Origin of the sequence: Franzmannia pantelleriensis, assembly GCF_900102875.1 — a bacterium.
In the GTDB taxonomy this organism is placed as follows: Bacteria; Pseudomonadota; Gammaproteobacteria; order Pseudomonadales; family Halomonadaceae; genus Franzmannia; species Franzmannia pantelleriensis.
Genome location: NZ_FNGH01000004.1, coordinates 171,326 through 286,021, shown reverse-complemented (window position 1 = coordinate 286,021; position 114,696 = coordinate 171,326). Strand labels below are relative to the sequence as shown.

General features: G+C 65.2%; 101 protein-coding genes, 7 tRNA genes and 1 other RNA gene (2 of these 109 only partly in view). 38 read left to right on the top strand and 71 right to left on the bottom strand.

Features of this window, described 5'->3' with window-relative positions; genetic code table 11:
- On the top strand, positions 1-218 hold the 3' portion of the coding sequence (locus tag BLT16_RS07055) for a DODA-type extradiol aromatic ring-opening family dioxygenase (protein WP_089657820.1). The gene continues 583 nt to the left of window position 1, outside the view; 218 of the gene's 801 nt are visible here — the last part of the coding sequence; its start codon lies beyond the left edge, outside the window; its stop codon occupies positions 216-218.
- Between the two features lie 84 nt (positions 219-302).
- On the opposite strand, the gene BLT16_RS07050 is transcribed toward BLT16_RS07055, so the two are convergent.
- The 3 genes from BLT16_RS07050 to BLT16_RS07040 all read right to left on the bottom strand — a co-directional run bounded on the left by BLT16_RS07050 (position 303) and on the right by BLT16_RS07040 (position 3,659).
- Positions 303-836, bottom strand: a complete 534-nt coding sequence (locus tag BLT16_RS07050) for an Hsp20/alpha crystallin family protein (RefSeq protein WP_089657819.1) — start codon at positions 834-836, stop codon at positions 303-305.
- Between the two features lie 294 nt (positions 837-1,130).
- Positions 1,131-2,936, bottom strand: coding sequence for an acyl-CoA dehydrogenase C-terminal domain-containing protein (locus tag BLT16_RS07045; RefSeq protein WP_089657818.1), 1,806 nt, complete (start codon positions 2,934-2,936; stop codon positions 1,131-1,133).
- Positions 2,937-3,080: 144 nt separating this feature from the next.
- On the bottom strand, positions 3,081-3,659 hold the full coding sequence (locus tag BLT16_RS07040) for a TetR/AcrR family transcriptional regulator (RefSeq protein ID WP_089657817.1): 579 nt from the start codon (positions 3,657-3,659) through the stop codon (positions 3,081-3,083).
- A 90-nt stretch (positions 3,660-3,749) separates the two neighbouring features.
- On the opposite strand from BLT16_RS07040, the gene BLT16_RS07035 reads away from it, so the two are divergent.
- The 3 genes from BLT16_RS07035 (at position 3,750) to BLT16_RS07025 (ending at position 7,198) form a co-directional block, all read left to right on the top strand.
- Entirely contained in the window at positions 3,750-4,937 is a 1,188-nt protein-coding gene (locus BLT16_RS07035) for an acetyl-CoA C-acyltransferase (RefSeq protein ID WP_089657816.1), read from the top strand.
- A gap of 153 nt (positions 4,938-5,090) precedes the next feature.
- On the top strand, positions 5,091-6,170 hold the full coding sequence (gene arsB, locus BLT16_RS07030) for an ACR3 family arsenite efflux transporter (RefSeq protein WP_089657815.1): 1,080 nt from the start codon (positions 5,091-5,093) through the stop codon (positions 6,168-6,170).
- Between the two features lie 62 nt (positions 6,171-6,232).
- Positions 6,233-7,198, top strand: a complete 966-nt coding sequence (locus BLT16_RS07025) for an arsenic resistance protein (protein WP_089657814.1) — start codon at positions 6,233-6,235, stop codon at positions 7,196-7,198.
- Positions 7,199-7,200: 2 nt separating this feature from the next.
- On the opposite strand, the gene BLT16_RS07020 is transcribed toward BLT16_RS07025, so the two are convergent.
- The 9 genes from BLT16_RS07020 to BLT16_RS06980 all read right to left on the bottom strand — a co-directional run bounded on the left by BLT16_RS07020 (position 7,201) and on the right by BLT16_RS06980 (position 18,219).
- On the bottom strand, positions 7,201-7,545 hold the full coding sequence (locus tag BLT16_RS07020; RefSeq protein ID WP_089657813.1) for a metalloregulator ArsR/SmtB family transcription factor: 345 nt from the start codon (positions 7,543-7,545) through the stop codon (positions 7,201-7,203).
- Positions 7,546-7,763: 218 nt separating this feature from the next.
- On the bottom strand, positions 7,764-8,996 hold the full coding sequence (gene arsJ, locus BLT16_RS07015; RefSeq protein WP_089657852.1) for an organoarsenical effux MFS transporter ArsJ: 1,233 nt from the start codon (positions 8,994-8,996) through the stop codon (positions 7,764-7,766).
- A 4-nt stretch (positions 8,997-9,000) separates the two neighbouring features.
- Positions 9,001-10,032, bottom strand: a complete 1,032-nt coding sequence (locus BLT16_RS07010) for an ArsJ-associated glyceraldehyde-3-phosphate dehydrogenase (RefSeq protein WP_089657812.1) — start codon at positions 10,030-10,032, stop codon at positions 9,001-9,003.
- Between the two features lie 143 nt (positions 10,033-10,175).
- Entirely contained in the window at positions 10,176-10,970 is a 795-nt protein-coding gene (pstB, locus tag BLT16_RS07005) for a phosphate ABC transporter ATP-binding protein PstB (RefSeq protein WP_422717921.1), read from the bottom strand.
- Between the two features lie 81 nt (positions 10,971-11,051).
- Positions 11,052-12,728 (bottom strand): phosphate ABC transporter permease PstA, encoded by a 1,677-nt coding sequence (gene pstA / locus BLT16_RS07000; RefSeq protein WP_089657810.1) that lies wholly within the window; start codon positions 12,726-12,728, stop codon positions 11,052-11,054.
- A gap of 15 nt (positions 12,729-12,743) precedes the next feature.
- Positions 12,744-15,047 carry an ABC transporter permease subunit gene (locus tag BLT16_RS06995; protein ID WP_089657809.1) on the bottom strand — a complete coding sequence of 768 codons (2,304 nt, stop codon included), beginning with the start codon at positions 15,045-15,047 and terminating at the stop codon, positions 12,744-12,746.
- Positions 15,048-15,190: 143 nt separating this feature from the next.
- Positions 15,191-16,144, bottom strand: a complete 954-nt coding sequence (locus tag BLT16_RS06990; protein ID WP_089657808.1) for a PstS family phosphate ABC transporter substrate-binding protein — start codon at positions 16,142-16,144, stop codon at positions 15,191-15,193.
- 160 nt (positions 16,145-16,304) lie between these two features.
- Positions 16,305-17,039: a sulfite exporter TauE/SafE family protein gene (locus tag BLT16_RS06985; protein WP_089657807.1), complete on the bottom strand. Its 735-nt coding sequence runs from the start codon at positions 17,037-17,039 to the stop codon at positions 16,305-16,307.
- Positions 17,032-18,219: a multidrug effflux MFS transporter gene (locus tag BLT16_RS06980; protein ID WP_089657806.1), complete on the bottom strand. Its 1,188-nt coding sequence runs from the start codon at positions 18,217-18,219 to the stop codon at positions 17,032-17,034. The genes BLT16_RS06985 and BLT16_RS06980 overlap by 8 nt, the downstream gene beginning before the upstream one ends.
- A gap of 150 nt (positions 18,220-18,369) precedes the next feature.
- On the opposite strand from BLT16_RS06980, the gene tal reads away from it, so the two are divergent.
- A complete protein-coding gene (gene tal, locus BLT16_RS06975; RefSeq protein ID WP_089657805.1) occupies positions 18,370-19,305 on the top strand; it encodes a transaldolase in 936 nt (311 codons plus the stop codon).
- A 20-nt stretch (positions 19,306-19,325) separates the two neighbouring features.
- Here tal and BLT16_RS06970 read toward each other — a convergent pair whose 3' ends face one another.
- From BLT16_RS06970 to BLT16_RS06930, 9 genes are all read right to left on the bottom strand, one after another.
- The gene (locus tag BLT16_RS06970; RefSeq protein ID WP_089657804.1) at positions 19,326-19,850 is read right to left on the bottom strand and encodes an STAS domain-containing protein; all 525 of its coding nucleotides are present in this window, start codon (positions 19,848-19,850) and stop codon (positions 19,326-19,328) included.
- Positions 19,837-21,033: a PP2C family protein-serine/threonine phosphatase gene (locus BLT16_RS06965; protein ID WP_089657803.1), complete on the bottom strand. Its 1,197-nt coding sequence runs from the start codon at positions 21,031-21,033 to the stop codon at positions 19,837-19,839. Before BLT16_RS06965 ends, BLT16_RS06970 begins: the two co-directional genes overlap by 14 nt.
- A gap of 9 nt (positions 21,034-21,042) precedes the next feature.
- On the bottom strand, positions 21,043-21,825 hold the full coding sequence (locus tag BLT16_RS06960) for an MlaA family lipoprotein (RefSeq protein ID WP_422717919.1): 783 nt from the start codon (positions 21,823-21,825) through the stop codon (positions 21,043-21,045).
- A 40-nt stretch (positions 21,826-21,865) separates the two neighbouring features.
- Positions 21,866-22,987, bottom strand: a complete 1,122-nt coding sequence (locus BLT16_RS06955) for a beta-ketoacyl-ACP synthase III (RefSeq protein WP_089657801.1) — start codon at positions 22,985-22,987, stop codon at positions 21,866-21,868.
- Between the two features lie 55 nt (positions 22,988-23,042).
- On the bottom strand, positions 23,043-27,002 hold the full coding sequence (gene hrpA / locus BLT16_RS06950; RefSeq protein ID WP_422717920.1) for an ATP-dependent RNA helicase HrpA: 3,960 nt from the start codon (positions 27,000-27,002) through the stop codon (positions 23,043-23,045).
- Between the two features lie 288 nt (positions 27,003-27,290).
- A complete protein-coding gene (locus BLT16_RS06945) occupies positions 27,291-28,964 on the bottom strand; it encodes an AMP-binding protein (protein ID WP_089657799.1) in 1,674 nt (557 codons plus the stop codon).
- A gap of 148 nt (positions 28,965-29,112) precedes the next feature.
- Positions 29,113-29,910, bottom strand: coding sequence for a class II glutamine amidotransferase (locus BLT16_RS06940; RefSeq protein WP_089657798.1), 798 nt, complete (start codon positions 29,908-29,910; stop codon positions 29,113-29,115).
- The gene (locus BLT16_RS06935; protein WP_089657797.1) at positions 29,903-31,789 is read right to left on the bottom strand and encodes a vWA domain-containing protein; all 1,887 of its coding nucleotides are present in this window, start codon (positions 31,787-31,789) and stop codon (positions 29,903-29,905) included. Before BLT16_RS06935 ends, BLT16_RS06940 begins: the two co-directional genes overlap by 8 nt.
- A gap of 9 nt (positions 31,790-31,798) precedes the next feature.
- Positions 31,799-32,227: a hypothetical protein gene (locus BLT16_RS06930; protein ID WP_089657796.1), complete on the bottom strand. Its 429-nt coding sequence runs from the start codon at positions 32,225-32,227 to the stop codon at positions 31,799-31,801.
- Positions 32,228-32,301: 74 nt separating this feature from the next.
- On the opposite strand from BLT16_RS06930, the gene BLT16_RS06925 reads away from it, so the two are divergent.
- A complete protein-coding gene (locus BLT16_RS06925; protein ID WP_089657795.1) occupies positions 32,302-34,380 on the top strand; it encodes a S9 family peptidase in 2,079 nt (692 codons plus the stop codon).
- A gap of 39 nt (positions 34,381-34,419) precedes the next feature.
- On the opposite strand, the gene BLT16_RS20810 is transcribed toward BLT16_RS06925, so the two are convergent.
- The 8 genes from BLT16_RS20810 to ffs form a co-directional block, all read right to left on the bottom strand.
- Positions 34,420-35,124, bottom strand: a complete 705-nt coding sequence (locus BLT16_RS20810; RefSeq protein ID WP_176817181.1) for a hypothetical protein — start codon at positions 35,122-35,124, stop codon at positions 34,420-34,422.
- A 192-nt stretch (positions 35,125-35,316) separates the two neighbouring features.
- The gene (locus BLT16_RS06915) at positions 35,317-35,766 is read right to left on the bottom strand and encodes a YcgN family cysteine cluster protein (protein WP_089657794.1); all 450 of its coding nucleotides are present in this window, start codon (positions 35,764-35,766) and stop codon (positions 35,317-35,319) included.
- 27 nt (positions 35,767-35,793) lie between these two features.
- Positions 35,794-36,090, bottom strand: coding sequence for a YcgL domain-containing protein (locus tag BLT16_RS06910; protein WP_089657793.1), 297 nt, complete (start codon positions 36,088-36,090; stop codon positions 35,794-35,796).
- Entirely contained in the window at positions 36,087-37,223 is a 1,137-nt protein-coding gene (gene rnd / locus BLT16_RS06905; RefSeq protein ID WP_089657792.1) for a ribonuclease D, read from the bottom strand. The genes BLT16_RS06910 and rnd overlap by 4 nt, the downstream gene beginning before the upstream one ends.
- A 30-nt stretch (positions 37,224-37,253) precedes the next feature.
- Positions 37,254-37,859, bottom strand: coding sequence for a recombination mediator RecR (recR, locus tag BLT16_RS06900; RefSeq protein ID WP_089657791.1), 606 nt, complete (start codon positions 37,857-37,859; stop codon positions 37,254-37,256).
- Positions 37,859-38,185: a YbaB/EbfC family nucleoid-associated protein gene (locus BLT16_RS06895; protein ID WP_089657790.1), complete on the bottom strand. Its 327-nt coding sequence runs from the start codon at positions 38,183-38,185 to the stop codon at positions 37,859-37,861. The genes recR and BLT16_RS06895 overlap by 1 nt, the downstream gene beginning before the upstream one ends.
- Before the next feature lie 25 nt (positions 38,186-38,210).
- A complete protein-coding gene (dnaX, locus tag BLT16_RS06890) occupies positions 38,211-40,232 on the bottom strand; it encodes a DNA polymerase III subunit gamma/tau (protein ID WP_089657789.1) in 2,022 nt (673 codons plus the stop codon).
- Between the two features lie 159 nt (positions 40,233-40,391).
- An RNA gene (ffs, locus tag BLT16_RS06885) (signal recognition particle sRNA small type) lies at positions 40,392-40,488 on the bottom strand.
- 252 nt (positions 40,489-40,740) lie between these two features.
- On the opposite strand from ffs, the gene BLT16_RS06880 reads away from it, so the two are divergent.
- Positions 40,741-41,964 (top strand): ATP-grasp domain-containing protein, encoded by a 1,224-nt coding sequence (locus BLT16_RS06880; RefSeq protein ID WP_089657788.1) that lies wholly within the window; start codon positions 40,741-40,743, stop codon positions 41,962-41,964.
- Between the two features lie 31 nt (positions 41,965-41,995).
- Positions 41,996-44,041, top strand: a complete 2,046-nt coding sequence (locus BLT16_RS06875; RefSeq protein WP_089657787.1) for a hypothetical protein — start codon at positions 41,996-41,998, stop codon at positions 44,039-44,041.
- On the opposite strand, the gene BLT16_RS06870 is transcribed toward BLT16_RS06875, so the two are convergent.
- On the bottom strand, positions 44,042-45,121 hold the full coding sequence (locus BLT16_RS06870) for an AbrB family transcriptional regulator (RefSeq protein WP_089657786.1): 1,080 nt from the start codon (positions 45,119-45,121) through the stop codon (positions 44,042-44,044).
- A 109-nt stretch (positions 45,122-45,230) separates the two neighbouring features.
- Here BLT16_RS06870 and BLT16_RS06865 point away from each other — a divergent pair, with 109 nt between their 5' ends.
- A complete protein-coding gene (locus BLT16_RS06865; RefSeq protein WP_089657785.1) occupies positions 45,231-46,007 on the top strand; it encodes a TlyA family RNA methyltransferase in 777 nt (258 codons plus the stop codon).
- 10 nt (positions 46,008-46,017) lie between these two features.
- Here BLT16_RS06865 and BLT16_RS06860 read toward each other — a convergent pair whose 3' ends face one another.
- Entirely contained in the window at positions 46,018-46,959 is a 942-nt protein-coding gene (locus BLT16_RS06860; protein ID WP_089657784.1) for a LysR substrate-binding domain-containing protein, read from the bottom strand.
- Positions 46,960-47,079: 120 nt separating this feature from the next.
- Here BLT16_RS06860 and BLT16_RS06855 point away from each other — a divergent pair, with 120 nt between their 5' ends.
- The 4 genes from BLT16_RS06855 (at position 47,080) to BLT16_RS06840 (ending at position 50,318) form a co-directional block, all read left to right on the top strand.
- Positions 47,080-47,952, top strand: coding sequence for a pirin family protein (locus BLT16_RS06855; protein ID WP_089657783.1), 873 nt, complete (start codon positions 47,080-47,082; stop codon positions 47,950-47,952).
- A gap of 75 nt (positions 47,953-48,027) precedes the next feature.
- Positions 48,028-48,654, top strand: a complete 627-nt coding sequence (gene ycaC / locus BLT16_RS06850) for an isochorismate family cysteine hydrolase YcaC (protein ID WP_089657782.1) — start codon at positions 48,028-48,030, stop codon at positions 48,652-48,654.
- 109 nt (positions 48,655-48,763) lie between these two features.
- Positions 48,764-49,705 (top strand): pirin family protein, encoded by a 942-nt coding sequence (locus BLT16_RS06845; protein ID WP_089657781.1) that lies wholly within the window; start codon positions 48,764-48,766, stop codon positions 49,703-49,705.
- A gap of 31 nt (positions 49,706-49,736) precedes the next feature.
- On the top strand, positions 49,737-50,318 hold the full coding sequence (locus BLT16_RS06840; RefSeq protein ID WP_089657780.1) for an antibiotic biosynthesis monooxygenase: 582 nt from the start codon (positions 49,737-49,739) through the stop codon (positions 50,316-50,318).
- Positions 50,319-50,338: 20 nt separating this feature from the next.
- On the opposite strand, the gene mscK is transcribed toward BLT16_RS06840, so the two are convergent.
- Positions 50,339-53,674 carry a mechanosensitive channel MscK gene (gene mscK, locus BLT16_RS06835; protein ID WP_281243295.1) on the bottom strand — a complete coding sequence of 1,112 codons (3,336 nt, stop codon included), beginning with the start codon at positions 53,672-53,674 and terminating at the stop codon, positions 50,339-50,341.
- 203 nt (positions 53,675-53,877) lie between these two features.
- Between mscK and BLT16_RS06830 the strand changes: the two genes are divergently transcribed.
- The 4 genes from BLT16_RS06830 (at position 53,878) to BLT16_RS06815 (ending at position 56,015) form a co-directional block, all read left to right on the top strand.
- Positions 53,878-54,909 carry a phospholipase A gene (locus BLT16_RS06830; protein ID WP_089657849.1) on the top strand — a complete coding sequence of 344 codons (1,032 nt, stop codon included), beginning with the start codon at positions 53,878-53,880 and terminating at the stop codon, positions 54,907-54,909.
- Between the two features lie 83 nt (positions 54,910-54,992).
- Complete coding sequence (locus tag BLT16_RS06825; RefSeq protein ID WP_089657779.1) at positions 54,993-55,325, top strand: ElaB/YgaM/YqjD family protein; 333 nt, start codon at positions 54,993-54,995, stop codon at positions 55,323-55,325.
- Positions 55,325-55,717, top strand: coding sequence for a phage holin family protein (locus BLT16_RS06820; protein WP_089657778.1), 393 nt, complete (start codon positions 55,325-55,327; stop codon positions 55,715-55,717). The genes BLT16_RS06825 and BLT16_RS06820 overlap by 1 nt, the downstream gene beginning before the upstream one ends.
- A complete protein-coding gene (locus tag BLT16_RS06815; RefSeq protein WP_143025048.1) occupies positions 55,707-56,015 on the top strand; it encodes a YqjK family protein in 309 nt (102 codons plus the stop codon). Before BLT16_RS06820 ends, BLT16_RS06815 begins: the two co-directional genes overlap by 11 nt.
- A gap of 14 nt (positions 56,016-56,029) precedes the next feature.
- Here BLT16_RS06815 and BLT16_RS06810 read toward each other — a convergent pair whose 3' ends face one another.
- The gene (locus tag BLT16_RS06810) at positions 56,030-57,220 is read right to left on the bottom strand and encodes a BaiN/RdsA family NAD(P)/FAD-dependent oxidoreductase (protein ID WP_089657776.1); all 1,191 of its coding nucleotides are present in this window, start codon (positions 57,218-57,220) and stop codon (positions 56,030-56,032) included.
- Between the two features lie 265 nt (positions 57,221-57,485).
- Here BLT16_RS06810 and BLT16_RS06805 point away from each other — a divergent pair, with 265 nt between their 5' ends.
- The 3 genes from BLT16_RS06805 to BLT16_RS06795 all read left to right on the top strand — a co-directional run bounded on the left by BLT16_RS06805 (position 57,486) and on the right by BLT16_RS06795 (position 62,195).
- Positions 57,486-58,580, top strand: coding sequence for an efflux RND transporter periplasmic adaptor subunit (locus BLT16_RS06805; RefSeq protein ID WP_245701517.1), 1,095 nt, complete (start codon positions 57,486-57,488; stop codon positions 58,578-58,580).
- A complete protein-coding gene (locus BLT16_RS06800) occupies positions 58,580-61,708 on the top strand; it encodes an efflux RND transporter permease subunit (RefSeq protein ID WP_089657774.1) in 3,129 nt (1,042 codons plus the stop codon). Before BLT16_RS06805 ends, BLT16_RS06800 begins: the two co-directional genes overlap by 1 nt.
- Before the next feature lie 73 nt (positions 61,709-61,781).
- A complete protein-coding gene (locus BLT16_RS06795) occupies positions 61,782-62,195 on the top strand; it encodes a SpoIIAA family protein (protein ID WP_089657773.1) in 414 nt (137 codons plus the stop codon).
- A 30-nt stretch (positions 62,196-62,225) separates the two neighbouring features.
- On the opposite strand, the gene BLT16_RS06790 is transcribed toward BLT16_RS06795, so the two are convergent.
- A complete protein-coding gene (locus BLT16_RS06790) occupies positions 62,226-62,651 on the bottom strand; it encodes a DUF3617 domain-containing protein (RefSeq protein ID WP_089657772.1) in 426 nt (141 codons plus the stop codon).
- Between the two features lie 426 nt (positions 62,652-63,077).
- On the opposite strand from BLT16_RS06790, the gene BLT16_RS06785 reads away from it, so the two are divergent.
- The gene (locus BLT16_RS06785; protein WP_089657771.1) at positions 63,078-63,680 is read left to right on the top strand and encodes a sigma-70 family RNA polymerase sigma factor; all 603 of its coding nucleotides are present in this window, start codon (positions 63,078-63,080) and stop codon (positions 63,678-63,680) included.
- Complete coding sequence (locus BLT16_RS06780) at positions 63,677-63,874, top strand: zf-HC2 domain-containing protein (RefSeq protein WP_089657770.1); 198 nt, start codon at positions 63,677-63,679, stop codon at positions 63,872-63,874. The genes BLT16_RS06785 and BLT16_RS06780 overlap by 4 nt, the downstream gene beginning before the upstream one ends.
- Before the next feature lie 8 nt (positions 63,875-63,882).
- Here BLT16_RS06780 and BLT16_RS06775 read toward each other — a convergent pair whose 3' ends face one another.
- The 4 genes from BLT16_RS06775 to BLT16_RS20570 form a co-directional block, all read right to left on the bottom strand.
- The gene (locus tag BLT16_RS06775) at positions 63,883-64,428 is read right to left on the bottom strand and encodes a DinB family protein (protein ID WP_089657769.1); all 546 of its coding nucleotides are present in this window, start codon (positions 64,426-64,428) and stop codon (positions 63,883-63,885) included.
- Between the two features lie 76 nt (positions 64,429-64,504).
- A complete protein-coding gene (locus tag BLT16_RS20805) occupies positions 64,505-64,804 on the bottom strand; it encodes a hypothetical protein (RefSeq protein WP_176817179.1) in 300 nt (99 codons plus the stop codon).
- Between the two features lie 65 nt (positions 64,805-64,869).
- Complete coding sequence (locus BLT16_RS06765; RefSeq protein WP_089657767.1) at positions 64,870-67,242, bottom strand: PqqD family peptide modification chaperone; 2,373 nt, start codon at positions 67,240-67,242, stop codon at positions 64,870-64,872.
- Between the two features lie 163 nt (positions 67,243-67,405).
- Positions 67,406-68,158: a hypothetical protein gene (locus BLT16_RS20570; protein ID WP_143025047.1), complete on the bottom strand. Its 753-nt coding sequence runs from the start codon at positions 68,156-68,158 to the stop codon at positions 67,406-67,408.
- Positions 68,159-68,371: 213 nt separating this feature from the next.
- Between BLT16_RS20570 and BLT16_RS06750 the strand changes: the two genes are divergently transcribed.
- From BLT16_RS06750 to BLT16_RS06740, 3 genes are all read left to right on the top strand, one after another.
- Positions 68,372-68,959 (top strand): TetR/AcrR family transcriptional regulator, encoded by a 588-nt coding sequence (locus tag BLT16_RS06750; protein ID WP_089657766.1) that lies wholly within the window; start codon positions 68,372-68,374, stop codon positions 68,957-68,959.
- 114 nt (positions 68,960-69,073) lie between these two features.
- Positions 69,074-69,643: a carboxymuconolactone decarboxylase family protein gene (locus BLT16_RS06745; RefSeq protein WP_089657765.1), complete on the top strand. Its 570-nt coding sequence runs from the start codon at positions 69,074-69,076 to the stop codon at positions 69,641-69,643.
- Between the two features lie 70 nt (positions 69,644-69,713).
- Positions 69,714-70,664: a sulfurtransferase gene (locus BLT16_RS06740; RefSeq protein WP_089657764.1), complete on the top strand. Its 951-nt coding sequence runs from the start codon at positions 69,714-69,716 to the stop codon at positions 70,662-70,664.
- A 91-nt stretch (positions 70,665-70,755) separates the two neighbouring features.
- Here BLT16_RS06740 and BLT16_RS06735 read toward each other — a convergent pair whose 3' ends face one another.
- From BLT16_RS06735 to BLT16_RS06720, 5 genes are all read right to left on the bottom strand, one after another.
- On the bottom strand, positions 70,756-71,808 hold the full coding sequence (locus tag BLT16_RS06735) for a L,D-transpeptidase family protein (RefSeq protein WP_089657763.1): 1,053 nt from the start codon (positions 71,806-71,808) through the stop codon (positions 70,756-70,758).
- Positions 71,808-72,638 (bottom strand): prolipoprotein diacylglyceryl transferase, encoded by an 831-nt coding sequence (gene lgt / locus BLT16_RS06730; protein WP_089657762.1) that lies wholly within the window; start codon positions 72,636-72,638, stop codon positions 71,808-71,810. The genes BLT16_RS06735 and lgt overlap by 1 nt, the downstream gene beginning before the upstream one ends.
- A gap of 154 nt (positions 72,639-72,792) precedes the next feature.
- A complete protein-coding gene (locus BLT16_RS06725) occupies positions 72,793-73,131 on the bottom strand; it encodes a hypothetical protein (protein ID WP_089657761.1) in 339 nt (112 codons plus the stop codon).
- 134 nt (positions 73,132-73,265) lie between these two features.
- Positions 73,266-73,406: a hypothetical protein gene (locus tag BLT16_RS20565; protein ID WP_176817178.1), complete on the bottom strand. Its 141-nt coding sequence runs from the start codon at positions 73,404-73,406 to the stop codon at positions 73,266-73,268.
- Between the two features lie 110 nt (positions 73,407-73,516).
- Entirely contained in the window at positions 73,517-74,380 is an 864-nt protein-coding gene (locus BLT16_RS06720) for a WD40/YVTN/BNR-like repeat-containing protein (RefSeq protein ID WP_089657760.1), read from the bottom strand.
- Positions 74,381-74,972: 592 nt separating this feature from the next.
- Here BLT16_RS06720 and BLT16_RS06715 point away from each other — a divergent pair.
- From BLT16_RS06715 to chrA, 4 genes are all read left to right on the top strand, one after another.
- A complete protein-coding gene (locus BLT16_RS06715; RefSeq protein WP_089657759.1) occupies positions 74,973-75,548 on the top strand; it encodes a Spy/CpxP family protein refolding chaperone in 576 nt (191 codons plus the stop codon).
- An 80-nt stretch (positions 75,549-75,628) separates the two neighbouring features.
- Positions 75,629-78,133 (top strand): heavy metal translocating P-type ATPase, encoded by a 2,505-nt coding sequence (locus tag BLT16_RS06710; protein ID WP_089657758.1) that lies wholly within the window; start codon positions 75,629-75,631, stop codon positions 78,131-78,133.
- Positions 78,130-78,321, top strand: coding sequence for a hypothetical protein (locus BLT16_RS06705; protein ID WP_089657757.1), 192 nt, complete (start codon positions 78,130-78,132; stop codon positions 78,319-78,321). Before BLT16_RS06710 ends, BLT16_RS06705 begins: the two co-directional genes overlap by 4 nt.
- Positions 78,322-78,401: 80 nt before the next feature.
- Positions 78,402-79,775: a chromate efflux transporter gene (chrA, locus tag BLT16_RS06700; protein WP_089657756.1), complete on the top strand. Its 1,374-nt coding sequence runs from the start codon at positions 78,402-78,404 to the stop codon at positions 79,773-79,775.
- Here chrA and BLT16_RS06695 read toward each other — a convergent pair.
- The 12 genes from BLT16_RS06695 to BLT16_RS06640 all read right to left on the bottom strand — a co-directional run bounded on the left by BLT16_RS06695 (position 79,772) and on the right by BLT16_RS06640 (position 84,699).
- The gene (locus tag BLT16_RS06695; protein WP_089657755.1) at positions 79,772-80,296 is read right to left on the bottom strand and encodes a carboxymuconolactone decarboxylase family protein; all 525 of its coding nucleotides are present in this window, start codon (positions 80,294-80,296) and stop codon (positions 79,772-79,774) included. The two genes, chrA and BLT16_RS06695, sit on opposite strands and share 4 nt — an antisense overlap.
- Before the next feature lie 242 nt (positions 80,297-80,538).
- A tRNA-Ser gene (locus BLT16_RS06690) sits at positions 80,539-80,626 on the bottom strand.
- A gap of 174 nt (positions 80,627-80,800) precedes the next feature.
- Entirely contained in the window at positions 80,801-81,361 is a 561-nt protein-coding gene (locus BLT16_RS06685) for a nitroreductase family protein (RefSeq protein WP_089657754.1), read from the bottom strand.
- Between the two features lie 52 nt (positions 81,362-81,413).
- Positions 81,414-82,244: an NADPH-dependent 7-cyano-7-deazaguanine reductase QueF gene (queF, locus tag BLT16_RS06680; protein WP_089657753.1), complete on the bottom strand. Its 831-nt coding sequence runs from the start codon at positions 82,242-82,244 to the stop codon at positions 81,414-81,416.
- 2 nt (positions 82,245-82,246) lie between these two features.
- On the bottom strand, positions 82,247-83,020 hold the full coding sequence (locus BLT16_RS06675) for an ABC transporter permease (protein ID WP_089657752.1): 774 nt from the start codon (positions 83,018-83,020) through the stop codon (positions 82,247-82,249).
- On the bottom strand, positions 83,017-83,982 hold the full coding sequence (locus BLT16_RS06670) for an ABC transporter ATP-binding protein (protein WP_089657751.1): 966 nt from the start codon (positions 83,980-83,982) through the stop codon (positions 83,017-83,019). The genes BLT16_RS06675 and BLT16_RS06670 overlap by 4 nt, the downstream gene beginning before the upstream one ends.
- Positions 83,983-84,080: 98 nt before the next feature.
- Positions 84,081-84,155: transfer RNA gene (locus BLT16_RS06665), tRNA-Gly, on the bottom strand.
- 21 nt (positions 84,156-84,176) lie between these two features.
- Positions 84,177-84,252, bottom strand: a tRNA-Glu gene (locus tag BLT16_RS06660).
- A gap of 37 nt (positions 84,253-84,289) precedes the next feature.
- Positions 84,290-84,364: transfer RNA gene (locus BLT16_RS06655), tRNA-Gly, on the bottom strand.
- A gap of 27 nt (positions 84,365-84,391) precedes the next feature.
- Positions 84,392-84,467: transfer RNA gene (locus tag BLT16_RS06650), tRNA-Glu, on the bottom strand.
- A 37-nt stretch (positions 84,468-84,504) separates the two neighbouring features.
- A tRNA-Gly gene (locus tag BLT16_RS06645) sits at positions 84,505-84,579 on the bottom strand.
- A 44-nt stretch (positions 84,580-84,623) separates the two neighbouring features.
- A tRNA-Glu gene (locus BLT16_RS06640) sits at positions 84,624-84,699 on the bottom strand.
- A 183-nt stretch (positions 84,700-84,882) separates the two neighbouring features.
- On the opposite strand from BLT16_RS06640, the gene msrB reads away from it, so the two are divergent.
- The 4 genes from msrB (at position 84,883) to htpX (ending at position 88,593) form a co-directional block, all read left to right on the top strand.
- Entirely contained in the window at positions 84,883-85,284 is a 402-nt protein-coding gene (msrB, locus tag BLT16_RS06635; RefSeq protein WP_089657750.1) for a peptide-methionine (R)-S-oxide reductase MsrB, read from the top strand.
- 87 nt (positions 85,285-85,371) lie between these two features.
- Positions 85,372-86,325, top strand: coding sequence for a ribosome biogenesis GTPase YlqF (gene ylqF, locus BLT16_RS06630; protein ID WP_089657749.1), 954 nt, complete (start codon positions 85,372-85,374; stop codon positions 86,323-86,325).
- Between the two features lie 46 nt (positions 86,326-86,371).
- Entirely contained in the window at positions 86,372-87,598 is a 1,227-nt protein-coding gene (locus tag BLT16_RS06625; protein ID WP_089657748.1) for a pyridoxal phosphate-dependent aminotransferase, read from the top strand.
- 92 nt (positions 87,599-87,690) lie between these two features.
- Entirely contained in the window at positions 87,691-88,593 is a 903-nt protein-coding gene (gene htpX / locus BLT16_RS06620; protein WP_089657747.1) for a protease HtpX, read from the top strand.
- A gap of 81 nt (positions 88,594-88,674) precedes the next feature.
- Here htpX and pdxB read toward each other — a convergent pair whose 3' ends face one another.
- A complete protein-coding gene (gene pdxB / locus BLT16_RS06615) occupies positions 88,675-89,829 on the bottom strand; it encodes a 4-phosphoerythronate dehydrogenase PdxB (RefSeq protein ID WP_089657746.1) in 1,155 nt (384 codons plus the stop codon).
- A gap of 129 nt (positions 89,830-89,958) precedes the next feature.
- Between pdxB and BLT16_RS06610 the strand changes: the two genes are divergently transcribed.
- A complete protein-coding gene (locus BLT16_RS06610; RefSeq protein ID WP_089657745.1) occupies positions 89,959-90,240 on the top strand; it encodes a hypothetical protein in 282 nt (93 codons plus the stop codon).
- Between the two features lie 23 nt (positions 90,241-90,263).
- Here BLT16_RS06610 and BLT16_RS06605 read toward each other — a convergent pair whose 3' ends face one another.
- Both BLT16_RS06605 and rlmKL read right to left on the bottom strand, forming a co-directional pair.
- Positions 90,264-90,611: a glutaredoxin family protein gene (locus BLT16_RS06605; protein WP_089657744.1), complete on the bottom strand. Its 348-nt coding sequence runs from the start codon at positions 90,609-90,611 to the stop codon at positions 90,264-90,266.
- On the bottom strand, positions 90,608-92,836 hold the full coding sequence (rlmKL, locus tag BLT16_RS06600) for a bifunctional 23S rRNA (guanine(2069)-N(7))-methyltransferase RlmK/23S rRNA (guanine(2445)-N(2))-methyltransferase RlmL (RefSeq protein ID WP_089657743.1): 2,229 nt from the start codon (positions 92,834-92,836) through the stop codon (positions 90,608-90,610). Before rlmKL ends, BLT16_RS06605 begins: the two co-directional genes overlap by 4 nt.
- A 245-nt stretch (positions 92,837-93,081) precedes the next feature.
- On the opposite strand from rlmKL, the gene rmf reads away from it, so the two are divergent.
- A complete protein-coding gene (gene rmf, locus BLT16_RS06595; RefSeq protein WP_089657848.1) occupies positions 93,082-93,288 on the top strand; it encodes a ribosome modulation factor in 207 nt (68 codons plus the stop codon).
- Between the two features lie 92 nt (positions 93,289-93,380).
- Here rmf and BLT16_RS06590 read toward each other — a convergent pair whose 3' ends face one another.
- From BLT16_RS06590 to BLT16_RS06570, 5 genes are all read right to left on the bottom strand, one after another.
- Positions 93,381-94,409 (bottom strand): quinone-dependent dihydroorotate dehydrogenase, encoded by a 1,029-nt coding sequence (locus BLT16_RS06590; protein WP_089657742.1) that lies wholly within the window; start codon positions 94,407-94,409, stop codon positions 93,381-93,383.
- A gap of 109 nt (positions 94,410-94,518) precedes the next feature.
- Positions 94,519-99,357: an NAD-glutamate dehydrogenase gene (locus BLT16_RS06585; RefSeq protein ID WP_089657741.1), complete on the bottom strand. Its 4,839-nt coding sequence runs from the start codon at positions 99,355-99,357 to the stop codon at positions 94,519-94,521.
- A 165-nt stretch (positions 99,358-99,522) separates the two neighbouring features.
- Entirely contained in the window at positions 99,523-100,626 is a 1,104-nt protein-coding gene (trmA, locus tag BLT16_RS06580) for a tRNA (uridine(54)-C5)-methyltransferase TrmA (RefSeq protein WP_089657740.1), read from the bottom strand.
- 40 nt (positions 100,627-100,666) lie between these two features.
- The gene (gene murI, locus BLT16_RS06575) at positions 100,667-101,482 is read right to left on the bottom strand and encodes a glutamate racemase (protein ID WP_089657739.1); all 816 of its coding nucleotides are present in this window, start codon (positions 101,480-101,482) and stop codon (positions 100,667-100,669) included.
- Positions 101,479-102,405 (bottom strand): LysR family transcriptional regulator, encoded by a 927-nt coding sequence (locus BLT16_RS06570; RefSeq protein ID WP_245701515.1) that lies wholly within the window; start codon positions 102,403-102,405, stop codon positions 101,479-101,481. The genes murI and BLT16_RS06570 overlap by 4 nt, the downstream gene beginning before the upstream one ends.
- A 101-nt stretch (positions 102,406-102,506) precedes the next feature.
- Here BLT16_RS06570 and BLT16_RS06565 point away from each other — a divergent pair, with 101 nt between their 5' ends.
- Together BLT16_RS06565 and BLT16_RS06560 are read left to right on the top strand one after the other, a co-directional pair.
- The gene (locus tag BLT16_RS06565; protein WP_089657738.1) at positions 102,507-102,950 is read left to right on the top strand and encodes a LexA family protein; all 444 of its coding nucleotides are present in this window, start codon (positions 102,507-102,509) and stop codon (positions 102,948-102,950) included.
- A gap of 14 nt (positions 102,951-102,964) precedes the next feature.
- The gene (locus BLT16_RS06560) at positions 102,965-104,227 is read left to right on the top strand and encodes a Y-family DNA polymerase (RefSeq protein WP_176817177.1); all 1,263 of its coding nucleotides are present in this window, start codon (positions 102,965-102,967) and stop codon (positions 104,225-104,227) included.
- A 22-nt stretch (positions 104,228-104,249) separates the two neighbouring features.
- Here BLT16_RS06560 and BLT16_RS06555 read toward each other — a convergent pair whose 3' ends face one another.
- A complete protein-coding gene (locus tag BLT16_RS06555) occupies positions 104,250-104,795 on the bottom strand; it encodes a hemerythrin domain-containing protein (protein ID WP_089657846.1) in 546 nt (181 codons plus the stop codon).
- A gap of 199 nt (positions 104,796-104,994) precedes the next feature.
- Here BLT16_RS06555 and BLT16_RS06550 point away from each other — a divergent pair, with 199 nt between their 5' ends.
- On the top strand, positions 104,995-106,323 hold the full coding sequence (locus BLT16_RS06550; protein ID WP_089657736.1) for a replication-associated recombination protein A: 1,329 nt from the start codon (positions 104,995-104,997) through the stop codon (positions 106,321-106,323).
- Between the two features lie 90 nt (positions 106,324-106,413).
- Here the strand turns inward: BLT16_RS06550 and BLT16_RS06545 are convergent, their stop codons facing one another.
- The 7 genes from BLT16_RS06545 to BLT16_RS06515 all read right to left on the bottom strand — a co-directional run.
- On the bottom strand, positions 106,414-108,045 hold the full coding sequence (locus BLT16_RS06545; protein ID WP_340148249.1) for a phospholipase effector Tle1 domain-containing protein: 1,632 nt from the start codon (positions 108,043-108,045) through the stop codon (positions 106,414-106,416).
- A gap of 245 nt (positions 108,046-108,290) precedes the next feature.
- Positions 108,291-108,797: a DUF3304 domain-containing protein gene (locus BLT16_RS06540; RefSeq protein ID WP_089657734.1), complete on the bottom strand. Its 507-nt coding sequence runs from the start codon at positions 108,795-108,797 to the stop codon at positions 108,291-108,293.
- The gene (locus tag BLT16_RS06535; protein ID WP_089657733.1) at positions 108,798-109,307 is read right to left on the bottom strand and encodes a DUF3304 domain-containing protein; all 510 of its coding nucleotides are present in this window, start codon (positions 109,305-109,307) and stop codon (positions 108,798-108,800) included.
- On the bottom strand, positions 109,308-110,075 hold the full coding sequence (locus BLT16_RS06530; RefSeq protein ID WP_089657732.1) for a DUF4123 domain-containing protein: 768 nt from the start codon (positions 110,073-110,075) through the stop codon (positions 109,308-109,310).
- A gap of 3 nt (positions 110,076-110,078) precedes the next feature.
- Entirely contained in the window at positions 110,079-112,181 is a 2,103-nt protein-coding gene (locus BLT16_RS06525; protein WP_089657731.1) for a type VI secretion system Vgr family protein, read from the bottom strand.
- Positions 112,182-112,424: 243 nt separating this feature from the next.
- Positions 112,425-113,054 carry an outer membrane lipoprotein periplasmic chaperone LolA gene (gene lolA, locus BLT16_RS06520; RefSeq protein ID WP_089657730.1) on the bottom strand — a complete coding sequence of 210 codons (630 nt, stop codon included), beginning with the start codon at positions 113,052-113,054 and terminating at the stop codon, positions 112,425-112,427.
- 120 nt (positions 113,055-113,174) lie between these two features.
- Positions 113,175-114,696, bottom strand: partial view of a DNA translocase FtsK gene (locus BLT16_RS06515; RefSeq protein ID WP_089657729.1) — the 3' end only. It continues 1,577 nt past the right edge of the window; the window shows 1,522 of its 3,099 coding nt (coding positions 1,578-3,099); its start codon lies off the right edge, out of view; the stop codon is at positions 113,175-113,177.

The following is a 114,696-nucleotide window of genomic DNA, read 5'->3' as shown; positions in this document are numbered from 1 at the left end:
GCGGCGACCTAGCGGTCCTCGCCGACTGGCAGCGCCAGGCGCCCCATGCCCGCCACGCCCACCCCACCCCGGAGCACTTCCTGCCGCTGCTGATGGTGGTCGGGGCCATGCAGGGCGAGCCGCTGCACGCCCTGCACCAGAGTTTCAGCTTCGGCAATCTCAGCATGCTGACCCTGGCCAGCCAGGCACTGGCGGCACAGTGGCAGGCGGCTGCCTGAACGAACCAGATCGATTGACGCCACGTCCGGCGCCGCTAAAAAAAGCTCGCCGGGTGGCGAGCTGCATGATGGCAAGGGGCGTTATCAATGGATGGGAATTTCGCGGCGAGCCGACTTGGCATGCTCGCTGCGTGGCACCTGCACCGTCAGCACGCCATTGCTGAAAGAGGCCTTGATGTCCTCGTGCTTGGCATCCGCCGGTAGGTCCAGCACGCGGCGAAACCGACCATAGGAGCGTTCGATGCGATGCAGCTGGTTGTCTTCGCTACGACTCTCCTGGCGCTTCTCACCTTCAATGACCAAGCGCTGCTCGTCCAGGGACAGGGAGATATCCTTCTCCTCTACTCCCGGTACCTCGACGCTGATGACATACTCGCTGTCGCGCTCGGCGATATCGAGCCGCGGCTGCAGCAGGCCCGGCATATCGCCAACACGCCCCTGTAGGGAAGGCATGCCAAACTGCCGCATCACGTTATCCATCCAGCGGTCCAGCTCCTGATGCATACCCAGCAAGGGAGTGATGTCACTCCGCCGCGGCTCCACTGCGGAGGGAGCAGCCGGCGCATCGGCCCCCTCGCTCTTGAACCAGTTCCAGGGAGAGAGTTTTTGCAGATTCATACGCCACCTCCTGTTCGTTTCTCGCAACATGTGACGCAATAGGGGAGGATTAATGCCATCGGGTCACCCCTAGGCACTTTAAAAGTTGATGGCGAACGAGGAGTTTTCAAGTCCCCCTTACCCACTACTTGATCTGCGTCAGGCTGCGCGGAAACTGGGTCGTCGAGCCGAGCGTCGGAAACGCTGGCACCTCACGAACAGGGACTCGTCATGGAGAAAAAAAGGCGGCCCAAGCGGGCCGCCTCAAGCGGTTCAGTCAGAGCACCTGACCGAGAGAGACAATCGCGTAACGGGTTAGATCTCGAAGCCCAGGCCGAAGTCCTCGGCGGAAATCGCCATCAGTGAGCCACCGCCGGCCTGCACCATGGCGGCGTGGGCGCGGGTGCGCGGCAGCAGGCGCTGATAGTAGAAGCGTGCCGTGTCGAGCTTGGCCTGATAGAAGGCGCGCTCATCGCCCTCCAATGCCTCAGTGGCCTGCTTGGCGGCGCGTGCCCACAGGTAGGCCAGGGTCACGTAGCCTGAGTACATCAGGTAGTCGACGCTGGCCGCGCCGACTTCCTCACGGTCCTGCATCGCCTTCATGCCCACGCCCATGGTCAGCTCGCCCCATTCGGCGTTGAGCTTGGCCAGCGGCTTGATGAACTCGGCGAGCGCCGGGTTATCGGCCTCAGCCTGGCAGAATTTATGAATCTCCTTGGTGAAGACCTTGAGCGTTTCACCCTGGCTCATCAGCACCTTGCGGCCCAGCAGGTCGAGCGCCTGAATGCCGGTGGTACCCTCGTAGAGACGCGTGATGCGCGCATCGCGCACCAGCTGCTCCATGCCCCACTCCTGGATGAAGCCGTGACCGCCGAACACCTGCACCCCCTCGTTGGTCGCCTCGAAGCCGACCTCGGTGAGGAACGCCTTGACGATCGGCGTGAGCAGGCCGAGCAGGGTCTCGGCGCGCTCGCGCTCGGCGGCGTCCTGACCGTGCTCGACCACGTCGACCATCTGCGCGGTGTACAGCACCAACATCCGACCACCCTCGGCGAATGCCTTCTGAGTCAGCAGCATGCGCCGCACATCAGGATGCACGATGATCGGGTCGGCGACCTTTTCCGGCGCCTGGGGACCGGAGAGCGCGCGCATCTGCAGGCGGTCGCGGGCATAGGCCAGGGCGTTCTGGAAACTCGCCTCGGTGACACCCAACCCCTGGATGCCGACGCCGATGCGCGCCACGTTCATCATCGTGAACATGCAGGCCAGGCCCTTGTTGGGCGCGCCCACCAGGTAGCCCTTGGCGGCGTCGAAGTTCATCACGCAAGTAGCGTTGCCGTGGATGCCCATCTTGTGCTCCAGCGAACCGCAGGTCACACCGTTGCGCTCACCGGGGTTGCCATCGGCATCGGGCAGGAACTTGGGCACCACGAACAGCGAGATGCCCTTGGAGCCCTCTGGGGCATCCGGCAACTTGGCCAGCACCAGATGCACGATGTTCTCGGCCAGATCGTGCTCGCCAGCGGAGATGAAGATCTTGGTGCCGGTGATATCGTAGCCACCGTCATCGGTGGGTATTGCGCGGGTCTTGAGCAGCCCCAGGTCGGTGCCGCAATGCGGCTCGGTGAGGCACATGGTGCCGGTCCATACGCCCTCGACCAGCTTGGTCAAGTAGGTCGCCTTCTGCTCATCGCTGCCGTGATGGCGCAGCGCATCGGCGGCGCCGTGGGAGAGCCCCGGGTACATGCCCCAGGCCAGATTGGTGGCGCAGATCATCTCGGACAGCACCATACCCAGCGAATGCGGTAGTCCCTGGCCACCGAATTCGGGCTCGGCGGAAAGGCTCGGCCAGCCGCCTTCGACGTACTGCTGGTAGGCCTGTTTGAAGCCTTTGGGCGCCTTGACGTCGCCGCCCTCGAGCAGACAGCCCTCTTGGTCGCCGCTCTGATTGAGCGGCAGCAGCACCTCTCGGGAGAAACGCGCGCCCTCCTCGAGGATCGCCGCGACCACATCCGGCGAGGCGTCGTCGCCCCCCGGCAGAGAGGCGTAGTGGCCGGGGAAGTCAAACATCTCGTCCATCACGAAGCGCAAATCGCGCAGCGGGGCCTGGTAGTCGGGCATCTTGCAGTCTCCTCACGTCGGGCGCAGGAAAGCGCCGGCGGCGCTTTCAAACATGTGTTTGAAATTAGCCCTCGCGCCACTCAGAGTCAAGCGTTCGTTTGATGCTTGGACTACGACCTTGGTGGTGCGCCTGCCAGGCAGCGCCTAGCTGGCCGGGGCCACAATCATATCCACCAGCTCATGGGCCAGTTGGGCGGTATCCATCGGCCCATCGGGGTCGTACCAGCGCGCCGTCCAGTTGAGGGCGCCCAGCGCATAGCGGGTAATGATCGCCGCATCGCCCTGGACCTGCCCCGCCCTGCGCGCCTCCTCGATCACCTGAAGCCAGAGTGTTTCGTAGGCATCGCGCAGATGCGTGAGGTGCTCGCGATCCTCGTCGCTGAGACGCCGCCATTCGTAGAGCGCCACACCGTGAGCGTGCCGGTCGTCGTGGAGGGTGTCGAGATGCACCCTGGCCAGCGCCAACAGACGCGCACGCGTTGTCGGCGCAGCGTCGGCCAGAGCTCGCCGGGCGCTGAACAGGGCATGTCGGGTGCTGTCCTCGATCACCGCGCAGAGAATCTCCTGCTTGTCGGCGAAATGATGAAACAGACTGCCCGACTTGATGCCCATGGCATCGGCCAGCATGCGCACCGTGGTGCGATCGAAGCCTTGCTGCATGAACAGCCGCGCGGCGATTCGGGTCAGTTGCTGGCGGCGAGGCGAGTCGGTCGCTACATTCATCGCATTTACACTAGCGCTTGCTTGGTTATGCTGGAGCAAAGCATAGCCCCCACAACGGGTCAATTGTCGCCGTCTTTCCAGGAGTTCCCCATGGCCACATCCGACGATATCGTGATTCTCTCCGCCGCCCGCACCCCGATGGGCGGCATGCTGGGCAGCCTGGCGAGTCTCAGTGCCCCCGAACTGGCCGCCGTGGCGATCCGTGCCGCCATCGAGCGCGCCGCCATCGAGCCCGACGAGATCGATGAAGGCTTTCTTGGCTGCGTACTGCCCGGCGGCGTCAAGCAGGGCCCGGCACGCCAGGCGATGCGCCAGGCCGGCATTCCCGATCGGGTCGGTGCCACTACCATCAACAAGCTGTGCGGTTCCGGCATGAAAGCCGTGATGCTGGCCCACGACCTGATTCGCGCCGGCAGCGGCGAGCTGATCCTGGCCGGCGGCATGGAGTCGATGTCCAACGCCCCGCACCTCCTGACCAAGGCGCGTAGCGGTTATCGCCTCGGCCACGGCGAGCTCAAGGACCATATGTTCCACGACGGCCTTGAAGATGCCGAGACCGGCAAATTGATGGGCGCCTTCGCCCAGCAGGTCGCCGATGAACGTGGCTACGGTCGTGAGCGAATGGACGACTTCGCCATCGCCTCACTGGAGCGTGCCATGGCGGCCCATGAGGCGGGCCACCTGGCCGCCGAGATGGCCCCGGTAACGGTCGTCTCGCGCAGCGGCGAGACGCTGGTGGATCACGATGAGCAGCCATTCCAGGCCAGACTCGACAAGATCCGCAGCATGCGCCCGGCCTTCGCCAAGGACGGCACCATCACCGCTGCCAACGCCAGTTCGATCTCCGACGGCGCCTCGGCGGTGGTCGTGGCCAGCCGCGCCGCGGCCCAGGCCCACGGCCTGACGCCGATTGCCCGGGTGCTCGGCCACAGCACCTTCTCGCGTCACCCTAGCGAGTTCACCATCGCGCCGGTGGGGGCTATTGCCTCGCTGCTCGAGCGGCTCGACTGGACGGTGGAGGATGTCGACTTGTTCGAGGTCAACGAAGCCTTCGCCGTGGTGACCCTGATGGCCATGGACGACCTCGGGATTCCCCACGCCAAGGTCAATGTGTTCGGCGGCGCCTGCGCCCAGGGCCACCCGGTGGGCTCTACCGGCTCACGGATCATTGCCACCCTGATCAACGCCCTGCGCGTCACCGGCGGCAAGCGCGGCGTTGCCAGCCTGTGCATCGGCGGCGGCGAGGCTACCGCTATCGCCGTGGAGCTGACCGACTAGCCCCCGTTCTGACAACCCTCGGCGCCCTCCTCCAAGGGCGCCTGCTTCATCCGCCTCGCCCCTTACCCATCCTATGGACACCTCATATATGCTTGAGCATATATGGTATTGCGCATATCATGGCGTCATCGTTTCTCCGGCAGGAGTCAGGCCATGACCGCACACCAGGACACCCAAGCACCCAGCGTCTCCGAGGGCATGGGCCTGTTCGAACGCTTCCTGTCCCTGTGGGTAGCACTGGCCATCGTCGCCGGTATTCTGCTGGGACAGTTCGCCCCAGCGGTGCCCGAGGCGCTGTCGCGCTTCGACGTTGCCCAGGTCTCCATTCCGGTGGCGATTCTGATCTGGGCAATGATCTTTCCCATGATGCTGCAGATCGACTTCACCTCCGTCCTCGGCGTGCGCCGCCAGCCCAAGGGACTGTTGATCACCACCTCGGTGAACTGGCTGATCAAGCCCTTCAGCATGTTCGCTATCGCCTGGTTCTTCCTGATGGTGGTGTTCGCCCCGCTGATCCCCGCGGAGCGCGCCAGTGAATACCTGGCCGGCGCTATCCTGCTGGGCGCCGCGCCCTGTACCGCCATGGTCTTCGTATGGAGCTACCTGACCCGCGGCGACGCCGCCTATACCCTGGTGCAGGTGGCGGTCAACGACCTGATCATGCTGTTCGCCTTCGCCCCCATCGTGGTCTTCCTGCTCGGCATATCGAATATCCAGGTGCCCTGGGATACGGTCATTCTGTCGGTGGTGCTGTATATCGTCATCCCGCTGACGGCCGGCTACCTGACCCGCCAGGCCCTGATCAAGCGGCGCGGCAGCGAGTGGTTCGACAGCGTCTTCATGAAACGCCTGGCGCCGGTTACCCCGATCGGGCTGATCATCACCCTGGTGCTACTGTTCGCCTTCCAGGGCGAGGTGATCCTCGCCAACCCGCTGCATATCGTGCTGATCGCCATCCCGTTGATCATCCAGACCTTCCTGATCTTCTTTATTGCCTACGGCTGGGCCAAGGCGTGGAAAGTGCCCCACAATGTCGCCGCGCCTGGGGCGATGATCGGCGCCAGCAACTTCTTCGAGTTGGCGGTGGCCGCCGCCATCGCGCTGTTCGGCCTGCAGTCCGGGGCGGCGCTGGCCACGGTGGTCGGCGTGCTGGTGGAGGTGCCGCTGATGCTGGCCCTGGTGCGTATCGCCAACAAGACCCGCCATCACTTTCCCGTCGCTGCCGCACGATAGCGCAGAGGCTTCCTTCAGGTACGATGGCTGCATCGTCCCACTGACGAGGAGACCGCGTTCTGATGCGCGAGCGAATGGAGCGCCACCAGGCCTGGATCTACCTGGCGTGCATCCTGGCCGGCCTGGCACTGGGACTGTGGCGGCCAACGCTGGCGGCGATGCTGGAGCCACTGCTGTGGCCGCTGCTCGGCGGCCTGCTGTATGCCACCTTTACCCAGATCCCACTGCTGCAGGTTCGCCGTGGTGTAAGGGATTGGCGCTTTATCGCCGCGCTGCTGCTGGGTAACTTCGTGCTAATTCCGCTGCTGGTGGGCGTGGCCACAAGCCTGCTGCCGCTGTCCGCGGCAGTGCAGGCCGGTGTACTGCTGGTGCTGCTGGTGCCGTGCACCGATTGGTTCATTAGCTTTACGCATCTGGGCAGGGGAGATGCGGGGCGCGCCATTGCCGCAGCACCGCTACTGCTATTGGGGCAGATCGTCGCGCTACCCGCCTACCTGTGGCTATTTCTCGGTCCGGGGTGGTTCCAAATGGTGCTCAGCACCCAGCTGCTCGGCGCCTTCGCAGGCCTTATCCTCACCCCGCTGGCCCTGGCCTGGCTGACCGAGCGCCTGGCCAAGCGCCGGGCCGGCGCCAAGCGGCTGGTAGAGGGCCTCGGCGCGCTGCCGGTCCCGTTGTTGGCGCTGGTGGTGCTGGCGATCGCCGCCTCTCAGGTGACAGGTCTAGGTGGCCTGGGCAGCATCCTGCTGCAGGTGCTGGCGATCTTTCTCGCCTATCTGCTGCTGGCGGCGCTACTGGGCAGGCTGCTGGGGCGTGGGTTCGGCCTCGCGCCAGGGCCGGCACGCACCCTCACATTCAGCTTCGGCACCCGCAATTCGTTCGTGGTGCTGCCCATCGCCTTGACCCTGCCCGAGGCCTGGCAGATCGCGGTGGTGGTGATCGTGTTTCAGTCGCTGGTCGAGCTGTTCGGCATGGTCGCCTATCTACGTTGGGTGCCGCGCTGGCTGATTCCTTCACCGAGCGAAACATAGCGTCAACACAGCGCCGCGCGTCGCTCGGGGCGATTGCCCATCGCCGCCAGCCGCGCCAAACCCGCCTGAATGCGCTGCGGGTCGCCCTCGGCGGCGGCGCTCAGGACGTCCAGCGCCCAGGACGGCAGCGTCGGCGCCAGCCGGTAGTAGACCCACTGGCCGTCGCGCCGGTCGACCACCAGGCCACAGCCGCGCAGCTGGGCCAGGTGCCGCGACACCTTGGGCTGCGACTCCTCAAGCACGTGGGTCATCTCGCACACGCATAGCTCGCCCTCCTCGCGGATCAGCAGCATCAGCATCAGGCGGGTGTCGTCGGCCAGGCATTTGAACAGGCGTAGCGGTTGCACGGGGCCTCTCTTGATTATTTCTATGATATTGACGCATTCAACTTGATGGTCCTGATCGGCAGGGCTATCGCAGATAGGCAGCACCGCTCGGAACTGATCCGTCGACAGGCCTGCGAGGAGGCGCTGTAAACCCTTCCCTGGGCGCTACCTTGCGCCATCCATGGCGCAAACCTCCTCTTCGACCTGTCCCCGGCGTCCCTCGCTGCGGTAACCCTACCCTAATCGGCGACCGCGGTATCGGCCTGGCGCGGCAGCGCCAGGGCCATCAAGGCGCTGGCGGCGACCAGCGCCGCCGCTACCCACAGGCAGGCGCTGAGGCCGTGGGCCATGTATAGCCAGCCGGAGAGCAGCGTGCCGATAAGCCGGCCCATGGCGTTGGCCATGTAGTAGAAGCCGACGTCCATCGACACGCCGTCGGCACGCGCATAGTGCACGATCAGGTAGCTATGCCAGCTGGAGTTGATGGCAAACAGTACCCCAAAGGCCAGCAGCCCCGCCACCAGCCAGCCCACCGCGGTCAGCGGCAGCAGCGCCAGGGCCACGCCAAGCAGCGCCAAGGCCGCGGCCCAGCCGGCGGTGATCACCCGCGCCTCGCCGCTCATCAGGCGGGTCAGCCTGGGCGCCTGGGTCTGCACCCCACCGTAGCCGATCACCCACACCGCCAGCAGGCCGCCCACGGTCCACTGGCTCCAGCCGTGCTGATCGTAGAGAAATACCGGCAGCGCCACCACGAACCACACATCGCGGGAGGCGAACAGGCACAGTCTAGCGGCCGACAGCACATTGACCGCTCGCGACTTGGAGAACACTTCGGAGAACTTGGGCTTGGCCTTCTGACGGCCCAGGTCGGCGCGCAGCCGCCACAGCGACAGCCCCAGCACCCCGCTGAGCATCAACGCCATGGCCAGTACCGCGCCCTGGAAGCCGATCAGCGTGAGCAGCAGCCCGCCGAGAAAGAACCCCAGCCCCTTGAGGGCATTCTTGGAGCCGGTGAGCATCGCCACCCAGCGGTAGAGCGCGCTGCCGGCGCTGGCGCTCTCCTTGGGCACCAGCACCTTGACCGCGCTCTTGGCGCTCATCTTGTTGAGGTCCTTGGCGATCCCCGACAGCGCCTGGGCGGCCATCACCCATACCACCGTGAGCATGCCGGCGGGGACCAGGAGCATCGCCAGGGCGACGATCTGCAGACCGAGCCCGACGTTCATGGTGCGATTGAGCCCCAGCCGCGCGCCGAGCCAGCCGCCCACCAGGTTGGTGACCACGCCGAACGCCTCGTAGAACAGGAACAGCATGGCCACTTCAAGCGGCGAGTAGCCCAACTGGCTGAAGTAGAGCACCACCAGCATGCGCAGCGCGCCGTCGGTGAGGGTGAAGGCCCAGTAGTTGCCGGTGATCAGCAGGTACTGGCGCACCTCGAAGGGCAGCTGCCTGACCCTCGCCAGCAACGACATCGCCTCAGCCACGGGCCACCTGCACGCCACCAACCTTCAGCGCCAGCTCGGCAGTGCGGTTGGCATAGCCGAACTCGTTGTCGTACCAGGCGTAGAGCTTGAGCTGGGTGCCGTTGACGACCATGGTCGAGAGCGCGTCGATGATCGAACTGCGCGGGTCGCTGCGGTAGTCGATGGAGACCAGCGGTCGCTCCTCGTAGCCGAGTATGCCAGCCAGCGGCCCTTCTGCCGCGGCCTCGAGCGCGGCATTGACCTCTGCGACCGAGACCTCGCGCTCGAGCTCGAAGACCATGTCGGTGAGCGAGGCGTTGGCCAGCGGCACGCGTACCGCGTGGCCGTTGAGCTTGCCCTCGAGCTCGGGGAAGATTGCGGTGATCGCCTTGGCCGAACCGGTGGTGGTGGGAATCAGGCTCATGCCGCAGGCCCGGGCGCGACGTAAATCCTTGTGCGGAGCATCGAGGATGGTCTGGGTGTTGGTGATGTCGTGCACCGTGGTCATCGAACCGTGGCGGATGCCGTAGGTCTCGTGGATCACCTTGACCACCGGCGCCAGACAGTTGGTGGTGCAGCTGGCCGCAGTGACGATGCGGTGCTGGTCCGGGTCGTAGAGGTCGTCGTTGACGCCGACCACCAGGTTGAGCACGCCCGCCTCCTTGACCGGGGCGCTGACCACCACCCGCTCGACGCCCTGGTCGAGGTAGGCGTTGAGTTTTTCCTGGGTCTTCATCTTGCCGGAGCACTCGATGGCCACCCGGCAGGCCGACCAGTCGCTGTCGCCGAGCTCGCGGTTGGCGCTGAAGGCGATGCGTCGGCCGTCGATGACGATGGCATCCTGCTGCGCCACGATGCCCTGCCCCGGCGACCAGTGGCCGTGTACCGAGTCGAATTCGAGCAGATGGGCGAAGGTAGCGGCGTCACCGCCCGGGTCGTTGATGCGCGCGATCTCCACCGCGCCGGCCTCGACGCTGGCCCACAGGCTGCGCAGGGCCAGGCGACCGATACGCCCGAAGCCATTGATGCCGATGCTTACGCTCATGTTTTTCTCCCACCAATCGTTACGATATCGCCACTGACATATATGCAAAATACCATATATGTAATGACCAAGAAAAAGCCGCACTCGGCGGCCTGCCTGCGGGGCTGAACTTGCAGCTGAACAGCCCCGCCTGGCATTCAGGCTTAGCCGTAGCGGCCGGTGATATAGTCCTCGGTCTGCTTTTTCTCGGGCTCGGTAAAGATGGTGTTGGTCTCGCCGAACTCGACCAGATCGCCCAGGTACATGAAGGCGGTATAGTCGGAGACCCTGGCCGCCTGCTGCATGTTGTGGGTGACGATAAGAATGGTGTACTGCTCCTTGAGCTCGTGGATCAGCTCCTCGATCTTCAGCGTCGAGATCGGGTCCAGCGCCGAGGCCGGCTCGTCGAGCAGGATCACCTCCGGCTCGATGGCGATGGCCCGGGCGATCACCAAGCGCTGCTGCTGGCCGCCGGAGAGGCCGAAGGCGTTGTCGCCGAGGCGGTCCTTGACCTCGTCCCAGAGTGCCGCGCCACGCAACGAACGCTCCACCACCTCATCGAGCACCGACTTGCTGTTAACCCCCTGCAGGCGCAGTCCATAGGCGACGTTCTCGTAGATCGACTTGGGAAAGGGGTTGGGCTTCTGGAACACCATCCCTACCTTGCGGCGCAGTTCGGCAACATCGACGCCGCGATCGTAGATGTTCTCGTCATCGAGCAGAATTTCCCCCTCGATGCGGCAGATATCGACCAGATCGTTCATGCGGTTGAAGCAGCGCAGCAACGTCGACTTGCCACAGCCCGACGGGCCGATAAAGGCGGTGACCTTGTTGGCCGGAATATCCAGGTCGATGCCCTTTAGCGCCTGGTCCTTGCCGTAGTAGAGGTTGAGGTCGCGCACCTTGAAGGTGGTCTTGCCCATGCCACGCATGGCGTCGCGATGGCTGGCGGTGGTCATGGCTGACGTCATGGAAGTCATCTCTCGCCTCTTGAGTATCGTGGTGGCGGCCCAAGCCGCCGCCGTACAGTCGGGTTGCCGTCAGTCGGACGCGGCACGATAGCGCTCGCGCAACCGGTTGCGAATGCTGATAGCGGTCATGTTGAGCACGATGATCAGAATCACCAGCACCAGCGCCGTGGCATAGACCAGCGGCCGAGCGGCCTCGACGTTGGGGCTCTGGAAGCCGACATCGTAGATATGAAAGCCGAGGTGCATGATCTGGCGGTCAAGGTGCACGAAGGGGAAGCTGCCATCCACTGGCAGCGTCGGCGCCAACTTGACGACCCCCACCAGCATTAGCGGCGCCACCTCGCCCGCCGCACGGGCAATCGCCAGGATCATGCCGGTCATCATCGCCGGCGTAGCCAGCGGCACTACCACCTTCCAGAGTGTCTCGGACTTGGTGGCACCCAGCGCCAGGCTGCCCTGGCGCACCGAGGAGGGAATCCTTGCCAGGCCCTCCTCGGTGGAGACGATCACCACCGGCAGGGTCAGCAGCGCCAGGGTCAGCGAGGCCCAGATCAGTGCCGGCGAACCGAAGGTCGGCGACGGCAAGCGGTCGGCGTAGAACAATTCATCGATGGAGCCGCCCAGGGTGTAGACGAAGAAGCCCAGGCCGAACACCCCGTAGACGATCGACGGCACCCCGGCGAGGTTGTAGACCGAGATACGGATCAGCCGCAGCAGCGGCCCCTGCTTGGCATATTCACGCAGGTAGATGGCCGCCAGTACGCCGAAAGGGCTGACGATCAGCGACATCAGCAGCACCATGGTCACGGTGCCGAAGATCGCCGGAAAGATGCCGCCGGCGGTATTGGCTTCACGCGGCTCGTCGCTGACGAAGGCCCAGAACTGCTGCACATAGGCCGCAACCTTGCCCCCCAGGCTCAAACTGTTGGGCTGCACCGCACGCACGATCTCACCGACGTTGATCTCGACCTCTTCACCGCCGGCCACGCTGGCGACCAGCACATCTCGCTGGCTCGCCCGACGTAGCACATCGAGCTCCTCGCGCAAGACCTGGAACTCGTCCTGCAGCGAGGCGCCCTCGCTCTCGATACGATCCAGCGCATCGGCCAGCGCCTCCGGTGCGATATCCGGATCGCGCTGCAGACCGCGCTGCTGGAGGCGCAGCTCCTCCATGCGCTCGCTGATCACCCCAACGTCGCGGCGCTCGATACGGCGTATCTCGCGGAACAGCTCATTGCCGCGGTCAATCCGTGCCTGCAGTTCGTCCCACAGCCCCTCACCTTCGGCCACCACTTCGCCATCCTCGAGCAGACGCAGCGGATAGCCGAAGAAGTCTCCCCACTCGCGGCGCTCCAGCACCATGGCGTCGGGTGGCGTCTGCCATTGGCTCATTTGCAGCTCGGGGTACCAGGCGAAGTCGCGCCCGGTCACGTCACGATTGCCCTGCTTGATCAGGTGGCGGGTGACCAGGTCACCCTCGCCCAGCTCAGGTGGCACGCTAATACCGGCATCCCGTGCCACCTGCACCGGAATGGTCTGGGAGCGCACATGCTCGCCGACCACCATTGTGCCCAGCCCAAGCTCCGGGTCACCGACCTGGAACTCGACGATTTCGGCCGGCCAGAAGTGGCTCAGACCGCGCACGGCGATCAGCCCGATCAGACCCAACACCATAATCACGGAGATGGCGACAGCCCCGGCGTTCAGCCAGATCCAGGGGGCGCCGCTCTTATACCATTGCTTCATCATCGACTCCCGGGATTAGAGGCTGCTGTAGCGCTTGCGCAGGCGCTGACGAATGATTTCTGCCAGGGTATTGACCACAAAGGTCATGGCCAGCAGTACCAGGGCAGCGAGGAACAGCACCCTGAAGTGGCTCGAGCCCACGGCGGTTTCGGTGAGTTCAACGGCGATGTTCGCCGACAGGGTGCGCATGCCTTCGAAGAGGTTGAAGTTCATGATCGGGCTATTGCCGGTGGCCATCAGCACGATCATGGTCTCGCCCACTGCGCGTCCAAAGCCCATCATCACCGCCGAGAACATCCCCGGGCTGGCGGTGGGCAGCACTACCCCCAGCACGGTCTGCCAGCGAGTCGCGCCCAGCGCCAGAGAGCCCTGGGTCAGATGGCGCGGCACGTTGAACACCGCATCTTCGGCGATCGAGAAGATTGTCGGGATCACCGCAAAGCCCATCGCGATACCCACCACCAGGGCATTGCGCTGGTCATAGACGATGCCGATATCGGTCAACCACTGGCGCATGTTGCCGTCGAACAGCCAGATCTCCAGATGCGGGCTCATGGCCACGCAGAACCAGCCCACCAGCAGAATCACCGGGACCAGCAACACCGCTTCCCAGCCGTCCGGCGCCAGCCGTCGAACGCGCTCCGGCAGGCGGCTCCAAGCGTAGGCAAAGGCCAGCATCGCCAGCGGCATCAGCAGCAGCACGCTGAACACGGCGGGCAGGCTGCCCTCGACGAAGGGCGCCAGCCACAGCCCGGCGAGGAAGCCGAGGATCACCGTCGGCAGCGCCTCCATGATCTCGATAGTTGGCTTGACCTTGCCGCGCAACCTTGGGCTCATGAAGTAGGCGGTATAGACCGCCCCCATCAGCGCCAGCGGAGTGGCGAACAGCATCGCGTAAAAGGCCGCCTTGAGGGTGCCGATGGTAAGCGGCATCAGGCTCATCTTGGGCTCGAACTCATCGGTCGAGGCGGTGGACTGCCAGATATAGCGCGGCTCGCTGCGTCCTTCGTACCAGACCTTGCCCCACAGCGATGACAGCGAGATATCCGGGTGATGGTTCCGTACCTCGGCACGCTGCAGCTGAGCATTTTCATCGACGATCAGCGCCATGCTATTCACCGGCGATACCGCAACCCGGCTCAGCGGCCCCTCGACCATTTGGCGGTGAAAGACGTCCTGCCCCGCCGTGGCGTGATGAATCCCGAGGTAACCCTGATCGTCCCCGACAAGAAAGCCGCGGCGATTGTACTCGGGCTCGATATGGGTGATGGCGCCCTGGTAGCGGGAAAAGTCCCGTACGTGCTCGAGGCTGTGCTGCCCACCACTCTGGCGCACCGGGAAGTACTGGCGTACCTGGCCATCGCTGGTGCCGGCGATCAGCGACACCGTGCCGTTGAGATAGGCCATCTTGGTGACCTGGCCCTGATCGGTGACCTGTACCGCGCCCAGGTAGTCGACACTGTTGAGATTGCCGATATCGTAATGGTGAATGCGGCCACCATCGTCTGCCACATACAGATGCCGAAAACGGCCGTCGATGAGAATATGGCGCGGCTCGCCGTCGAAGGCCGGCAGCGTGACCGTGTCCTGCTCGAGCGTGACCTCACCGGTCATCAGGTTTTCGTTACGCTCGAACGACGCTAGCAGCAGCTCGCCATCCTCGGTGGCGCCAGCGATATAGGTACCACGATCGCTGACCTGCACGCCAAGCACCTCGATGGCGCGCCCCTGCTCGTCGAGGGTGATGGGTCCATCGCCCAGCGGCAGCGCCAGGTCGGGCTCTATGTGGCGCTGGTTATCCGGGTAGGAGAGCGCGTACTCCAGCACGCCAAGGGACACCTGGCCGTTGTCGAAGCCGTAGGCCACTGCATTGGCATTGGCGACCCCAGTGGCCACCGCCGAGGTGGTGGCATCTTCTGGAATCGGCAATTCGAACTGGGTGCGGATGGCGCCGTCATCGGTCTCGAAGAAGGTGACGTTGCCGCGCTGCGAGAAGCTGGTTCCGAGCTGGTTGTAGCGCTCCAGGCTCAAGTGCACCAGGGCATCGTCGGTCTCGACCCCGGGCACGCTGTAGCTGGCCTGGGGATCGACGCTGGCGGAGCGGAACATCGGTGCCACTTCAGAGAACAGATAGACGAAGATCATCGCCAGGGCAGCAACCACGCCTACTCCGGCAATACCGATCCCGTAGCGAGAGAAGTGGTCCTTGAAGGCGCGCCGCTTGCGCAGCCGCTCGCGCTGCTCGGTTGAGGGCAGCAGCGAGCGCCGGCCGCCTGGGGCGATCTGTCGGCGTTCTGGTGACTGGGAGATGTCATTCATGATGGATTGGCAGTCCCGGCGAGTGCGAAAAGGTAGGGCAAGGGTACGGGGCATAGATGACAGAACCGTGACAAGCCTGCCTGCCATGCATGCAAAAGGGGCGCCGAAGCGCCCCAGTTGCATACCTCGATGAATCGCCCGGATCAGTCGAGATCCAGCTCAGCGCGTACGCGGCTGGCAACCGCCTCAGGCAGTGGGATATAGCCGTCACGGTTGGTGACTTCCTGGCCCTGACGCGAGAGGATCATGCGCAGGAATTCGGCCTGCTGCGGATCCAGATCTTCGTTGGGGTGCTTGTTGACGTAGACCATCAAGTAGCGCGCCAGCGGGTAGTTCTCGTGGCTGACCTCGTAGGCTTCTTCGCCTTCGTCACGTGCCACCGGCACCGCACGCACCTGGGAGGTGATGTAGCCGATGCCGGAGTAGCCGATACCGTTGACCGACTCGCTGACGCCCTGCACCACCGAGGCGGAACCCGGCTGCTCGTTGATCGAGGCCTTGAAGTCGCCGCCACACAGGGCGTTTTCGGCAAAGAAGCCGTAGGTGCCGGAGACCGCGTTACGGCTGTAGAGGGTGAAGTCGCGATTCTCCCAGTTGCCGTCCAGGCCCAGCTGTCCCCAGCGGGTGATATCCTCGTCATAGCCGCAGCGGCGGGTATCGGAGAAGATTGCATCGATCTGGGGGATGGTCAGGCTCTCGATGGGGTTATCCTGGTTGACGTAGACCGCCAGAGCATCGATGGCCACCGGCACCATGGTCGGCGGATAGCCGAAGCGCTCTTCGAATTCCTGGATTTCGGAGGTACGCATCTCGCGGCTCATCGGGCCGAACTGGGCGGTGCCCTCGGTCAGCGCGGTCGGCGCAGTGCCGGAGCCGGCGCCCTGGATCTGGATATTGACGTTGGGGTAGTAGCCGGCGAACTCCTCGGCCCACAGCGTCATCAGGTTGTTGAGGGTATCGGAGCCGATACTGGTCATGTTGCCGGAGATACCGCTGACGGTTTCGTACTCGGGCAGATCGGGATCGACGTCTGCCATGGCGTGGGTCGAGATGAAAGAGGCGCCGATGACGGCAGCAGCCAGAACCTTGAGTTTCATGTTGATCTCCAGATATGCGCAGCGTATTTGGCCTGGTGGCCTTATCTAGCCATGCCCTGCATGACCGATGTGCCAACGCACTATAGAAATCGCGCATGACACTCACGTGACAAACACGGCGTGATAGCGGCTTTTTCAATGAAGCTTTTGTGACAGCGCCCTACAGCAGCAGGCTGAGCGCCGCCAGGGTGGAGAGCGCCATCGACGACCAGGTCAGGGCGCGGCGGTCGAAGCGGTGGGCACAGGCGTTGGCCAGCGCATTGCCGACCAGTAGCCAGGGAAACAGCGTAATGGCGAGCGTCAGGTGCCACAGGCGTATCTGCCCCGCCAGCGCCAGCGCCAGCAGCGTCATCAGCGAGCTGCAGATAAAGTAGGCGGCCAGGTTACCGCGTGCACTGTCCGGCGGCAGGCGGTGCATCAGCATGGCGATGGGGGGCCCGCCGATCGCCGAAACGGTGCCGAAGATACCCGACAGCACCCCGGCCACGAACAGGCTCACACGGTTGACCGGCAGACTGACCTTCAACAGGCTGACCGCCACCGCGGTCAGCACGATCAAGGCAATGGCGTTCTCGAGCATCGCCAGCGGCGCGGCCAGCAGCAGCCAGACCCCGAGCATGGTACCAGGCACCCGCCCCACCAGCGCCGTGCCGATAAAGGTCACCCGCACCTCATGGCGGTACTTGCCGACCATCATCAGCGACACCGTGAAACCGAACAGCACCAGGATCACCGGTACCAGCCGCGGCTCGAGCATCAGCAGCAGCGGCGCACCCACCACCGCCAGGCCAAAGCCGGTGGCACGCTGCACGAAAGCCCCCACCAGCAGCGTCAGGCCGCAGCCAATCCACACCAACGGTGCCACGTCGAGCGCGGCAAACAGCGGCTCAGGCATGCGCGCGGCGCCCTACCAGCCAACGCAGCGCGACGTTGCCGAAGATCGAAACGCCCAACATGGTCAGCACCATCGGCCACAGGTTCTCGATCTCGAAGGCGCTGACCATTACCCCGGCGAGACCGGCGGACCCAAACTTGATGCCCCCCATCACCGCAGTGGCCGTGGCACTGATATGGCCAAAGTGGTCGAGCAGCGACGACATGGCGTTGGGCGTGATCAGCCCCACCATACCGGCGTAGATCATGATCAGCGGCACCAGGGTATACAGAGAATCGAGCCCCAATACGGTGACCGCGACCAGGGCGGTGGCCGCACCCAGCTGAATGCCCAGGCCCAGATACATGTTCTGCTGCGGGGTGCGCTTGCCGCGCAGCAGGCGAATATTGACCCAGTTGGAGAGCGCGATCACCACCACGTTGACGCCGAACACCAGCGGGTACATGGCCGGCGACAGCCCGAAGTAGTCGAGATACAGGAACGGCGAGAAGGTCACGAAGGCGAATAGCCCGGCGAACGAGGCCGCCACCGCGCAGATATAGCCCATGCCCTGGCGATGGCTCAGCACACTGGCATAGTTGGCCAGCACCTGGCGCGGACTGGCCGCCGGCAGGTTGGGATCGCGGGTCTCCGGCAGCTGGGTGCTGAGCAGCCAGATCAGAAACGCCGCGTAGAGCGCCAGGAATACGAAGATCAGCCACCAGTCGGCGAGGTACAGCAGCCCGCTGCCCACCACCGGCGCCACCAGCGGCGCCAGCATCATGATCATCGCCATGGTCGACATCACGCTGGCCGCCTGGCGACCGCTGAAGCAGTCGCGCACGATGGCTGCCGAGTTGACCACGCAGGCCCCGCCGCCCAGCGCCTGCACGAAGCGCCACACCAGCAGCTCGGGGAGCGACCCCACCGTGGTGATCATCAGGCTCGCCAGCATGAACACCACCAGGCCGCCGATCAGCACTGGCTTGCGCCCCAGCCGATCCGACAGCGGCCCGAATACCAGCTGGCCAAGGGCGAAGCCAAACAGGAACACACTGATCGAGAGTTCAGTATGATGAATACTGGCCTCCACCGAGGCCGCCAGCCGCGACATCGCCGGCAGATAGGCATCAATGGCAAAGGGGGCCAGCGCGGTATTCGCCGCCACCAGCAGCGCAACCCGCCGAGGATCGAGTGTCAAGACGCCTCCTCATGGCCGGCAGGCAGCGTCGAGCCACCGGCGCAAAAAAAGATAGGAGGCTAATCTTACCACGCTATTCGGCTAGGCGCAGTGCTGGCACGATTGGTAGAGTAGCGGCAACGGCTTTCACCACGCACAGGAAACAGGCCCATGGATCAGGATAAACTGTCACAGCTCAAGACCATGACCACGGTGGTTGCCGATACCGGTGATATTGACGCCATTCGACGTTTCACCCCGACCGATGCCACCACCAATCCCTCACTGATTCTACAGGCGGCCCAGCAGGAGACGCGTCGTGCCCGGCTGGCCGAGCTGGCACGGCAGAGCGTCGATATCGACGATGCCCTCGACGCCGTGGCGGTGGAGATCGGCAGCGAGATAAGCGAGCTGGTGCCCGGCTATGTCTCCACCGAGGTCAGCGCACGCCTCTCCTTCGACACCGATGCCACCCTGGCCCGTGCCCACTCGCTGATCGAGCGCTACGAGCGTCGCGGCGTCGGTCGCGAGCGCATCCTGATCAAGGTCGCGTCGACCTGGGAGGGCATCCGCGCCGCCCAGCAGCTGGAGCGCGAGGGTATCCGCACCAACCTCACCCTGCTGTTCAGCTTCACCCAGGCCCAGGCCTGCGCCGATGCCGGCGTGACGCTGATCTCGCCGTTCGTGGGCCGCATTCTCGACTGGCACAAGGCCGCCACCCCGGACGCCGACTTCAGCGGCGACAACGATCCCGGGGTGCGCTCGGTCAAGGCGATATACGAGCACTACAAGGGCCACGGCTATCGGACTATCGTGATGGGGGCAAGCTTTCGTAACCGCGCTGAGATCGAGGCCCTGGCAGGCTGTGACCGGCTGACCATCTCCCCCAAGCTGCTCGAGGAGCTGGCCACCGACCGTGGCACCCTTAGCCGCCGTCTGACGCCTCTGGATGCCGAGACCTCGGCGCCTGAGCCGCACGCCGAGGCGGAGTTCCGCTGGGCCATGAACGAGGACGCCATGGCCACTGAGAAACTGGCCGAAGGAATCCGCAAGTTCATGGATGACCAGCGCAAGCTGGAGGCACTACTGGGTGAGCTACGCCGCTAGGGCAGCGCGGCCCGAGCCGCTTACTTGAGCGGTTCTGGGTCGCGCTCATGCTCGCGCTGCTGGGTCTCGAGGAGCTCCACCAGCGGCTGAAACTCTGAACGGTTATGCTCATTCATGTGCATCAGGATGCGGTGCGCTTCGAGGATACGCTGCTGCAGGCCGGCTTCATCAGCCTCGATCTGCGGCAGCTCGTCGAGTTCACGCGGCTCACTGAGCGGCGCCTCGACCAGGGTGAAGTAGTGGGAGAATCCCATCACGTCGAGCATGCGCTGAACGTCGGGATGGTCAGCCACAATGGTTGGCGGCTGCTCGACCTTGCCCTGCACCGCCATCGCTACCTTGGCGAGAAATCCCAGTGCGGTGGAGTCAACGTTGCTGGTATCACGCAGGTCGATCATGACGGCCTTGAGCCCGGGCGTCTCGGCCAGTCGCTGGACCTGATCGTCGAGGGTGGCACACAGCGTCAGGCGCACGTCACCACATAGTTTGAGCACGAAGACACCGGAATCGAACGCTGCCTTCAGTCGCCCTTCATGCATCATCATCGTCAAATCCGCTCAACGTCATGATCGTCAGGTCATCCGGAAGCTCATCATGGCCTGGGGCGCGCTGGGCGACGGCATCGTCGTCGTTTTCCGGCACGTCACCCAATGACAGCTTCCCCCGCAGTGCAGCCACATCTTCGCTGGTCTGCACCAGACGCTCGAGTTCCTTGAGCCGACTATCGAGCCCGTCACCGGGCAAGCACTCCAATACCCCATCCGAACATAACCAGAGTCGGAAGTTCTGTGCGAGCTCACAGCCTAGCGTGGGATATTCCACGCCAGGAAACAAGCCCACCGGCATGCCTTCACCGTCGAGCAGCCGCAGACGCCCGTCACTCACCAGCATCGGCATCGGTAGCTGGGCGCCGAGCGAATAGTGCAGGTAGCGACGCTGACGGTCAATGACCCCGACGAACAGGGTCGCATGCTTGCCGATGCCGGCATCCAGCAGCTCACGGTTGAGCGCTTTCAACCAGCGCGGCGGCAGCTGCTCTGGATCACGACCGTCCCACTCCGCCAGCCAGTGATTGCACAGATACTTGAGCAGCACCGTGACGAACGCCGACGAAGCGCCATGCCCTGAGACATCGGCGAAGTAGAACACGCTATAGCGGTCGTCGAAGCGCTGGAAGTCCAGAAAATCGCCGGAGAGGTACAGCGATGGCGCCAGCCAGTAGTCACAGCTGACGTCGTTAAGTGTCAGCGGCCGATGCGGCAGCAGCTTGCGCTGAATATGACCGCCGGCCTGCTGGTCGAGGCGCAGCATGGCCAGATGGGTCTCGAGATGCTCGTTGAGATCGGCGAGGCGCAGGCGGTCGCGCTCATGCTCCCGCGCCAGGCGATGATTGTCGATCACCTTGTCGATCATCCGCCGCAGCACGTCGCCATGACGCAGCGGCTCGACGATGTAGTCGACCAGACCGACATCCACTGCCTTGATCAGCTCGGCGTCCAGCCGCGTATCGCTGACCACCAGGGTCGGCAGACGCTCCGACAGCATCGCCCATTGGGTCGGTGGCACGGCGCGCACATGCGCCACCGCCAGCAGAGTGTGGTCGGGTAGCTCTTCCGGATCGGCCACCGCGACGACGGCGAAGTGGCCCTTGGCAATCATATCGGCCAGCGCATCACGCTCCTCCCCCGGCTGGTCGATGACCCCGATCAAGCGCTTGTCACTAGCCATATACCACCTTCAATCGGCGAAGTCGTCATCGTCAAAGTCGAAATCAAACTCGTCGCTGGCGAACGGGTCGTCACCCAGCTCCCCGTCGCTGACTTCGAAGCGGCGCTGCTGCAGATAGGAGTCACGAATGAAACTGTAGCGGTCACCGCGAATCATCTCCTCGAGATCCAGCAGGCCGGCACGCATGTCGACGACCCGCAGCGCCGTCAGCGCAATCTCGAGTTCTGTATCATCCAGGTAGTAGAGCGGATAGGTCACCGTATCGGCCGGCAGGCCGCCGGCATCGCGCAGCGTGCTCGGGCCCAGGAAAGGCAGCACCAGGTAACGTGACTCCTCCCAGCCCCACACGGCCAGGGTTTGGCCGAAGTCCTCATCGCGACCGGTGATCTCCATATGCGTGGCGAAATCCCACAGCCCGCCGATACCCACGGTGGTATTGATCAAGAACCGCGTCGCGGCGATGCCGGCGTTGCCCGGCTTGCCCTGCAGCAGGCTGTTGATCACGGTACGCGGCTCGCCCAGGTTGGAGAAGAAATTGCTGACACCGGTCTGCACCGGCTGCGGCGTCACCGTATCATAGCCGCGCGCCACGGGGCGCAGCACGGCGCGGTCGAGCGCATCATTGAACACGAATACCCGGCGGTTGAAGCCCTCCCAGGGGTCGTCCGGATGGCGCTCTTCGATGGTCTGAGCCCCGGCACAGCCAGCCAGCAACAGCGTCACCATCAGCATTACCGCCAGCCGTACCCTGGCCGTCACCGCCTTCCCCTGCCCGCGTCCCTTGCCTTGCATCATGTCACCCTGTGGTTACCGCTATATTGTAGATGGTTGATTAAGCCCTGCGTACCACCACGCTGCCGGCACTGTAGCCGGCCCCAAACGAACACACCACCCCCAGCTCGCCGGCCTGCAGATCGTCGCGATGCAGGTGGAAGGCGATGATCGAGCCGGCCGAGCTGGTATTGGCATAGCGGTCGAGGATCACCGGCGCCTCGGTCTCGCTGGGCTCGCGGCCCAATACACGCCGCGCGATCAAATCGTTCATATGGCGGTTGGCCTGGTGCAGCCATAGCCGGGCCGGGGGCGTATCGGCCAGCCCCAGGCTCGCCAGATGCTCGCCGATCAGTGCCGCCACCATCGGGCAGACCTCCTTGAACACCCGACGCCCCTCCTGGATGAACAGCTTGTCCAGTGCCTGCGGGTCGCTGTCGGTGACCCGATTGAGGAAGCCGGCGTTGTTGCGAATGGCATTGGAGTAGCGTGTGGTCAGGCGTGTGCCGAGGATCTCGAAGCGTCGCTCGCTGCGCGCCACCTCGGCGTCCTCGACCACCACTGCGGTGCAGGCATCGCCGAAGATGAAGTGGCTATCGCGATCACGGAAGTTGAGGTGCGCCGAGCATATCTCGGGGTTGACCACCAGCGCCCGGCGAATGCTCCCGGCGCGGATGGCGTTATTGGCCATGTCGATGGCGAAGGTTGCCGAGCTGCACGCCACGTTCATGTCGAAGGCGTAGCCACCGGTGCCAAGCGCCGCCTGCAGCTCCACCGCCACGGCCGGATAGGGTCGTTCGAGGTTCGAGCAGGCGACGATCAACAGGTCGATCTCGGCGGCTTCGACGCCGGCGTTGTCCAGCGCCTGCTGCGCAGCGCTCAGGCCCATCTCGCACTGGATCGAGGGCTCGTCGTTGCCGCGCTGCGGCAGCTTGGGGCGCATCCGTTCGGGATCGAGGATACCCTCGGCGTCGAGCACGTAGCGGCTGTGAATCCCCGAGGCCTTGACGATGAACTCGCTGCTGGAGTGCTGCAGCGGTTCGCGCTCGCCGGCGGCGATGGCCTCGGCGTGACGCGCGTTCTCGGCATCGACCCAGGCATTGAAGGCCGCCACCAGGGCATCGTTGTCGATCGCCTGGCTGGGGGTGAAAAGGCCGCTGCCGGTGATCACGGCTGAGGTCATGGCGTTTCTCCTGGCGACGGCATCGAGACTCCTGGCCGTCGTATATATAAGGTGTTCACTGGTGTCGGCCGGTGATCTCGGCCCAGCGCCGTTCCAGGCGTTTGGGCGATACCGGCATCAGGGTGCCAAGCTGCTGGGCGAACAGCGATACCCGCAGCTCCTCGATCCACCAGCCGAAGTCATCGAGCTCAGGGTCGCTGGCGCCGGCCCGCCGAATCGCCTCACGGCGCTCCTCCAAGCGGCGCTCGAAGTCCTGCACCTCATGCATCATCATTTGATCGCGGTTGCGTTCCCGGGGCGCCTTCTCGAGCCGTATTTCGGCGGCCTGCATATAGCGCGGATAGTGCTCTAGCCAGCCCCCGGCGTCAGTGACGAAGCCGGGATAGACCAGCCGCTGCATCTGCGCCTTCAGGTCACTGTATACCAGCGCCAGGGCGAAGCTGAGGTTGCCCTTCAACGCCTTGGTCACTGACAGATGCCCCTTGAGCGCCTGTTCCAGAGTGGCGACCAGTGCCTCGGCATGGGGCACCAGCTCGGCACGGCTGGCCTCGAGACGCGCTTCGAAGTCACCGCGCGAGCGCGGCAGCGGGTCCACCGCCACCACCTGCTGGACGCTGGCAAAGACCACGTCGTCGACCAGTTGGCGCTTGCTGCCGACCTTGGCGAACAGCAGCGCACAGCGCTCGAGCCCCTTGAGCCGGGCGATGTGCCGCGCCTGGTCAGAGAGCCGCTGAATCGCCAGCTGGGTCACCCCGCGGCGATGCGCCACCAGGGCCTTGTCGGGGTGGTCGAAGAGCTCCACGGCCAGCGCGTCGCCGTTGGCCACCAGCGCCGGGTACGCTTCGACGCGAATCCCCGCCTGGGTGGTTACCCGCGACTCGGGCAGCGCCTGCTCGGGCAGCGACTCGACCGCTTCGCTGCCGCCTGCGGCCTCGGCCAGCGCTCGGGCGCCCTGGCTGGCCGCCGCGCTGAAACGCTCGATCAGCGCCTCGAGATCGCGCCCCTCGCCCAGCACCTTGCCGTCATGATCGACCACCCGCAGGTTCATGATCAGGTGCGGCTCGAGCTGGTCGTAGCGCCAGTCATCTGGCGACAGGCGCAGGCCGGTCTTGACCCGCAGGAACTCGCCCAGCGCCGCGCTCAGCGGCACATCGTCGGGCACCAGCGCCTCCAGGGCAGCATCCACCCAGTCGGGAATCGGCACCACCTGACGGCGGACCGCCTTGGGCAGCGATTTCATCAGCGCAATGCACTTCTCGCGCAGCAGCCCCGGCACCAGCCACTCGAGACGCGCCGCCGGCAGTTGGGCCAGCATCGCCGCCGGCACCGTCAGGGTCACCCCGTCGTCGGCGGCGCCGGGCTGGAAATGGTAGGCCAGCGGGTAGCGCACCCCGCCCAGCACCAGCTCATCCGGGTATTGCTCGACGGTGACGTCGCCGGCGTCGCGGGCCATCAGCGCCTCGCGGTCGAACTTGAGGATCCCCGGGTCGTCGGCCTCGGCGCGCTTGCGCCACGCCTCGAAGCCCTTGCCATTGATGATCTCGGCCGGCAGGCGCTGATCGTAGAAGTCGAACAGCGCCTCTTCGTCGACCAGGATATCGCGCTTGCGGGCGCGATCCTCGAGATCCTCGACCTCGTCGATCAGCGCCCGGTTGTGTTCGAAGAACTCACCGCGAGTGCGAAACTCGCCCTCCACCAGCGCGCGGCGAATGAAGATCTCGCGCGCCTCGCCGGGGGCGATCGGCCCGTAGTGCACCTTACGCCGATTGATGATCGGCAGCCCGAACAGCGTTACCTGCTCGAAGGCGACCACCTGAGCGCGCTTCATCTCCCAGTGCGGCTCGCTGTAGCTGCGCTTGACCAGATGCCCGGCCAGCGGCTCTATCCACTGCGGCTGGATACGTGCCACCTCGCGGGCGAACAACTGTGAGGTTTCGACCAGTTCACCGGCCATCAGCCACTTGGGCGACTTCTTGGCCAGCCCGGAACCTGGGTGGATGACGAACTTGCGATTGCGCGCCCCGAGGTATTCGCGGTTCTCGAGCAGTTGGCCGAGGTTGGAAAGCAGGCCGGTGAGCAGCGCCTGATGCAGCTTGGCGGCGCTCTCGCGGCGCACCTCGTCGCGCTGTTCGGCATCGTCATCGGCACTGTGCGGCGCAGCCGGCGGCACCTGGATATCCATCTCACGCAGCAGCTGACGCAGCTGGCGGAAGGTGTCGTGCCACTCGCGCAGGCGCAGGTAGCTGAGATAATGATCGCGGCACCAGCGCCTGAGCTGATTGCCGGATAGCTCGTCACGGGCGGCTTCGAAGCCGTGCCACAGGTTGAGCCAGGCGACGAAGTCCGACTCCGGGTCCTGCCAGCGGCGGTGGGCCTGGTCGGCAGCCTGGCGCTTGTCTGCCGGACGCTCGCGGGGGTCCTGGACCGCCAGCGCCGACACCACGATCAATACCTCGCGCAGCGCGCCCTGCTCGGCGCCGGCCAGCACCATGCGCGCCAGCCGCGGGTCGATAGGCAGGCGCGCCAGGCGCTTGCCGGTGGCGGTGAGGCGCTGGGCCTCGTCGACGGCCCCGAGCTCGAACAGCAGCCGGAAGCCATCCTTGATGAAGCGCGCATCCGGCGCATCGACGAACGGGAAGGCCTCGATGTCGCCGAGCCTGAGCGACAGCATCGAGAGGATCACCGAGGCCAGGTTGGTGCGCTGTATCTCAGGCTCGGTAAAGGCCGGCCGCGCCAGGAAGTCCTCCTCGGCGTAGAGGCGGATGCAGACGCCCTCGGCGATCCGCCCGCAGCGCCCCTTGCGCTGGTCGGCGCTGGCCTGGCTAACCGGTTCTACCGGTAGCCGCTGGACCTTGGAGCGGTAGCTGTAGCGGCTGATGCGCACCAGCCCCGGGTCGATCACGTAGCGAATCCCGGGCACCGTCAGCGAGGTCTCGGCGACGTTGGTCGAAAGCACGATGCGGCGCCCGGCGTGGGGCTGGAAGACGCGATTCTGTTCGGCGTTGGAGAGCCGCGCATAGAGCGGCAGGATCTCGGTACCCTTGAGGTCGGCGCGGCGCAGAGTATCGGCGGTCTCGCGGATCTCGCGCTCGCCGGGCAGGAAGATCAGCACGTCGCGGGGGCCGTGCCACCAGCGCTTGTCGCGCTCGATCTGTTCGATCTCCTCCACTGCCTGCAGGATACCCTCTTGCAGGGTGCGATCCTCCTCGTCGTCGGCCTCGCGCACCAGCGGCCGGTAGTGCACCTCCACCGGGTAGGTACGGCCGGAGACCTGCACCACCGGCGCCGGCCGGCCCGGCTCGCCAAAGTGCGCGGCGAAGCGCTCAACGTCGATGGTCGCCGAGGTGATGATGATCTTGAGGTCCGGCCGGCGCGCAGTAAGGCGCTTTAGATAGCCGAGCAGAAAGTCGATATTGAGGCTGCGCTCGTGGGCCTCGTCGATGATGATCGCGTCATAGCGACTCAGATCGGGATCGTGCTGGGTCTCGGCCAGCAGGATACCGTCGGTCATCAGCTTGACCAGGGTGCGCTCGTTGCTCTGGTCGGTGAAGCGCACCTGGTAGCCGACCTGCTCGCCGAGCGGCACCTCGAGCTCCTCGGCCAGGCGCGTGGCTACCGAGCGTGCCGCCAGCCGGCGCGGCTGGGTGTGGCCGATCAGGCCGCGCCGCCCCAGGCCCAGCTCCAGGCACAGCTTGGGCAGCTGCGTGGTCTTGCCCGAACCGGTCTCGCCGGCCACCACCACCACCTGATGCTCGCGCAGCGCGGCGAGAATATCGTCGCGACGCTCGGCCACTGGCAGCTCCGGCGGGTAGCGCAGGGTGACAGGCTGGGCACGCCGCGCGGCGACCTTGCTGGCCGACGTCTCGATCAACCGTTCGATCTCGCTTAGGCCACGATCCACCGGCTTGCCGTCCCGCGCACGGCGCTTGAGCCCGGCCAGGCGCTTGGTCAGGCGTACGGCGTCGCCGCGCAGGCAGTCATCCAGCCGCGCCTCGAGGTCGCGCAGACGAGTCAGGTCGGGGGATGCAGTGGAGCGGGAAGCGGTGGTGCTCAAGGCAGCCTCACAGGTTGAAATGACACTGCCCGCCCCGGTGTTCCCGAGGCGGGCAGCATAGTGTAACGCTTGGCGCCTGGCCGCGCCTAATTCAGGGCGCCCAACCAATCCAGCAATGCTCGGGACTGATCCGGGTATAGGCCTACGAGGAGGCGCTGTAAACCCATCCCTGGGCGCTACCTTGCGCCATCCATGGCGCAAACCTCCTCTTCGGCCTATCCCCGGCGTCCCTCGCCCACGGCAGTGGCATTAGGCGCTCTGCTTAGTCTCCTGGTCACGCAGCTCGCGGCGCAGCACCTTGCCGACGTTGGTCTTGGGCAGTTCATCGCGGAACTCAACGAACTTGGGCACCTTGTAGCCGGTGAGCTCCTTCTTGCACCACTGGCGCAGGGTCTCGCCATCGAGGTCCTGGTTGCGCGACACCACGAACAGCTTGATCGCCTCGCCGGTATCCTCGTCGGGCACCCCCACCGCGGCGGCCTCGAGCACATCGGGATGGCTGGCCACCACGTCCTCGACCTCATTGGGATAGACGTTGAAGCCAGAGACGATGATCATGTCCTTCTTGCGATCGACGATCTTGACGTAGCCATCCTCCTGCAGCACGGCGATATCACCAGTGCGGATCCAGCCTTCGTCGTCCATCGCCTTGGCGGTCTCCTCGGGCAGGTTCCAGTAGCCCTTCATGACCTGCGGGCCCTGCACGCACAGCTCGCCCGCTTCGCCATAGGGCAGCGCCTGGCCGTCGTCGTCGATCACCTTGACCGTGGTGCCGGCCACCGGCTTGCCGATGGTGCCGAGCTGAATGGCGTCAACCGGGTTGAAGGTGACGATCGGCGAGGTCTCGGTCATGCCGTAGCCCTCGGCGATGGGGCAGCCGGTGACCTCCTCCCAGCGCTGGGCGGCGGCCTTGGTCAGCGCCATGCCCCCCGATATCGTCAGCTTGAGCCGCGAGAAGTCGAGCTGCTTGAAGTCGTCGCGGTTGCACAACGCATTGAACAGCGTATTGAGGCCAATGAAACCGCTGAACTTGACGCTCTTCAACTCCTTGACGAAGTTGTCGAGATCGCGGGGGTTGGTGATCAGGATCGAATGGTTGCCAGTCTCGACCAGGAACAGGCAGTTCACGGTGAAGGTATAGATATGGTAGACCGGCAGCGGTGCAACCACCGTCTCTTCACCGTCCTTGAGGGCCGGACCGATCGCCTGGCGCGCCTGCAACATGTTGGCGATAAGGTTACGGTGGGTGAGCATCGAGCCCTTGGCAAGCCCCGTGGTGCCGCCGGTGTACTGAAGCGCGGCGACGTCGTCGGGAGTGCGCTCGACGTCCTGAAGTTTGAGCCCCGCGCCCTTGCTCAGTACCTCGCGGAACCCCACGGCCGTGGGCAGCGAGTAGGCCGGCACCATCTTCTTGACATACTTGACCACCGCATTGATCAGCAGCCGCTTGGGGAAGCCGTGCATGTCGCCGAGTTCGGTGACCAGCACATGCTGGATCTCGGTGCGATCGAGCACCTTCTCCAGCTTGTCGGCCATGTTGGCGAGAATCAGGATCGCCTTGGCGCCCGAGTCCTTGAACTGGTGCGCCATTTCGCGCTCGGTATACAGCGGGTTGGTGTTGACGACCACCAGGCCGGCGCGCATGGCACCGAACACCGCTACCGGGAACTGCAGCACGTTGGGCAGCTGGATGGCGATGCGATCGCCGGGCTCGAGGCCGGTCTCATGCTGTAGCCAGGCCGCAAAGGCCTGAGACTGCCGGTCCAGTTCGGCATAGGTGAGCGTCTGTCCCATGCAGGTAAAGGCCGGCTTGTCGGCAAATTTTCTGGCCGATATCTTGAAGACATCCATCACCGACGCGTAATCGTCGAGGCGCTCCAGGGCCGGGCCATTGAGAACCGGGGCAGTGGCGTGCTCGCTCATGAGCTAATCTCCGTTATTGAGATGGATCGACACCCTGTCGACTCTTGTTGTCTGTTAAACGATCGATTGAAACTAACGTTGGAACATGACAGATCGAGGCGTCCAATGCCATGCCACTTTTGGCCAGCATCACCCCCAAGCCTATGGTTTATTGGACGGTTTCGCCATCACCCAGGTAACGCGCAACGATCTCACCGTCGCGCCACACCAGCAGTTCACCGGGCAGCATGCGCACCCACTGCTCGTTGTCGGTGAGTGGCTCAGTGGCCAGCACCGACACCACATCGTGCTCAGTGGTGTGCTCGACGAAATCGACGCTGAGCTCGGCATCCGACAGCTGTGCCCTGCCGAATGGCGCCCGCCGGGTGATATGCGCCAGCTTGGTGGAGCAATAGGCGTAAAGGTGGACGCCATCGGAGAGCATTAGATTGAATACGCCCAGGCGGCGCAGCCGCTCGCATAGCCCGTGTAGCGCCTGCCAGATCGCCTCGGGCGAAGCCGGCAGGTCGTCGAAGCGACGCCGCAGTTCGCCGAGCAGGAAGCAGAAGGCGTGCTCGCTGTCGGTGCTGCCCACCGGGCGATATACCTCCAGCGGCAACGACTGCCAGCCGGCGAGCTGGCCGTTGTGGGCATAGCACCACTGGCGTCCCCACATCTCGCGGGTGAAGGGGTGGGTATTGGCCAACTGCACCTGGCCGACGTTGGCCTGGCGAATATGGCTAATCACCACGTGGGACTTGATCGGATAGTCGCAGATAAGGCGCGCGATGGGAGAATCCACCGAGGGGTGGGGGTCGCGAAAATCGCGATAGCCGCCAGCTTCATAGAAGGCGATGCCCCAGCCATCGCGGTGCGGGCCGGTACCGCCACCGCGATGCAGAAAGCCGGTGAAGCTGAAGCAGATATCGGTCGGGACATTGGCACTCATGCCCAACAGTTCACACATGTGGTTCCTCGCGATGCGATGGCCGCCGGCGAGTACGCGACCAGCCACCTAGCACCAGCAGCGCAATCAGTGCCGCAGCGAGTCCGCCGGCCCAGCGCAGGCTGCTCTCGGCGTCCAGGCCAAGGGGTTCGCCGGCACGCTCGAGGCGCGGTACGGCATCGCGCCATAGGGCCTGGGCCTGACGCGGCAGCTGGTTGATGGCACTCACCAGACGCTCGGCCAAGTCGGGTTCGGGCACCGCTTCGGGCTCCTCGGCGGGCACCTCTTCGAGCGCCTCGGCCTGCATGCCGACACTATCCGGCGGTGCGGCATCGACGCCAATCCGCGCCTGGGGATTGAGTACCAGCCGCGGCAGGCTGAGCTCAAGTCGCTGGTCGTCGAGGGTCACCGTGGCACTGAGCAGTAGCGGCAGGCGAGTCTCGTCAGGCAGCTCAGGCAGGGGGATCCGCCACTGGCGCTCGTCCAGCGGCTCGACGTCGAGCCGCTCGCCCTGCAGTTCAGCGCGAATCTGGGTGTTGTCGATGGTCAACCGCGGGTGCTCGGCGCGCAGGCTGACCTGCGATACCGTCTCGTCGACCTCGGCGGCAATCGCCGGCAGCACGTTGACCGCCTGCACTCGCTGACGCTGGAAGCGCACGCTGTCGGCGTCGATCACCAGCCGCGCATTGCCGGTCAGCGCCGGCGCTGGAAGTACGCCGCGGAAACGCTGATCGTCGGCCGCCAGACGCGTTGCCGCCTGGACATTGCCCGCCAGGTCCTGCAGTTCGACGCGCAGCCTCAGGTCGTCGGGCCAGGCTGGCGACGCCAGCACCTCACCATTGAGATCGAGCCAGGCCTCGATCGGCACCTCGAATCCCTGGTAGAGAGTCGCCGGCAGTTCCGCGCTGCGCAGCGTCAGAGTCGAGGCCACGCTGATGCGGCTGTCGACGCTGATCGGGCCCTCGACGCGCCACTCTCCCTCGGCGGGGTCGGGCACGGTGATCAGGTCGAAGCGCGGTTCGCTCTGCCAGCGTACGCTATCAGGATGGTCGTCGCGGCTGTAGCGCTGCCCGTCTGGACCAATCAGGGTCAACGGCGGCGAGTCGGGGTCATGGAAAAGCAGCGCCGAGAACGACTCGATCTGATCATCGATGGTGAAGTGCCCATCGTCGAGCGGTACCCGGTCACCGGGGAAGATACGGTCGAAGATATCCAGGAACGCCCGCAGCAGTTCGTCGGGAGACTCGGCCAGGGCGGCCAGGCCACCGCTACGCTGCCCGAGCAGTTCGACCAGTGGCAGGTCGGCCTCCGGCGAGAAAGCCACGGCATGAATCACCACCCCCTCCTCGGCCAGCCGCGGCGTCAGCTCATCGCTCAACCTGCGCTGGGATGCCTCGTCACGGGCGGCTTTATTCTGCCCGTCGGCGGGAAGATCGATCATGCCATCGGTGAGCAGAATCAGATGACGCGGACCGTTGTCGGCGTCGCCTGAGGCCTCACGCACCGCTGCCTCGATATCGGTGAACATTTGGTAGTCGACCAGCGCCGGACGCAGCGCCAGCGCCTGTTGTCGCCACTCGGCATCCACCGGCGCCACCGGCAACGGGTTGTCGACGAACTCGCCAAAGGTCCAGATTCCGCCGTGGATACCCCTGGGCAACAACGCCACCAGCAACTCCAGAGCGCTGGCGGCAAGTTGATCGGGATCGTTATGGCGCATGCTTCCGGAAACATCGACGACGACCCGCACGTCTGCCGCCTGGCTGCGCTCAGCACCGCGCTCGAGCAGCAGCAGCGGCGGCTGGCCGCCATCGGTGGTGAGTTCCACTGCCGGCTGCGCCATCAGCGGCATTGCCACGGCCAGCAGCCACCACAACCCCACCTTCAACACGCCGCGCATGACGTTTCCTTAGCCGATCACCGGCTCCCGACGTTCACTGGAGGGAGGCCGTTCGGCGCGCTCCGCCGGCGCCTGTTGCGACCCATCCTCGTCGCGCTGGCGGCCCAGCAGCCATAGCGCCACACCGGCCACGGCACCCAGGCCAACCCCCAGTACCAGCAGAATCAACGCAGTGGTCATGGTGCCGCCATCACGCTGCAGAAACGTGATGCCGGCGACGACCACTGCGGGCGCAAAACCGGTATAGAATTCGCCCTCTTCGATTAATGGCAGCCGGAAACGCGTCGGCATCCATAGCGCGCCGGCTACCGCCCCGACAATCACCAATCGCGGCAAGCGCGGCAAAAAGCGGATCGCCATGTAGCCAGTCGCCAGCACCACCAGCGACAGCACAGCGTAAATCAGCCAGAGTAGAGGCATGGAATCGGATATCAGCATCGAACTCTCCAGACCTGCGTCAGTCTTGACGCAGCGTTGCAACATTCATACTCCATTATGGTACACCGCACCCGATGAAAGCACAGCCGCAGCGTCATAATCCGCTCAATCAGGCAGACAACTCGCCGGTTGCCGCCTACCGCCGCCCCGACGACCCGGAGTGGCATTGGCTGGAAGCGCGCGACGCGCCACAGGTCAGTGCCTTCCTTGAGGCCGCCAACCGCGAATCCGACGCCTGGTTCGCGCCTCTCGAGGCGCTCACCGAGGCCCTCTATCGCGGCCACCTGGCACGCCGCGAGCTGGCCGTCAGCGGCCTGCCGACGCCCCTCGACCACCACTGCTATTGGAGCGAGACCGCGGCAGACGCCGATTTTCCATGCTGGTGGCGTTACCCCCTCGCCTCACCTGAAGCGCGTCACTGCTTTCTCGACCTGGAGGCCCGCGCCGCCGAGCACGATTTCTTCGAGCTCGGCGACATGGCGCTTTCCCCCGACGAGCAGTGGCTGGCGTGGAGCGAGGATACGCGCGGTGACGAAACCTTCGAACTGTGGCTCATGCGGCTACCGGAGGGCACGCCACGGCGCGTGCTGGAAGAGATCGGCCCGGAGCTGAGCTGGGCCGAGGACAACGCGACACTGCTGTTTACCCGCTATGATGCCACCCAGCGCCCCGACAGCGTATGGCGACTGAGCATCGACGCCGCGGGCCAGGCCGGCGAGGCCAGCCTCATTCTGCGTGAGGACGACCCGGAGTTCTGGCTGGGACTGGGCAAGACCCGCTCTCGCCAGTGGCTGGTGCTCGAGTCGGCCTCCAAGGACACCACCGAGTGCCACCTGATCCCGGCCGACGCACCGACCACCGCGCCGCGCTGCTTCAGGCACCGCGAGAGCGGGGTGGAGTACTCGCTGGACCATCGCCCCGGGGTCTTCTACGTACTGCATAACCGACACGCCGTGCATTTCCAGCTCGACTGGGCCGAGGAGACGGCAAGCGATCCCGATTGGCAACCACTGCTGGCCCATCGCGACGACGCCACCCTCGAAGGAGTGGACGCCTTCAGCTGGGGGCTGGTGATCACTGAGCGCGACCATCAGCAGGCCCAGGTGCGGATGCGTGTTATCGAACTGGATGCCGCCCACGCGATCGGCCGCGACGAGCGACTGCCGCTACCCGAAGCGCCCTGCAGCCTGATGCTGGGCGATATGCCGCACTTCTCCACCCGCTGTCTGAGGCTGCGCGAGGAGTCATTCACACTGCCGGTGCGTTGGCTGGAACACGATCTCGATAGCGGCGAGCGGCGCCTGCTCAAGGAGCAGCCGATTCACGGCTCGCTGCTTCCCGAACAGCTCGAATGCCGGCGGCTGTGGGCTACCGCTCACGACGGTGAGCAGATCCCGGTATCGATCGTGGCCCGCGCCGACTGCCTTGGCCAGGCGCCACTGCCGACGCTGCTCTACGGCTATGGCGCCTACGGCGAGGTGCTCGACCCCTGGTTCTCGGTCGCCAGACTCGAACTGCTCGAGCGCGGGGTGGCCTTCGCTGTGGCCCACGTGCGCGGCGGCGGCGACCGCGGCGAGCCGTGGTACCTGGCGGGCAAGATGGAGCATAAGGAAAACAGCTTTCGCGATTTTCTCGCTGCACGCGATGCCTTGGCCGCCACCGGCCTCAGCGACCCGGATCGCATCGCCGCCTATGGCGCCAGCGCCGGCGGCCTGCTGGTCGGCGCCAGTCTCAACCTGGCTCCCGAAGCCTTCTGCGCCGCGGTGCTCGACGTGCCGTTCGTCGATGTGCTGCGCACCATGGAAAATCCCGACCTGCCGCTGACCACGGCCGAATACACCGAGTGGGGCAACCCCGATGAACCCGCGGTACGCAAGCGTATCCGGGCCTATTCACCGCTCGACAACCTCGCGCCGCTACCCTACCCCAGCGTCTTTCTGCAGGGTAGCTGGCACGACTCGCGGGTACCCTACTGGGAGCCGGCCAAGCTCTATGCACGACTGCGTGAGCTGGGCAGTGCGCGCGGTCCGGTGCTGCTGCGCACCGACATGGCTGCCGGCCATGGCGGCGCGTCTGGACGCTTCAAGGCATGGCGAGACGGCGCTCGCCAGGACGCCTTCATCCTCTGGGCGCTGGGCATGACCCGCGACTAGGGCCGCGTGACGATCAGCGTGTGGCGCGGTAGCGATATCTCAACTATCGCCGCCGCTGCCGCCGTTGGCACCACCGCCTGCGCCCCCACCACTACCACCGCCCGAACCACCGTTACCGCCACCGCCTGCCCCACCGCCGGCGCTACCACCGCCCGAGCCACCGTTACCACCACCGCCTGACCCGCCACCGGCGCTACCGCCGCCCGAGCCACCGTTACCACCACCACCGGCACCGCCACCATTGCCGCCACCAGCACCGCCGTTACCGCCACCACCGGCACCGCCGCCATTGCCGCCGCCAGCACCGCCATTACCGCCACCACCGGCACCGCCACCGTTGCCGCCACCACCATTTCCACCGCCGTTGCCGTTGCCGTTGCCGTTGCCGCCACCACCATTTCCGCCGCCATTGCCCGGTGTCGACGGATTGGACGGTACCGCCGGTTCTTCGACCGGCACCAGCACGGGCGGCTCAGCATCGGGGCTGGTGTTGACGCTAAGCAGGAACCCACCTCCGCAGCCACCACCATCCTCGCCGCCCCCGGCCCCGCAGCCACCGCCGCCTCCACCGCCCGCGGCGGTAGGTGGCAGGTCGTCGATCATCTCCAGTACCTCGTCATCCGACAGCGAGTCGAGTTCGCCCGGCTCCGCCAACGCGTCCCAACTGCTCGACTGCGACCAGGCAGCCGGTGCCGCCAGCATCAGGCACACCAGCGGCAGGCCTATCCCCCGATAGCGTTTCATGTTCCACCCCCAAGTGCAGATCCCCGTCGCCGGCCCTGCAGAGAGCCAGAAACACGTTGTTACATACATTGATCAGCATCGTCGGGTTAGTGGGCCACTACAATCAGAAGGCAGGGTGATTATGGCGCACGAATTGGCTCAGCCTTGCCAGGCGTCACGGGGTTAAAGACTGATGGAAACGGCTGACCGGCACTAACCATCGATCGGCAGGATGGCGATGATATGCTCTTCGTAATCGGTCTCTGGCACGTCGCGCTGGGAGACCGCGAAGCTGGCCACGCTGATGCCCTTGCGGTGCATGCGGCGGCTGTCGCCGGCGATCAACGGATGCCAGCGTGCCAGGCTGCGGCCCTCGGCCAGCCGGCGGTAGGCGCAGGAACCGGGCAGCCAGCGAAACTCATCGATACGCGCCGGGGTCAGCTGAGTGCAGTCAGGCACCCGCTCGAAGCGATTGGCATAGTCGCCGCAGCGGCAGCTGTTGATATCGAGCAGCTCGCACGCCACGTTAAGCACCGCCAGGTCACCGCTGTCCTCGTCCTGGAATTTAAGCAGGCAGCACTGACCACAGCCGTCGCACAGCGCCTCCCACTCCTCGTCGGTGAGTTCGTCGAGGCGATAGCGCTCCCAGAATAGCTCGCGCATACGGTGTCTCCCTGGCGCCAGCGGCACTCAGTAACGTGATTGCGTCGGCGTACGATAGAGGTCGAGCAGATACGCCTCCTTGGCCGGGGGCATCTGCAGATAAAACCCTTTCTCGGCGATCTGCGCCATGACCTCGCTGGCCTCGGCGCGAGCCAGTCGCTTATCGGCTGTCAGCAGCATGGTGGTCACCGGCAGCGGCGTGCCGAAATGCTCGAGCAATGGCTCAGGCACCTCGGCGAGGCCCTGACGCTTGTCGACGTAGAGATACAGCTCATCCTTGCGCGAGCTCTTGAAAATCTCGCATATCAGCTTGTCACTGCTCATGCCTCATCTCCTGCCGACAGCGCCCTAGCCAGCCCCGCCGATAGCCGCTCGCCGCGCCAGCCGGCGGGCAGCGGCAGGGGGCGGCTCTGCAGGTCGGCAGCGACCACGGCTTCCAGATCGCGGCGCCGCAGCAGCACTTCAGGTGCCACCCCCAGTGCGTCGGCCTCGGCTGCCACCACCCGCTTGAGCGCTTTGAAACGCTTCTTGAAGCCCCCCGCCAGGGGCGACGGCAGCGCTTCAGGCAAATCGCTCTCGTCGACCCGAAGTGCCTCGCCAACCAGCGCCAACAGCGTGTCGCCCTCGCGCTTGACCAGCGTCGGCTTGACGCCTTCGATGGCCGCCAGCGCCTGGCGATGTTGCGGCAATGCCTCGGCGATCGCGTAAAGCAGCTTGTCATTGACCAACCAGCCGCGCGGCAGGTTGCGACGCCGCGCCTCGCCTTCGCGCCAGATCGTCAGGCGCCGATAGGCTTCGATCTGACGTGGGGAGAGACGCCACAGCTGACGGTGGCGCAGGTACCACTGGCCGTCGGTATCGCCGTTGCGCCCCGCCTGGGCCAGCAGCTCGGCGCAGTCGGCCTCGAGCCAGTCCAATCTATCGAGCTCGACCAGCCGCGTCCGCTGTTGCTTCCACACCTCGAGCAGATAGACCACGTCGAGCGCCGCATACAGACACTGGGCCTCCGACAGCGGGCGCTCCAGCCAATCGGAGCGCGTCTCGTCCTTGGGCAGGGTCTCGCCGGTCCAGTGTTCGACCAGGCGCTGATACCCCATCGCCGGATCCTCCCCCAGTAGCCCCTGAGCCACCTGGGTATCGACCAGCGGGGCCACCAGCACATCCGCCCAGTTGCGCAGCACCTCGAGGTCTTCGCTACTGGCGTGTAGCAGCTTGAGCGGCCCGGAGCCCAGCAGTTCGCGCAGCGCTGGACTGGCCTCTAGTGCCTGGGGGTCAATCAGGTAGACCGCCTCGCCGGCGGTGAGCTGGACCAGCGCAGGCACTGGGTGAAAGGTCGATTCGCGAAAGAATTCGGTATCCAGCGCCAGGGTCTCGGCCGCCGCCAGGTCGGCACAGGCGGCGTCCAGCGCCGCCGGCGTATCAACCCAGCGGATGTCGGGGGTAGCAGTGGTGGGCATAGTCAGGGGGTGTCCTGGCCGCGAGGCGGCTCATTCACTTTGAAATGGCAGGCGGCCGTTGAAGGCGCGGCTGAGAGTGCCACCGTCGACATACTCCAGCTCACCGCCCATCGGCACGCCATAGGCGAGACGCGATAGGCGTAGCTGGCGACCGTCAAGCTGCGCGGCAATGTAGTGGGCGGTGGCCTCGCCCTCCACGGTGGGATTGGTGGCCAGAATCACCTCACCGACTGCCTCGGCATCGATACGCGCCTCGAGTTGGTCGAGGCCGATGTCTTCGGGACCGATACCATCTAGCGGCGACAGGTGGCCATGGAGCACGAAGTACTGCCCTTGGTAGCCGCCGGCATCCTCGATGGCCAGCATGTCAGCCGGCGACTCGACCACACAGAGGATGCCGTCGTCACGGCGCGGGCTGCGGCAAATACCACAGATATCCTCTTCGGTCAGCGTGCGGCAGCGCTGACAGTAGCCGACCTCATCAAGGGCCTGGGCCAGCACCGCGGCAAGCCGCTGGCCGCCCTCGCGGTCGCGCTCGAGCAGATACAGCGCCATGCGCTGGGCGCTCTTGGGGCCAACCCCGGGTAACACCCGCAGGGACTCGAGCAGGCGATCGACGAGTGGAGAAAAGCTCATCAGAACGGCATCTTGAAACCAGGTGGCAGATTGAGGCCAGCGGTGGCTTCTTCCATCCGCTCCCGGGTGGTCACCTCGACCTTGCGAACCGCGTCATTGACTGCGGCAGCCAGCAGATCTTCGAGCAGTTCCTTGTCCTCTTCCAGCACGCTTGGGTCAACGTCCACCTTGCTGACATCGTGACGCCCGTTCATGGTCACCTTGACCATGCCGGCACCGGCTTCGCCAGTCACCTCGGCCTGCTGCGCCTCTTCCTGCATGCGCTGCATCTTTTCCTGCATTTCCTGAGCCTGCTTCATCAGGTTGTCCATTCCGCCTTTCATCATGGCTAATGCTCCTGGATCGTGGTGGTCAGCGCGCGGCTTCGCCGCTGCGCTGCTGTGGGGACACCGAGGCTTCCAGCAATCGGGCACCGAAGGCCTCGCGGAGTTCCTGTACGTGAGGGTCGGCCTCGAGCGACTGCACCGCGGCGGCATGCCGCTCGGCGTTGAGACGATCGGCCATGGCCCGCGGCGTCTCGATGCCGGGCGGCAATTCGCCGGGCTCGATGTTGACGCGGCGCGTTACGCCCAACGCGAGCAGCGCCTTCTCGACCCGCTCGACGTGGACCTCGGCATTCATCGCCGCCTGACTAGGGTCGAGCCTGAGCTGCAGACGCTGGCCGTCGTCGTGTTCGACCAGGCAGTGGGCGGCAAGGTTGCGCGTCAAACCGCCCAACCCCAGATCGTCGAAGCGTGCCAGCCAGGTCGCGTGGTCGACAGTCCCTTGAGGCTCCGCGGCAGTTGGCGAGTCACCGGCCGGCGTTGCAGATTCCTCGGACACCGGGGGCGACGGGTGGGTCTCTGTCACCGGCTCGGCCGCGACCTCATCGGCAACCGGCTCGTCAGGGACTGCGACCTGCTCGGCCGGCGCAGCGCTAACGGGTTCGGGGGCTGCAACCGACGGGGCTTGGCCAGCGGGCTCAGCGGCCGGCGCTTCCCACGGCGGCGGCTCGCTGGTCGGCGGCGCCGGGTCAACGGGAGGCGACTCGCTGGTCGGCGGCGCCGGGTCAACGGGAGGCGACTCGCTGGTCGGCGGCACCGGGTCTGCGGGGGGCGACTCGCTGGTCGGCGGCATCGGGTCAGCGGGGGGCGGCTCAGCAGCGCGCTCGGCACCGCCCGGCGCCGAGCCGGACTCGGGAACCTCAGCGGTTGCCGCAGGCGCACCGGGCTGCCCTTGAGTGGACGCAGTGTTGCTGATGGGCAGCGGCGTAGTCGCCGGCTTGGGCACCCCCTGGGGGCGAAAGGCCAGCATCCGCAGCAGCGTCATTTCCAGCGCGGTGCGGGTATCCGGCGCATGGTCCATGTCGCCACGGCCTTGCAGGCCGATCTGATAGTAGAGCTGGATGTCTTCGGGGGTGAAGCGTGTGGCCAGTGCCAGCAGCGTCTCGCGGTCGCCGTGGCCGTTATCCAGCGCGTCCGGGACCATCTGGGCCACCGCCAGCCGGTGCAGCGTACCCATCAGGTCGTCGAGCACGCCGGCGAAGTCGGGGCCCTGCTCGGCGAGTGCCGCCACCTCACTCAACACGCGTGCGGCATCGACCTCGGCCAGCGCCTCGACCAGGGCCAGCAGGTGGCCATGATCGAGGGTGCCGAGCATGGCCGCCACGTCGACCTGACGCACGACGCCCTGGCCGAAGGCGATGGCCTGGTCGGTGAGACTCATGGCATCGCGCATCGAGCCATCGGCAGCGCGCCCCAGTAGCCACAGCGCCGATTCATCGAACTCGACGCCTTCGGCACCCAGCACCTTGCCGAGATGCTCGACGATGCGCTCCGGCGGCATGTTCTTGAGCGTGAACTGCAGGCAGCGCGACAGCACCGTGACCGGCAGCTTCTGCGGGTCGGTGGTGGCAAGCAGGAACTTGACGTGGGGTGGCGGCTCTTCGAGGGTCTTGAGCAGCGCGTTGAAACTGTGGGTCGACAGCATGTGCACCTCATCGATGAGGTACACCTTGAAGCGCCCCTGGGTCGGGGCGTACTGCACATTGTCGAGTAGCTCGCGGGTATCTTCAACCTTGGTGCGCGAGGCGGCATCGACCTCGATCAGGTCAACGAAGCGGCCCTCGTCGATGGCTCGACAACTGTCACACTGGCCACAGGGCGTCGAGGTCACGGCAGTGTCGTCGTAACCGCCGGCGGTGCAATTCAGGCACTTGGCGAGAATTCGCGCCAGGGTGGTCTTGCCCACCCCGCGGGTACCGGTGAACAGATAGGCGTGGTGCAGGCGCCCCTGGTCAAGGGCATTGACCAGCGCACGCCGCACGTGATCCTGGCCGACCAGCTCGTGGAAGGTGCGCGGGCGCCACTTGCGGGCCAGTACCTGATAACTCATTGCGGGCAGAATCCTTGCGGCCGGGTTCACGACGGAAATAACGCCTGGCCGAGGCCAGCAAGCGCTGTCATGACAGGGACTTCATTCTAGCGGCTGGGACACGCAGGGGAAAGCGACGCCGACAGGTAGCCGGAACCGACCACCCAGATTGGAGGCGGCCCCCGACAGCCACATCCCGGCACACGCATCCACCACTACCGTTGCTCCCTTCCGGGCCTGGCGGGGTTCGCAGTTTAGCGTTGCGGGAGGACCGACGAGGGCCACCATAACGATCAGCCTGTGCACATCAGCTAAGCTACAAGAGCATGTGACCGGCCGAGCGAGGCGCACTATAACAGTGCCCCTCCGGCCTCGCAACCGCGCAGACACGCACGGAACCCCTGGGACCCATTAGCGTCGTATCGCCATGTGCCCACGCCGCCTTGTGGGCCCGCCGCGCTATCAAGTTCGTGTCACAGCGTGTAGCGTGTAAATACTCGTTCAACCAATTTCCAACGGAGGCACTACCATGACCAAGGACCCCAACAAGGGCTATATCGCGCTTCTGGGCTGGAGCTTGAGTGCCATCGAAGCCGCCGAGAACTTCGACCGCCGCTACGTGGTGGTGGCACCGGACTGGGCCGAGGAGTACTGCAAGAAGCACGACATTCCCTATGTGTCATGGAACTTCGAGCGCCTCAACGATCGTTCCATGGAGATCGCCGAGACCCTCAATGAGATGGGCGTCGATGTGGCTATCCCGCTCTATGAAGAGACCGTCGAATGGGCCGGCGCCATCAACTCGCTGCTGCTCGACAACCCGCGTCTCTATGGCCAGTCATTGCTGCTGCGCGACAAGGCGCTGATGAAGCGTCGTGCCCAGCTCGGCGGCATTCGCGTCGGCATTTTCGAGGAGGCCCACGACAAGGACGACGTGGTGCGCTTTCTCAAGCGGGTCAACCAGACCCTGCTCAAGCTCGACGGCGACCCCAATGACCCGATTCACCTCAAGGCCTTCGACAAGGCTGGCTGCCTGGGCCACCGGGTGATCCGCACCCCGGATGAGGTCGATACCATCCCCGACGAGGAGTTTCCGGTGCTGATGGAGTCCCACCTCGACGGCTGGGAGTTCGCCGTCGAGGCCTGGGTCCACGACGGTAAGATCGTGTTTCTCAACATCTCCGAATACGTGACCCTGGGCTACTCGGTGTTCGTGCCGGCCTCACCGGAGCTCGAGCAGTATCGGCCGCAGATCACCGCCCAGATCGAGAAGCTGATCAAGACCTTCGACATCGAATTCGGCCTGATCCACCCCGAGTACTTCGTGACCAGCGACGGCGAGATGTACTTCGGCGAGGTGGCCTACCGTCCACCAGGCTTCAAGGTCTTCGAGCTGCTCGAGCGGGTCTACGGCTTCAACGCCTATCAGGCCTCGATGCTGGTGTTCGACCCCAAGGCCAGCGCCGAGGAGGTCAAGGCGTTCTTCCCCAAGGAGGTCGAGGATGCCAACGGCTACGCCGGCTGCTTCGGGGTCTACCCGCGTCGGCGCGTGGTCAGCCGGCTGGAGATTCCCGAAGAGGTCGAGGACCATCCGTATTTCGAGTCCCACGAGCTGACGCCACCGATGGAAGAAACGGTGACCAAACGTACCGCCTTCGGCACCCACTGGGGGCTGATCTACTTCAAGGGCGAGGATCCTCACCAACTGCGTGACCTGCTCAAACACCAGGAGGATCTGGACTTCTATGTATAATCCCTGGCAGAGACCGGGATAAGGAGTCGGTGTGACCGAGCACCCAGAAACAAACAGTGCAACGCAGCCCCCGCCCGACGGGGACAAACTCACCGGCCTGCTGGTCAAGCTGGACGAGGCGATACAGCTGCTCGATGCGGCCCGCGACTTCGCCAAGCCGGGCAAGCTGGGGCGGGTGCTCGACACCGCACGCCGGGTGATGATGCAGCCCGGCGGTTGTGCGGCGATGGAGGCGCGTGCCGAAGCCCTCGAGACGGCCGGGCTGTTCCTCGGTTCCGACTGGGCGACGCCGCAGTACCTGGTGCCTTCGTTGACCACCCACGCGCTGAAGAGCGCCGACCCCAATAGCGTGGTGATCGAATCGCTCAGCGAGTTGCGGCTGCTGGCGGTGGCCATGGGCGACTATCGCCACCCGATGATTTCAGCCGAGCAGGCTCATCATTACCTGACCCAGGCGATGGCGCTGAATCTGTGGCTGCTGTTCGGCGCGCCCAGCGAAGCCGAGCGCGAGACCCAGGGGCGCCTGGCACAGCTACCGCGGCTGCTGTTCCAGCACCTCGCCGAGCGCATCGGCTACGAGCACATCATCGACCAGTTGATCGATGAGATCTGGCGCATCCTGCGCCAGCGCCCGCTGCAGGTGGAGCCGGTCAAGCAGATGATCACCCAGATCGCCATCTGTCAGGCCAATCCGGCCATCGACCTGGGGGCCAGTGGCCAGGGCGCAGACCGCCTGGTCAGCTCACTATTCGGGACGACCCAGGCGTGTCGCGAAGATCCGGGCATCGATATCTACCGGCAGCGTCTCGAGAGCATGGATCAATCCGCCCTGCAGTATGAAGCCAGCGGCTTCGCCCGTGCCATGCATGACACCGGCCTGGTGTCGCCTTACCACGCAGTGCTGATGCGCCATCTGTTGGAGCACAGCGACCATCTGCTGGCCGAGGCCATAGGCCTCTCCTCCACCGGCCGCGACTGCCTGCTGTGCTATCGAGAACTGGTCCATGCCCTGATTCGCAGCGGTGTCTATCCCGCCACGCCCCAGGCCATCTATGGCCTGGCGCTGATGCTCGAACGCGGCATTCTCTACCAGCCACCGGTGGCGCCGGCGATGTGGCGCCAGCTGGGATTGACGCTCTCGGAGTGGTCGCAGCAGCGCCTCAGCATGGCACACGGCGACGCGGTTTCGCCGCGGGCACGACTACTCGAGGGTGTGCTATGCATGCTGGGGCTGCCGCTGGGAGTGGGCCAGGGCAACAACCCCACCTGCCAGTCGGCCCGGGCGCTATCGATGTGGGCCTACAACGACCCCGACTATCTGCTGCAGATGGTTGCCTGGGCGGCACGTGATGACGAGATCGTGATGCACTTCGAGGGACAGCCGATCTCGTCTCGTGAAAGCCTGTCGGGCGTTGCCACCGAACTGCCCATGGACCTGGATGCCGTCTCGCTGCTGGTAGTGCCCCACCTCGACCGTATCTATGCCGAGATGGGCCGGCGCTGCATCGGCCGCGAGGGCGACCCGCACCGCTGGGTCAACCCCGAGTTCCACGGCTGGTGGTCGGGACGCGGCTTTCGCATCAATGTCGACGTGGCCACCGGCCAGCTCGATGGCCTCGAAGACTTCCTGCGCCACTTTTATGCTGCCTACCACCCCTATTACAACGGCAACCAGCCGCTGATCCATCCGCAGCCGGCGGGGATCGCGGTGACCGACAGCGCGGCGCGTTTCATCGGCTGGCACGCGATTACCCTGCTGCGGGTCAATCTCGACCCTCAGGACGTGATGCGTGTCTACTTCTACAACCCCAACAACGATAGCGGTCAGGACTGGGGTGACGAGGTCAAGGTCAGCACCGCCGGCAACGGCGAACGCTTCGGCGAGGCCTCGCTGCCCTTCGAGCAGCTCGCCTCACGGCTGTATATCTTCCACTTCGATCCGCTCGAGCGCGGCGAACTGGCCACCATCACTCAGCAGGAGCTCGACCGGGTGATCGGCCACGTCCACCGTAGCTGGGGTGCCGATAGGGTGCCGGCCACCGACCTGCAGGCCAGCCAGGGCGTCGACGGCGCCTGATCACTGCTTGCCCGGCGGCTGCGTTGCAGTCGGCCGGGCAGCATCCGGGTTGGCAAGAGGGTAGCGCCGCGCCAGATAGCGGGCCCAGAACGGCGCCACGATCATCAGCGCCACCATGCGCAGGATATGATGAAAGGCGACGAAGATCGGGTCGATGTCCAGCGCCACCGCGAGTATCGCCATCTCGCCGATGCCCCCCGGCGCCAGCGCTAGCAGCGCCACGTCCCGCGGCACCCCCAGCCAGCGGTGAATCAACTCGGCGAACAACGCCAGTACCAGCAGTGCCAACAGCGTCGCCAGGGCGGCCTGCCACAGGTATTTTCCGAAGCGGCGTCGCGAAAGTCCCCGGAACTTGCAGCCGATGGCACTCCCCAACCCCCATAGCATCACATTCATGCCCCACTCCGGCAGCTGCAGACTGGCCATATCGCTACCCGATAGCAGTGCGGCGAACGCCAGCGGCGCCAGCAGCGAGGCGCTCGGCAGGCGCAGCCAGTTGCCCAGCGGAATCAATAGCGGCAGCGTCAGCAGCATCCACAGGTGCGCAGCCGGCTCGCTGGCGGCCGCCTGGGTCGGCGCACTGCCACCCTCGAAGGCCCAGAACAGCGGCGGCAGCAGCAGAATCACCAGGATGATGCGCAGCGACTGGGCGACGGCGACCCGCTGCGGGTCACCGCCGCACTTCTCGCCAAGCAGGATCATGGTCGGCATCGCCCCCGGTGCCGAAGCGAACCAGGCGCTCACCGGATCGAAGCCGCAACGCCGATACCAGGCCGACGCCACCGCGGTGGACACTGCCACCCCCACCAGCAGCAGCGCCGCCGACAGCGGCCAGTCGAACACCCGCTCGGCCAGCTGCGGGGTGACCTGGCTGCCGAGTACCAGGCCCATCACGCCGAGGAAGGCCTCGCGCAGGCCCTCCGGGACGCGCACGTCGATGCCGCGCCCCGAGGCCAGCAGGTTGGCGGTGAGCGGGCCCAGCATCCACGGCAGCGGCAACCCGAGCAGCGCAAACAGCAGTCCACCAAAGGCGCCGATCCCCAGCGCACGTAATAAGGCCAACAGCGAGGCGTGGGACACCCGACGCTCCTTTTATTAACCGGCTAACGAATCCCCAGTATCGCACGTTCGGCGCCAGACATTGACAGTGGCACTATAATCAACCACCGAATCGCCTCAGGAAACCGCCATGCCGCGTCTCGACCAGCTACTCCTCAGCCAGGGCCTGGCCCGCTCCCGCACCCGCGCCCAGCGCCTGATCCGCCACGGCCGGGTCAGCCTGGAACGCGATGGCCGCGCGCTGACCAAACCCGGCGAGAAGCTGCCTGAGGGCGTGCGGCTGCGCGTCGAGGCGGACCCCGAGGAGCGCTACGTCTCACGCGCCGGCCTCAAGCTGGAGGCGCTGCTCGAGCACCTCGGGCTGGACCTTGCAGGGCGCGTGATCCTCGACGTGGGGCAATCCACCGGGGGGTTCAGCGACTGCGCGCTGCAGTTCGGCGCGCGGCATGTGATCGGCGTCGAGGTGGGCCACGACCAACTCGACCCGACGCTTCGCGACGACCCAAGGGTGACTTGCCTGGAGGGGCTCAACGCCCGGGCCATGGCCGATGATGCGCGCCTGGCCGCCGTCATCGCTGCCCAGGCGCCGAACGGCCTCGACTGTGCGGTGATGGATGTGTCGTTTATTTCACAAACGCTGATTCTGCCTCAGCTCGCCGCCCTGCTCCCCCCGGGCGGCGAGCTGCTGAGCCTGGTCAAGCCGCAGTTCGAAGTCGGCCCAGGCGGCGTCAACGCCCGCGGTATCGTCAGCGAGCCGGCGCGCTACGCCGAGGTCGAGGCACGTATCCGCGACTGCTGCGCAGCGCATGGGCTCGCGATCCGCCACTGGCAGGAGAGCCCGCTGCGCGGCGGCGACGGCAACCGAGAATTCCTGCTGCATGCCATTCACGAGATACCGCAGCGCTGAAACACTGGCATCAGGAGGCACCCTGCTGATGGCCCAGTGCCTGGAGCGTGGCGACGTCCTCCTCGGCGATCTGCTCGTCGAGAAAGTCGAGCAGCGCCCGCACTGCCGGCAGCAGCCCACGCCGCGAGGGGAAGACCGCATGCAATATCCCACCCCGCGGCTCCCAGCCCGGTAGCACGTCGACCAGGCGCCCCGCCTGGATATCCTCGGCGCCCACCAACAACCCCAGCTTGACCACCCCGAGCCCTTCCAGGGCGGCGGCATGCAGCGTCTCGGCGCTGTCGGTGACCAGGCGAGGGTGGTGGGGGATCTGCGCGCTGGCGCCATCGGGCCCCACCAGATCCCAGCAGTGACGATGGTCATGCTGCTCAAAGTCGAGGCTCGGTAAGCCGTTGAGGTCCGCCGGAGTGCGCGCTGGCGGACGCTCGCGGAAAAGCGCCGGCGCGGCCATCAGCCGCTGGGGGCTCGCCGCCAGCACCTTCATGGTCAGGTCGCTGTCCTCGAGGGGGGGAAAGCGTACCCGGATTGCCAGGTCGAAGCCCTCCTTGACCACGTCCACACGCCGGCTGGTCGCCTCTACCTGAACTTCGACTTTGGGGCACTGCGCCATGAAGCGCACCAGCAGCGGCGTGATCAAGTAGTGCAGCACGCTGGGCGAGCAGCTCAGCCGCACCGTGCCCTGGGGCTCGACGTGATGACGCTGGATCAGCTCCTCGGCGGCCTCCGCCTCCACCAGCATGGCGACGCAGTGGCGGTAGTAGGACTGGCCCAACTCGGTGACCGAGAAGTGCCGCGTGGAGCGCTGGATCAGGCGCGTGGCGAGCCGCTCCTCGAGCTGGGTGATGCGCCGACTCAGCTTCGACTTGGGAATGCCCAAGGCGCGTCCGGCCGGGGCGAAGCCGCCGTGGTCCACCACCTGCACGAAATAGTAGAGATCGTTGAGGTCCTGCATCTTGTTGTCCTACTAATGAAACACTGAGTGCTATTTTAGCCATCTAGTGGAAAGTTTGTTCATGAAATAGGCTTCTGATCATCGGGAGGATAGATCTCCCCACGATGACAGGAGGCCATGATGAAAAAGATCCAGGCAGTCTACGGTGCCCCGCACGGCCATTGGGTCGGCGACGGCTTCCCGGTGCGCTCGCTGCTCAGCTACGACCGCCTGGGCGCCGAGCACCTTAGCCCCTTCCTGCTGCTCGATCGTGCCGGCCCGCATCGCTTCGGGCCAACCCGCCACGCTCGCGGCGTCGGCGCCCATCCCCACCGGGGCTTCGAGACCGTGACTCTGGTCTACCAGGGAGCGCTGGAGCACCGGGACTCGGCGGGGCACGGCGGCCAGATCGGCGCAGGCGACGTACAGTGGATGACCGCCGGCGCCGGCATCGTCCACCAGGAGTACCACGCCCCGGCCTTCGCCGAGGCCGGCGGCATCCTCGAGATGGTGCAGCTGTGGGTCAACCTGCCGGCCCGGGACAAGTCCGCCCCAGCGGCCTACCAGACCCTGCTCGATGGCGAGATCCCGCGCGTCGAGCTGCCGAATGACGCCGGCCAGGTGCGGGTGGTGGCCGGCCGCTATCTTGATCGGGAGGGCCCGGCGCGCACCTTCACGCCCGTCAACGTCTGGGACCTGCGCCTGGTGGCCGGTGGCGATGTCCAGCTCGAGGTTCCCGAAGGCCATACCACCCTGCTGGTGGTGCTGGAGGGCACGCTGCTGGTCAACGGCGAGCGCATCGTGCGCGACGAGAGCGTGGTCAGCTTCGAGCGCCGTGGCGACACCCTGCACCTGGAGGCCAACAACGACGCCAAACTGCTGCTGCTGAGCGGCGAACCCATCGATGAACCCGTGGCGGGGCAAGGCCCCTTCGTGATGAATCACCAGGCCGAGCTCCACCAAGCCTTTGCCGACTTCCACGCCGGAAAGTTCGGCAACCCAAGGGGCGCATGAGTCGACTCGTGCCCCCGCTCCTGCCCGGCGATGACCGTCGGGCAGGTAACCCACGACCGCGAAAGGAGAACGATCATGTCCTTCACCTACAATCGACTAAACAAGGATGACGTGGCCCTGCTGATGGTAGACCACCAGGCCGGCCTGCTCTCCCTGGTGCGCGACTTCAGCCCGGACGACTTCAAGAACAATGTCCTCGCCCTGGCTGATATCGCCAAGTTCTTCGACATCCCCACCATCCTCACCACCAGCTTCGAGGATGGCCCCAATGGCCCCATGGTGCCTGAGCTCAAGGAGATGTTCCCCCAGGCGCCCTACTTCGCCCGCCCCGGACAGATCAACGCCTGGGACAACGAGGAGTTCGTCGCCGCCATCAAGGCCACCGGCAAGAAGCAGCTGCTGATCGCCGGGGTAGTCACCGAGGTGTGCGTGGCCTTCCCGACGCTCTCGGCCCTCGAGGAGGGCTATGAGGTCTTCGTGGTCACCGACGCCTCCGGCACCTTCAACCCCATCACCCGAGACGCTGCCTGGAACCGCATGTCCCAGGCCGGTGCCCAGCTGATGACCTGGTTCGCCGTCGGTGGTGAACTGCACCGCGACTGGCGCAACGATATCGAGGGCTTCGGCGGCCTGCTGGCCGGCCACCTGCCCGCCTACGCCAACCTGATGCAGAGCTATTCCCAGCAGAACCAACTGGGCTAGAGGCAACCGGCCAGGGCGGATCCCGCGCCCTGGCCGGTCACCGTTCGTACGCCAAGCGCCTATGCTATGAAGGCCAAGCCTCTCTCCTTCTCCACAGGAGTTCTCAACCATGAGCAATCTCGTCAACCAGCCCGAGCTCGCCACGTCCCTCGACTGCCCTGTCGTCGACGGCAAGCGCCAGGTGCAGCACGTCACGCCGCATAGCGCCGAAGTGGGCGGCATCCCCGTCAACCGCGCCCTGCCCCGCCGCCAGCGCCGCCTGATCGGCGCCTGGTGTTTCTTGGATCATATCGGCCCGGCCGACATCACGGCGGCGGAGGACGAACTCAAGGTCGGGCCCCATCCGCATATCGGCCTGCAGACCTTCACCTGGATGCTCGAGGGCGAGATCCTCCACCGCGACAGCCTCGGCACCGCCCAGGTGATCCGCCCCGGTCAGGTCAACCTGATGACCGCCGGCCGCGGCATCAGCCATACCGAAGAGTCGCGCTCCGGCGAGGCGCCCCTGCATGCCGCCCAGCTGTGGATCGCTCTGCCCGAGGCGGACCGCGCCACCGAGCCACGCTTTGACCACTACCCCACCCTGCCGCGCTGGCAAGAGGAGGGCACCGAGCTGACCCTGCTGGTGGGCGAGCTTGCCGGCCACCGCGCCCCGACCCTGACCTTCTCGCCCTTGATAGCCCTGGACCTGGCCAGCCCCGGGGGCAGTCTCTTGCGACTGCCACTCCGCGAGGACTTCGAGTACGGCCTGGTGGCTCTGGAGGGCGACCTGGAGATCGAAGGCGATACCTTCGCCACCCATGAGCTGGCCTACCTGGGCCGCGGCCGCGACGAGGTGACGCTGACGCTACCCGCCGGCGGCCGGGTCCTGCTGGTGGGCGGCGAACCCCTGGACGAGGAGATCCTGATCTGGTGGAACTTCGTCGGCCACAGCAAGGCCGAGATCATCGAGGCCCAGTGCGACTGGGAGGCCGAGAGCCCCCGGTTCGGCAGCATCCCCGAGTTCGACGGCCCACGGCTGACCGCCCCACCGCTGCCCTGGAAGGCCTGATTCACTTCTCGACTCCAGCCAAGGAGGCCCCATGAGCGACGCCACCCAGACCGTCGAGGACGCCCACTGCGACGGCGTCACCCTGCGTATCCACCACCGGGTCAACCCCCAGGCCCATGAACGCTACGAGACCTGGCTGCGCCAGATCATCGAGGCCGCCGGGCGCTTCCCCGGCCACCAGGGGGTGCATATCCTGCGCCCCCCGGCACAGGGCCAGGACTACGAGATCGCGGTGCGCTTCGCTAGCGAAGAAGACGCCCAGCGCTGGCGGGAGTCCAACGAGCGCCGGGAGCTGCTGGCGGTGATCCAGCCGGCACTCGCCCAGGACGAGCGCCTGGAGATCCTCAGTGGCATCGACTACTGGTTTACGCCCCCGGAGTCCGGCGCCAAGGTGCCGGTGCGCTGGAAGCAGTGGCTGGTCACCACGGCGGTGATCTGGCCCCTGACCATCCTGGTGCCGTTGCTATGGTGGCCGCTATTCCAGATCGCACCTGTGCTCGAGACCTGGGGCCTGCGCCATGGACTGGTGGCGGCCACCATTGTCGCCCTGGTGGTCTATGTGGTGATGCCTAGGGTGGTGCGCCAGGTCTCGTCCTGGCTGCACCGGCGTTAAGGCGTCCACGCTGGCCTCGTTCAGCGGCCGTCGGTGTCGATGTCCCCCGGGTCGCCCTTGGCCCCCGGCGGCGGGAAGGCGGGGTTGGTAACCTCCCCGCCGGCAACGCTCTGCACCTTCTGCGCTCCACCGCCACTGCGATGCAGCCAGACATCGAGCTGGTTGAAGGCAATGTCGATGCCGTGCTCCTCGAATAGCTCGCCGACCCGACAGTTGATCTCGTCGGTAGCGAATAGCCTGTCGCCCAGCGCGTTGACGAAGATGCGCAGCTCGAAGTTGAGGGTGCTGTCGCCGTAGTCCATGAAGAACACCTGAGGCTCCGGGTCGCTCATCACCCGCGGGTTCTCGTCGGCGGCCTGGCGCAGCAGGCGATGCACCAGGCGATGGTCGGAGCCATAGGCCACCCCGTAGTTGAGCACCACCCGGGTGACGCTGTCGGACAGCGACCAGTTGATCAACTGATCGGTGACGAAGGTCTTGTTGGGGATGATGATCTCCTTGCGGTCGAAGTCGGTCACCGTGGTGGCACGGATGCGGATCTTGCTCACCGTGCCGGTGAGGTTGCCGATAGTGATGGTGTCACCGATGCGCACCGGCCGCTCGAAGAGGATGATCAGGCCCGAGATGAAGTTGGCGAATATCTCCTGCAGACCGAAGCCGAGGCCCACGCCCAGTGCCGCCACCAGCCACTGCAGCTGGCTCCAGGCCACCCCCAGGGTCGCCAGCGACATCACCAGGCCGGTACCGACAATGGTGTAGGAGAGCAGCGAGGTAATCGCATAGGCACTGCCCTGCTTGAGGGTCAGCCGCGACAGCACCATCACTTCCAGCAGCCCCGGCAGGTTGCCGGCCAGCATCAGCGTCAGCCCAACGATGATCAGCGCAGTGACGATGTCCGACACCGAGACGGTACCCGCCACCAGCTCCGGACTGTCAGCGTCCGCGGCCTCCCATATCGCCACACGCTCGAGATAGCCGAGCACCGTCAGCAGGTCGGCCCAGACCACATAGAACAGCGCCGCAAAACCGATCAACAGGATCAGCTTGGACAGACGCAGCGACTGCTGATTGACCTGCTGCATGTCGAGGGGCGGCTCCTCGACCACTTCCAGACCGCCTTCGGCCCCCTCCTGCACCTGGGCGCGGCGTCGCATCAGCGCCCGGCGATAGGCCAGCCGTCGTGCCGCCACGGCCAGGCCACGCACCACCGCCGCTTCGACCAGAATCCATAGCCCCAGCAGGTAGAGGGTGATCACGAAGCGCCCCACCAGACTCAGCGCGGTGTACTCGAAGCCGGCAATGATCAACCCCAGCAGCAGCAGGGGCACAAACGCCAGCGCCAGCCCCAGCAGCAGGCGGAACAGCTTGACGCCAAAATAGGGAATATGCGCCAGGATCAAGCGCGCCAGCAGCACGCTCATCGCGACCAGCCCGGCTCCCAGTAGCGCCAACGCCAGGGGGCGCGAGGCCAGGGTTACCTCGGTATCGCGTATCAGCGGCGTGATCAGCAGCACCGGCACCAGCGCACCGCCCAACCATAGCAACAGCCAGCGCAGCCTGGCGGCATAGCCAGCCGGCCAGTAGAAGTGACGCATCGCCACACCATCCTTGACCAACAGCCGCCGCGACCAGGCGATAGTCGCCCAGGCCAGCGCCAGGTGCCACAGCGCGATGCCCAGCGCCACGACGATCCCCTCGCCGCTGGCTACCAAGCCGGTGCCGATCCCCGCCAACACCAGCGACATCGGCATCGCCAGCAGCGCGTTGAGCGCCACCGCCTGGGGCGTATGACCCTGGCTGTCACTGCGCAGTCGACCGATCTGATCGTTGAGCAACGCCAATCGCGCGCGGATGCGCCGTCGAGCCACCATCAGACCCGCCGCCAGCAGCAGAAAAGGGACGCCCAGCAGCGCACGTGGGCCCGGCACACTCCAGCGAGTGGGCAGCCCCTCGCGCCACTCCCCCTCGCGCCATTCGAGCATCAGGTTGGTCGGTAACTGGCGCAGCCAGCTCCAGTCCAGCGGCCGGCTATTGGCGACCCAGAACAGCTGCTCATCGATGGTGGCGCGCAGCGACTGCACATTCCCCAGCAACTGCTGCTGGTTCAACTGCAGTTCGATGCCGGTACTCAGCAGCTCACCGTAGGTCTGCTCGAGCTGGTCGACCAGCTCACGACGCGATTGATAAAGCCGCTGCAGGGAGTCGACCAGCTCTTCGGTGATCTCAATCCCCGCCTCCTCCAGGCGCTGGTTTGCCAGGCGTTCACCCTGACGCAACTGGTCGCGCTGACGGCCCAGATCGAACTGTCGCAAGCGAAGATCGGCAATTTCTTCCTGCAGGTCGCGACGCGCCGCCACCTGGGGCAGCGACTGGCGCTGTTCACGCAGGATCCGCGACAATAGCAAGCTGCCACGTACCGCGTTGATCTGCTCATTGAGACTGCGCTGCAGTTGGGTGACCTGATCGAGCTGGCTACGCACCGTAATGGCCTCACGCAGCAGGGCGTTGCGGCGATCATTGGCACGCAGCAGCTCCAGGCTCAAGTCGCGATTGATCTGCTGGGCACGCTCCAGCACCGGATGGCCGGCGGCAATCAACGGGTCGTCCCGCGCCGCATCGGCAATCGCCTGCTCGGCGGCCAGTCGACGCTGTCGGTCGATCACGCTCTGCAGCATCAGCAAGAGACTCTGCTGATGCTCGACCTGGGCGGTCAGCAGCTCGCGACGCTGCTGGGCAAGCTCGCGTAGACGGGTGTTCGAGCCCAGCTCACGCTGGTGAAGGTGCAGCTCGCGCTCCGCCAGCTGCCGCTCGGCGCGTAGCGCCAGCATGCGCGGGTCGTCGTTGGCGATATCTCGCCCGGCCAGCTCATCCAAGGCCCGGCGAGTCTGCTCGGCACGCTGCATGGCGTCGGGGATTGCCTGCTGAGCTCGCTCCGGCAGCGTCTGGGCCGTCAGCAACTGGGCATTGACGTCGGCCAGGCGGTCCTGAAGCCGCTGCAGTTCGCCAAGCGCCTCCTGCTGGCGATCCTCGAGCTCGGCCAGCGGACGATCGTCCAGATCCGTCGCCGAGAGTTGCGCCGCGGCCTGCTCTTCGTCCTGCAGTTCTCGCTCCAGGCGCATCAACTCGGCGGGGGCCTCCTGCAGCCGACGATCGAGAGCGGCAAGGCGCTCGTCGACCTCTGCCAGTCGCCGTACGGCATCCAAGGCATCCTCGAGGGCATCGCGCTGGCGCTGCTGAGCCTGGCTCAGGGGTTCGCCCTCGTCGGACTCGAGTTCGGCCAACTGTGCCTCGAGCTGCTCGACGCCGGGCAACTCGGCCAGTGCCGACGACGGCAGCCATGGCAACACCAGCAGCAGACAGGCTGCGAAAAAGAAGAGCGGGGCTCGTGTAACACGATAGATCACGGCATTCTCCGGACGGGACCGATAGCGGCCCTGGGACAGATTCTCGGTCCCGGACGTCGCCAAGGCAATCTCTTTGCCATCCAATGCATCGACAGTTGACTTGCCCTCCGGGCGTGGTAGAACGGTGGCTCGTACCCCCTTGTGAGCGCATGTTCATGACCCTGCTTCGCACCACTGCCGCCGTCGGCACCGCGCTGGCCATCCTCAGCCTGGTCGCCACGGCAGGGGCTCACGCCGACACCCGGCGTGCCGAGATCGAAAGCCGCATCGACGCCCTTCAGCAGGAGCTGGACAGCCTGCAGTCGGAGCTCGAGACGATCCCCGATGACAGCACCGCAAGCGCTGCGCCGGACGTCGACCAGACCGCAGCCGATACCCTGCAGCAGGCCCAGGAGCGACGTGAACTGGAACGCGAGTCGGACCGCAACCCGCTGGCCATTACCGCCTACCGGCGCAACTATCTGCTGCCGGTGAGCTACAACTCCCGTCAGAATCCCGAAAACTTTCGCTTCATCAGCGAGGAGAACGGGGTCGACGACGTCGAAGTCAAGTTCCAGTTCAGCGCCAAGGTCAACCTGATCGAGGGACTGTTCGGCGACCGCGCCGACCTGTATTTCGCCTACACCCAGCGCAGCTGGTGGCAAGCCTATAACTCCAACGCCTCATCCCCGTTTCGTGAGACCAACTACGAGCCCGAGGCCTTCCTGAGCTTCGATAACGATTCGCAGTTTTTAGGATGGACCAATACCCGCAACCGGTTGGCCTTCAACCACCTCTCCAATGGGCGGTCCACCGACCTCTCGCGCAGTTGGAACCGCCTCTACCTCGAGAGCACTTTTCAGCGCGGCGACTGGGCAGTGACCGTGACCCCGCACTGGCGGATTCCCGAGTCGGAAGGCGACGATGACAACCCGGATATCGACCGCTACATGGGCTACGGCGATATCGAGGTGGCGCATCGTTTCAATAACGACCACGAGGCCAGCATGCTGGTGCGCGGCAACCCCAGTGCCGGCAACATGGGCTCTCAGGTCGACTACTCCTGGCCGCTGTTCGGCAATATTCGCGGCCATGTCCAGTACTATGTGGGCTACGGCGAGAGCATGATCGACTACGACAACTCCAACCATCGCCTGAGTCTCGGTTTCAGCCTCAATCCGCTGTTTACCGGACGCCCGGAACTCTAACGCCACGCCACATCAGGCCCGATTGAAGTCGCATGGCGACCTGCTATGCTGGGAGCGTCATTCACCGTCAAAGGAAGACCCAGATGGCAAGCCGCAAACCCAATACCGATGCCAATACCGAACAGCTCAAGGCCGATCTGCACCACCTGACCCAGACCATCGAAGAGCTGGTCAACGCCACCGCCGACGACTCGCGCAGCAATATCAAGGAACTCCGCGAGCGCGCCGAGAAGCGTCTGCACGACACCCGTGACCGTCTCGAAGCCCGCGGCGAGCGCCTCTACGGCGAAGCCCGGGACTCGGTGCGCGACCAGGTCGACGCCTGCGACAAGTACGTCCACGACAATCCCTGGTCCAGTGTCGGCATCGCCGCCGCCGCCGGGGTGGTGATCGGGCTGCTGCTCGGGCGGCGCTGATGAGTCAAGGCCAGGGACCGGCCGAGCGGCTGTTCGGCGCGACCAAACGGCTGATCGCCAGCCTGCTCAGCAACGGCGAGGCGCGTCTGCGCCTCGCCGTCGTCGAGCTCGAAGAGGAGCGTGCGCGACTGGTCACCCTGCTGCTACTGGCGGGCATCAGCCTGCTGATGGTGATGCTGGGGCTGACCGTGCTAACGCTGTTCGTCGTGGTACTGTTCTGGGAGACCCACCGTCTGTTGGCGATAGCTGCCAGTGCCCTGGTACTACTCGGCGGCGGCCTGGCACTCGGCGCCTGGGTGATTCACCTGGCCAAGCGCCGCACCCTGCTTAAGAGCACCCTCAAGCATCTCGCCACCGATCGCGCACTGATGGAGACATCACGTGACGACTAAGGTCCCGCCCGCTCGCGTGCAGCGTCGCCAGCGCAAGGCCGAACTCGAAGCGCAAATCGAACAGCAGCGCGTCGAGATCATGGTCGATGCGGCCCGTTGGCGCGCCGCCAGCAGCGGCATCGACGACGGCTGGCGACAGTTACAGCGCTTCAAGGCCCCGCTCTATGCGCTGGGCGGCATGCTGCTGATACGCAGTGCCAAGCACCCTCGCTCGCTGGTACGCGTCGCCAAACGCGCCGCCGCCGGCTTCTTGCTGATGCGCCGAGCGCGGCGTCTGCTGCGCCTCACCCAGCGCTGAGCCCAGCATCGCGTTTATAGCGACTGCCCGCAGGCCACCCCCGAGGCCCACGCCCACTGGAAGTTATAGCCGCCCAGCTCGCCGGTGACGTCGAGCACCTCACCGATGAAGCGCAGCTGCGGCAGGTCGTCGACGGCAAACGTCTTGGAGGAGATCGCCTGGGTATCAACGCCACCCAGGGTTACCTCCGCGGTGCGCCAGCCTTCGGTGCCGGCGGGCTTGATACGCCAAGCGGACAGCCGCTGCTGCCAGGCCTCCAGCTCGGCGTTGGAGAGCTGGGCGAGCGTGGGCGACTCGCCGTACCACTCCCCGATGGCCGTGGCCAGGCGCCGAGGTAAGTGCTCACTCAGCCAGGTCACCAACTGACGCCGCGGCGTGTCGCGGCGCGCCGCGGCCAGCGCGCTCGGCACGTCGACCTCCGGCATCAGATCGATCTCCAACTCGTCGCCGGGCTGCCAATAGCTGGAGATCTGCAGCATCGCCGGCCCCGAAAGGCCGCGATGGGTAAACAGCAGCGGCTCGCGGTAGTTGCCATGGCGCCGGCCGTCGCGCCGACAGTGAACGCTCACCTCGCAGGCGACCCCGGCCAGGTCGTTGGCGCGCGCCTTCCACTGCGAGGTCAGGGTAAACGGCACCAGCGCCGGGCGGGTTTCGGTAACCGCCAGGCCGAACTGACGGGCGATATCGTAGCCAAACCCGCTGGCCCCCATGGTCGGGATCGACAGGCCGCCGCAGGCCACGACTACCGCGCCCGCCTCGATGACACCCTGCGAGGTGAGCAAGCGCATACCCTCGCCGCAGCGCTCGACCCGCGTCACCGAGGTCTTGAGCGCCACCTCGACGCCGGCCCAGTCGCACTCGGTGAGCAGCATGGCAACGATCTGCTTGGCCGAGTCGGCACAGAACAGCTGGCCGGGGGCCTTCTCCACGTAGTCGATGGCGTGGCGTTCCACCAGCTCGACGAAGTGTTCGGGTCGATAGCGCTTGAGCGCCGAGATGCAGAAGTGCGGGTTGCCCGAGAAGAAGTTCGCCGGCGTCGTCGCCATGTTGGTGAAGTTGCAGCGCCCGCCCCCCGACATCAGGATCTTCTTGCCAGCCTTGTTGGCATGATCGATCACCAGCACCCGCCGCCCGGCATAGCCGGCGGTCAGAGCACACATCAGACCAGCGGCACCGGCACCGATCACAACGACATCGTAGGTCATGGGCAGGCGGGCTCCCGTACATGGCCTCTTGGTGAGGCACGTTGGCTAAGGCGCGGCATTCTAGCAAGCTAGCCTCTGGGCGTCGCCCCGTTGAGCCGAACTGAACTTATACCAACAAAAACATTCTGTACAATTATCGCATCACCCAATAAGGTCGCTAAAAGACCTCATTCTTGTCACATTCCCGGACCGAGTGATAAGTAGCCTAATGACAGGGGGAGCACAGGAGGTGCGCCTGCCGACTCATCGACCATGTAGAGACATCATGACCCGGATATCGATGGCGCCTCGCGCCTGGCTGACGCTTGCCCTGACGCTCTCCCTGCCGCTGTTCAGCGCTCTCGCCCTGGCCGACGAGCGCACCGCGGTAATTGGCGCCCGCGCCGAGCAGCAGCGCTGGTCCGACCCCCTCGAGGCCCTTGGCACCCTGCGCGCCGACGAGAGCGTGACGCTCTCCGCCACCGTCACCGAGATCGTCAGCGCGCTGAACTTCATGGATGGCGAGGAGGTCGAGGCTGGCCAGCTGCTGGTACAGCTGGATGACAGCGAGGAGCAGGCCCAGCTGCGTGCCGCCCAGGCGCTGCGTGACGAGCGCCGCAACGCCGTCTCCCGCGCCTCGCAGCTGGAGTCGCGCAATCTCGGCTCGCGGGCCGACGTCGAGGACAGCCAGGCACGGCTGCGCCAGGTCGAGGCCGAGATCGAGGCCATCGAGGCGCGCTTGTCGAGTCACCGCATTCGCGCCCCCTTCGACGGCGTGGTGGGCTTTCGCAATATCAGCAGCGGCGCGCTGGTGACACCGGGCATGGAGCTGGTGACCCTCGACAAGCTCGACGTGGTCAAGCTCGACTTCAGCGTTCCCGAAGTGTACCTGGCGATCCTGCGTCCCGGTTTGAGCCTCAGCGCCCACAGCGTGGCCTTCCCCGACGAGCGATTCGAGGGCGAAGTGGCGAGCATTGGCGCCCGGGTCGACCCGGTTACCCGCAGCGTCCAGGTGCGCGCCGCGTTCGACAACCCCGACCTGATCCTGCGCCCCGGCATGCTGATGGAAGTGGTGCTGCAGCGTAGCCCACGCGACGCCGTGGTGGTGGCCGAGAGCGTGCTGGTGCCAAGCGGCGAGCGGCAGTATGTGATGCTCATCGACGAGGAAGACGCCAACCGCATCAGCCGCCATGAGATCGTGATCGGCGAGCGCCGCGCCGGCCAGGTGGAAGTCCTGGAGGGGCTCGAGCCCGGTGACCTAGTGGTCGGCCACGGCGTGCAGCGGGTCCGCGACGGCGACCGGGTGCGGCTACTGGGTATTGCCGACGACGAACACTCGATCCGCGAGATCCTCGAGCAACACCGCGGGGATGACGCCTGATGCGCTTATCGGATGTCTCGGTTCAACGCCCGGTACTGGCCACGGTCCTCGCCCTGCTGATCGTGGCCTTCGGTTTTCTGGCCCTCGAGCGGCTGCCGCTGCAGGAGTACCCCTCCATCGATCCGCCGGTGGTCAGCATCGATACCCGCTATCCCGGGGCCTCAGCCAGCGTGGTCGAAACCCGTATCACCCAGGTGCTCGAAGATCGCATCGCCGGCGTCGAGGGCATCCAGCTGATCACCTCCTCCAGCGAGGACGGCCGCTCGCGGATCAATATCGAATTCGGCCTGGAGATGGACATCGATGCCGCCGCCAACGATATCCGAGACCGCATCTCCGGCGCCCTGCGCAACCTGCCCGACGAGGCCGACCCGCCCGAGGTGCAGAAGGCCGACAGCAGCGAGGACGTGATCCTGTGGCTGAGCCTCTCGGGCGAGGACTTCAGCATTCCCGAACTCACCGACTATGCCAACCGCAACCTGGTCGACCGCTTCTCGGTGCAGCCCGGCGTAGCGCGGGTACGCGTCGGCGGCGGGCGCGACTACGCCATGCGCGTGTGGCTCGACCGCAACGCCCTGGCGGCGCGCGGTCTCACCGCCGGCGACGTGGAGGATGCGCTGCGCGCCGAGAACGTCGAGCTGCCGGCGGGCTCCATCGAGTCCGACGACCGCCAGTTCGTGGTGCGCCTGCCGCGCAGCTTCGCCACGCCGGACAACTTCCGCGCCCTGGCGCTGTCGCGCAGCGACGACTATATCGTGCGCCTGGGTGACGTGGCACGCATCGAGATCGGCTCGGTGGAGGACCGCTCGGTGTTCCGCGCCAACGGCGTGCCGATGGTCGGGCTGGGCATGATCAAGCAGTCCACGGCCAACGTGCTGGAAGTGTCGGAAGGCGTCACCGCCGAGATGGAGCGCCTCCAGGACACCCTGCCGGAAGGCATGGAACTGCGCATGAACTTCGACTCCTCGGTGTTCGTCTCCGGCGCCATCCAGCAGGTGGTGATCACCCTGTTCATCGCCATGGGCCTGGTGGTGGTGGTGATCTTCATGTTCCTGGGCAACCTGCGCACCACCCTGGTGCCGGCGGTGACCGTGCCGATTGCGCTGATCGGCGCCTTCATCGCGCTGGCCGCGCTGGGGTTCTCGATCAACCTGCTGACGCTGCTGGCCCTGGTGCTGGCCATCGGCCTGATCGTCGACGATGCCATCGTGGTGCTCGAGAACATCAACCGCCGCATGCAGGCCTACGGCGAGACACCGCTGGTAGCGGCCTTCCGCGGCACCCGCCAGATCGCCTTCGCGGTGATCGCCACGACCCTGGTGCTGATCGCCGTGTTCGTCCCACTGAGCATGCTGCAGGGCGACATCGGCCGGCTGTTCTCGGAGTTCGCGCTGACCCTGGCCGCCGCGGTGGCCATCTCGAGCCTGCTGGCGCTGACCCTGACGCCGATGATGGCGTCGAAGATTCTCAGCCCCAACATGCAGGAGGGTCGGCTGGCCCACGCCGTGCAGGCGCTGCTCGAGTTCAGTCAGCGCCTCTATCGGCGCATCCTGCTCCGGGTACTCAAGCTGCGCCTGCTGGTGCTGGCGCTGTTCATCGCCCTGGTGGCAGGCACCGGCTGGCTGGCCAGCGTCCTGCCCAACGAGTACACCCCCCAGGAGGACCGTGGCAACTTCATCATCCTGGTCAATGGTCCCGAAGGGGCGACCTTCGACTACATCATGGACTACATGGACGAGATCGAGACTCGCCTCGAGCCGATGGTCGAGTCGGGTGAGCTGGAGCGGGTAGTGATTCGCGCGCCGCGCGGCTTCGGCAATATCGAGAACTTCAATAACGGCTTCGTGATCGTCAACATGGCCGACTGGGGCAGTCGCCGTAGTGCCTGGGAGATCATGGACGAGGTGCGTGCCAAGCTGCGCGACCTGCCCGGAGTGACCGCCTCGCCGGTGATGCGCCAGGGCTTCGGCCAGCGTATCCAGAAGCCAGTGCAGTTCGTACTCGGCGGCGGCACCTACGACCAGCTCGCCGAGTGGCGAGACACCATGTTCGAGCATATCCGCGAGCACAATCCGCGCCTTACCGCGCTGGACAGCAACTATCAGGAAACTCAGCCGCAGCTGCGCGTCGACATCAACTACGAGCGCGCCGCCTCGCTGGGCGTCACCGTGACCGAGATCGGCCGCACCTTGGAGACCCTGCTGGGCGGACGCAACGTGACCCGCTACGTCGACGACGGCGAAGAGTACGACGTGATCCTCGAGGGCGACCGCAGCGCCCAGCGCAGCCCCCGCTCGCTGGACAACATTCAGGTGCGCTCGCAGCGCTCTGGCGAGCTGATCCCGCTGGCCAGTCTGGTCACCCTGACCGACTTCGCCGGCCCCAGCACCTTGAGCCGCTTCAACCGAGTGCGCTCGATCACCCTCGAGGCCAACCTGGCGGGAGACTACCCACTCGGCGAGGCCCTCGACTACCTGCAGCAGACCGCTGACGAGATCCTGCCCGCCGAGGCCCAGACCGACGTCGACGGCCCGTCGCGGGACTTCCAGGAAGCCAGCGGCGCCACCACCTTCCTGCTGCTGCTTGGGGCGCTGGTGGTCTTCCTGGTGTTGGCCGCCCAGTTCGAGAGTTTCGTGCACCCCTTCGTGATCATGCTCACCGTACCGCTGGCGATGAGCGGCGCGCTGCTGGGGCTATTCCTCACCGGCCAGTCGCTCAACATCTACAGCCAGGTGGGACTGGTGATGCTGATCGGCCTGGCTGCCAAGAACGGCATCCTGATCGTCGAGTTCGTCAACCAGTTGCGCGACCAGGGCGTGGCCTTCCAGGAGGCGCTGGTGGATGCCGCTGTCACTCGCCTGCGCCCGATCCTGATGACCGCCGTGACCACCATGGCCGGCTCGATCCCGTTGATCGTTTCCAGCGGTGCCGGCGCCGAGACGCGCCTGGTGATCGGCACCGTAATCATGTGCGGGGTGGCGGCGGCGACCCTGTTCACGCTGTTCGTGGTCCCCGTGGCTTACGATCTGCTGGCGCGTAATACCGGTTCGCCGGGTGACGTGCAGCGCCGCCTGCAGCGCGAAATGGACGACCATCACACCCCCGAACCAGCGCCCGAGGCACGCTGAGTGTCGGGGCTGCTATGCTGCTGTTGAGACCCGCCGCCGGCATCCTGCGACGGGTCCAACCGGAGGGCATGAGATGATCGAACTACTCCCGTCAGGTGCCGCCCACCTGGTCGCGATGCGCGTCAGCGGCCGCGTCGATGGCAACGATCTACAGACCATCATCGACGCCATCGAGGCGGCCAAGCATCAGCATCCGCGCATCAGCTTTTATGTCGAGCTCGACCAGATGCGCTGGATGACCGCCACCGCGCTACTGCGCGACGTCGGCTACGGGCTGACGCAGCTGAGTGAGCTGTCGCACTACTACCGCGCCGCGGTAGTCAGCGACAAGCGCTGGGTGAGGCGCCTGGTGCGCCTCGAGGATCGGCTGTTCCGCTCACTGGAGATGCGCGTATTTCCCACGCATCAGCACGACACCGCACTGGAGTGGGCAAGGCATCTGCCAGAGGCACCCGAGCCTGCCGTGGCGGGCGCCGCGGCAGGCTGAGGCCGGCCGCTGAGTCGCGGCCGGCGCGACTCAGCAGTCGCCGAGCCGTTCGCCTTCCATGCTGGTGTTCATGACCATGTCGCCCATCGGCGTGGTGGTCTCGACCCGCATGTCGCCCTCCATGCGCTCTTCAAAGTAGCGCATCTCGCCCTCGACCATGGCTTCACCGCCATCGCCCTGACACGACATCCGATAGCTCATGCGCTCACTGCTGGCGTCCTGCTCGAGAAATTCACAGCCTTCCTCTTCCTGAACAAAGGCGGCGTTGGCCTCATCGATGGCGTCCTGGGTCAGGCACTCGCGATGGGTATCGGTTTCATCGGGGATCGGGAAATCGCCCTCCACCGTGGTGGTACTGGTGAACTCCCATTCCCCCGGCGTGAGGTTGGGGGATTCCGCCAGCGCGGCAAGGGGAAACGCGATCAGTAGTGCAGATGCAAGGGCGCGTAGTAGCATGGAACAATCTCCGAAACAGTGAATGACGCCTTGGCACAAGGCGCGGTGTTTCGACAGCTTAGCCCAGGCGCAGCGCCATGCGAAGGCACCGCCGACATCCCCCACATACAAGAAAGGCCCAACCGTTGCCGGCCAGGCCTTACTCAGCATTGCAATCCTTGCTGCCTCCATGGGCGTCCTGCCCATGCCTCCCTGTGCTAATGCGCCATCCCAGGCGCGTCTTCCATGACCGAGCGACTCCTTGCTCAGTGGCCACCACCCTCGCATGGATAGTGAGTCATTAAGCTAACCCAGGTTAAGCAATGCAAAAGAAAATTGGCATGTCACGACCATGGGGAGACGCCCCGACGACCAAGGATTCATCCCATGCAACCCGCTTAGCCTTTACACTAAGGCCGTGACGCTTGGCGATGGAGGATGACGGGTATGACAGACGTGGCAGCTGACGAGGGCGAGGCATCCCCCTCACGCATGGAACGGCTGACGGCGGTACGACCGCGCCTGGTCTCCTTCGCACGCCTGCACCTGCGTGACAGCGCCCAGGCCGAGGATGCCGTTCAGGAAGCCCTGATGGCGGCCATCGAGAAGGACGCCAGCTTTGCCGGGCGCTCCGGCTACGAGACCTGGGTATTCGGCATCCTGAAATACAAGATCCTCGATACGTTGCGCACCCAGAAGCGCCAAGGCAAGTGGCAACCGCTCGAGGAAGACGGCGATGACGAGGTGGTCGATCGCCTATTCCAGCACAACGGTCGCTGGCATCAGCATGCTCGTCCCGCCAGCTGGGGCGAGCCAGACACCGTGTTCGAGAATGAGCGCTTCTGGCAAGTATTCGACGCCTGCATGATCGCCCTGCCGGACAACGTGGCCCGGGTCTTCTCGATGCGCGAGCTGATGGGCCTCTCCACCGCCGAGATCTGCCAGGAGATCGGTATCAAGGAGAACAACTGCTGGGTCATTCTGCACCGCGCACGGCTGCGCTTACGCAGCTGCCTCGAGAGTGGCTGGCTGAAGGAGGAATCACCATGATGATGTGCAAGGGAGCTACTCGCCTGATGTCGCTCAAGCAGGATCGCAGTCTGTCCTTGCAGGAGCGTATGTCATTGACGTTCCACTTGATGATGTGTGACCCCTGCCGCCAATGCGATAGGCAGTTCACGCTGCTGCATGAGGTCGGCAAACGGCTGGAGGCCGATATCACCTCCCGCCAGCACGATGACTGACCGACGCATCATCGCGCTATCACATGCGACGTCGCCTCCCGCTGCCAGTGCCTGAGCGTGGAGGGATGGACGCCAAAGTCCTCGGCGAGCGGGATACCCTGCTGCTCGGCCAGTAGTCCGATGATCGCCATATGATGAATGGTATGGCTGGTCAAAAAGGCCAATTCACGCGACACGCTGGTGTCGAGCATCAGCGCTTCATCGCCGACGGGGTAGTGCAGGCTCGCCGCCTCTTTCTGGGGGTCAAAAGCAACCAGCAGGGCTTCGAGATCATCCAGCCGGTTCGCTGCCTGCTGCGGCCACTGTTCGAGACGCGCGTCGCGACGGCGATGCTCGTAGTCGACAACGCCCTCGCCCGGGCCGAGATTCAACAGCGCCTCGACGTGGTCGATGATATGCCGGACGTGCTTGCCAAGCGTATGGCGGCCACGGCAGCCAGCCGCCTGCTGATACGCCTCCGGTGTCAGGCCGGCAACGAAGTGTCTCAGCTGCGCCAGGGCCATCTGGTTCTCCTCGATGAGCGCCCGGTCAGGTGTACAAGGTGTTGTCGTCATGTCGAGACCCCATTGATGACATGGAAGTTAGCCGTGGCCGGCGCCTGAATGGCGTCCGGCCCGGCACGCCGTTGAATCAGCCTTCGGCCTCTCCCTCGGCTTCGGCTTCAGCTTCTCCCTCAGCCTCAGCTTCCCCTTCACCCTCAGCTTCGCCTTCTGCCTCTCCTTCGGCTTCGGCATCGGCTTCTGCGTGGGCCTCTGCCAGCATCAGCGGTGCCTCCTGGTTACCGCTGAATCCCGCAGAGTTGGCCGAGTCATCGGCTACGGCCTGGAACGCCACACCGCTGGCGACCAGCGCCAGCGCCGGAGCGGCATAGCCGAGCTGGCGGCTGAGACGCCCCAGCAGGCTTCTTCGTTTCTCATCTTGCAGTGTCATGATGATGACCTCCGTGATGATGAATAGGCGACATGCCACGGCATGCCGTCATGCAGTACGCCAACCTAAGGAGTCAACGCGCGTATAGCACCGCCGCCGTGAGGCGACGGCGCGTTCTGCTCGGTGGCTTGCCGTGCTGCTTCGAGCTCGGCAAACCAGCCCGATAGCGCCGCGAAGCTGGGCGCTTCCTGCCCCAGCGAACGTCTCGACAGCCCTCCCAGCCACTCGCCGAGTGCCATCACCGTCTCTGGCGCGGCCGGAGCGTCGTCGGCAAATCTGCAGCAGGCCAGCAGCGTGCCCAGCACATCCAGCGCAGATGGCGTGCCGATCACATCATCGCCATCACCCGCGACCAGCACGCCCTGCAGCGTGATGCGGTCCGGCAGGTCAGGCATCACGCCGGCAATGATCTCCGGGATAGGCAGGCCAAGCGGTTCAATGACCGGGGCATCGTCAAGCGATAGCCGCACGCCTCGCGTCAGCACACCGTCTGACGCCGACACTAGCCGCTGCGCAACGTCGATATGCTCACCAACCGCGAAGAGGCACAGTACGCCGGTGCCTTGTGGGGTAATCAGCAGGCCGGCGTCGAGCACCGAGTGATCCGGCGTGCAGGCCTGGCCCACCAGATAGCCCAGCAGCGCAGGGCCGAGCTGGGCCAGCGTCAGTCGCCCGGCAACTACCTCGCCGCCCGCCGCCAGGCTGTAACCAGCGGTTTCGCGCAGGACGTCGAGGCGCGGCAGGTGTATCGCGGCCTGGTCGCTGAGCGGCACCAGTGCCCCGGCGAAGAGTGCCGTCAGCCGGTTCATCGCCGGACCGCTGGGGAGATACAGCGCCCAGCGCTTGCCATCGACGGCCAATTGCATGGCCTGTGGCGTGGCGTCGGTCTTGGCAGGCGCAGCCTCGCTAGCATGCCGCGAGGCATCTTGCGTACCGCGCTGGCACAACAGGCCATCGCGACACCACTCGCCAAGCGTGGCCCAGACCTCGCGACGCAGGGCGTCACGATCCACACTGCCGCTACCCTCTGCGTCCGCCGCCCGGGCCAGCTCGTCGGCAATGGCATCGGGATCGACCCCCTCGGTGGCCAGCAGCCAGATCAGCGCCGCGCTGTCGTTGGGCCGATAGTAGCGTTGAGTGTGGGTGGCATAGAGCGCCAGCTGGTCGTCGTCGAGCAGCTCTACCACGTGCCGATGCGCAAGGCGTGGGCGTGGCGCGGCTACGCCGCTCAGGGCATCGGCCAGCTGCACGTCGGCCAGTCCCGGCAGTGAAAAATAGGGCAGGTAACGCTCGGGCTCGGACGCGGGCAGCAAGCGCTGAAAATTGCCGCCACGGGCCTCCTCCGCCTGAGCCTCGGCCAGCAGCGAGTCATCGCTATCGCGGGCCGAGCCAATGCCTAGCAGCGCGACCATGTCGTGCACCAGCCCCCCCTTGACGCGCTCCTCGACCAGGCCACCGGTCTCGGGGGCGGCGCAGATGCCCAGCGACGGGCTGAGATTACACTCGAGAATCCATGGCTTGAGGGTGTCGTCCACCAGGCAGTCGAGCCCCAGCAATTCGTAGCAGCCCTTGGGGTCGGCGCCGACCTGGGCCGTACGCTGCTGCATGGCATCCACCGCCGAGATGGCGGTCAAGGCAATCAGGTCCTCGATCTTGGCGAACAGCTGTTCGTCGTCATGGCCCTGCTCGCGCAGCCAGTGCCGGTAGCGCTCGAGATCGATGAACTCCACCGGTATCTCGGCGTCGGTGTTGAGCGCATTGATATCGGGGTTGGTCAGCTGGCTGTAGGGGTTGTCGGCATCGTCGGGGTCCCAGGGCTCTGAGGCCAGCTTGGCAAAGCCCTGGCGATACAAGTACACGCGCAGTGGCTCGATGCTCGAGATAAGCACATACAGCCGCAGCACATACTTGTGGCCGCGAATGGTGTGCGGGTTGGCCAGGTACTCCTGGACCAGCCAGTCGGCGGCCAGCGGCGCCTGGGCCACGTCCTGCAGCACCTGCACCCCCTTGCCCTTGGAGGCATTGGTGGGTTTGAGTATCCAACGCTGCTGCGGATCTGCCAGAGCGGCAGCCTGCAGGGCGTGGTAATCGTGTGGCATCACATAGGCCCGCGGGAAGAATGCCAGCCGCTGGGCTAGTTCGCTCTCTGCGCCATGGCTGGCATGTATGCGCTCGCGCAGGTTGGACAGGCTGTCGTGGAGACGGCTCTTGACCGTCAGCGCGGCGTTGCCCGGGAAGTGGTTCATGCTGCGCTGCGGTGTCACGCGGCGAAACTGCTTGCTCTCTGGCATGCCGGTGATCCACGCCGCGTCCCAGTGATCTTCATCACCCTGCTGCCAGCCCAGCGGCTCCAGCGCCTCGCGAAAGAAACGATCCTGCTCGTCGGCCCGCTTGCCGCCCAGCCAAAACCGCCGTTGCGGCGAACTTTGCTTCGTCATCGCGCTGCCCTCATTTGGCTACGTCGCTATGTCATGCACTACCTGCAATCCTGCTCCCTGTGTCGTCGCCACACGCCGGTCCTTACAGGCCCAGATCTCAGACGGGCCTCGCGACCGCGGCGGCGATGAAGGGGAAGGCCCCGCCTTCCCCTTCATGCATGGGTCAGGTATCGCAGTTGTGCCCTGTGCTGTTGCCGGCGAAGCGCTGCTGGGCATCGACGACATAGGCCGAGAGTGCCGCCAACTCGTCAGACTCCCAGTCCAGCGGCTCGGCCTCCATCGGGGCGACCATGCACAGCTGGACCATTTCATCGGCATGCACGCTCTCCATGCCGAACATGTCCATGCCCATGGCCACCTGGTGGGGGTAGGGGTCGTTGAACGACTCCTGGTATCCGGAGAGCCCATCGGCGCCGTGACAGCTGGCACAGGAGAGGCCATTGGTACTCAGCGAGGTATCGTTGAACAGCGCCTCGCCTCGGGCGATCAGCTCGGCGGGGTTATCACCCGACTCGTCATACCCCGGGGTATAGCCGTCGGGGCGCTCAACCGCGGATCTGTCATGATCGCCCGCTTCCGCCTCGCCTTCCGCTTCGGCCTCGGCTTCTCCCTCGGCTTCGGCTTCTCCCTCAGCTTCGGCTTCACCCTCAGCTTCGGCCTCACCCTCAGCTTCGGCCTCACCCTCAGCTTCGGCCTCACCCTCGGCTTCGGCTTCTCCCTCGGCTTCGGCATGCGCCTCCGCCAGCATCAACGGGGCTTCCTTGCCGCTGGTATAGGCACTGCCATCAGGCGTTTCGCCGGCCACCGCCTGAAACGCCGAACCACTTGCTACCAGGAGCAGTGCCGGCGCGGTATAGCCAAGTTGACGACTGAGTCGACTCAGCAGAGTGCGACGCTTCTCGTCTTGTATTGTCATTGTTTGACCTCCTCGATCACGGATGAACAACGGCTGGGTCTGTTGCCGTGCCATGGCGCTAACGCTTCGCCTCGCCGCCCGCTGTCAGCTGCCTTGAGGCTTGGCGCCATACCAACTTGGTGTGGATTACACCGCGTTCCTTACACGCGTTTCTGACCCAACCCCGGATCACGTGCACTTGATATATGGACTGATTGGTACTAAATTCACGGCATGACACGCGGACGCCCCCTTGCCTTCAGCCCCGACCAGACCACCAACGCCGCCATGCAGGTGTTCTGGTCACAGGGCTACGACAGTGCTTCGACACGAGACCTGCTCGACGCCATGCAGATTTCGCGCAGCAGCCTCTACCAGGCCTACGGTAACAAGGAGCAGCTGTTCCTCGAGGCACTACGTCGCTATCGGGGGAATTTGCTCGACCGCCTCGAGCGCCGCCTGGTCGCCGCCCCCTCTGCACGGGCCTTCATCGAAGGACTGTTCGTGGACACCGCCACCGAGGCGGGCAGCGAGCGCGCCGCACTGGGCTGTTTGATCTTCAACTCGGCAAGCGAGCTTGGCCAGCGTGAAGGGCTGGCCGCCGAGGAGGCCCGGCGCAGCGTCGAGGCGATTACCGCCCTCTTCGAGCGGAGCGTCATCAGCGCTCAACAGCAGGGCGATATCGACGTCCAGCGCGACGCCAGGGCACTGGCCACCTACCTGACAATGGGCATGGCCGGGCTACGCACCCTGCTCAAATCGACGAGTGATCGGGCCACCGCAGAGGCGGCGGCCAGACTCTTTCTGGAGCCGCTTCACTAGCGGCTATTTCGGCGATAGACATAGCGGAAGAACATATCTTTAGTGCCGCTATTTTTGAACTGATCGATCCATATATGGCGCGCCCGTGCCATCGACAGCAAAGGAGCCACACTCATGTCTGCCGACTACAAGATGCAGCTTGCCCCCCAAACCCTCGACAACGCCGGCGACCAGGCCCGCCCACTGCTCGAGAAGGCCAATGCCAAGCTAGGCTTCGTACCGCATATGTATGAGGGCATGGCCAAGGCCCCAGGCGTGCTGAGCACCTACCTTCACGGCTATGAGCTATTCCGCGAGGCATCCGGCTTCGCGTCGCCCGAGCAGGAAGTGGTGTTCCTGACCATCAGCCGTCTCAACGGCTGCGACTACTGCATGTCGGCCCACAGCATGCTGGCCGACAAGATGTCCCAGGTGCCGGCCGACGTGCTCGAGGCCATTCGCACCGACCAGCCGATCCCCGATCAGCGCCTGGCCGCGCTCAGCGCCTTTACCCGAGTGATGTTCGAGACGCGCGGCAAGCCGACCGAGGCCGACGTCGAGGCGTTTCTCGAGGCCGGGTTCGAGGAGCAGCATGTCCTGCAGATCATACTGGCCATGGCGGTGAAGACGCTTTCCAACTACGCCAACCATGTGAACCACCCGGCGCTAGATGATGCCTTTGCCGGCCATGCCTGGCAGGGCTAACCTACCTATTCATGCCGGTGCAGCATCATGCGCTGCACTGGCATGACATCATCTGCATGAGGGCAATCCCATGTTACGTATCCTGATCCTGACACTGGCTACCCTAGGGTTTTCCGCACAGTCCCACGCCGTTGAGCTCACACCGCTGGTCGACGCCGACTGGCTCGATCGCCACCTCGATGAGGACAACCTGGTGGTACTCGACGTGCGCTCGGATATCGACGGCGGCGGTGGCCGTGACGCGTTCGAAGCGGCGCAGATTCCCGGCAGCCTGCACACCCGCTACGGCGAAGACGGCTGGCGCGAGAGCCGTAACGACGTTGCCGGCCTGATGCCCGCCGTCGATGAACTGGAACAGCTGATCGGCGGGCTCGGCATTAGCAACGAGCACAACGTAGTGATCGTGCCCGCTGGCACCGGCCCCACCGACTTCGGCACCGCCGCACGCATCTACTGGAGCTTCAAGATCCTCGGCCACGACCAGGTGGCGATTCTCGACGGCGGCTTCGCCGGCTGGCAGCAGCAAGGCTTCGAGGTCACCAGCGGCCCGACGCCTAGCGTTGAGCCAGCCCCCTTCCAGGCCGAACTGCGCGAAGCACTGATCGCCACTACCGAACAGGTGGAAGAGGCGCGTCAACGCCAGGCCCAACTGGTCGATGCCCGGCCGTCGGACTACTTCACCGGCGAGACCACCTCTCCTGCGGTACGTGAGGCCGGCACCATTCCCGGCGCTCGCAGCCTGCCGCACCGGAGCCACCTGAATGACCGCAACGGTGCCTTCTACCTGGACACCGCGGGGCTCGACGCACGCATCAATGCCGCCGAACTGAGCCGCGATGAGCGCACCATTGCGTTCTGCAACACCGGCCACTGGGCCGCCACCGACTGGTTCGTGCTAAGCGAGATCGCCGGCTTCGACGATGTCGCCATGTACGATGGCTCGATGGCCGCCTGGACGGTCAGCGAATCGCGCCCGGTGCAGCTGGCCCGCCGCGGCCTCGAGCTGCTCACCGGCGATTGATTCGAAACGTCATAGATCCACCCACTGCTTGGGGCCGAGGTATCCCGTGACAGCGCTGGATACCCCGGCCGGAAGCGTTATGGCACTATCATCAGCGCCGCAGATCGAGCATCTCGTACAACCCCGACGCCTGCTCAGGCTCATCTTCTAGCTCATCCGGGCACGGCTCGATGGGTGGCTCAACAGCCGCTACCTGACCATCCGGGCGCTCCAGCAGGGTTCTGAGCTGGCCGAAATGCGGCACCTCCCCGCCTTCCAGATCGAGCATCCCCAGCGTCGCCACCAGCGCCTCCATGCCGTGCGCTTGATCCTCCAGCAGCTCATACACCTGCACGAAAGGCGTTCCATCGTCCCAGCCCACCTTGATCGGCTGGTCGACGATATTAACCTGGGTGCCCACCGGCACGGCACCGAATATCGCGTCGATATCCTCCGGGTACATGCGGATACAGCCGCGGCTGGCACGCATGCCGATGCCGTCCGGATCATTGGTGCCGTGGATCAGATAGCCAGGGATATCCAGCAGAATGGCATACTTGCCAAGCGGGTTCTCAGGCCCGGGCGGCACTACCGCCGGTGCCGGCTCCCCTCGCGCTGCAGCCTCCTCACGCATGGAGCGGGGCGGATACCAGGCCGGGTCCTCCAGCCGCATGGTCGTTTGGGTTATGCCCAGCGGCGTGTCGTAGCCCTCGCGGCCGATACCGATTGGGTAGGTCTCGACTCGCGGCGCCTCCCCCGGCTCGGGCTCCGGGAAGTAGTAGAGACGTAGCTCGGGAATATTGATCACGATGCCCGTGCGTTCCGCATCGGGCAGGATATGCCGCACCGGTACCACCACCTCGGTCCCGACGCCGGGCACCCAGATGCTGACGTCAGGGTTGGCGCGACGAATCTCTTCGTAGCCCAGGTTGTGGGCGCGTGCGATGTCTAGCAGCGTGTCCTCCTCGTTTTCGACGATGATCGTGTAACTCTCGCCAATCACATCGCCGTTTTCCGGCAAACGGTAGTGGCCCAGCGGCCACTCTGTGGCCTCCTCGGCCAGCGCTGGCGACGCGACCAGCAGCGAAAGGGCAAGCAGCAGTGCACACTGCCCGCGCCTAACGGGGAGAGTGTCGGTGGTGACTCGGTTAGCGAGTGACAGCATTAAGACGCCCTCCCATGGTCGCGTGAAGGCACCCCCCAGTGGCCAAGCGAACCGTCGACCGGCTGCCGACGCGACCAGGCGACCAACGCCACGCCCACGGCGATCATCGGTGCGGTCAGCAACATGCCCATGGTGACCCAGCCAAAGGCGATAAAGCCGAGATGCTCATCCGGCAGCCGTACGAACTCCACGGCGAAGCGGAACACGCCGTACAGCAGCATGAACATGCCGGAGATCATCCCCCGCCGCCGTGGCTCGGCGGATAGCCACCACAGCAGCACGAACAGCACCACGCCTTCCAAGGCGAACTCATACAGCGCCGAAGGGTGGCGTGGCTCGGGCCCCATGTGGGGAAACGGCATCGCCCAGGGTAGCTCGCTGACCCGACCGGGCAGCTCATGGTTGATAAAGTTGCCGATCCTCCCCGCCCCCAGGCCGATCGGCACCAGAGGCGCGATAAAGTCGGTGAGCTGGAAGTATCCAAGCCGATGCCTACGCGCGAACAGCAGCGCCGCCACCAGCACCCCGAGCAGGCCGCCGTGGAAGCTCATGCCGCCGTCCCAGACCATGAAAAGCCACAGCGGGTCGGCCACTAGACGCTCGATACCGTAGAACAGGGCGTAGCCGAGGCGGCCGCCCGCTACCACGCCGAGCGCTGCATAGAACACCAGGTCGCCGATGGCATCCTGGCTAAGGCCGATCCGATGGGCACGTCGGCGCCCCAGCCACCAGGCAGCGACGAAGCCAACCACGTACATCAGGCCATACCAGTGGATTTGCAGGGGCCCTAGCGAAATCGCCACTGGATCGATATTGGGATAGTCCATCAGACGTCCCCCCGCGGCTTACCGTCATCAGCCGTAAACGCTGTCCGCACGGCCACCCGCGGGGTGACGTGCCAGCCTTTGCAATAGGTCATGGATAACCTCTCGTCTCTCGTGAAGATTGGCTCGTCAGCGAAACGAGCCGCTAATCAGCGACGAGTCAGACGCGAGGGGGGCGCTCGAGACGCCCAGGAGAGGTAGACAGCCAGGCGACGACCGGCGCACGGAGGGCCTCGCTGGAGGGAGGGAGCAGTCCGGTATCGGGGGAGGCGCCGCCGGACAGATTGACGCAGGAGGTCACGCAGCCGCTACTGCTATCGTCTTGTCCTGCATCCATTGCGATATCGACGTCGAGCAAGGAAAGCAGCTCTGCGGACGGTTCAGGCTGGATCGGGCAGCTCACGTCACCATGATGGCTTACTTCCGCCGCAGCCGAGGGCAGCGCCAGGGTGAGCACCAGCGGTAGCAACAGCAGCCAGGAAAGCAGGAGACGCAGCATGGGTCGGAGTCAACAGCCTGTAGGGAAGATAATGGGAGGCAGTATTTCATGGCATTCAGCGCCCGACAACCGAGGGGCTGCACCCAGGTCGGCCGTACGGCACCCTTGATATCAAACGCGCCTGCGGTCTTTTGCTAGTCGACGCCATCATCGAAACGGTCCGGGGGACCGGTGGGCAGGATCAGCACCGGCGACGCATGGTGGCTGGGCATCACCGGCTCCCAGGGCAGCTCGGGTAACGTCTCGGTGGCCCAGTGCCCATGCTCGAGAAACACCAGCTGCAGCGCCAGGGCCAGCGACGCCTGGCAGGCGCGCTCTGTGACGGTGACACGACTAGCGCCTCACTTCGCCCGGCCTTGCCGGTGGGGCGTTAATAACAGGCGCCTCACTCGAGATGTGACCAGTCGCGCCCGCCGTTGTCACTGAGCAGCAGCCGGCCCTCGTCATCCGCCGCCACTAGCCGCTCGGGGTCGTTCGGGTCAACCGCCAGGTGCAGCAGGTAGCGTTCACCCCAGCCTCGTTTTACGACTTCCCACTCGCGGTTGGCTTCCTCAGCCACTAACAGACCACCACCCAGCATGAAGGCATAGAGCCGCCCATCATGGGCCACCACCAGGCTCGCGGTACGGCGCTCGGGGTGAATCGGGCGCCAGCGCAGGCCGCCATCCGGGCTCAGCAACAGGCCGTCCTGGGTGGCGGCATAGAGATGCTCGGGGTCGCGGCTCGAGGCCGCCAGGGCAATCAGGCCGTCCGGGGCCCGCTCCTGAATCTGCCATTGCTGGCCGCCGTCGTGGCTGACCTGCAGCTGGCCGGCAAAGGCCCCGTAGAGCACGTCTGGGCCGGCTTCGCTGACGGTGAGCTGATGGAAATCCACCGGACCATCGGCGCCAGCCGAGCGCTGCTCCCAGTGTTTTCCGCCATCGCTGGAGACTACCACGCCAAGATTGCCGCCCCGGGCCGGATGGCCGCTGGCGAAGAAGGTCTCGGCATCAGTGGGGTGCGGCGTGAAGCCCATGAAGTCATGAGTCTCCTCCGACACCCGACGAGCCATGCCATCGCGATCCACGGCATAGAAGCCATGGTGGGTGGCCAGCCACAACCGTTCGCTATCCGATCGATCAAAGGCCAGGCCGTGTATATGCGTCTGACCTCGCAGCTGCTCGAGGCTGATATCACCCGAATCACGGGAGCAGCCCACCATCAGGGTCAACAGCACGGCCACGGCAAGTGGCCAGCGATAATGGGTCATGACATCTCTTCCTCATCTCTCATCAGCTGGGGATAGCGCGACGCAACGCCACCGCACGGCGCCAAGCTACGACATGGCAGGATCCACTCGCGTGAAGTGTCGCCGTCACGTCCGGCTCTTAGCACTCGATGAGGTGGCAGTGCGGATCGATCACCACCCTGCCATGAGGTAAGAAGAGTCAGACGCGAGGAAAACGCTCACAGGTGGCGATAGATCCAGTGGGGCTGGCCAATTCTGACCCGGGCCGATCGGACCCGCAACCGACGTCCGGCACGCAGGTTGACCATCGCGGCTCGCTTGATCTGCATCAATGGAAAGGTTGCGGCGTTGAACTAAGGTGAGTGCACCACCCTGTCAGTCAAGCCTCGCGCCATGGACCTGGCCGAACCCGCGACATGCCCAGACTCAAGGCGGGTCGGACTGCCGCCCTGCCCCGGTCATTACGATCTACCTGCTCCCTCAGCGGTTCGGGTCTCGAGACTCACCTCATCGTTGGTGCTGAAGAAACGACATTGACCTGCGTGCAACACACAGCTCGCAGAATGTAGACGATGGCAATCGATCGGGCCTCTCGCCCGACGGGAGAATGAACATGAAGCTTCGCAAGCAGACGTTGACACTCGCACTCGCCGTGGCACTCGCTGCCAGTGGCACCGGCATTGCCCTCGCCCAGGGGATGATGGGCGGCAGCCAGGGCGGCATGAGCCCCGGCATGATGGGCGGCAACCAGGGCGGCATGAGCCCCGGCATGATGGGCGGCAACCAGGGCGGCATGAGCCCCGGCATGATGAAGGGCATGATGGGTGGCGGCATGATGCCCTGCCCGATGATGGGCGGCGGCGCCGGCATGGGCATGATGTCGATGCTCGACGATGAGCAGCGTAGTGCAATGCGTGAGCTGATGCAGGAGCATCGCCCGGCCCAGTTCGAGCGCATGGGGCAGATGATGAACCTGCGCGACGACCTGATGGCCGAGATGCACGGCGAGCGCCCCGACCCTGATGAGGTCCAGGCGCTACACGGCCAGATGGCCGAGCTGCACGGCGAAATGATGGCCGAGATGGTGCGCATGCGAAATGCCATGCATGACCTTATGAGCGACGAACAGCGCCAGCAGCTCGAGCAGGCCACCCCCGAGAGCAGCGACGACCACGACGCCCATCACTGAACGGCCATGCTAGAAGCGCCAGGATGTCCGGGCGGCCAACCAGTGGCCGCCCCTTCGGCCCCGCTCGCAGGAGGCATGCGATGACCGATACGACCACGAAGACGATTACCCTGACGGTGCCCGGCATGGGCAGTGACCACTGCGCCGGCATCGTGCGTAAGACGCTCCAGCGCCTCGATGGCGTGGGCGAGATCGAAACCAATATCGCCAACCATCGGGTCCGTGCCTCCGTGACCGCGGATGGCCCCGATGGTGAGGCACTCAAAGGCGCCGTCGAGGGCGCCGGTTATGACGTGGCCGCTGTCAGCGGCGGTAGCGCCAAGCAGCAGATTCGCCTGACGGTGCCAGGTATGGGCTCGGACCACTGTGCTGGCATCGTGCGCAAGACGCTCGAACGCCTGTCGGGCGTCGAGTCGATCGACACCAATATCGCCAATCACCGTGTCTCGGTCACCGTTACCGGCGACCTCGATGGCGACGCGCTCAAGAACGCCGTGGAAGGGGCGGGCTACGATGTCGCCGCCGTGCAGACTGACGAGGCAGAGGACGGCGACAACGACGCCGAGATCGAGGAAGCCTATCTTTCCCAGGCCCGCAAGCGGTTAATCATCGCCGCGGTGCCCACCACCCTGATCATGCTGCTGATGATGCCGCACATGTTCTGGCAGCCGATTCCCGGCTATCTGGCGATCGTGGCACTGCTGGCCTTCCCGGTGGTGTTCCTCTACGGCGGCATCGCCACCCACAGGTCGACCTGGCGCTCGCTGAAGAACGGCACCTTCAACATGGACGTGCTGATCTCCATGGGCAGCCTGCCGCCCTACCTGATCGGCCTGATTGGCTTCGTCTATCCGATGACCTCGTTCATCGAGATGGCCGCCACCATCATGACCTTCCACCTGCTGGGGCGTTACCTGGAAGCCCTGGCCAAGGGGCGCGCGTCCCAGGCCATTCGCCGCCTGCTGACCCTGGGCGCCAAGACCGCGCGGGTAGAGCGCGACGGCGAGGAGGTCGAGGTACCGGTGAAGGAGCTGGCCATCGGCGACATCATGATCGTGCGTCCCGGCGACAAGATCCCCACCGACGGCGAAGTGGTCGATGGCGAGAGCCATCTGGATGAATCCATCGCCACCGGCGAGTCGATCCCGGTCTACAAGAGCAGCGGCGACAGCGTGATCGGTGCCACCATCAACAAAGAGGGGCGCTTACGGGTCAAGGCGACCCGCGTTGGCGGCGATACCTTCTTGTCACAGGTGGTCAAACTTATCGACCAGGCCCAGGGCTCGCGGGTGCCGATTCAGGAGTTTGCCGATCGCATGACCGGTCGCTTCGTGCCGGTGGTGTTGCTGATCGCCCTGGCCAGCCTGATCGCGTGGCTGCTGCTCCCCGACCTCCTGCGGCCGATTCTCGACTGGGGTGCGACCTTCCTGCCGTGGGTGACCCCCGAGGCCGCCACCCCGGTGCTGGCGATACTCGCCGCCGTAGCGGTGCTGGTCATCGCCTGCCCCTGTGCCCTGGGCCTGGCCACGCCCACCGCACTGATGGTGGGCTCCGGCATCGGCGCCGAGCGCGGCATCCTGATCCGCTCCGGCGAGGCGATCCAGACCTTCAAGGACGTCAAGGTAATGGTCCTCGACAAGACCGGCACCATTACCCGCGGCGAGCCCGAGCTCACCGACATCGTCACCGCCGAGGGCGTCGACGAGACGCGCCTGCTGACCCTGGCGGCGAGCGTGGAGAACGCCTCGGAGCACCCCATCGCCCGGGCCATCGTGGATGGAGCCAAACAGCGCGACGTGACGCCCGGCGAGGTCAGCGAGTTCCGTTCCACCGGGGCACGCGGCGTCTCGGGCAAAGTCGGCGAGGAGACCGTGCTGATCGGCAATCGTCGACTGTTGGAAGAGGAAGGTGTGCAGGGCCTCGAGGCACTGGATGACGCCATGAGCGAGCTCGAGGGCAGGGGCCGCACCGTAGTGATCGTCGCCGCCGACGGCCAGGCGCTGGGACTGGTGGCCGTGGCCGACACCCTCAAGGAAGAGTCGATCGAGGCCATTCGCGGCATGCACGCCCTCGGCCTGCACGTGGTGATGATCACCGGCGACAACGAACGCGCTGCACGCGCCGTGGCCAAGGAGGTCGGCATCGATGAGGTCCAGGCCGGCGTACTGCCGGAAGGCAAAGTCGATGCCATTCGCGCACTTCAGGAAAAACACGGCAACCACGTGGCGATGGTCGGCGACGGCATCAACGACGCTCCTGCCCTCACCCAGGCCAACGTCGGCATCGCCATCGGCGCCGGTGCAGACGTCGCCATCGAGGCCGCCGACGTGACCCTGGTGAGCGGCGAGCTAACCGGCGTGGTAGAGGCCATGCATCTCTCCCGCGCCACCTACGGCAAGATCGTCCAGAACCTGATCTGGGCCAGCGGCTACAACATCGCGGCCATCCCCATCGCGGCCCTGGGCCTGCTGCACCCGATGATCGGTGTGATCGCCATGACCGCAAGCTCGCTGTCGGTGATCGGCAACTCGCTGCTGCTCAAGCGGCAGTTCACCCGTGAAACCCCGCAAGGAGAGGCCCAATGAACCACCTTCACCACTGGATGATGACCGCCTGCGTGGGACTGATGGCGGCGGTCATGCTGCTGCTGATGTGGCGCGCCCAGTCGCTGGGTGGCGGCGCCTGGCTGCTGCTACCCATGGCACTGTGCCTGGGGGCTCATTGGCTGCTGCATCGCCACTGCGATAAGGAACAGGACACTGGCGATCGATGACTGGACAAGCGCGGCGAGCACGTCGAGGATAGGGCCCCGTTGTAGCCTCGCTTCCTCCTGCCATCAGCCGAGAGTGTGCCATGCCGCCTGTCACCGAAACGCCCCACCAGGTTCCCTTCCGTGAGGCCGTGATGGTCTGGCTGCGCATCGCCATGCTGAGCTTCGGCGGCCCGGCTGGGCAGATCGCGGTGATGCACCGTATCCTGGTCGAGGAGAAGCAGTGGATCGGCGAGCGGCGTTTCCTGCACGCCCTCAACTACTGCATGATGCTGCCAGGACCGGAGGCCCAGCAGCTGGCGATCTACATCGGCTGGCTGATGCACCGCACCAAGGGCGGCCTGGTTGCCGGTTGCCTGTTCGTGCTGCCCGGCTTCATCGCCATCCTGGCACTCAGCTACCTCTATGCGGCGCTGGGCAACGTGGGCTTGGTGGAGGGGCTGTTCTTCGGCCTCAAGGCCGCCGTACTGGCGGTGGTGCTCAATGCCGTGGTGCGGATCGGCAAGCGGGCACTCAAGAATCGGATCATGCTGGGCCTGGCGGCGGCAGCCTTCGTGGCGATCTTCTTTTTCGACGTGGCCTTCCCATTGATCATCCTGAGTGCGGCGCTGCTGGGTTACTGGGGCGGCAAGCGCGGCATGGCCGCCTTTCAGGTCGGCGGCGGCCATGGCGATGACAATGCCCAGGGCCTCAGCGACCGCGACTCGCTGCTCGGCGAGGGGCTGCCCGCCCACGCGCGGCCCAACCCCGGCTGGTCGCTGCGCGTCTCGGCCATCTTTGTGCTGCTGTGGCTGACGCCGGTCGTGATTTTGCTGGCCACCCTGGGGAGCGAAAACGTCTTCAGCCAGATCGCCACCTTCTTCAGCAAGATGGCGGTGGTGACCTTCGGCGGCGCCTATGCCGTGCTCGGCTATGTGACCCAGGAAGCGGTCCAGAATTACGCCTGGCTGGCGCCGGGCGAGATGCTCGACGGCCTGGGCATGGCCGAGACCACCCCGGGACCACTGATCCAGGTGGTGCAGTTCGTCGGTTTCATGGGCGCCTACCGCGAGGCCATCGGGCTCGACCCCATGCTGGCGGCGACCCTGGCAGCAGTGCTCACCACCTGGGTCACCTTCGTGCCCTGCTTCCTGTGGATCTTCCTGGGGGCGCCCTACGTGGAGCGCCTGCGCGACAACCGCGCCCTCAGCGCCGCCCTGTCGGCCATCACCGCGGCGGTGGTCGGCGTCATCCTCAACCTGGCGATCTGGTTCGGGCTCCACGTGATCTTTGCCGAGGTCGAAGAGTGGCACGCCCTGGGGGCTCGCCTGCTGATCCCGGACCTGACCTCGCTGGAACCGCTTGCCCTGCTGCTGTCTGCCGCGGCGATGCTTGCCATCTTCCGCTTCAAGGTAGGCATGCTCACGGTATTGGGCAGCTGTGCGCTACTCGGGGTTCTGTTTTCCTTGGTGTTCTAGGGCAGTCTCATCTCGAATGCATTGAGCGTCATGGCCACCAGTGAGTAATAGCCGATGATGCCCACCACCTCGACCAGCGTTTGCGTGCCCAGCGCCTGCCGGGCTGCCTCGAACGTCGCATCGTCGATGCGATTGTCGGCCAATAGCTGTCGCGTCAGCGTCTGCAGCATGGCCAGCCGAGGTGGTTCAAGGTCAGCCCAGCCGCCCTCCCGAAGCGTCACCACCGCCTGTTCCGCGAGCCCTGCTTGTATCGCGATAGGCTCATGGATCTGCTGCTCGCCGACACATCGGAAATGTGCGGCAACGATCAGGATCAGCAGCTCGCTTTCGAGGGTGGTCAACCGAGTGCCATAGCGGCAGAAGGCGCCCAGCTGCTGGGCAGGCCCCGCCAGGCCGGGGCTATGCAGCCAGGCCAGGAAGGGCCCGTCGGCGTTGCCCCGCGTTGCGAGAATCGATTCGTGAATGGCCCGCTGCTGCGGACTCATGGCATCCGCCGAGGGGAGTTCGATCCTTGACTGCATGTGAATACTCCAGCGTTGCGACACGTCTTGTTCTACTGGCGGATGAACAACCTGGCGAGAGATCTCGGCTAGCCAGTATCCCGGCCATGGTCATTGGCACAGCCATGAAGAGTAGCAGTTGGCGATGTTGGGAGCTTGTCGACGCGCACCCCGTAAGGAAGATCAGACTTTCACGCTGACCGTGGGGTAGTTAGGAAGCTAAAACAGAAAACCAGCCGTAACAGGCTGGTTTCTTGAAGAAGTGGCGGAGGGGGAGGGATTCGAACCCTCGAAGCCTTTCGACTTACACACTTTCCAGGCGTGCTCCTTCGACCACTCGGACACCCCTCCGCATTGTGGCTCTGCGCCTGGCGGCATATGACTGCCTGCTGCCGGTGCGTCAGAACGGCGCATACTGTAACGAGCCAAACCCGTGATTGCAAGCGGTTTTCCCCGCACTCCTGCCGTGCTGGCACCGGTCCAGGCCGCCTCAGGCGACGTCCTGATACCCCCGTTGCCAGTGGTTCAGCTCCAGCGCTCGACGAAGTCGGCCGGGTCGCGCTCGGGAATCGGCTTATGGCGCCCGGCCAGTTGGCCGAGGTAGAGAAAGCCGACGATCTCGTCGTGCTCACCCAGGCCAAGCCCCTTGCGCACGGTGCTGTTGAAGGCGTAGTGGCCGCTGCGCCACATGGCGCCGAGGCCCAGCGCATGGGCGGCCAATATGATGCCGTGGGCAGCACAGCCGGCGGAGATCACCTGCTCCACCGGCGGTACCTTGGGCAGGTCTGGGGTGACCTTGGCGATCACCGCGATCACCATTGGCGCCCGATGCGGCTTCTTGCGCGCGGCGTTGAGGGTGTCATCGCCACTGTGCGGGTCATCGCGGTACTCGGCCTCGGCAAACAACTCCCCCAGCCGGTCGAGGCCCTTGCCGGAGAACTCGATGAAACGCCACGGCGTCAGTTCCTTGTGATCCGGGGCGCGCAGCGCGGCGCGATACAGCGCCTCGCGCTGGGCGGCGTCAGGGGGCGGGCCCATCAGCTTGCCCATGGAACTGCGCTCGTGAAGCAGCGTCATGGCATCCATCCGGCGTCTCCTTGTGGTGGTTGAGCAAATGACGACAGCTTACCGCAGCGCCTCACTGCCGAGCCAGACGCAGCGGCTCGGGCGGGCGCTCTCCCGGAGTTGCACGCCAAGGCGAGATATCGAGTCCACCACGGCGCACGTAGCGCGCCAGCACCAGCAGCCGCTCGGGACACGCCTGGGCCATCAGGTCCATGAAGATATGTTCGACGCAGTGCTCGTGGAAGTCCTGATGCTGGCGATAGCCGATCAGGTAGCGCAGAAGCCCTTCGCGGTCGAGCCTGGGCCCGCGATAGCGGATCAGCACGCTGCCCCAGTCGGGTTGCCCGGTGACCGGGCAGTTGGACTTGAGCAGGTGCGAGTGCAGCGTCTCCTCGACGATCTCCTCCCCTACCCTCAGATGGGCGGCACTGGGGGTGTAGTCGTCGATCTCGATGTCCAGACCATCCAGGCATTCGCCGGGCAGCGGGCGGGGAGTGAGCGCCTCATCCTCGACGCCTAGCAGCGCCACGCCCACCGGCGTCCCGGCCGCGGCACTCAGATCGCACTCGAGGGTCGCCATCACCTCCTCGCGGCTAGCGAAGCGGGTCTGGTTGAAGCTGTTCAGGTAGAGCTTCCAGGACTTGGACTCGATCAGGTTCGGCGAGTCCGCTGGCAGCCGAAAGCGCGCCACCGCCACCAGTGGCTTGCCTCGGGCATTCAGCCAGGAAACCTCGAAGGCGTGCCACTCATCCTCGCCGACGAACGGCAAGGCGCCCTCCTCGATCCCCAGCGGCGCACGATTGGCCGCGCGGGGGATGGGATAAAGCAACGCGGCGTCATACTGCTCCGGATAGGCGGACTCGCGTCCCAGCGGCGCGTTGGCGAGGGTCTCGGGTCGTTGCATGGTCAGCTCCTGATGCCTTTGCCGCGATCCAGCATCCACAGCGCGATGCCGAACAGCACCACGATAAACGCCACGATAGCGCTCAGCGCCCAGACCACCGGGATGTCCGAGACGCCCAGGAAGCCGTAGCGGAACACATTGACCATATACAGAATCGGGTTGAGCATCGACACGCCCTGCCATAGCGCCGGCAGCATCGAGATCGAATAGAACACCCCGCCCAGATAGGTCAGCGGCGTGAGAATGAAGGTCGGCACGATCGAGATGTCATCGAACTTGTCGGCCAGCAGCGCGTTGATGAAACCACCGATGGAGAACAGCGCCGAGGTCAGCACCACCACGAAGATGGTCAGCAGCGGATGGACCATGCTGATGCGCGTGAAGAACAGCGACACGATGGTCACGATCAATCCTACCCCCAGCCCACGGGCCATGCCGCCCAATACGAAGCCGGCGAGGATCACCCAGTTGGGCATCGGCGAGACCATCATCTCCTCGATGGAGCGCTGGAACTTGTTGGAGAAGAAGGATGACGCGACGTTGGAGTAGCTGTTGGTGATCACCGCCATCATGATCAGCCCAGGGACAATGAAGTCCATGTAGCTGAAGCCATCCATGTCGCCGATCCGCGAGCCGATCAGGTTGCCGAAGATGATGAAGTACATGGTCATGGTAATCGACGGCGGCAGCAGGGTCTGCGGCCAGATCCGCATGAAGCGCTTGATCTCCTTGTGCACCAGGGTCCATAACGCGATGGCGATCTGTGTCGGGCTCATGGGCGCGCCTCCGCCGCGGCAGCGGCTCGCGCAAGGTCGGCATTGCCCTGCTCGACCATGGTCACGAACATCTCCTCCAAGCGATTGGCGCGGTTGCGCATCGACACCACCTCGATGCCCTGTTCGCCGAGGGCGGCGAAGATATCGTTGAGTCGCTGCCCGCGGTGCACCATGACCGCGAGCTGGGCACCGTCGATCTGCTGCACCTCGAAGCCCTCGATCTGCGGCACGGCCTCCAGTGGGGCGGCCAGGTCGAACAGGAAGGTCTCGGTGTCGAGCTCGGTGAGCAGTGCCCTGACGCTGGTGTTCCGAATGATCTCGCCGTGGTTGATGATCGCCACGTTGCGACACAGGCTCTCGGCTTCCTCGAGGTAGTGGGTGGTGAGAATGATGGTGGTGCCCTCCTCGCGGTTGATGCGGCGCAGGTACTCCCACATGCTGCGGCGCAGCTCTATATCCACCCCGGCGGTAGGCTCGTCGAGAATCAGCAGCTTGGGCCGATGCATCAGCGCGCGGGCGATCATCAGCCGGCGCTTCATGCCGCCGGAGAGCATCCGCGCGCTGCCGTCGCGCTTGTCCCACAGGCCGAGGTCGCCGAGCAGGCGCTTGGCGCGCGGCAAGGCCTCGCTGCGCGACATGCCGTAGTAGCCGGCCTGGGCCAGCACGATATCGATGACCTTCTCGAACTGGTTGAAGTTGAATTCCTGGGGCACCACGCCGAGATGATACTTGGCGCGGGCGAAATCGCGGTCGGTATCGATGCCGAAGATCGAGATCTGGCCGGCGCTCTTCTGCACCAGCGAGCAGACCACGCCCAGGGTAGTGGACTTGCCGGCCCCATTGGGCCCCAGCAGCGCGAAGAAGTCGCCTTGCTGCACATCGAGATCGATGCCCTTGAGGGCGTGAAAACCGTTGCCGTAGACCTTGGTCAGTCCACGGATGGACAGCGCCGGAGTGGCCATCGGAATCTCCCGGGAGATGGGTGAATCATTAGGCAGCTAAAAATATGGGCGATCGCCGAGAATTCAAGGCCTCGGAGAGTCGTAGAGAAGGGCGTTCTTGGAGCGGGAAAGGAGATTCGAACTCCCGACCCTCGCCTTGGCAAGGCGATGCTCTACCGCTGAGCTATTCCCGCATAACGAAGTGAGGTGCGATGTGGCGTCCCATAGGGGGTTCGAACCCCTGTTACCGCCGTGAAAGGGCGGTGTCCTGGACCACTAGACGAATGGGACGCTGAGGTGTCGCTAGGCCCATCTACTCGGAGGCAGATGGAGCGGGAAAGGAGATTCGAACTCCCGACCCTCGCCTTGGCAAGGCGATGCTCTACCGCTGAGCTATTCCCGCTTGTATCGCAACCTACCGATGATCGAGTGGCGTCCCATAGGGGGTTCGAACCCCTGTTACCGCCGTGAAAGGGCGGTGTCCTGGACCACTAGACGAATGGGACGCTGAGGTGTCGCTAGGCCCATCTACCCGGGGGAAGATGGAGCGGGAAACGAGATTCGAACTCGCGACCCCAACCTTGGCAAGGTTGTGCTCTACCACTGAGCTATTCCCGCGCTGTCTCTGCACTACCGATCATCCAGCACCTGACGAGAGGAAGTGGCGTCCCATAGGGGGTTCGAACCCCTGTTACCGCCGTGAAAGGGCGGTGTCCTGGACCACTAGACGAATGGGACGCGGCGTTCCCTCATCGAGGTGGCGCGTATGTTACTGAGCGCCCAAGTGACTGTCAAGCGACTGGCCAAAGGGGATTTTCCCGACCAGCCAGCTACGCTGATAATAGCCGTGTCGGGGCTAGTCAGGCACCCCCCGAGCGGTGTTTGATGACCATGGATACACCCGCAGCGAGAGAGACCGCCATGCGCAACAAAGTCGAGAAAAGCGACGCCGAGTGGCGTGCCCAACTCACCCCCGAGCAGTATCGCGTCACCCGCGAAAAAGGCACCGAGCGGCCGTTCAGCGGCGACTATCAGGTCAGCAACGCCCATGGTATCTACCACTGCGTCTGCTGTCAGGCGGCGCTGTTCGAGAACGAGCACAAGTTCGATGCCGGCTGTGGCTGGCCTAGCTTCGACCGCCCCCTGGGGGTCCATGCCGTCGAGGAGCACGTCGACGACTCCCACGGCATGCAGCGCACCGAGGTGGTCTGCGCCCACTGCAACGCCCACCTCGGCCATGTGTTCCCCGATGGCCCACCCGAGACCACCGGCCTGCGCTACTGCATCAACTCGGTGGCACTGAGCTTCCACGACGGCGAATAAGCGAGCCCTGGGCCGGCGCTTGCCGGCCCACGTCCGCGTCACGCTCTGCTAGAATGATCGCCTTTTGCACGCGGATGGAGAGTGGCCATGCTCGGCTGGTTCCCGGGACACATGAACAAGGCGCGCCGCCAGATCAAGGAGGCGCTGCCGGAGATCGACGTGGTGCTCGAGGTGCTCGACGCCCGCCTGCCCTACTCCAGCGCCAACCCGATGCTCGCCGAGCTCACCGAACACAAGCCGGTGCTCAAGATCCTGTCGCGGGCCGACCTCGCCGATCCGGCGCGCACCGCCGAGTGGGTCGCCCACTTCGACGCCCAGCCCGACACCCGCGCCCTGGCGGTGACCACTACCAACGCCCGCGAGCTCAAGCGCATTCCCAAGCTGTGCCACGAGCTGGCCGGCCACATCCGCGCCGACCGCGATGTGCGGGTGATGGTGATGGGCATTCCCAACGTGGGTAAATCGACCTTGATCAACGGCCTGGCCGGCCGCAAGATCGCCAAGACCGGCAACGAGCCGGCGGTGACCAAACGCCAGCAGAAGGTGCGCATCGATGGCCGGGTGGCGCTGATCGACACCCCCGGCGTGCTGTGGCCGAAGATCGAGGACCAGGCCAGCGCCTACCGCCTGGCGGCCAGCGGCGCGATCCGCGATACCGCCATCGACTACCTCGATGTGGCGGTGATCACCGCTGCAGAGCTGGCCAAGCGCTATCCTGAGGCCCTCACCGCGCGCTATAAGCTCAAGGAGCTGCCCGCCTATACCGCCAATCCCGAGGCGGCGCGGGTCGAGGCCGACGGCCCGGCGCGCCCCGACTTCCTGGCCCTTGCCGGCTTCGATGGCACCGCCATCGTCGCCGAGATCGCCGCCAGGCGTGGCGGCCTGCGCCCCGGCGGCGAGGTCGACCTACACCGCGGCGCCGAGGTGCTGCTGCATGAGCTACGCGACGGCAAGCTCGGGCCGGTGACCCTAGAAACGCCGGCGGATATTCCCGCGCCGGCGGCCGAGGGCGACATCCCGGATATCACCGACACCCCATAAGACGCCCCTCGAGGGCTCCACTACTGGACGCACTTTCGGACACGACATGGACACCCCGATCAGGAAATCGCACAAGCTATACAACGTCTGCTACGACATCCGCGGCCCGGTGCTCGACCACGCCAAGCGCCTGGAAGAGGAAGGTCAGCGCATCCTCAAGCTGAATATCGGCAATCCCGCGCCTTTCGGCTTCGAGGCGCCCGAGGAGATCCTTCAGGACGTGATGCGCAACCTGTCCACCGCTCAGGGCTATTGCGATTCCAAGGGGCTCTATTCGGCGCGCAAGGCGATCATGCAGGAGTGCCAGCGCAAGCAGATCCCCGGCGTCGGCATCGAGGACATCTATGTCGGCAACGGCGTCTCGGAGTTGATCGTGATGGCCATGCAGGCGCTGCTCAACGACGGCGACGAGGTGCTGATCCCGGCCCCCGACTACCCGCTGTGGACCGCCGCCGCCAATCTCTCCGGCGGTCGCCCGGTGCACTATCTATGCGACGAACAGGCCGACTGGGCCCCGGATATGGCCGACATTCGCGCCAAGGTCACCAGTCACACCCGCGCCATCGTGCTGATCAACCCTAACAACCCCACCGGCGCGGTCTATCCCCCGGCGGTGGTCAGCGAACTGCTCGATATCGCCCGCGAGCACGACCTGGTGGTGTTCTCCGACGAGATTTACGACAAGATCCTCTACGACGACGTCGAGCATGTCTCCACCGGCGCCCTGGCCAGCGAGGATCAGCTGGTGGTGACCATGAACGGGCTCTCCAAGAGCTACCGCTGCGCCGGCTTCCGCTCCGGCTGGATGATCCTCTCCGGCAGCGTCGCCAAGCAGCGCGCCGCCGATTACATCCAGGGCCTGACCATGCTCGCCTCGATGCGCCTGTGCGCCAATGTGCCGGCCCAGCACGCTATCCAGACCGCACTGGGCGGCTACCAGTCGATCAACGACCTGATCCTGCCCGGCGGACGGCTGCGCGCCCAGCGCGATATCACCGTGGAAAAGCTCAACGCCATTCCCGGGGTCTCCTGCACCACGCCCAAGGGCGCGCTCTACGCCTTCCCGCGGCTCGACCCCAAGGTGTTCAATATCCACGACGACCAGCAGCTGGTGCTCGACCTGCTGCTGCAGGAGAAGATCCTGCTGGTGCAGGGTACCGCCTTCAACTGGCCGGAACCGGATCACGTACGCATCGTCACCCTGCCCTGGGCCGAGCAGCTCGACGATGCGCTGGAGCGCTTCGGCAACTTCCTGTCGCGCTATCGTCAATGAAGCATAAAACGCCAGCGGCGCTTGAAACCCAAGCCCGCTGACCGTATCTAATCCACAGCTAATTTGTCGTTTCTTGCCGGAGACCGCGTAACATGATGAGAATCCTGCTTTTCCTGGCCACCAACCTAGGTGTGATCCTGGTCGCCAGCATCACCCTCAGGCTGCTCGGGGTTGAGCCCTACCTCAACGCCCAAGGCCTGAACATGAACTCGCTGCTGATCTTCTGCTTCATCTTCGGCATGGCCGGCTCGATGATCTCGCTGTTCATCTCCAAGTGGATGGCCAAGCGCAGCACCGGCACGGTGGTCATCGAGCAGCCGTCGAACAGCACCGAGAAGTGGCTACTCGACACCGTCGCCGAGCTGTCCCGGGAGGCGGGCATCAAGACGCCGGAAGTCGGCATCTTCCCGGCCCAGCAGTCCAATGCCTTCGCCACCGGCTGGAACAGGAACGACGCCCTGGTGGCGGTTTCCGCCGGCCTGCTCAACCGCATGCGTCCGGAGGAAGTGCGCGCGGTGCTGGCCCACGAGATCGGCCACGTGGCCAACGGCGACATGGTCACCCTGGCGCTGATCCAGGGGGTAGTGAACACCTTCGTGATGTTCTTCGCGCGCGTCGTCGCCCACCTGGTGGACAGCTTCCTGAAGAGCCGCACCGACGGTGCCGGACTGGGCTTCATGGGCTACTTTGCGGTGGTGATCGTGGCCGAGATCGTGTTCGGCATCGTCGCCTCGGCGATCGTCGCCTGGTTCTCACGCTTCCGCGAATACCGCGCCGACGCCGCCGGCGCCCAACTGGCCGGCTCCGGTGCGATGATCAACGCCCTGGCCCGCCTCAAGGCCGAGACCGAGCTTCCCGACCAGATGCCGGACACGCTGCGCGCCATGGCCATCACCAAGGGCCAGACCAAGTCACTGATGGAGCGCATGTTTGCCAGCCACCCGCCGTTGGATGACCGTATCCGCGCCCTCAAGGAGGCGGCCTACAGGCAGTAAGTCGCCTGTCATCTGGCCTTGCTGACACGCAGACGGGCTCACCTCAGGGTGAGCCCGTCTGCGTCGTGGCGACCGTGCGCCCTAGTTGACCCGAAAGCCCGCCGCCACGAGCAGCGGCGCCAGCGACCGACCGTCCATTCCCATTGCCACCTCCAGAGTGGAGAATTCACGGCGCAGCGGATAGTCGGCTCGCCAGGCATCGAAACCACGCGCCATGCCCTGCTCAATCGCCATGCGCGCAAGGCCATCATGGTCGCGGCGCACATCATAGACGGCGCGCATGCACAGCCGCAGCGCGTCCCAGGGCGGCAACCCCCTGCCCAGCTCCAGGCGTGACAGCGGGGGCGGTGGCGCCAGGTCGTCCAAGCTCAGCCTCACTGGCAGCTCAAAACAGCGCATTGCCGCGGCATAGATCTGCTGGGTGCCGCGCAGCTTGCCATCGAGGCTGTACCCTGCGATATGCGGCGTGGCGATATCCACAAGCCGCCGCAGCCCCTCATCAATGGCCGGCTCCCCTTCCCAGACGTCGAGCACGCAACGCAGGTCGCCCGACATGGCCAGCCGCTGCCGCAGCGCAGTGCCATCCAGACAGTCGCCGCGGCCGGCATTGAGCAGCCAGGTCCCCGGCGCCAGCGCATCTATGCGCTCGGCATCCAGCAGGTGATGGGTGGCATGCGGGCCGCCACACACCAATGGAGTATGCAGGCAGAGCACGTCGGCCCACTGGCAGAGCTCGTCCAGCCCGTAGAAGCGCTCGCCCGGCTCGGCCTCGGCGCGCGGCGGATCACAGCGCCGGCAGTCGAGCCCCAGCGCCATCAGCCGCCGATAGAGCCGTTCGCCGACGTTGCCGGCACCGACGATCCCGACCCGACGCTGGTCGATGGACGTCCCCTCGCGCTCGGCAAGCAGCGCGAGACTCGACACGACGTAGTCGACCACCGCTTCGGCGTTACAGCCCGGGGCACTGGAAAAGTCGACCCCGCGCTCGGACAGGGCGGCTTGATCGATATGATCGGTACCGATGGTACAGGTACCGACGAAACGCAGCCGCGCCCCGGCCCGTTCGGCGGCCTCGAGCAGTGCCGCATCGACCCGCGTGATGGAGCGCACGATCAATGCCTCGGCGCCGGCCAGCGACGCGCCGTCGATCTCGCGGCCGGGCACCGCAACGACTTCGCCAAGCTCTCCGAAGCAGCGCTCGGCGGCGGGAATATTGGCATCAACGATGACGCGCATGCGGGCCTCTCACTTGACCGATTAACGTACCGCCACAGCGCTATGGCGATGACGATGGCGCCGTTACAATAGCATGCTCATCACCACCGAGCGCCCACCCACGCTCGTCAACCACCTGCAGGAGCCTCGATGATCGTCCGTTGGGAGAGTGAGCATGACTATGTGCTGGTGCATATCCATCAGGACATGTTCGGCGACTGGATCTTCAGCCGCGCCTGGGGGCAGATCGGCACCCAGTTCGGCGGGCTCAAGCACCAGTTGGCCGATGACTATACGCAGGCAGTGATGTGGCTCGAGGACATCGGCCATATCCAGGCCTCGCGCGGCTTTTGCAAGGTGCTAGAGGTACAGGACGACACCCCCGAGGGGCGCGACGCCGTGCGTCAGCTGTCGCTGCTGGAGGCGCTGTAAATGCCCAGCGCTTCACGGAGGGCCTAACCCAGATAGCGTCGCCCACCGCGCATCACGGCGCCTTTCACTTCAGCGGCCGGTGGCTCGCCGTCCAGGCGCCGCTGCAGGGCCTTCCAGGCGCCAACGTCCAGCCAGCCGCGAGCGTCCAGCCAGGCAGCCAGCCGTGCCGGGTCGAAGCCGCGATCGAGCTCCTTACCCGCTTCATCGGCGAGTACCGGAATCCGCACGCCGTAGCGCGCCATCAGCGCATCGTCCTCGCTGATTTCAATATGCTCCAACGTCACCGACCCGCTACTCAGCTCGTTGAGTAGCGCCTCGAGCTGGCTGCACAGGTGGCAGCCCAGGGTGGTGTAGAGTCGCAGCCGGATCATGCGGCCTCCCGATGGCGGATCAAGAAGACGTGGTGAATATCCGGGCGGCGCGCGAAGTCCGGATCGAAGGTCTTGGCGGAGATATCGTCTACCGCATATTGCGCAGCGAGGTCGGCATCGAGGACGAACTTGCGCTGGTTGTTGGAGAACACCAGCGTGCCCCCCGGCGCCAGCCGCGCCATGGCCAAGCGTACCAGGCGGCCGTGGTCGCGCTGGATATCCAGGGTCGCGGCCATTTTCTTGGAGTTGGAGAAGGTCGGCGGGTCCATGAAGATCAGATCGAACTCGCTGCCGGCGGTCTCCAGCCAGCGCAGGCAGTCGTCGCGCACCACCCGGTGGCGGCTAGGATCGAGGCGGTTGAGGGCGAAGTTGTCCCGCGCCCATTCCAGGTAGGTATTCGACAGATCGACGCTGACGCTGTCGCTGGCGCCGCCCTGCTGCTCGCTGCCCAGGGCAGCGTGAACGGTCGCCGTGGCGGTATAGCAGAACAGGTTCAGAAAGCGCGTGCCGGGAGCCAGCTCGGCGAGCAGCCGCCGCACCGGGCGGTGGTCAAGAAACAGTCCGGTATCCAGGTAATCGCGCAGGTTGACCCATAGCCGCGCGCGCCCCTCGCGCACCTCGAAGCGCTCGCCGCTGGCCGCCTGCTTCTGGTACTGGGCGCGCCCGCTCTGGCGCTCGCGCTGCTTGACGTAGACGTGCTCGGGGCGCACTCCGAGCACGTCGGGAATCACCTGCAGGGCGTCGTGCAAAAGGCGCTGGGCCTGGGCGGCATTGACCGACTTGGGCGGCGCATACTCCTGCACGTGCACCCGCTCGCCATAGAGGTCGATGGCCAGGGCATACTCCGGCATATCGGCGTCGTAGAGCCGGTAGCAGGGCTCTCCACGCTGCTTGAGCCACTTCTTCAAGCGCTTGCGATTCTTCTCCAGGCGATTGGCGAACATCTGCGCGCCCTCGCTGCGCCGTGGCGCGCTGCCGGCCTCGCGGTGGGCGATCTCTTGTGCTTGAGCGTCTGCTTGTGGCGCCTGGCCATCGGCTTCCGGCAGCGGCATCAGCAGCAGCTTGCAGTCCAGCGGGCCGTTCTTGAAGGCGTACTGCTTGACGGCGCGCAGCCCGGTACGGTGGCCGAGGTCCGGATTGCCGGTGAACAGCGCCAGGGTCCAGCCCGGGAAGGCATGGCGGCTGCGCTCGCCGATGGCGGCATACAGCGGCACCAGCTCGGGCAGCTCGCCGATGCGCTCGCCGTAGGGCGGGTTGGTGATGATCAACCCCGGGGTCTCGGCAGGCAACGTTGCAGGGCGCTTCAACTGGTTGACCGAACCACCGCTGAAGGTGATCAGTGCCGGAATCCCGGCACGCATGGCATTGGCCTTAGCCGCAGCGATGGCCTGTGGGCTCTGGTCGAAGCCGAACAGCGTACTCTTGCAGCGTTTGCGACCGATGCTGGCGCGGGCCTCGGCCTCGCGTTTGAGTTCGGCCCACAGCGCCGCGTCGTGGCCGGCCCAGCCGTGAAAACCAAAGCGCACCCGTGCCAGCCCCGGCGCCACATCGGCGGCGATCAGCGCCGCCTCGACGACCAGGGTGCCCGAGCCGCACAGCGGATCGACCAGCGCCTCGCCGGCCTTGGCCTTTGCCGGCCAACCGACGCGCATCAGTAGCGCCGCGGCGAGGTTCTCCTTGAGCGGTGCATGCCCCAGCTCACGACGGTAGCCGCGCTTGTGCAGGCTATCGCCGGCCAGGTCGATGCCCAGCGTCAAACGGCCGCGGTGCAGGTGAGCATAGAGCCGCAGATCCGGCGCCTTGGGGTCGATGTCCGGGCGACCCTGCCCGGCGGCAAGCAGCGCCTCGACCACGCCATCCTTGACCGTCTGGGCGCCGAAGCGGGTATGCCGGATATGCGCCGACTGGCCGTGAAAATCCACCGCCAGGGTCGTACCCGGCCGCCAATGCTGCGCCCAAGGCAGTGCCGCGGTGCAGGCCTTCAGCTGCTCGGGCTGCTCGATGCCCTCCTCTCGGGCCAGGCACAGCACCACCCGATTGGCCAGTCGCGACCACAGGCAGAGCCGATAGGCCACCTCGAGGGAGCCGCTGACATGCACGCCGGCCACCGTCGTCTTGTCGATTTGCGCACCCAATGCGCTGAGCTCATCCGCCAACAGTCCCTCGATACCCCACGGACATGTCACGAAAAGACGATGATTATCAGTCGGTTGTGTATCAGTCATAAAAAAGTGCCACAGCCCTGCTGTTGGTCATATTCCTGTAGTGTCGATTTGATAATGGCCTTATGCCAAATCGCCGCTCGACAAAGCCCCGCATCATGAACTAGATGTAAAAGGGTAGCTACTGAAAACGCATGCGTTTCTTGTCCATGGACGCCATTGGCAATGGCGTGTGGCGGGTCGGCTCGACCCACCGCACCGTCAACATTTGTCCCGAAAAAACCTGGTTCTTCACAAGAGGCCATCCGATGAAACGACAGAAACGTGATCGCTTCCAGCGTGCCTATGTTCACGGGTACAAAGCGGGCATTACCGGCCGCTCCCGTGATGACTGTCCCAGTCAGGATGTAAATCTTCGCGAATACTGGATGAGCGGTTGGCGTGAAGGTCGTGGGGATCAATGGTCCGGTATGACAGGTGTCTCCGGCATTCACAAGAACCCCATGGTGATATGACACCACTGTTTTCATCGTCTAATGCCCTACGCATGCGATGAATCTTTCAAGGCCCGCCTCACCAGCGGGCCTTTCTGTTGCCTACCTGCCAGCTACCCCTCCGAGTGCCCCGCATCGCGCAATGCCCGTGCGCACTCGCCGACCAGCACCGGCCCGCGGTAGATGAAGCCCGAGTAAAGCTGCACCAGGTCGGCACCGGCCTCGACCTTGGCGCTGGCCGCCTCGCCGCTGTCGATGCCCCCGACACCGATAATTGGCATGCTCGGCAGCTCGCGGCGCAGTTCACCGATCACCCGGTTGGAGGCCTCGAATACCGGCTTGCCCGACAGCCCGCCCTGCTCCTCGCCGTGTGGCAGCCCCGAGACCGCCTCGCGGGCCACCGTGGTATTGGTGGCAATCACTGCGTCGATTTCACTGCGGGTCAGCGAAGCGGCCACCAGTCCGACTTCCTCGCTGCTCATGTCCGGGGCGATCTTTACCGCCAGCGGGACGCGTCTACCGCTTCGTTGGTCCAGTTGCGTCGCCTCCTCGCGCAGCCGGCCCAACAGGGCATCGAGGTGCTCGCCGAACTGCAGGTTGCGTAGCCCGGGAGTATTGGGCGACGAGATATTGACGGCGATGTAGTGGGCGTGGGCGTGTACCTTGCGCAGGCAAGTCAGATAGTCGTCCACCGCTTGCTCCACCGGTGTGGTGAGATTCTTGCCGATGTTGATGCCAATCACCCCCGGGTAGCGGCTGGCCTTGACCTTCGCCACCAGGTGGTCGACGCCGGCATTGTTGAACCCCATGCGGTTGATGATGGCGCCGGCCTCGGGCAGGCGAAACAGTCGCGGTTTGGGGTTACCGTCCTGGGGCTTGGGCGTCACGGTGCCAACTTCGACGAACCCGAAACCGAGTGCGCCCAGCGCATCGAGGTGGTCGGCGTTCTTGTCGAGCCCGGCGGCCAGGCCGACTCGATTGGGGAAACGCAGCCCCATCAGCTCCACCGGATCCGCTACCCGGGCACCGCCGACATAGCGTGCCAGGCCCAGGCGGTTGGCCAGATCGAGCCCTTTGAGGGTCACGCCATGGGCGGCTTCCGGATCGAGTCGGAACAGCAGCGAGCGGGCAAGCGAATACATGAGATTCCTCGGGGCGAATGGGCGACGGGCGGCGATTATAGCCCAACCGCTCCAGAAACGACGAACCCCCGCCGAGAGGCAGGGGTTCGCGGGTCACCGCGTGCTGGCGTCAGCCCTCGCCGCTGCTCTCGGCGAGGTCGACCAGTTCGCGAATCGCCACGGCGAACAGCGGGAAACCGCCCTGGCTGCCGGAGCGCACCTCGGCGAGCAGGCTGCACCAGCGCTGGAACAGCGACTCATGGCGGTCGAGCCACTGGGCCACGCGCTGCTCGACGTCCCGGGCGCCGCTTTCGAGCTTGATCACCCCCACCGTCAGCGCCAGCTGTTGGCGGTCGAGATCGTCGCGGAAGGTTTCTCGCGCCTGGGCCTGCCAGCTGTCGCGCACTTCCAGGGCATTGATCTGGTCGATCATCCACGGCAGCTCGAGACGGTGGCCAACCTCATAGAAGACCTCAGCCACACGCTGGATCTTCTCGTCGGTCTGCTTGGCGGCCTCGATGATCCCGAGCCCAGCGTAGAGGCTTTGGGTCGAGGCCACGCTGCTGGCCAGGGCGTCCGGCACGCCGGCCGCCTTGAGCTCGTCACGGCGTGCGTCCCAGGCCTCACGCTCGTCGCCGCGCAGGCGCTTGCCGAGGCTCTCCTGCAGCTGCGCCAGCCGTGGGGCGAAGTGCTCGATGCAGTCCTTGGTGGTCATGCCGCTGCGCTGACGCAGGAACCAGCGGGTGGCGCGACGCAGCAGCCGCATCAGGTCGAGCATCATGCGGTACTGAACGCGGCTGTCGATCTTGTTGTCGAGCGCCTCGATCTTGTGCCATACGCCGTTGAGGCTGAAGCTGTCGCGGGCCACGATGTAGGCGCGGGCGATGTCGGCGCGCCCGGCGCCGGTGGTGTCCATCAGCCGCCGCACGAACACGATGCCCATGTGATCGACCAGATCGTTGGCGATCTGGGTGGCGACGATCTCGCGCTTGAGCTTGTGGTCGTACATCTCGGTCCTGAAGCGCTCCACCAGCACCTGCGGGAAGATGCGCTCCAGATGCTGCTGGATATAGGGGTCATCGGGCACCTCGGAGTCGATCAGGTCACCCTTGAGCACGCTTTTGGAGTAGGAGATCAATACCGACAGTTCGGGCAGGGTCAGGCCCTCGCCGGCGCCTGCGCGCTCGATCAGCGTCTCGTCGTCGGGCAGGAACTCCAACTCGCGATCGAGATGGCCGCTGGCCTCGAGCTCGTTGATGAAACGCCGATAGGGCCCCATGCCCTCCTTGGAAAGCACCTCCGACAGCGACAGCGCCTGGGTCTGGCGGTAGTTGTCGAGCAGCACCAGACGCGACACGTCTTCGGTCATCTCGGCCAGCAGCTGATTGCGCTGCTTGTCGGTCATGTCGCCACGCTTGACGATGTCGTCGAGCAGGATCTTGATATTGACCTCATGGTCGGAGCAGTTGACCCCGCCGGCGTTGTCGATGAAGTCGGTGTTGACCAGCACGCCGCGGGCCGCGGCCTCCATGCGGCCACGCTGGGTGAGGCCGAGATTGCCGCCCTCGCCGACCACCCGGCAGTTGAGCTCGCGGCCATTGATACGCAGCGCATCGTTGGCCTTGTCGCCGACCTCGGCGTCGCTCTCACTGGCCGCCTTCACATAGGTGCCGATGCCACCGTTCCAGATCAGATCCACGGACGACTTGAGCATGGCGCGGATCAGGTCATTGGGGGCTAGCTTAGCGGCGTCGATGCCGAAGGCCGTCTGCATCTCCGGGCTGATCGTGATCGACTTGGCGTTGCGCGAGAAGACTCCGCCCCCCTTGGAGATCAAGCTGGTGTCGTAGTCCTCCCAGCTCGAACGCGGCAGGGCGAACAGCCGCTTGCGCTCGGCGAATGACTTGGCCGCGTCCGGCGTCGGGTCGACGAAGATATGCAGGTGGTTGAAGGCACCCAGCAAGCGAATCTTGTCCGACAGCAACATGCCGTTGCCAAACACGTCGCCGGCCATGTCACCGATACCTACCACGCTGAACTCGTCGGCCTGGGTATTGACGCCGAACTCGCGGAAGTGGCGCTTGACCGACTCCCAGGCGCCCTTGGCGGTAATCCCCATTTTCTTGTGGTCGTAGCCGTTGGCGCCGCCGGAGGCGAAGGCGTCGCCCAGCCAGTGGCCGTACTCGAGGGAGATCTCGTTAGCGATGTCGGAGAAGGTCGCGGTGCCCTTGTCGGCAGCCACCACCAGGTAGGGGTCGTCGTCGTCGTGGCGCACCACCGCCTGGGGCGGTACTACCTCGCCGGCCACCAGGTTGTCGGTGACGTCGAGTAGCGCACGAATGAATATCTGGTAGCAGGCGATGCCCTCGCGCTGCAGCGCATCGCGATCGCCATCCTCGGGCAGACGCTTGCAGACGAAGCCACCCTTGGCCCCTACCGGCACGATCACCGCGTTCTTGACCTGCTGGGCCTTGACCAGCCCCAGCACCTCGGTGCGGAAGTCCTCGCGGCGATCCGACCAGCGCAGTCCGCCACGAGCCACCTTGCCGCCGCGCAGGTGAACGCCCTCGACCCGCGGCGAGTAGACGAAGATCTCGAACGCCGGACGCGGCTTGGGCATGTCGGGCACACGCGTCGGATCGAGCTTGAAAGCGATGTAGTCCTTGAGTACACCGTCGCCGCCGGGCTGGTAATAATTGGTGCGCAGGGTGGCCTGGATCAGCTCGATATAGCGGCGCAGCAGCAGGTCATCGTTGAGACTGGCCACCCCGTCGAGACTCTGCTGCAGGCGCATAAGGCAGGCCTCGACTTCGCTGTCGCGATCGCCCTGCTCGGGGTCGAAGCGCAGCTCGAACAGAGATACCAGCTCGCGGGTGATCTCGGGATGCTTGGTCAGGGTAGTGGCGATGTAGAGCTGTGAGAGTCCGAAGCGGATCTGCTTGAGGTAGCGTGCGTAGGCGCGCAGCATGGCCACTTCGCGCCAGCTGAGGTTGGCACCGATCACCAGCCGGTTGAAGGCATCGTTCTCGGCCTCGCCGTTCCAGATGCGCTTGAAGGCATCGATGAACGGCTCGCGCATCTCCTGCAGGTTGACGACCTCATTGGTGTGGTGCTCGAGATCGAAGTCGTGAATCCAGCAGGCGCCATCGCTACGAGTGATCTCGTAGGGGCGCTCGCCGATCACCCGCAGCCCGAGGTTTTCCATCACCGGCAGGACGTCGGACAGCGGAATCGGCCGATCGCGATGGAACAGCTTGAGGTTGACCCCGTCGCCCTCCTCCTCGACCAGCCGGTAAAGCGACAGCGACAGCTGCGCACCGGCGTCCAGATCGTTGACGTGGTGGATATCGTAGACCGCGGTGCGAGCGCTGAAGTCTTCCCGATAGGCCGCCGGGAAGGCGTCACGGTAGACGTCCATCAGGCGATTGGCCTGCTCCTCGCCGAAGCCCTCGACCATTGCTTCGTGCAGGTCGTCGCGCCAGCTGCGCGCCAGCCCGATGACCTTGTTCTCGATACGCTTGAGATCGTAGTCGGCCGGAGCCTCACCGTTGAAGCGCAGGATCAGCTGGATGCGTGCCAGCACCGACTCGGAGAGATAGGTGTTGAAGTCGCCGAAAGTGGCATCGAGCTCATCGCAAAGCAGATTCTGGATGCGTACGCGCAGGTCGGTGGAAAACACGTCCCGTGGCACGAACACCAGGCAGGAGTAGAACTTGCCGAACCGGTCTTCACGCACGAACAGCCGTACCCGACGACGCTCGCGAATATTGAGAATACCCAGCGCCGTACGAGTCAGCTCCTCGCTGGTGATCTGGAACAGATCGTCGCGCGGGTAGACCTCGAGGATCTGCATCAGCTGCTTGCCATCGTGTCCTTCGGGATTGACGCCCGTGGACTCCATCACCGCCTTGAGCTTCTTGCGCAGCACCGGCACGTTGTGCGGTGACTCGTTGTAGATCGTGGCGGCATACAGCCCCAGGAAGCGCCGCTCGCCGATCACCTTGCCCTTGGCGTCATAGCGGTCGATGGAGATGTAGTCCGGATAGGCCGGGCGATGTACGCGGGCGTGATGGGCGCTCTTAGCGAACGACAGCAGCTCGGGAATCAGCACGTAGTGGTCGCCGTCGACGCCCTGGTCATTGCGGATACGCTCGCGGTAGCGCGGCTGGTCGAGACGGAACACCCCAAGCTCGCTGCCCTCGACCAGTTGGAGCTCATCGTGGCCGTCGACGTCCACCACCTCGTACTCGTCGTAGCCGAGGAAGGTGAAGTTGTTGTCGAGCAACCACTCGAGGAAGGCCATCGCCTCCTTGTGGTCGTCGGCGTCGACCTGCTTGGGACGCTTGGCCTTGAGCTCCTTGAGGGCGGCCGTCACCTGCTCGCGCATCGGGGCAAAATCGGCCACCGCAGTGCGCACATCGAGCAGCACCTCATGCAGGCTGGCTTCGATCTCCGCGAGCAGCTTGGGGTCCGAGTGGCGATCGACTTCGATCACCATCAGCGACTCACGCTCAGCAGGAGCGTCCTTGTCCTTGGGCCGGGTAACCTTGGTCAAGCGATGCTGTGCATCGCGCTGCATGGCCAGCACTGCGTTGTGAATGGCGTGCACGGTAATGCCACGGCGATTGAGCTCGATGCGCACCGAGTCAACCAGGAACGGCATGTCGGCATGCAGCACCTCGACCTGGGTGTGAGTCGACTGCCAGCCATGTTCGGCAAAGTCGGGGTTATAGACCCGCACCTTGGGCTTGCTCAGGTCGTGACTCTGAATGAAGTGCCAGGTCGACAGCGTCGCACCATAGACATCCTCGGGGCGCCGCCCGGCCATATCCTCGAGCGAAGCGCTGGCGTAGAACGCATCGGCGAAGGCGGTGATCGCCTTGACCTTGTCGTCCGGCAGCCGCTTGACCAACTGCTCCTGAAGCTGAGCCAGGAACTCCTGCTTGCCATCGATCGCAACGTGTTGCATCCATCACCTCGGCCTGAGCCGGCCGCAGCGCGACCGGCAAAATCGTCCAGTGCACGACCCACATGGTCGCGCGTGGCGCCACTCTACTCTCGACGCGGCTCACGCCCCACCGACTTGCCATCCTTGTCATGCAGTATGTCGGTTGTGCATCAATGCTTGACTTCCCTAGCGTCTCTCTAACAGCACCCCGCACTCGCAGTGATGGGTCCAGGGAAACTGATCGAACAGCGCAAAGCGCGTGACGCGATGGCTTTTGCAGAGTCGCTCGAGATTGGCCGCCAATGTATCAGGGTTACATGAAATATAGACGATGCGCGAATAGCCGCTGAGTTGCGCACAGCTGGCGTCATCCAGCCCGGCCCGGGGCGGATCTACCAGCACAGTAGAAAAATCGTAGTCGTCAAGCGCCATCTCGGCCACTCGGCGGCCACCTTTCTCGCCCTTGAGTGCGGCAGCAAACTCCTCGGCGGACATGCGCCCCACCTGAACGTTGTCGATACCGTTGGCTGTCAGGTTCTCTCTGGCACTGGCCACCGAGGTGCGCGAGATCTCGGTGGCCAGCACGCGACGAAAGTTCTCGGCCAGTGCCACAGTGAAATTGCCGTTGCCGCAGTAGAGTTCGACCAGGTCGGCTTCCTGACTGCCACGCGTCACGTCCCGCGCCCAGCCGAGCATGGCGCGACAGATCTCGGCATTGGGCTGGGTAAAGCTATTCTCGACCTGTTGGTAGGCAAACGTACGCCCCTCGACGTCGAGCCGCTCCCAGACATGATCGCGCTCGAGTACCCGCCGCTGCTTGCGCGAACGGCCGATGATGGCAATACCCAGGGCATCCTGCAGCGCCCGCGCTTCAAGCTCCCAGGCCTCGTCCAACGGCTTGTGATAGATCAGCGTGACCAGCGCTTCGCCGCTCAGGGTGGTCAGGAACTCGACCTGAAACAGCTTTCGTCGCAGCAGGGTGTTGTCGCGCAGCGCCTCGATCAGCGCTGGCATCAGCGCATTGATGCGCTGGCTGGCCACCGGATACTGGTCGAGGCGAACCACCGTTTTCTGCTTGGGATCGTCGGGGTCGACCTCGAACATCGCATAGAACAGGTCGTCGCCCTCGTGCCACAGGCGAAATTCGCAGCGCATGCGGTAGTGGCTCGGCGGCGAGGCAAACACCTCCAGCGTTGGTGGCTCGAAGCGTGCGAACTGGGCGCAGATACGCTGACGCTTGGCCTCGAGCTGCTCGGCATAGCGCGGGGGGTCGACGACGGGTACGGCCACGGGGCCTCCTTGACGATAGGAAAAAGTAGTCCGCGGCGCCTCACGGCGCCGGTGAGGTGAGCGAGGCAATATCGGCGGAATCATCCAGCGCCAGGTAACGCGCATGGGCAAAGCCAAAGCGCGCCAGTGCCGGCGCCAGCAGCGGGGCCGCACGAGTCAGCCAGGCCGTCTGCGGTCCCGCCATCGCCGGTAACGGCGACACCACCTGGGCGACCCGGCGGGCAATGGCGTCGCCGGAGTCGACCCAGGTCACCGGGCGGGGTGCCGCGGCGGCTAGTGCCTCGCCCAGCAGCGGAAAGTGGGTGCAGCCAAGCACCACGGTGTCGAGCTCGGGATCCTGCCACAGCGGTGCCAGGCACGCGTCGATGATGCTCGGGTCGAGCGCCGCCCCCGCCAGCCAGTGCTCGGCCTGGGCCACCAGCGGATCGGCAGCCAGGCGCTGTACCTGGCAGTGGCCGGCAAAGGTCTCGATCAAACGCCGCGTATAAGGCCGGTTGACCGTGGCCGAGGTGGCCAGCAGCGCCAGGTGGCCGCTGCGCGACAACGCCGCAGCGGGCTTGATCGCCGGCACCGTGCCCACGACCGGGATCTGCAGCCGGGCACGTAGCGCTTCGAGTGCCAGGGTGCTGGCGGTATTGCAGGCCACCACCAGCGCACAGGCGCCGCTGGCCGCTACCGCGGCTTCACACACCGTCACGCAACGCGCCACCAGCCAGGCATCCCGCTTGGTCCCGTAGGGCAGCATGGCGTTATCGCAGACATAGGCCAGCGAGGCCTGGGGCAGGCGCTGCCGTATCGCCGCCGCCACCGACAATCCGCCAACCCCGGAATCGAATACCAGTATCGGCCCGCTCATGCCTGCCGCCCTTGAAAATGCGCCAGCAGGGCGTCGATCAACACCCGTAGCCGCGCCGGCATCAGCTCACGCTCGGCGTACAGCAGGTACACCTCCAGGGGCGGAGGGGCGAAGGCGTCGAGCACCCGCACCAGACGCCCGCGGCGCACCTCCGGCTCCCCCAGAAAGGCCGGCTTCATGGCCAGGCCCATGCCACGGGCTGCGGCTTCGACCAGGGCGCGGCCGTTGTTGCAGGTCAGCACCGGCCGGTAGCGCACCCGCTCCGGGTGGCCGTCCACCCAGAAGGTCCAACCCGGGCCACCACGCTGCAGGCTGTAATGCAGGCAGCGATGGCTAGCAAGGTCGCGGGGATGCTGCGGCACGCCATGGCGTTCGAAGTAGCTCGGCGCCCCGTAAAGATGGATCGGCATCTCCATCAGCGGCCGGGCGATCAGACTGGAATCCTCGAGCGCGCCAATACGCACCGTCAGGTCAAAATCCTCGGCCAGTGGGTCGACACGACGATCCTCCAGCACCACCTCGAGCTCTATCCCAGGGTGGGCCTGCTCGAAGGCCTGCAGCGCCGGCATCAGCTCACGTACGCCGAAATCCAGCGGCGCTGATAGTCGCAGTCGCCCGCGCACCTCGCCGCGCTGCTCGCCCAGCGCCGCCTCCAGCTCACCCAGCTCATCCAGCAGTCGTGCGGCCCCCTGCAGATAGCGCTCGCCCTCGGTGGTCAGCTGCAAGCGTCGGGTAGTACGCATCAGCAACCGCACTCCGAGCAGCGCTTCCAGGCGCGAGATCTGCTTGCTGACCATGGCGTTGGACAGCCCCAGCTTGCGCGCCCCACCGGCGAAGCTGCCCGCTTCGACGACGGCACGAAAGATCTGCATTGCCTGTAGCCGGTCCATAGCGCCCCGCGCGGTGTGATCGATGCCGAGCATTCTACCCTGCCGCCGGCCGCGACTCGACCATCGCGACGGCCCTTGCCCAAGACACAAATACTGGTTATTTTTACAGCATGTCTTTTCACCCGGAGCCACGCATGCGTTTGACCCACGTTCCGCAGTGCGCCGCACGCAAGTCGCATCCTACCCTGCAGCGCCGCGGGGCAAGCGGCTTCCCCTCCCCCGCCGACGACTATCTGGACACGCCGCTGGACCTGCACCGCCAGCTGGTGCCGCGACCAGCGTCGACCTTCTTCATGCGTGTAGACGGCGATGCCCAGGCTGACGCCGGCTTCCAGCACGGCGACCTGCTGGTGGTCGACCGTGCGCTGGCGCCGCAGCGCGGCGACTGGGTGGTGGCCGTCATCGATGGCGAACTCTGCCTACGCCGGCTCGACGGCCGGCACCAGCGCCGCTGGCTATGCCCACCCACCCCCCACCGGGCGCGCCTGCCCCTCGACGGCGAAAGCGACTGCCGTCTGTGGGGCGTGGTGCACTACGTGATACACGGCTGCCGTCAGGCACCGCCGTTGAATGCCTGACCCGGGAGCACGCCGTGTACGCACTGGTCGATGCCAACAATTTCTACGTCAGCTGCGAACGGCTGTTCGCGCCACACCTGGAGGGCCGGGCGGTGGGCGTACTGTCGAACAACGACGGCTGCGTGATCGCACGATCCGAGGAGTTCAAGGCACTTGGCATCCCGATGGGCATTCCGACCCACAAGATCGCCCCAGCGCTGCGCCGCCGTACTACCCTGTGCTCGTCCAACTACACCCTCTACGGCGACCTCTCGGCGCGTATCCAGCAGGTGCTGGCGGCGCGGGTACCGGCGCTGGAGCCTTACTCCATCGACGAGTGTTTCCTCGACCTGCGCGGTCTGCCCGGCGACCTCGGCTCGCTCGGCGCAGGGCTGTGCGAGGCAGTAGCACGGGAGGTCGGCCTGCCGGTCTCGGTGGGTATCGCCCCGACGCGTACCCTGGCCAAGCTCGCCAACCACCGCGCCAAGCGCCAGGCTGGCCGGCCTCAGGTATGCGTCTGGGCGCATGGCAACGACCGTGATCTGCATGCCACCCTTGCCGCGCTGCCGCTGAGTGCGGTGTGGGGCATCGGCGAACGCCTGCAGTGTCGGCTGCTCGACCACGGCATCGATACCGCCGGTGCGCTACGCTCGGCCCCCATCAACTGGCTGCAGCGCCGCTTCGGCGTGGTCGTGGCGCGCACGGCCCTGGAACTCGCCGGGCAGCCCTGTCTGGCGGGCACCGACCTGGCCACGCCGCGGCGCAGCATTCTATGCTCACGCTCGTTCCGCCAGGCACTGCGCCAGCGCGCGTCGCTGGCCGCCGCACTGCGCTACCACTGCCAGCGAGCCGGCGAGAAGCTGCGTCGCGACGACCTCCAGGCCGGCGCCATCGGCGTATTCCTGCGCACCAATCCGTTTCAGAACGTGGTGCAGCACCGCGCCAGCCTGTGGGCGCCGCTGCCGGCCCCCAGCGCCGACACTCTATACCTCAACCAGTTGGCCCAGCAGCTGCTCGACGAGCTTTGGGAAGCGGGGCTGGCTTATCACAAGCTAGGGGTGATGCTCACCGACCTGAGCCCGCGCCAGCACCAGCAGGCCTCGCTGTTGGCCCCCGCTGAATCCCCCACTCAGGTGCAGTTGATGGGCGCCTGGGACAGCATCCGCGCCCGTTTCGGACGTGCGGCGCTGACGCTGGGCATTCAGGCGCCCGATGCCGACTGGCAGATGCACAGCCGCCGACGCTCATCGCGCTACACTACGCGCTGGGATGAGCTGCCGGCGGTGCGGGCTCGCTAGCAAGCCAAAGGGTGGGAGCGCATCACAGCGCCGGTTCCGGCGTGGCCCTGAGCTCTGCGTACAGCTCGGGGTAGGCGGCCTGCAGGTATTCGAGGCGCGCTTTGGCGCCTTCGGGCAGCAAGCTGGCCAGATAGCGCAGATCGTCGTCGTCGAAGTGCTCGGCGATCAGCGGGAAGAGCGCCTCGCGTTCGTCGCGCAAATAGGCGCGATGCGCCTCGAGGTAGGCGCGCATGTCGTCGGCAAAGCGATCCATGGGCAGCACCGCATCCATCAGGATCATGTCGAGATCCTGGGATAGCCGCCGCAGCCGCTCACGCAGCGCCCGGTAATCGGCGCTCAGCCGATTGCTGAGTTCGCTGACCTCCGGCACCTGAGCGGCAAGCTGCTCGCTGCACAGCCGCTCCAGCGGCACGGTAAAATCCTCCATGTAGTCGAGAATGTAATCCACGACTTCGCGGATCAATTGAAAATCGGGCCGCTCGCCAGCGGCGAGCGTCTTCTGCTTGAGCTGCAGCACGTGCAACAGGCGCGCCATATTGGCATGATCCTGGCGCAATTGAGTCAGCATGGGCATGGAGGGTCCTCCTCTGCTGTCGAAGGCTCTGCTGTCGAGGGCAAATGTCGGCACGACATTGGATCGTGTCAGGGTGTCCCGGGTTCCAACCGGATAGGATAACGCCACGGCTACGATGAGTGTTTAACCCTAGTGACTCTGGCGCCATACTGCCTGTCGCCAAACGTCGCATATGAAGGATACTGAGGAAACCATGGACCTGTTCAGCCAGACACATGCCAACGCCGGTGCCCCGCTGGCCTACCGCATGCGCCCGCGACACCTGGCCGAGTACATCGGCCAGCAGGCGCTGGTCGGCCCGGACAAGCCGCTGCGACGCATGGCGGAGAGCGCCAGCGTGCGTTCGATGATCCTGTGGGGCCCACCCGGCGTGGGCAAGACCACCCTGGCAGAAATTCTTGCCAACGAATCTGGCGCCCAGCTCGAGCAGCTCTCGGCGGTGATGGCCGGGGTCAAGGACATCCGCGCCGCGGTGGAGCGCGCGCGGCTATCTCAGGGGCAGACCCTGCTCTTTCTCGATGAGATTCACCGTCTCAACAAGAGCCAGCAGGACGCCCTGCTACCCCATGTCGAATCCGGGCTGCTGACGCTGATCGGCGCCACCACGGAGAATCCCTCCTTCGAGGTCAATTCTGCTCTGCTCTCGCGGGCGCGGGTCTATGTGCTCAAGACGCTCACCGAGGACGAGCTGCTGGCCGTGCTGCGCCAGGCGCTCGAGGACGCTGAACGCGGCCTCGGCCAACGTCGCATTCGCGTCGATGATGGCGTGCTCGGCATGCTGGCGCGCGCCGCCGGCGGTGACGCTCGCCGCGCACTGGGCCTGCTCGAGACCGCCTGCGATTTCTGTGTCCCCGAAGGCAACGGCGAACGCCTGCAAGCCGAGGCGCTGGACGACGTGCTCGGCCACCAGGCCAGCGCCTTCGACAAGCAGGGCGACCATTACTATGACCTGCTCTCGGCGATCCACAAGTCGGTACGCTCGTCGCGGGTCGATGCCGCGCTGCTGTACATGGCGCAGTTCATGCAAGGCGGGGGCGATCCCCTCGATGTCGTCCGCCGGCTGGCGGCGATCGCCTCTGAGGACGTCGGCAACGCCGACCCCCGCGCGCTGCCGCTGGTGATGGCGGCCTGGGATGCCTATCTGCGCCTCGGCGACTACGAGGGCCAGCGCGCGATTGCCCACGCCGCCATCCATCTCGCGGTGGCGCCCAAGAGCAATGCCATCGACCAGGCCTGGAAGCAGGCCAAGGCTCACGCCGCCCAGCACCCCACCCTCGAGGTTCCCGTCTACCTGCGCAACGCCCCTACCAAGCTGATGAAGGAGCTCGGCCACGGCGACGGCTACCGCTACGCCCACCATGAGCCGCACGGCTACCCCGCCGGCCGCCGTCACGACTGCTGGCCCGAGGGGCTGCCCCAGGCGAGCCTGTACCAACCCAGCGACTACGGCCAGGAGGCGCGCTTCAAGCAGATCATGGCGTGGCGCGCCGAGCTCGACGCCGAGGCCGACCAGAACGAGTAAGGCAGTAGAGACGAAAGCGGCCTGACCGCAAATACGATCAGCGCTGACATACCGGCACCGAAGAACAATGAAGTCAGCGGGCAGCGTCCTTCAACGCATGGTCCAGCGCTCCATCCTCTCCCTAGGGTGCTGGGCGGGGCGCTCCGGTGGCTCCTCGCCGGGCATGTCCACACCACGCCAGGCGAAGAAGTGGTAATGCCGGCTACCCACACTGGCATTGGCACCCCCGGCCTGGAATTGCAGCTCCTGATCGTCGGCATGGCGATCATGAATGCCATAGCGGAACAGGTATGCGACTGAACTATTTCGCGTGAAGGTTTCCTCGAGCGCATTGCGCGCCGACTCGCTGCCGACCCAGGCCATCCACACCTCGGCGAGCTTGCCTTCCGTTGCCAGGTGTCGCCGAGCATAGCCGCCAATCTCATTGTTCGCTGTCAGATGCTGGGCATTGATGTTCCGGGCCTCCCGGTCGACCTCTTTCAGCCAACCCCACCGCACCTCCAACTCCGCCAGTGCCTGCTCGATCTCCTCGGCAGTGGCAACGATATCCTCCCACTCGGCCGGCCGGGTCAACGAGGCCGCAGGTACGCCCAGCACACCGCCTGGGGTACGCTCCGGCAGCGCGTCGAGGCGGGCCTCCAGCGCGGCCCTGGTGTCTCGGTAGATCAGGTAGCGCTTGGCCAGCCATGACAGGTATAGCTCGGCATGAAAGAGGAAGCTCTCGGCGTTGGGCTGCCGGTGTTTGCGGGTCGCTTCGGCGTAGACCGCCGCCAGCGCAGGCAGCGTATGACCATCGATCTCGTCATCAACCATGAAATAAGCCGCCACATCAGGGTTGCGTTGGTAGAGTTGTTCCAGGCTGGGCACCGGAACACCAGCTCGATGCGCCATACGGTACATTCGGTGCAACGCATAGCGCGACAGCTCGGCGCTGATCTTCTGCTCGCCGGGCTTGAGGCCTCCACCAACATCCTCGCTGATGCCCGGCAGCAGCTCCTCGCGCCAGTTGGCCCGCTGCCCGCCAAGCGGGCGGCAGCGACGGGTGATCCGCCGCTCGTGGGCGGCGATCAGGTGCACGGCACGGCGGCAGGCGGGATGCAATGGACCACCGTCATCGATTTCCGTGACGGTCGGTGTCAGGGCTTCCAGCGGCCCCATGTCGGGGTGAGTGCGATGCACGCAGTCGAACAACCCGGCAAAGGCAACCACCACTTCGGCGTCCTGGTAACGGTAAGTGTCGCCCTGGCGTTCGCATCTCTTGTCGAGCAATTCACGGATAAAGGCCTTGGCCAGGGCTGCACCGAAATCGAAGCCAAACACCGAGACGCGAATGGTGCGCAGCGGCATTTCGGCCGAATTCGCCTGAGCCACCAGACGCTCGAAGTCGCTCATCGCCTTGGTTAGCCGCGAGGCCGCGCCGCTGGTCAGCAGATGCGCCATCAGCGGCCTATCACGCTGCCGCGGCCAGGACTCGACGCCAATCCGGGCGAGAGCATCGCGAGGTGCCTTAACCCAGCCCTTGGGCGAGCTGAACTGCTGAACCAGGGTACGCCGGGAGGTCTCCCACCAGGCACGCCCGCTCTCTTCCAGCAGCCCACGCCCTACGGTCTGACGGGCGCTACCGCTCAGGTGCCCCTCGATGGTGCTACGTGCCTCGCCGGGCGCCATTCGCCCCACCGCAGCCAGGCTCTCGGACGCTTCGGTTTCCAGCGGTGTGCCCAAGCCGGGAAGATAGACTTTGCGATATCGCTTACCCGCTCCATCATACTCGGGGCCAGAAAATGCTCGATGCAATCGTGCAATATTACTAAGGCGTCCTTCTGACTCATCATGATCAAGATTTCGCCCTATACCATCGAAAAAAATACCGACTTCCAATGTGCTTTGACAGGCAAGACTGCTTAGCTGAGCAAGGTCTTCATTTATCGCTTGCAATGCTTCACAGTTAGCTAAGATTTCTTGCTCTGTCATTGAGCTTCCCCTTTTGCGGAGGCATATGGGATTTCAGCATAGGGTGAGTCCAAGTCTTGGCTCCATCCTAATTTTACTTCGTCATCCGATAAGATATGCACATGCAGGTATTGTTCGTGACGACCACGTTCAGGCATAGGTAGAGTTACTGTGCGAGATATTGGATTGTCCCCTCGTTCAAACTCCGCTACTGTTCTACTGTATGTCCAAGTCACTTCAGCAGTTTTTCCACCAACTCTCTGGCAGCAGACAATGCTTCCTCCTCCACTATTAGGCCCCAAGTCTCCACCAGCGGCCTCGTTAACTCGAAAGCTATGAATTCGCCTTTCCATATGGTTGTGGCCTATGATAGACGCACTAGTCGAGCTGGGGTTCAGATTGGGCAAGAAGAACAGCCACACGAAATAGCCGACAAATAGCGCACCCAGCCCCCAGCGCGCCCCCTTGGGCAGGCCGTACCAGATTTGGTTGAACAGCCAGTTCCAGATCCATCTCACCAGCATTTATCGCTCCTGATAACGGGCCACGTCCGGGCGCTTCGGCAAATGGGCATAAGGCGACATCAGGTCCGGGCTCCAGCCCAGCTTGACCTCGTGATTGGGCAAGAAGTGCACGTGCAGATAGCGATCCTCCCGCGTACGCTCCGGCATGGGTAGTGTCACACGGTGTCTTTCGGGTTCATCGCCACGTTCGAACTCCTCGACGGTTCGCCCATATATCCACTCCACTTCGGCGGTATCGCCGCTGATACGCTGGCAGCATACTGTGCTCCCCCCCCCATAAGCCCCAAGATTACCCCCACCCCGCTCATTGACCCAGAAACGATGAACAGGACGGTCGATATGGCTATGTCCACGGATCGAGGTATCCGTAGGCATGGGGTGCAGGCTGGGCATAAAGAACAGCCACACAAAATAACCGACAAATAGCGCACCCAGCCCCCAGTGCGCCCCCTTGGGCAGGCCGTACCAGATTTGGTTGAACAGCCAGTTCCAGATCCATCTCACCAGCATTTATCGCTCCTGGTTTTCGGCCAGTAAGCGGCGATATACATAGGCCAAGCGCTCGCCGCGTTGAACCAGGCCCGCCTCGGTCGCGGCCAAGAGTGCGGCTTCGACTCGCTGCGAACGAGCGCAGGCGCACACGCCGGCAAAGAGCTCCGGGTACTGCTGGGTGAGCACACGAGTCGCGGTGCGCACCTCCGGATCGCCTTGCAGCGCCTGGTACAGTTCAGTGGATAAGGTCAGCTTCCAAGGGGATTCCAGAGACACTTGCTCGGGCATGGCGCCTAGCGGCTGCCAGCTCGAATCATCTGCTGGCCACCACCACTGCTCGATGCCACCGAAGAGGGAGTAGTGCCAATCGGCGTGGGTCTCGGCATGCAATTGCCGGATGACCTGGGGCAAATAGAATCTCAATAGTGCCGGCGGCTCACCAACCGGATACGCCACCATAGCGGGAGCCAGCTGACTGGCCAGACGAGAGATATCCACACGGCTCTCCAGCCAGGCATGCAGGCCGCCGCCAAGCGCATCCTCTACCGCCAGCTGGCTCATCGACGCGGGTGTTACCTCGAATAGCCAGGGGCCTTCCGCCGTCAGGTGGGGTTGCTCGTCATCCTGCAGCAAAGGCCAGGCCGTGATGCCTGGCGTCTCGAACAGCGCGGTGCGCGTAGCCGGATCGAGAAGCCCCAATTCGATCAGTACGATGCGTCTGGGTGCCTCTTCCGCTGGCCGAGGGGCCCATTGCCAGTCGACGGGTATCGTTGCGACCTCAGCCATATGCTATTTCCCCGCCTGTACCATCGTTTGCCCCGAGGCCAACGCTTCCCGCCAGCACTCCTCGCAGATGTCCGGCAACTTGAGGTGCGTGGTAAGCCGGGCCTCATGCGTGACGCCCTCAATACGCTGATGCGCCTCCGCAACCGCCCTCCCTGGCAATACTGGCCTCTGCACCGCCTGCCCGCTGCCTACGCCCGGGCTGCCACCGGAGTTGATCTTGACCTGGCCGCCGACGATGGTGACGCCACTGGGGTCGAGCTTGATAACGCTGCCGCCGGCCTTGAGGGTGATTTCGGCGCCGGCGTCGATGACGGTCTTGCTGCCAGCCTTGTGGTGCACTTCTTGCCCTGCCTCGATGAGCTGGGCGCGGCCATATTTCTCGTGGCGGGTGGCGTCGACGATCAGGTGGTCGTCGCCGTCGACCTGGGAGTGGCGGCTGCCGTGCACGGTGAGGTGGTCGTCGTTGTCGATCTCGCTGATGCGGTCGTGGCGGACCGTGAGATGGCTGTCGTTGCCGATCTCTTCGCTGCGGTCGTGGTTGGTGAGCAGTTCCAGGTCCTTCTGGGCATGGAGCCAGATCTGCTCCTGGTCGGCCTGGTCTTCGAAGCGCAGCTCGTTGAAGCCGTCGCCCTGGTGGCTCTGGGTGCGGATCACGGTGCGCGTCTTGTGCTCGGGCAGCGCATAGGGCGGGGTGTTGACCGCGTGGTAGGTGCGCCCGGTGATCAGCGGCTGGTCCGGATCGCCCTCCAGGTAGCTGATTATTACCTCGTGGCCGATGCGCGGGATGGCGATGCTACCGTAGCCGCCGCCGGCCCAGCCCTGGGCGACGCGGATCCAGGCGCTCGCCGTTTCATTGGGTTCGGCGTAGCGGTCCCAGGGGAACTGTACCTTGACCCGGCCGTGTTCGTCGCAGTGGATCTCTTCGCCCTCGGGGCCGACCACGAAGGCGACCTGGGGGCCGTCGACCCGGGGCCGGGGGTTGGGCATGGGCCGCCAGGCCTGGTCGGCGGGCATCAGGAGCAGGTCATTGTGGTAGCGGGTCATGCCGGCACTATCCGACTGGGTGACGCCGTCCTCCTCCAGGGCCTGGGGCTGCTCGCCGTGATGCACCACGCCGATCACCTGCCAGTCGCGGTTGAGTGCGTCGAGATCGTGGTCGCTGAGGGTGAAGCGTACGCCCGGGGCGAGCTCGGGCAGGTCGCTCTCGGCGTCGGCGGTGCTGGCGTCCTGGCGCAGCGCCTCGAGGCGTATCTGGGTAAAGGGCTCGCCGGAGGCGTCGGCCTTGTAGCGCCCAGGGTAGTCGTAGTGCTCGTAGTCGTCTCGCTGGGCGTGTTCCTCGAGGCCACCGGCCGCCTGCTCGTGAAGCTGGGCGTAGCTCGGGTTCTTGAAGGAGTAGTCCTTGAGGGTGGCGCTGGCCGGGGCGATGCGGGCAACCTGCTTGAGCTTGCGCACATGGCGCTGCTGCGGCGTGCCGCCGGCGCGGCTGTGGTAGCGGCGCTCGCCCAAATGGGGCAGCACCTGGGGCGCGTCGGCGCACACCAGGCGGTGAGCGGCACTCGGCGCCTCGTCATCGCTATCGTCGCCTGCCGCAGCAACCTCGTGGTAATAGAACAGCCCCTCTTCGGCCGCCAGGCGCTGGACGAAGGCGAGATCGGTCTCGCGGTATTGGGTCAGGTACTCGCGCACCTCGGGTTCCCGGGTGGCGGCGAAGGCGATATCGGCGATGCCGTGCTCGTCGCACAGGGTATTGAGCACGGTGAGCGGCGAGACGTCCTGGAAGATGCGCGAATTGTGGCGCAGCCCGAGGCGCCATAGCGCGGGGCGGATCTCGACGTGGTAGAAGGTGCGGCGGTGGCCGCGATCGCCGCGGCCGAACTCGCTGACCACGCCATTGATCAGGCGCAGGGCCTCGCCGTCCTGCCAGATCGTCAGGGTCGCCTCGCGGTCGAGGATATCACTGGCAGAGAGGCCGCTGTCGCGGCTGGCAAAGCGTACGCTGAGCGCGAAGGGCGCGGAGAGCCGCTCACGATGGGTGAAGTCGATCACCGCCACGTCCTCGGCGCCGGGCAGGCTCAAGGTGAAGTGTAATCCGCTCGCGCTGGCCATCACGCCTCCCTGCGTCTGGAACATGCCACTAGGATGGATTTATTAGAGAAGCAGAAATTTTGGTGCGGCAAGGATACTAATCCCAGCGGCGGGTATCTGTGGGCGTTTTCCTAGCGCGATGTAGGAAATAACTTACAAAAAATTCAGAAGGACAGCTGATGAGAACCAGCAAGCCCCCGCCGAATTCGCTCCGGCGGGGGCTTGCTGACTTGCTGGGCGCTAGGCGCTTATAGCTTGGCGCGGTCAGTGATCGTCGCGGATCACATCAACATTATCGGGGATCTCGAATACGAAGTGGGCCTCATCGATGCTGCCGTTGACCTCGATATTGCTGAACTCGATGGCGGTGCGCTGACCGGTGCTGTCGTTCATCTGCAGGGCACCGAAGCGCTCGCCGTAGAAGGTCATCTTGAGCTCCTCGAACAGCGTATCGGCGCCGCGCGGCACCAGCGTAAAGGTCTCGGTATCACCCTGCTGCTGGTGGCTCACCTCATAGCTGTCGGTCAGCTGGGCGGCGCTGCCCGAGAGCAGCAGTGCCGGCGTATGGGTGACGCGGGTATCCAGCGCCTGCACCGTGACCTGCTCGAGGTCCGGATCATGCAGGAAGACCTCATCACCATCTGACACCACTTCCTGGCGATAGGGCGCGTCCACTTCCCAGCGGAACTTGCCGGGACGCGACAGCCACATCTGACCGCGCGCTTCCTGGAGGCGCTGACCGCTGCCATCGAGGATCTGCTGCTCGAAGTCGGCCGTATAGGTTTCCAACGAATCGAGCAGGTCGGTGAGGCGCTCGGCGCCATCGTCGGCCAGTGCGGTGAGGGGCATGGCAGCCGTCAGCGACAGGGCCAGCAGCGATGTCTTCAGTTTCATTCTCACTCCCTTACGCCGAACCTTCAGAGCGCGGCGATGTTGTATTCCCGACTCATGGACAGCGCGGCGTTGCGAGCGTTGCACGACGGCCAGCGCTTCCATGATTGCTGCATGCTTTCCTCAGTCACCGGCGGGCGGGCCGGCCAGCACCTCGCGGCTGCCGTTACTGCCCATCGACGACACCACCCCGGCCGACTCCATCGCCTCGACCAGCCGCGCAGCGCGGTTGTAGCCGATCTTGAAGCGCCGCTGCACTGCCGAGATCGAGGCCCGGCGCGACTCGGTGACGAACATCACCGCCTCGTCGTAGAGAGCGTCCTGCTCGGCATCGTCACCGTCGCCGCCGCCCTCGGCCTCGAGCCCGGTCAAGGCATCGGCGGACACACCACCGGAGAGGATCTCCTCGATGTATTCGGGCTCGCCGCGGCGTTTCCAGTCCTCGACGATACGGTGTACCTCATCATCGTCGACGAAGGCCCCGTGCACCCGGGTCGGCAGGCCTGAGCCGGCCGGCAGGTAAAGCATGTCACCATGCCCCAGCAGGTTCTCGGCACCGCCCTGGTCGAGGATGGTGCGCGAATCGACCCGGGAGGACACCTGGAACGCCATGCGGGTGGGTATGTTGGCCTTGATCAGGCCAGTGACCACGTCCACCGAGGGGCGCTGGGTGGCCAGAATCAAGTGGATGCCGGCGGCCCGCGCCTTCTGCGCCAGCCGCGCGATAAGCTCTTCGACCTTTTTGCCGACGATCATGAACATGTCGGCGAACTCGTCGATCACTACCACGATGTAGGGCAGCTTCTCGAGCACCGGCGGCGTCTCGTGCATCTGCCACGGCTGCGGCTCCCACAGCGGGTCGGCGACCTGGGCACCGGCGCGCTCGGCCTCGTCTAGCTTGGCGTTGAAGCCGGCGATATTGCGCACCCCCATGGCCGCCATCAGCTTGTAGCGGCGCTCCATTTCGGCCACACACCAGCGCAGCGCGTTGGCGGCCTCCTTCATGTCAGTGACCACCGGCGCCAACAAGTGCGGAATGCCGTCGTAGACCGACAGCTCGAGCATCTTGGGATCGACCATGATCATGCGCACCTCGTCGGGGGTGCCCTTGAGCAGCATCGAGATCAACATCGCGTTGACCCCCACCGACTTGCCCGAGCCGGTGGTGCCGGCTACCAGCAGGTGCGGCATCTTGCCGAGGTTGGCCACCACCGGTGCACCGCCGATGTCCTGACCCAGTGCCAGGGTCAGCGCCGAGGCCTCATGCTGGTAGCGGTCGGAGTCGATCACCTCGCGCAGGCGGATCATGGCGCGCTTGGGGTTGGGGATCTCGATGCCCACGGTCGGCTTGCCGGGGATGATCTCCACCACTCGCACGCTCTTGACCATCAGCGAGCGCGCCAGGTCCTTGGCCAGATTGCTGATCTTGGAGACCTTGACCCCGGCGGCGGGCTTGATCTCGAAGCGCGTGATTACCGGCCCCGGCCAGGTTTCCACCACCTCGGCCTTGACCCCGTACTCACGCAGCCGCGTCTCGAGCAGCTCGGCCATGCTCGCCAGCTGCTCCTGGGTGTAGTTGGGCTGATGCGGCTCCGGCGGCGTCAGCAGCCGCAGGCTGGGCAGCTCGCCGTCGGGCTCGGTGACC

Bases quoted from the DNA above. Each gene is read 5' to 3' on its own strand.
- BLT16_RS07050 (WP_089657819.1), bottom strand. From the start codon at position 836: ATGAATCTGCAAAAACTCTCTCCCTGGAACTGGTTCAAGAGCGAGGGG.
- BLT16_RS07045 (WP_089657818.1), bottom strand. From the start codon at position 2,936: ATGCCCGACTACCAGGCCCCGCTGCGCGATTTGCGCTTCGTGATGGAC.
- BLT16_RS07040 (WP_089657817.1), bottom strand. From the start codon at position 3,659: ATGAATGTAGCGACCGACTCGCCTCGCCGCCAGCAACTGACCCGAATC.
- BLT16_RS07035 (WP_089657816.1), top strand. From the start codon at position 3,750: ATGGCCACATCCGACGATATCGTGATTCTCTCCGCCGCCCGCACCCCG.
- arsB (WP_089657815.1), top strand. From the start codon at position 5,091: ATGACCGCACACCAGGACACCCAAGCACCCAGCGTCTCCGAGGGCATG.
- BLT16_RS07025 (WP_089657814.1), top strand. From the start codon at position 6,233: ATGCGCGAGCGAATGGAGCGCCACCAGGCCTGGATCTACCTGGCGTGC.
- arsJ (WP_089657852.1), bottom strand. From the start codon at position 8,996: ATGTCGTTGCTGGCGAGGGTCAGGCAGCTGCCCTTCGAGGTGCGCCAG.
- BLT16_RS07010 (WP_089657812.1), bottom strand. From the start codon at position 10,032: ATGAGCGTAAGCATCGGCATCAATGGCTTCGGGCGTATCGGTCGCCTG.
- pstB (WP_422717921.1), bottom strand. From the start codon at position 10,970: ATGACCACCGCCAGCCATCGCGACGCCATGCGTGGCATGGGCAAGACC.
- pstA (WP_089657810.1), bottom strand. From the start codon at position 12,728: ATGAAGCAATGGTATAAGAGCGGCGCCCCCTGGATCTGGCTGAACGCC.
- BLT16_RS06995 (WP_089657809.1), bottom strand. From the start codon at position 15,047: ATGAATGACATCTCCCAGTCACCAGAACGCCGACAGATCGCCCCAGGC.
- BLT16_RS06990 (WP_089657808.1), bottom strand. From the start codon at position 16,144: ATGAAACTCAAGGTTCTGGCTGCTGCCGTCATCGGCGCCTCTTTCATC.
- BLT16_RS06985 (WP_089657807.1), bottom strand. From the start codon at position 17,039: ATGCCTGAGCCGCTGTTTGCCGCGCTCGACGTGGCACCGTTGGTGTGG.
- tal (WP_089657805.1), top strand. From the start codon at position 18,370: ATGGATCAGGATAAACTGTCACAGCTCAAGACCATGACCACGGTGGTT.
- BLT16_RS06970 (WP_089657804.1), bottom strand. From the start codon at position 19,850: ATGATGATGCATGAAGGGCGACTGAAGGCAGCGTTCGATTCCGGTGTC.
- BLT16_RS06965 (WP_089657803.1), bottom strand. From the start codon at position 21,033: ATGGCTAGTGACAAGCGCTTGATCGGGGTCATCGACCAGCCGGGGGAG.
- BLT16_RS06960 (WP_422717919.1), bottom strand. From the start codon at position 21,825: ATGCAAGGCAAGGGACGCGGGCAGGGGAAGGCGGTGACGGCCAGGGTA.
- BLT16_RS06955 (WP_089657801.1), bottom strand. From the start codon at position 22,987: ATGACCTCAGCCGTGATCACCGGCAGCGGCCTTTTCACCCCCAGCCAG.
- BLT16_RS06945 (WP_089657799.1), bottom strand. From the start codon at position 28,964: ATGAGCGAGCACGCCACTGCCCCGGTTCTCAATGGCCCGGCCCTGGAG.
- BLT16_RS06940 (WP_089657798.1), bottom strand. From the start codon at position 29,910: ATGTGTGAACTGTTGGGCATGAGTGCCAATGTCCCGACCGATATCTGC.
- BLT16_RS06935 (WP_089657797.1), bottom strand. From the start codon at position 31,789: ATGCGCGGCGTGTTGAAGGTGGGGTTGTGGTGGCTGCTGGCCGTGGCA.
- BLT16_RS06930 (WP_089657796.1), bottom strand. From the start codon at position 32,227: ATGCTGATATCCGATTCCATGCCTCTACTCTGGCTGATTTACGCTGTG.
- BLT16_RS06925 (WP_089657795.1), top strand. From the start codon at position 32,302: ATGAAAGCACAGCCGCAGCGTCATAATCCGCTCAATCAGGCAGACAAC.
- BLT16_RS20810 (WP_176817181.1), bottom strand. From the start codon at position 35,124: ATGAAACGCTATCGGGGGATAGGCCTGCCGCTGGTGTGCCTGATGCTG.
- BLT16_RS06915 (WP_089657794.1), bottom strand. From the start codon at position 35,766: ATGCGCGAGCTATTCTGGGAGCGCTATCGCCTCGACGAACTCACCGAC.
- BLT16_RS06910 (WP_089657793.1), bottom strand. From the start codon at position 36,090: ATGAGCAGTGACAAGCTGATATGCGAGATTTTCAAGAGCTCGCGCAAG.
- rnd (WP_089657792.1), bottom strand. From the start codon at position 37,223: ATGCCCACCACTGCTACCCCCGACATCCGCTGGGTTGATACGCCGGCG.
- recR (WP_089657791.1), bottom strand. From the start codon at position 37,859: ATGAGCTTTTCTCCACTCGTCGATCGCCTGCTCGAGTCCCTGCGGGTG.
- BLT16_RS06895 (WP_089657790.1), bottom strand. From the start codon at position 38,185: ATGATGAAAGGCGGAATGGACAACCTGATGAAGCAGGCTCAGGAAATG.
- dnaX (WP_089657789.1), bottom strand. From the start codon at position 40,232: ATGAGTTATCAGGTACTGGCCCGCAAGTGGCGCCCGCGCACCTTCCAC.
- BLT16_RS06880 (WP_089657788.1), top strand. From the start codon at position 40,741: ATGACCAAGGACCCCAACAAGGGCTATATCGCGCTTCTGGGCTGGAGC.
- BLT16_RS06865 (WP_089657785.1), top strand. From the start codon at position 45,231: ATGCCGCGTCTCGACCAGCTACTCCTCAGCCAGGGCCTGGCCCGCTCC.
- BLT16_RS06860 (WP_089657784.1), bottom strand. From the start codon at position 46,959: ATGCAGGACCTCAACGATCTCTACTATTTCGTGCAGGTGGTGGACCAC.
- BLT16_RS06855 (WP_089657783.1), top strand. From the start codon at position 47,080: ATGAAAAAGATCCAGGCAGTCTACGGTGCCCCGCACGGCCATTGGGTC.
- ycaC (WP_089657782.1), top strand. From the start codon at position 48,028: ATGTCCTTCACCTACAATCGACTAAACAAGGATGACGTGGCCCTGCTG.
- BLT16_RS06845 (WP_089657781.1), top strand. From the start codon at position 48,764: ATGAGCAATCTCGTCAACCAGCCCGAGCTCGCCACGTCCCTCGACTGC.
- BLT16_RS06840 (WP_089657780.1), top strand. From the start codon at position 49,737: ATGAGCGACGCCACCCAGACCGTCGAGGACGCCCACTGCGACGGCGTC.
- BLT16_RS06830 (WP_089657849.1), top strand. From the start codon at position 53,878: ATGACCCTGCTTCGCACCACTGCCGCCGTCGGCACCGCGCTGGCCATC.
- BLT16_RS06825 (WP_089657779.1), top strand. From the start codon at position 54,993: ATGGCAAGCCGCAAACCCAATACCGATGCCAATACCGAACAGCTCAAG.
- BLT16_RS06820 (WP_089657778.1), top strand. From the start codon at position 55,325: ATGAGTCAAGGCCAGGGACCGGCCGAGCGGCTGTTCGGCGCGACCAAA.
- BLT16_RS06810 (WP_089657776.1), bottom strand. From the start codon at position 57,220: ATGACCTACGATGTCGTTGTGATCGGTGCCGGTGCCGCTGGTCTGATG.
- BLT16_RS06805 (WP_245701517.1), top strand. From the start codon at position 57,486: ATGACCCGGATATCGATGGCGCCTCGCGCCTGGCTGACGCTTGCCCTG.
- BLT16_RS06800 (WP_089657774.1), top strand. From the start codon at position 58,580: ATGCGCTTATCGGATGTCTCGGTTCAACGCCCGGTACTGGCCACGGTC.
- BLT16_RS06795 (WP_089657773.1), top strand. From the start codon at position 61,782: ATGATCGAACTACTCCCGTCAGGTGCCGCCCACCTGGTCGCGATGCGC.
- BLT16_RS06790 (WP_089657772.1), bottom strand. From the start codon at position 62,651: ATGCTACTACGCGCCCTTGCATCTGCACTACTGATCGCGTTTCCCCTT.
- BLT16_RS06785 (WP_089657771.1), top strand. From the start codon at position 63,078: ATGACAGACGTGGCAGCTGACGAGGGCGAGGCATCCCCCTCACGCATG.
- BLT16_RS06780 (WP_089657770.1), top strand. From the start codon at position 63,677: ATGATGATGTGCAAGGGAGCTACTCGCCTGATGTCGCTCAAGCAGGAT.
- BLT16_RS06775 (WP_089657769.1), bottom strand. From the start codon at position 64,428: ATGACGACAACACCTTGTACACCTGACCGGGCGCTCATCGAGGAGAAC.
- BLT16_RS20805 (WP_176817179.1), bottom strand. From the start codon at position 64,804: ATGACACTGCAAGATGAGAAACGAAGAAGCCTGCTGGGGCGTCTCAGC.
- BLT16_RS06765 (WP_089657767.1), bottom strand. From the start codon at position 67,242: ATGACGAAGCAAAGTTCGCCGCAACGGCGGTTTTGGCTGGGCGGCAAG.
- BLT16_RS20570 (WP_143025047.1), bottom strand. From the start codon at position 68,158: ATGACAATACAAGACGAGAAGCGTCGCACTCTGCTGAGTCGACTCAGT.
- BLT16_RS06750 (WP_089657766.1), top strand. From the start codon at position 68,372: ATGACACGCGGACGCCCCCTTGCCTTCAGCCCCGACCAGACCACCAAC.
- BLT16_RS06745 (WP_089657765.1), top strand. From the start codon at position 69,074: ATGTCTGCCGACTACAAGATGCAGCTTGCCCCCCAAACCCTCGACAAC.
- BLT16_RS06740 (WP_089657764.1), top strand. From the start codon at position 69,714: ATGTTACGTATCCTGATCCTGACACTGGCTACCCTAGGGTTTTCCGCA.
- BLT16_RS06735 (WP_089657763.1), bottom strand. From the start codon at position 71,808: ATGCTGTCACTCGCTAACCGAGTCACCACCGACACTCTCCCCGTTAGG.
- BLT16_RS06725 (WP_089657761.1), bottom strand. From the start codon at position 73,131: ATGCTGCGTCTCCTGCTTTCCTGGCTGCTGTTGCTACCGCTGGTGCTC.
- BLT16_RS06720 (WP_089657760.1), bottom strand. From the start codon at position 74,380: ATGACCCATTATCGCTGGCCACTTGCCGTGGCCGTGCTGTTGACCCTG.
- BLT16_RS06715 (WP_089657759.1), top strand. From the start codon at position 74,973: ATGAAGCTTCGCAAGCAGACGTTGACACTCGCACTCGCCGTGGCACTC.
- BLT16_RS06710 (WP_089657758.1), top strand. From the start codon at position 75,629: ATGACCGATACGACCACGAAGACGATTACCCTGACGGTGCCCGGCATG.
- BLT16_RS06705 (WP_089657757.1), top strand. From the start codon at position 78,130: ATGAACCACCTTCACCACTGGATGATGACCGCCTGCGTGGGACTGATG.
- chrA (WP_089657756.1), top strand. From the start codon at position 78,402: ATGCCGCCTGTCACCGAAACGCCCCACCAGGTTCCCTTCCGTGAGGCC.
- BLT16_RS06695 (WP_089657755.1), bottom strand. From the start codon at position 80,296: ATGCAGTCAAGGATCGAACTCCCCTCGGCGGATGCCATGAGTCCGCAG.
- BLT16_RS06685 (WP_089657754.1), bottom strand. From the start codon at position 81,361: ATGGATGCCATGACGCTGCTTCACGAGCGCAGTTCCATGGGCAAGCTG.
- queF (WP_089657753.1), bottom strand. From the start codon at position 82,244: ATGCAACGACCCGAGACCCTCGCCAACGCGCCGCTGGGACGCGAGTCC.
- BLT16_RS06675 (WP_089657752.1), bottom strand. From the start codon at position 83,020: ATGAGCCCGACACAGATCGCCATCGCGTTATGGACCCTGGTGCACAAG.
- BLT16_RS06670 (WP_089657751.1), bottom strand. From the start codon at position 83,982: ATGGCCACTCCGGCGCTGTCCATCCGTGGACTGACCAAGGTCTACGGC.
- msrB (WP_089657750.1), top strand. From the start codon at position 84,883: ATGCGCAACAAAGTCGAGAAAAGCGACGCCGAGTGGCGTGCCCAACTC.
- ylqF (WP_089657749.1), top strand. From the start codon at position 85,372: ATGCTCGGCTGGTTCCCGGGACACATGAACAAGGCGCGCCGCCAGATC.
- BLT16_RS06625 (WP_089657748.1), top strand. From the start codon at position 86,372: ATGGACACCCCGATCAGGAAATCGCACAAGCTATACAACGTCTGCTAC.
- htpX (WP_089657747.1), top strand. From the start codon at position 87,691: ATGATGAGAATCCTGCTTTTCCTGGCCACCAACCTAGGTGTGATCCTG.
- pdxB (WP_089657746.1), bottom strand. From the start codon at position 89,829: ATGCGCGTCATCGTTGATGCCAATATTCCCGCCGCCGAGCGCTGCTTC.
- BLT16_RS06610 (WP_089657745.1), top strand. From the start codon at position 89,959: ATGATCGTCCGTTGGGAGAGTGAGCATGACTATGTGCTGGTGCATATC.
- BLT16_RS06605 (WP_089657744.1), bottom strand. From the start codon at position 90,611: ATGATCCGGCTGCGACTCTACACCACCCTGGGCTGCCACCTGTGCAGC.
- rlmKL (WP_089657743.1), bottom strand. From the start codon at position 92,836: ATGACTGATACACAACCGACTGATAATCATCGTCTTTTCGTGACATGT.
- rmf (WP_089657848.1), top strand. From the start codon at position 93,082: ATGAAACGACAGAAACGTGATCGCTTCCAGCGTGCCTATGTTCACGGG.
- BLT16_RS06590 (WP_089657742.1), bottom strand. From the start codon at position 94,409: ATGTATTCGCTTGCCCGCTCGCTGCTGTTCCGACTCGATCCGGAAGCC.
- BLT16_RS06585 (WP_089657741.1), bottom strand. From the start codon at position 99,357: ATGCAACACGTTGCGATCGATGGCAAGCAGGAGTTCCTGGCTCAGCTT.
- murI (WP_089657739.1), bottom strand. From the start codon at position 101,482: ATGAGCGGGCCGATACTGGTATTCGATTCCGGGGTTGGCGGATTGTCG.
- BLT16_RS06570 (WP_245701515.1), bottom strand. From the start codon at position 102,405: ATGCTCGGCATCGATCACACCGCGCGGGGCGCTATGGACCGGCTACAG.
- BLT16_RS06565 (WP_089657738.1), top strand. From the start codon at position 102,507: ATGCGTTTGACCCACGTTCCGCAGTGCGCCGCACGCAAGTCGCATCCT.
- BLT16_RS06555 (WP_089657846.1), bottom strand. From the start codon at position 104,795: ATGCTGACTCAATTGCGCCAGGATCATGCCAATATGGCGCGCCTGTTG.
- BLT16_RS06550 (WP_089657736.1), top strand. From the start codon at position 104,995: ATGGACCTGTTCAGCCAGACACATGCCAACGCCGGTGCCCCGCTGGCC.
- BLT16_RS06540 (WP_089657734.1), bottom strand. From the start codon at position 108,797: ATGCTGGTGAGATGGATCTGGAACTGGCTGTTCAACCAAATCTGGTAC.
- BLT16_RS06535 (WP_089657733.1), bottom strand. From the start codon at position 109,307: ATGCTGGTGAGATGGATCTGGAACTGGCTGTTCAACCAAATCTGGTAC.
- BLT16_RS06530 (WP_089657732.1), bottom strand. From the start codon at position 110,075: ATGGCTGAGGTCGCAACGATACCCGTCGACTGGCAATGGGCCCCTCGG.
- BLT16_RS06525 (WP_089657731.1), bottom strand. From the start codon at position 112,181: ATGGCCAGCGCGAGCGGATTACACTTCACCTTGAGCCTGCCCGGCGCC.
- lolA (WP_089657730.1), bottom strand. From the start codon at position 113,054: ATGAAACTGAAGACATCGCTGCTGGCCCTGTCGCTGACGGCTGCCATG.